General features: G+C 39.6%; 83 protein-coding genes. 30 read left to right on the top strand and 53 right to left on the bottom strand.

The genetic code is table 11. The features are described from left to right. Position 1: 1 nt before the first annotated feature. The 12 genes from B3139_RS10535 to mutY form a co-directional block, all read right to left on the bottom strand. Complete coding sequence (locus B3139_RS10535) at positions 2 to 1,045, bottom strand: hypothetical protein (RefSeq protein ID WP_293882670.1); 1,044 nt, start codon at positions 1,043 to 1,045, stop codon at positions 2 to 4. Between the two features lie 13 nt (positions 1,046 to 1,058). Beyond that, complete coding sequence (locus tag B3139_RS10530) at positions 1,059 to 1,574, bottom strand: LptE family protein (protein WP_209577574.1); 516 nt, start codon at positions 1,572 to 1,574, stop codon at positions 1,059 to 1,061. 9 nt (positions 1,575 to 1,583) lie between these two features. Then, the gene (locus B3139_RS10525) at positions 1,584 to 2,855 is read right to left on the bottom strand and encodes a sigma-54 interaction domain-containing protein (protein ID WP_293882666.1); all 1,272 of its coding nucleotides are present in this window, start codon (positions 2,853 to 2,855) and stop codon (positions 1,584 to 1,586) included. A 36-nt stretch (positions 2,856 to 2,891) separates the two neighbouring features. Further along, positions 2,892 to 4,328 (bottom strand): tRNA (N6-isopentenyl adenosine(37)-C2)-methylthiotransferase MiaB, encoded by a 1,437-nt coding sequence (gene miaB / locus B3139_RS10520; protein WP_293882665.1) that lies wholly within the window; start codon positions 4,326 to 4,328, stop codon positions 2,892 to 2,894. A gap of 312 nt (positions 4,329 to 4,640) precedes the next feature. Continuing rightward, complete coding sequence (locus tag B3139_RS10515; RefSeq protein WP_409050314.1) at positions 4,641 to 5,336, bottom strand: OmpA family protein; 696 nt, start codon at positions 5,334 to 5,336, stop codon at positions 4,641 to 4,643. Between the two features lie 193 nt (positions 5,337 to 5,529). Beyond that, positions 5,530 to 6,282, bottom strand: coding sequence for a hypothetical protein (locus B3139_RS10510; protein ID WP_293882662.1), 753 nt, complete (start codon positions 6,280 to 6,282; stop codon positions 5,530 to 5,532). A 198-nt stretch (positions 6,283 to 6,480) separates the two neighbouring features. Then, the gene (locus B3139_RS10505) at positions 6,481 to 6,879 is read right to left on the bottom strand and encodes a hypothetical protein (RefSeq protein ID WP_209577563.1); all 399 of its coding nucleotides are present in this window, start codon (positions 6,877 to 6,879) and stop codon (positions 6,481 to 6,483) included. Between the two features lie 10 nt (positions 6,880 to 6,889). Continuing rightward, complete coding sequence (gene rlmD / locus B3139_RS10500; protein ID WP_293882657.1) at positions 6,890 to 8,299, bottom strand: 23S rRNA (uracil(1939)-C(5))-methyltransferase RlmD; 1,410 nt, start codon at positions 8,297 to 8,299, stop codon at positions 6,890 to 6,892. Positions 8,300 to 8,535: 236 nt separating this feature from the next. Further along, on the bottom strand, positions 8,536 to 9,111 hold the full coding sequence (locus B3139_RS10495; RefSeq protein WP_209577560.1) for a TetR/AcrR family transcriptional regulator: 576 nt from the start codon (positions 9,109 to 9,111) through the stop codon (positions 8,536 to 8,538). A 124-nt stretch (positions 9,112 to 9,235) separates the two neighbouring features. Further along, positions 9,236 to 10,276, bottom strand: a complete 1,041-nt coding sequence (pheS, locus tag B3139_RS10490; RefSeq protein ID WP_209577559.1) for a phenylalanine--tRNA ligase subunit alpha — start codon at positions 10,274 to 10,276, stop codon at positions 9,236 to 9,238. 231 nt (positions 10,277 to 10,507) lie between these two features. After that, complete coding sequence (locus B3139_RS10485) at positions 10,508 to 10,966, bottom strand: single-stranded DNA-binding protein (protein ID WP_293882653.1); 459 nt, start codon at positions 10,964 to 10,966, stop codon at positions 10,508 to 10,510. Between the two features lie 19 nt (positions 10,967 to 10,985). Beyond that, on the bottom strand, positions 10,986 to 12,035 hold the full coding sequence (mutY, locus tag B3139_RS10480; RefSeq protein ID WP_293882676.1) for an A/G-specific adenine glycosylase: 1,050 nt from the start codon (positions 12,033 to 12,035) through the stop codon (positions 10,986 to 10,988). A 173-nt stretch (positions 12,036 to 12,208) separates the two neighbouring features. On the opposite strand from mutY, the gene B3139_RS10475 reads away from it, so the two are divergent. The 5 genes from B3139_RS10475 (at position 12,209) to B3139_RS10455 (ending at position 16,018) form a co-directional block, all read left to right on the top strand. Then, positions 12,209 to 12,649, top strand: a complete 441-nt coding sequence (locus B3139_RS10475; protein WP_209577551.1) for a hypothetical protein — start codon at positions 12,209 to 12,211, stop codon at positions 12,647 to 12,649. 83 nt (positions 12,650 to 12,732) lie between these two features. After that, on the top strand, positions 12,733 to 13,293 hold the full coding sequence (locus B3139_RS10470) for a YeeE/YedE family protein (RefSeq protein WP_209577549.1): 561 nt from the start codon (positions 12,733 to 12,735) through the stop codon (positions 13,291 to 13,293). A gap of 1 nt (position 13,294) precedes the next feature. Beyond that, positions 13,295 to 13,708 (top strand): DUF6691 family protein, encoded by a 414-nt coding sequence (locus B3139_RS10465; protein WP_293882647.1) that lies wholly within the window; start codon positions 13,295 to 13,297, stop codon positions 13,706 to 13,708. A 64-nt stretch (positions 13,709 to 13,772) separates the two neighbouring features. After that, positions 13,773 to 14,588, top strand: a complete 816-nt coding sequence (locus B3139_RS10460; protein ID WP_293882644.1) for a sulfite exporter TauE/SafE family protein — start codon at positions 13,773 to 13,775, stop codon at positions 14,586 to 14,588. 11 nt (positions 14,589 to 14,599) lie between these two features. Next, positions 14,600 to 16,018 carry an MBL fold metallo-hydrolase gene (locus tag B3139_RS10455; RefSeq protein ID WP_293882641.1) on the top strand — a complete coding sequence of 473 codons (1,419 nt, stop codon included), beginning with the start codon at positions 14,600 to 14,602 and terminating at the stop codon, positions 16,016 to 16,018. A gap of 174 nt (positions 16,019 to 16,192) precedes the next feature. Here the strand turns inward: B3139_RS10455 and B3139_RS10450 are convergent, their stop codons facing one another. Beyond that, complete coding sequence (locus tag B3139_RS10450) at positions 16,193 to 17,050, bottom strand: hypothetical protein (protein ID WP_293882638.1); 858 nt, start codon at positions 17,048 to 17,050, stop codon at positions 16,193 to 16,195. A 161-nt stretch (positions 17,051 to 17,211) separates the two neighbouring features. Between B3139_RS10450 and B3139_RS10445 the strand changes: the two genes are divergently transcribed. From B3139_RS10445 to B3139_RS10435, 3 genes are all read left to right on the top strand, one after another. Continuing rightward, positions 17,212 to 19,089, top strand: a complete 1,878-nt coding sequence (locus B3139_RS10445) for a M1 family metallopeptidase (protein WP_293882636.1) — start codon at positions 17,212 to 17,214, stop codon at positions 19,087 to 19,089. A gap of 317 nt (positions 19,090 to 19,406) precedes the next feature. Then, positions 19,407 to 20,534, top strand: coding sequence for a radical SAM family heme chaperone HemW (gene hemW, locus B3139_RS10440; RefSeq protein ID WP_293882634.1), 1,128 nt, complete (start codon positions 19,407 to 19,409; stop codon positions 20,532 to 20,534). Positions 20,535 to 20,671: 137 nt separating this feature from the next. Beyond that, positions 20,672 to 22,120: a glyceraldehyde-3-phosphate dehydrogenase gene (locus B3139_RS10435; protein ID WP_293882632.1), complete on the top strand. Its 1,449-nt coding sequence runs from the start codon at positions 20,672 to 20,674 to the stop codon at positions 22,118 to 22,120. Between the two features lie 36 nt (positions 22,121 to 22,156). Here B3139_RS10435 and B3139_RS10430 read toward each other — a convergent pair whose 3' ends face one another. Further along, positions 22,157 to 23,401 carry a 3-deoxy-D-manno-octulosonic acid transferase gene (locus B3139_RS10430; RefSeq protein ID WP_293882629.1) on the bottom strand — a complete coding sequence of 415 codons (1,245 nt, stop codon included), beginning with the start codon at positions 23,399 to 23,401 and terminating at the stop codon, positions 22,157 to 22,159. 174 nt (positions 23,402 to 23,575) lie between these two features. On the opposite strand from B3139_RS10430, the gene galE reads away from it, so the two are divergent. Continuing rightward, a complete protein-coding gene (galE, locus tag B3139_RS10425; RefSeq protein WP_209577534.1) occupies positions 23,576 to 24,607 on the top strand; it encodes a UDP-glucose 4-epimerase GalE in 1,032 nt (343 codons plus the stop codon). A gap of 143 nt (positions 24,608 to 24,750) precedes the next feature. Here galE and B3139_RS10420 read toward each other — a convergent pair whose 3' ends face one another. The 9 genes from B3139_RS10420 to B3139_RS10380 form a co-directional block, all read right to left on the bottom strand. After that, positions 24,751 to 25,485, bottom strand: a complete 735-nt coding sequence (locus B3139_RS10420) for a hypothetical protein (protein WP_293882626.1) — start codon at positions 25,483 to 25,485, stop codon at positions 24,751 to 24,753. A 438-nt stretch (positions 25,486 to 25,923) separates the two neighbouring features. Then, positions 25,924 to 27,576 carry a transcriptional regulator gene (locus B3139_RS10415; protein ID WP_293882624.1) on the bottom strand — a complete coding sequence of 551 codons (1,653 nt, stop codon included), beginning with the start codon at positions 27,574 to 27,576 and terminating at the stop codon, positions 25,924 to 25,926. A 264-nt stretch (positions 27,577 to 27,840) separates the two neighbouring features. Beyond that, entirely contained in the window at positions 27,841 to 28,422 is a 582-nt protein-coding gene (locus B3139_RS10410; protein ID WP_293882621.1) for a 5-formyltetrahydrofolate cyclo-ligase, read from the bottom strand. Between the two features lie 251 nt (positions 28,423 to 28,673). Beyond that, on the bottom strand, positions 28,674 to 29,234 hold the full coding sequence (efp, locus tag B3139_RS10405; protein WP_209577505.1) for an elongation factor P: 561 nt from the start codon (positions 29,232 to 29,234) through the stop codon (positions 28,674 to 28,676). A 229-nt stretch (positions 29,235 to 29,463) separates the two neighbouring features. Further along, on the bottom strand, positions 29,464 to 30,093 hold the full coding sequence (locus tag B3139_RS10400) for an ABC transporter ATP-binding protein (protein WP_349676344.1): 630 nt from the start codon (positions 30,091 to 30,093) through the stop codon (positions 29,464 to 29,466). Positions 30,094 to 30,110: 17 nt separating this feature from the next. Then, positions 30,111 to 30,899, bottom strand: a complete 789-nt coding sequence (gene lpxA / locus B3139_RS10395) for an acyl-ACP--UDP-N-acetylglucosamine O-acyltransferase (RefSeq protein ID WP_293882618.1) — start codon at positions 30,897 to 30,899, stop codon at positions 30,111 to 30,113. 10 nt (positions 30,900 to 30,909) lie between these two features. Further along, positions 30,910 to 32,310: a bifunctional UDP-3-O-[3-hydroxymyristoyl] N-acetylglucosamine deacetylase/3-hydroxyacyl-ACP dehydratase gene (locus tag B3139_RS10390; RefSeq protein WP_209577816.1), complete on the bottom strand. Its 1,401-nt coding sequence runs from the start codon at positions 32,308 to 32,310 to the stop codon at positions 30,910 to 30,912. A 139-nt stretch (positions 32,311 to 32,449) separates the two neighbouring features. Further along, complete coding sequence (gene lpxD / locus B3139_RS10385) at positions 32,450 to 33,490, bottom strand: UDP-3-O-(3-hydroxymyristoyl)glucosamine N-acyltransferase (protein ID WP_293882610.1); 1,041 nt, start codon at positions 33,488 to 33,490, stop codon at positions 32,450 to 32,452. Between the two features lie 33 nt (positions 33,491 to 33,523). Then, entirely contained in the window at positions 33,524 to 34,774 is a 1,251-nt protein-coding gene (locus B3139_RS10380) for an HD domain-containing protein (RefSeq protein WP_293882608.1), read from the bottom strand. A 267-nt stretch (positions 34,775 to 35,041) separates the two neighbouring features. On the opposite strand from B3139_RS10380, the gene B3139_RS10375 reads away from it, so the two are divergent. The 3 genes from B3139_RS10375 to B3139_RS10365 are packed head-to-tail and all read left to right on the top strand — an operon-like array spanning position 35,042 to position 38,088. Beyond that, positions 35,042 to 36,595 (top strand): PglZ domain-containing protein, encoded by a 1,554-nt coding sequence (locus tag B3139_RS10375; protein ID WP_293882606.1) that lies wholly within the window; start codon positions 35,042 to 35,044, stop codon positions 36,593 to 36,595. Between the two features lie 12 nt (positions 36,596 to 36,607). After that, positions 36,608 to 37,018, top strand: coding sequence for a tRNA (adenosine(37)-N6)-threonylcarbamoyltransferase complex ATPase subunit type 1 TsaE (gene tsaE, locus B3139_RS10370; RefSeq protein WP_293882604.1), 411 nt, complete (start codon positions 36,608 to 36,610; stop codon positions 37,016 to 37,018). Positions 37,019 to 37,041: 23 nt separating this feature from the next. Beyond that, positions 37,042 to 38,088, top strand: a complete 1,047-nt coding sequence (locus tag B3139_RS10365; protein WP_293882601.1) for an ABC transporter ATP-binding protein — start codon at positions 37,042 to 37,044, stop codon at positions 38,086 to 38,088. Between the two features lie 9 nt (positions 38,089 to 38,097). Here B3139_RS10365 and B3139_RS10360 read toward each other — a convergent pair whose 3' ends face one another. After that, the gene (locus B3139_RS10360) at positions 38,098 to 38,949 is read right to left on the bottom strand and encodes an alpha/beta hydrolase (RefSeq protein WP_293882598.1); all 852 of its coding nucleotides are present in this window, start codon (positions 38,947 to 38,949) and stop codon (positions 38,098 to 38,100) included. Positions 38,950 to 39,026: 77 nt separating this feature from the next. Beyond that, entirely contained in the window at positions 39,027 to 40,238 is a 1,212-nt protein-coding gene (locus tag B3139_RS10355; protein WP_293882595.1) for an alanine dehydrogenase, read from the bottom strand. Between the two features lie 85 nt (positions 40,239 to 40,323). On the opposite strand from B3139_RS10355, the gene B3139_RS10350 reads away from it, so the two are divergent. The 5 genes from B3139_RS10350 to ytxJ all read left to right on the top strand — a co-directional run bounded on the left by B3139_RS10350 (position 40,324) and on the right by ytxJ (position 44,982). After that, positions 40,324 to 42,291, top strand: coding sequence for a polysaccharide biosynthesis protein (locus B3139_RS10350; protein WP_293882592.1), 1,968 nt, complete (start codon positions 40,324 to 40,326; stop codon positions 42,289 to 42,291). 260 nt (positions 42,292 to 42,551) lie between these two features. After that, positions 42,552 to 43,046 (top strand): tetratricopeptide repeat protein, encoded by a 495-nt coding sequence (locus tag B3139_RS10345; RefSeq protein WP_349676343.1) that lies wholly within the window; start codon positions 42,552 to 42,554, stop codon positions 43,044 to 43,046. A gap of 82 nt (positions 43,047 to 43,128) precedes the next feature. Then, entirely contained in the window at positions 43,129 to 43,617 is a 489-nt protein-coding gene (ribH, locus tag B3139_RS10340; RefSeq protein ID WP_293882586.1) for a 6,7-dimethyl-8-ribityllumazine synthase, read from the top strand. A gap of 289 nt (positions 43,618 to 43,906) precedes the next feature. Then, positions 43,907 to 44,647 (top strand): hypothetical protein, encoded by a 741-nt coding sequence (locus tag B3139_RS10335; RefSeq protein ID WP_293882583.1) that lies wholly within the window; start codon positions 43,907 to 43,909, stop codon positions 44,645 to 44,647. Next, positions 44,644 to 44,982, top strand: a complete 339-nt coding sequence (ytxJ, locus tag B3139_RS10330; protein WP_293882580.1) for a bacillithiol system redox-active protein YtxJ — start codon at positions 44,644 to 44,646, stop codon at positions 44,980 to 44,982. Before B3139_RS10335 ends, ytxJ begins: the two co-directional genes overlap by 4 nt. A 48-nt stretch (positions 44,983 to 45,030) precedes the next feature. Here the strand turns inward: ytxJ and B3139_RS10325 are convergent, their stop codons facing one another. After that, positions 45,031 to 45,465 (bottom strand): RNA-binding S4 domain-containing protein, encoded by a 435-nt coding sequence (locus tag B3139_RS10325; RefSeq protein ID WP_293882578.1) that lies wholly within the window; start codon positions 45,463 to 45,465, stop codon positions 45,031 to 45,033. Between the two features lie 362 nt (positions 45,466 to 45,827). On the opposite strand from B3139_RS10325, the gene B3139_RS10320 reads away from it, so the two are divergent. Genes B3139_RS10320 through folP form a run of 4 tightly spaced genes read left to right on the top strand, consistent with a single transcriptional unit; the run spans position 45,828 to position 48,607 of the window. Beyond that, positions 45,828 to 46,646, top strand: a complete 819-nt coding sequence (locus tag B3139_RS10320; RefSeq protein ID WP_293882576.1) for a 2,3,4,5-tetrahydropyridine-2,6-dicarboxylate N-succinyltransferase — start codon at positions 45,828 to 45,830, stop codon at positions 46,644 to 46,646. A 27-nt stretch (positions 46,647 to 46,673) separates the two neighbouring features. Further along, a complete protein-coding gene (locus B3139_RS10315; protein ID WP_293882574.1) occupies positions 46,674 to 47,252 on the top strand; it encodes an L-threonylcarbamoyladenylate synthase in 579 nt (192 codons plus the stop codon). Position 47,253: 1 nt separating this feature from the next. After that, a complete protein-coding gene (locus B3139_RS10310; RefSeq protein WP_293882572.1) occupies positions 47,254 to 47,733 on the top strand; it encodes a DUF4920 domain-containing protein in 480 nt (159 codons plus the stop codon). A 31-nt stretch (positions 47,734 to 47,764) separates the two neighbouring features. Then, complete coding sequence (gene folP, locus B3139_RS10305) at positions 47,765 to 48,607, top strand: dihydropteroate synthase (protein ID WP_293882569.1); 843 nt, start codon at positions 47,765 to 47,767, stop codon at positions 48,605 to 48,607. A 184-nt stretch (positions 48,608 to 48,791) separates the two neighbouring features. On the opposite strand, the gene B3139_RS10300 is transcribed toward folP, so the two are convergent. From B3139_RS10300 to B3139_RS10170, 27 genes are all read right to left on the bottom strand, one after another. Then, positions 48,792 to 50,129: a DUF5125 domain-containing protein gene (locus tag B3139_RS10300; RefSeq protein ID WP_293882567.1), complete on the bottom strand. Its 1,338-nt coding sequence runs from the start codon at positions 50,127 to 50,129 to the stop codon at positions 48,792 to 48,794. Positions 50,130 to 50,186: 57 nt separating this feature from the next. Continuing rightward, entirely contained in the window at positions 50,187 to 51,659 is a 1,473-nt protein-coding gene (locus B3139_RS10295; RefSeq protein WP_293882565.1) for a glycoside hydrolase family 30 protein, read from the bottom strand. Between the two features lie 76 nt (positions 51,660 to 51,735). Continuing rightward, a complete protein-coding gene (locus tag B3139_RS10290; protein WP_293882563.1) occupies positions 51,736 to 53,253 on the bottom strand; it encodes a RagB/SusD family nutrient uptake outer membrane protein in 1,518 nt (505 codons plus the stop codon). A gap of 11 nt (positions 53,254 to 53,264) precedes the next feature. Beyond that, entirely contained in the window at positions 53,265 to 56,243 is a 2,979-nt protein-coding gene (locus tag B3139_RS10285; protein ID WP_293882560.1) for a SusC/RagA family TonB-linked outer membrane protein, read from the bottom strand. Positions 56,244 to 56,497: 254 nt separating this feature from the next. Then, positions 56,498 to 58,126, bottom strand: coding sequence for a DUF6377 domain-containing protein (locus tag B3139_RS10280; protein WP_293882557.1), 1,629 nt, complete (start codon positions 58,124 to 58,126; stop codon positions 56,498 to 56,500). Between the two features lie 246 nt (positions 58,127 to 58,372). Next, on the bottom strand, positions 58,373 to 62,923 hold the full coding sequence (locus B3139_RS10275) for an efflux RND transporter permease subunit (RefSeq protein ID WP_293882554.1): 4,551 nt from the start codon (positions 62,921 to 62,923) through the stop codon (positions 58,373 to 58,375). A gap of 13 nt (positions 62,924 to 62,936) precedes the next feature. Further along, entirely contained in the window at positions 62,937 to 64,043 is a 1,107-nt protein-coding gene (locus B3139_RS10270) for an efflux RND transporter periplasmic adaptor subunit (RefSeq protein ID WP_209577457.1), read from the bottom strand. A gap of 292 nt (positions 64,044 to 64,335) precedes the next feature. Next, complete coding sequence (locus B3139_RS10265) at positions 64,336 to 64,698, bottom strand: hypothetical protein (protein ID WP_209577455.1); 363 nt, start codon at positions 64,696 to 64,698, stop codon at positions 64,336 to 64,338. Positions 64,699 to 64,904: 206 nt separating this feature from the next. Continuing rightward, entirely contained in the window at positions 64,905 to 67,202 is a 2,298-nt protein-coding gene (locus B3139_RS10260; protein WP_293882550.1) for a GH92 family glycosyl hydrolase, read from the bottom strand. Positions 67,203 to 67,359: 157 nt separating this feature from the next. Next, positions 67,360 to 69,282 (bottom strand): RagB/SusD family nutrient uptake outer membrane protein, encoded by a 1,923-nt coding sequence (locus B3139_RS10255; protein WP_209577451.1) that lies wholly within the window; start codon positions 69,280 to 69,282, stop codon positions 67,360 to 67,362. An 18-nt stretch (positions 69,283 to 69,300) separates the two neighbouring features. After that, entirely contained in the window at positions 69,301 to 72,555 is a 3,255-nt protein-coding gene (locus tag B3139_RS10250) for a SusC/RagA family TonB-linked outer membrane protein (RefSeq protein WP_293882546.1), read from the bottom strand. Positions 72,556 to 72,713: 158 nt separating this feature from the next. After that, the gene (locus B3139_RS10245; RefSeq protein WP_293882543.1) at positions 72,714 to 73,415 is read right to left on the bottom strand and encodes a response regulator transcription factor; all 702 of its coding nucleotides are present in this window, start codon (positions 73,413 to 73,415) and stop codon (positions 72,714 to 72,716) included. Then, a complete protein-coding gene (locus tag B3139_RS10240) occupies positions 73,416 to 74,765 on the bottom strand; it encodes a sensor histidine kinase (protein ID WP_293882540.1) in 1,350 nt (449 codons plus the stop codon). A gap of 60 nt (positions 74,766 to 74,825) precedes the next feature. Beyond that, positions 74,826 to 77,120, bottom strand: coding sequence for a GH92 family glycosyl hydrolase (locus tag B3139_RS10235; protein ID WP_293882537.1), 2,295 nt, complete (start codon positions 77,118 to 77,120; stop codon positions 74,826 to 74,828). Between the two features lie 10 nt (positions 77,121 to 77,130). Then, complete coding sequence (locus tag B3139_RS10230; RefSeq protein ID WP_293882534.1) at positions 77,131 to 77,853, bottom strand: basic secretory protein-like protein; 723 nt, start codon at positions 77,851 to 77,853, stop codon at positions 77,131 to 77,133. A gap of 11 nt (positions 77,854 to 77,864) precedes the next feature. After that, positions 77,865 to 80,213 (bottom strand): GH92 family glycosyl hydrolase, encoded by a 2,349-nt coding sequence (locus tag B3139_RS10225; protein WP_293882532.1) that lies wholly within the window; start codon positions 80,211 to 80,213, stop codon positions 77,865 to 77,867. A 147-nt stretch (positions 80,214 to 80,360) separates the two neighbouring features. After that, positions 80,361 to 81,347, bottom strand: a complete 987-nt coding sequence (locus tag B3139_RS10220; RefSeq protein WP_209577437.1) for a LacI family DNA-binding transcriptional regulator — start codon at positions 81,345 to 81,347, stop codon at positions 80,361 to 80,363. A 189-nt stretch (positions 81,348 to 81,536) separates the two neighbouring features. Continuing rightward, positions 81,537 to 84,014 carry a phosphocholine-specific phospholipase C gene (locus tag B3139_RS10215; RefSeq protein ID WP_293882530.1) on the bottom strand — a complete coding sequence of 826 codons (2,478 nt, stop codon included), beginning with the start codon at positions 84,012 to 84,014 and terminating at the stop codon, positions 81,537 to 81,539. 141 nt (positions 84,015 to 84,155) lie between these two features. Continuing rightward, entirely contained in the window at positions 84,156 to 85,679 is a 1,524-nt protein-coding gene (locus tag B3139_RS10210) for a SusD/RagB family nutrient-binding outer membrane lipoprotein (RefSeq protein ID WP_293882528.1), read from the bottom strand. A 23-nt stretch (positions 85,680 to 85,702) separates the two neighbouring features. Further along, positions 85,703 to 89,041 (bottom strand): SusC/RagA family TonB-linked outer membrane protein, encoded by a 3,339-nt coding sequence (locus B3139_RS10205; protein WP_293882526.1) that lies wholly within the window; start codon positions 89,039 to 89,041, stop codon positions 85,703 to 85,705. A 3-nt stretch (positions 89,042 to 89,044) separates the two neighbouring features. Further along, positions 89,045 to 90,004 (bottom strand): FecR family protein, encoded by a 960-nt coding sequence (locus B3139_RS10200; RefSeq protein WP_293882524.1) that lies wholly within the window; start codon positions 90,002 to 90,004, stop codon positions 89,045 to 89,047. Positions 90,005 to 90,061: 57 nt separating this feature from the next. Next, positions 90,062 to 90,616 carry an RNA polymerase sigma factor gene (locus tag B3139_RS10195; protein ID WP_209577427.1) on the bottom strand — a complete coding sequence of 185 codons (555 nt, stop codon included), beginning with the start codon at positions 90,614 to 90,616 and terminating at the stop codon, positions 90,062 to 90,064. A gap of 294 nt (positions 90,617 to 90,910) precedes the next feature. Next, positions 90,911 to 92,494 carry a DUF3843 family protein gene (locus tag B3139_RS10190; protein ID WP_293882521.1) on the bottom strand — a complete coding sequence of 528 codons (1,584 nt, stop codon included), beginning with the start codon at positions 92,492 to 92,494 and terminating at the stop codon, positions 90,911 to 90,913. Between the two features lie 284 nt (positions 92,495 to 92,778). Beyond that, on the bottom strand, positions 92,779 to 93,579 hold the full coding sequence (locus tag B3139_RS10185) for a tyrosine-protein phosphatase (RefSeq protein ID WP_209577423.1): 801 nt from the start codon (positions 93,577 to 93,579) through the stop codon (positions 92,779 to 92,781). A 174-nt stretch (positions 93,580 to 93,753) separates the two neighbouring features. Beyond that, positions 93,754 to 95,724 (bottom strand): DUF4836 family protein, encoded by a 1,971-nt coding sequence (locus B3139_RS10180; RefSeq protein ID WP_293882518.1) that lies wholly within the window; start codon positions 95,722 to 95,724, stop codon positions 93,754 to 93,756. 89 nt (positions 95,725 to 95,813) lie between these two features. Continuing rightward, positions 95,814 to 96,515 (bottom strand): hypothetical protein, encoded by a 702-nt coding sequence (locus tag B3139_RS10175; protein ID WP_293882516.1) that lies wholly within the window; start codon positions 96,513 to 96,515, stop codon positions 95,814 to 95,816. Positions 96,516 to 96,669: 154 nt separating this feature from the next. Next, positions 96,670 to 97,800 (bottom strand): clostripain-related cysteine peptidase, encoded by a 1,131-nt coding sequence (locus tag B3139_RS10170; RefSeq protein WP_293882514.1) that lies wholly within the window; start codon positions 97,798 to 97,800, stop codon positions 96,670 to 96,672. A gap of 158 nt (positions 97,801 to 97,958) precedes the next feature. On the opposite strand from B3139_RS10170, the gene B3139_RS10165 reads away from it, so the two are divergent. The 9 genes from B3139_RS10165 to B3139_RS10125 all read left to right on the top strand — a co-directional run bounded on the left by B3139_RS10165 (position 97,959) and on the right by B3139_RS10125 (position 111,143). After that, the gene (locus B3139_RS10165) at positions 97,959 to 99,563 is read left to right on the top strand and encodes a fimbrillin family protein (protein WP_293882512.1); all 1,605 of its coding nucleotides are present in this window, start codon (positions 97,959 to 97,961) and stop codon (positions 99,561 to 99,563) included. Between the two features lie 37 nt (positions 99,564 to 99,600). Continuing rightward, positions 99,601 to 101,046 carry a fimbrillin family protein gene (locus B3139_RS10160; protein WP_209577412.1) on the top strand — a complete coding sequence of 482 codons (1,446 nt, stop codon included), beginning with the start codon at positions 99,601 to 99,603 and terminating at the stop codon, positions 101,044 to 101,046. An 87-nt stretch (positions 101,047 to 101,133) separates the two neighbouring features. Then, positions 101,134 to 103,869 (top strand): TonB-dependent receptor, encoded by a 2,736-nt coding sequence (locus tag B3139_RS10155; protein ID WP_209577411.1) that lies wholly within the window; start codon positions 101,134 to 101,136, stop codon positions 103,867 to 103,869. 11 nt (positions 103,870 to 103,880) lie between these two features. Then, positions 103,881 to 105,260, top strand: coding sequence for a DUF5689 domain-containing protein (locus B3139_RS10150; protein ID WP_293882509.1), 1,380 nt, complete (start codon positions 103,881 to 103,883; stop codon positions 105,258 to 105,260). A gap of 7 nt (positions 105,261 to 105,267) precedes the next feature. Next, on the top strand, positions 105,268 to 106,293 hold the full coding sequence (locus tag B3139_RS10145; protein ID WP_209577409.1) for an endonuclease/exonuclease/phosphatase family protein: 1,026 nt from the start codon (positions 105,268 to 105,270) through the stop codon (positions 106,291 to 106,293). Positions 106,294 to 106,479: 186 nt separating this feature from the next. Beyond that, positions 106,480 to 107,124: an HAD family hydrolase gene (locus B3139_RS10140; RefSeq protein ID WP_209577406.1), complete on the top strand. Its 645-nt coding sequence runs from the start codon at positions 106,480 to 106,482 to the stop codon at positions 107,122 to 107,124. 103 nt (positions 107,125 to 107,227) lie between these two features. Continuing rightward, positions 107,228 to 108,322: a glycoside hydrolase family 2 TIM barrel-domain containing protein gene (locus B3139_RS10135; RefSeq protein ID WP_293882507.1), complete on the top strand. Its 1,095-nt coding sequence runs from the start codon at positions 107,228 to 107,230 to the stop codon at positions 108,320 to 108,322. Positions 108,323 to 108,451: 129 nt separating this feature from the next. Continuing rightward, positions 108,452 to 108,730 carry a DUF4342 domain-containing protein gene (locus B3139_RS10130; protein ID WP_293882504.1) on the top strand — a complete coding sequence of 93 codons (279 nt, stop codon included), beginning with the start codon at positions 108,452 to 108,454 and terminating at the stop codon, positions 108,728 to 108,730. Between the two features lie 286 nt (positions 108,731 to 109,016). Further along, a complete protein-coding gene (locus B3139_RS10125) occupies positions 109,017 to 111,143 on the top strand; it encodes an ATP-binding response regulator (RefSeq protein ID WP_293882502.1) in 2,127 nt (708 codons plus the stop codon). Positions 111,144 to 111,751: the final 608 nt, after the last annotated feature.

Below are 111,751 nucleotides of genomic sequence, written 5' to 3'. Positions count from 1 at the left end.
ATTAATTTAATTTCTTTTCTAATTCTGTTATGCGTGCCGCAAAGTAAGCATTTTTTTCTGGATATTTCAAAACTAATTTTTTGTAAACCTCTATTGCCTTTGGATATAAGCCCTGTTCCACATAGATTTTTGCAAGCGTTTCGGTAACGAGTGAGTACTGATCTTCCGAACTTTTCCTGGCTTTATTCTCTAAATCCAACTTCTCCGCTTGTAGCGGCTGAATGATAGGTTCTTCGCGAATAAACTTCTCAATGACCTTGTCAGACTTGCGCGGTATCTGAAAAGCGACTGTTGTTTTAACCTCATCACTTAATTTCGCCTCAGGCGGTTGCAAATGAAAAATATTCTCACGGATCTGTTGATCTAATAGCTGACTATCTAATTTTTCATGAATTTTAGCGACATCATCACTTGATGGCTTCATTGGGCTCAAAGGTGATTTAACGTAGGGCTGATAAGTATGAGCATACTCCAATCTTGTTTTATGTAGCCACCACAAAAAACTGTATGGCATCGTATCATCATCATAAACAGAAACATGCTCTTGACTATCATTACTTTCGTTGGCAACAGATTCCTGAGGAGCCGTGGCCACAACTGGAGACTCCTGCAAATCACCCATAGCTACATCCTGTTGATTATTCGACCGAAAATAATCTGTTGCAACTCCAACCTCAATCAAACGATTCAACTCATCCTCCTCTATTCCTCCATCGGCCGCAATTTCGACAACACGATCATCGCCAATAGATTCCTCATCCACTAATAATTCATCCGATTGCTTTATTGCTGCCGAATCTACGGCAGATTTAACATGCACAAATTCATAAAGCCAACTCGGGGAACAAGCATATAACAGCGTGGAAGATAAATTCTGAACAGTTTGATGTTTCTCAAAAACTTTACGTTCATAAACGAATCGTAAGCTCTGTGCATAAGGATATTTTTCAATCAAGGCCAAAATCAAATCTTCCTCTACCGTATCAGGGTAGTTGAGTGCTCGAAAAAAAAGCTCCTTATTGGGTAATGATACATTAAGATTCATCTTATAAATAGAGTTACCAATTAGCAAAAGCTTTATTGTATATATCTTCCGTTAACATTTGAATAATTTCCTTACCCAAAGTCTCTTCCTGTGCACTCTGAAGGTTTCCAGCGAACTCTTTAAAACGTGTAAATGGCTGTTCAAAGTCGTCCTTAGGATTAATTTTATTATGATAAGTCACTTTGACTGTGATCGTCAATCTATTCATAGCAGCACGATCAGTCCCCGCTTCAACAGCAGCAGGACTTATCGTATACTCCGTGATAAACCCCTCAAAGTTAGCGTCACCATCCTGGTTCACCTGACTCAATCGAGACTGATTACGAATACGCTCTTTAAGTGCCTCCGTAAAATTCTGACTTAATGTCGGGTAAACTAATGGAGCGATATTTTCGAAATATTGAATATTAACGGTTTTCATTCCCTCAGGAATAGACCCACCAGTAAATCCATATTTTACCCCACAACTATTCATGACAAACAAAAAGATCGTCGTGAGAAAAGTATATACTATTTTTTTTGACAACATCTGTAACCCCTAATCTAAATTTAAGTCTTTAATCTTTCTATACAAAGTTCTTTCAGAAATTCCCAGCTCTTGTGCGGCAGCTTTACGCTTACCACGGTGTTTTTTCAACGCCTTCTTGATTAAATCAGATTCCTTATCAACAAGTGATAAAGATTCCTCCACCTCTTCTGCATCCTGCAGATAGTCATCCTTTGAAACAGGATTTTTTAACACATTTGCAGCGTTTGCCGGCGAATGTATCGTCAAAGTCGGTGTTGTATAATTTTCCGGCTCCGATTTCAAGTGTGGCTCGATCTCTTGATATAATTGATTAATGTATGGAGAATTTTGATCAAATGTGCTAGAGTCAACGCCCTTCTGAATCAATTCAACCACCAGTTTTTTCAGATCAACCATATCTTTCTTCATATCAAATAAAACTTTATACAGCAAATCTCTTTCTGAAAAATCCTCCTTCCCTCCATTATTTGACGGAACTACTGCAGGAAGACTCGTCCGGGATTCATTGGGCAAATAATTTTGAAGTGTATACGCATCTACAACACGTTCTTTCTCCAAAACAGCGATTTGTTCGGCAACGTTTTTCAGTTGACGCACATTTCCAGGCCAACTATAGTTGCGTAGCATATTCTGAGCATCGTCCGTCAATTGAACGCCCGGAGTACGGTACTTTTCAGAAAAGTCCACAATAAACTTACGGAATAACAAGTTGACATCTTCAGGACGCTCACGTAAAGAGGGCACACGCAAGGGTACAGTATTTAAACGATAATAAAGATCTTCGCGAAATCTACCTTTTTGTACAGCTTCAAAAACATTCACGTTTGTAGCGGCAACTACACGCACATTTGTTTTCTGCACTTTGGATGATCCGACCCTTATATACTCACCTGATTCTAATACGCGTAACAATCGTGCTTGCGTACCCAAAGGTAACTCACCCACCTCATCTAAAAAAATCGTTCCACCGTCAACAACTTCAAAATAGCCCTTTCTAGCTTCATGTGCTCCCGTAAAAGAACCTTTTTCGTGACCAAACAACTCAGAGTCAATGGTTCCTTCTGGTATAGCCCCACAGTTGACCGCAATAAAGGGGCCATGCTTACGTGAACTCAATTGATGGATAATATGCGAAAAAACTTCTTTACCACTACCACTCTCACCTTGTATTAATACGGAAATATCAGTCGGAGCCACTTGCCGCGCAATATCAATTGCCCGATTCAACAATAGCGAATTACCGATAATTCCAAATCTATTCTTTATATCTTGGTTATCCATAAATTTCCAGTTGGAAATAAAATAATCTAAGTTAGCTTAATCAACAATTTTCCCTAACAGCGTCGCAGATGTACATGATTCAACAACGACATTCACATAATCACCTTGCTTAAATCGAGGATCTATTGGAAAGACAACTAATGCATTTTGGTCGTTACGTCCACAAAAATCAAACTCAGATCGTTTTGAAAACCCTTCAATGAGTACCTTACAGACTTTTCCAACAAATTGTTGATAACGATATAAACTATGATCGCGTTGTTTATTGATAACTTCCGTCAAGCGCCGTTTTTTAATATCTTCAGGAATATCATCTGCATATCTTTTCGCCGCCAATGTGCCCGGTCTTTCCGAATAAGCAAACATATAAGCGAAATCATACTTCACATAGTCCATCATAGAAAGTGTATCCTGATGCTCTTCTTCCGTTTCGGTGCAGAAACCAGTAATGACATCGGTAGAAATAGCACAATCCGGTATAATACGACGAATTGCATCCACACGCTCCATATACCACGCACGATCATATGTACGGTTCATCAATTCCAATACTCTGGAATTCCCAGACTGCACGGGCAAGTGAATATAATTACAGATATTTTCATGTGATGCTATCGCATACAATACCTCATCTGTAATATCTTTTGGATGAGAAGTTGAAAAACGAACACGCAGAAGTGGACTGATTTCCGCAACCATCGTAAGCAAAGTAGCAAAAGTGACAGTTTCGCTGGGAACATCGCCTTCTGCTACTGAAGCAGTATATTTATAGGAATCGACATTTTGTCCCAACAACGTAACTTCCTTATAGCCCGCATTAAAAAGATCTTGAGCTTCTTTCACAATAGAATGCGGATCACGACTACGTTCGCGACCCCGTGTGAAAGGAACCACACAGAAAGAACACATATTATCACAACCGCGCATAATTGAAATGAAAGCGGTGACGCCATTTGAATTCAAACGAACCGGATTGATATCAGCATACGTTTCCTCTCTTGATAATAAAACGTTTACGGCTTTAGCACCATCGTCAACCTGATCAATCAAATTAGGCAGATCACGATAAGCATCTGGTCCCACCACAACATCAACCAATTTTTCTTCTTCCAGAAACTTCGACTTTAGACGCTCGGCCATACAACCCAATACACCAACGATCATTCCAGGATTCTTTGCTTTAGCAGCTTCAAACTCCTTTAACCGGTTACGAACACGTTGTTCGGCATTCTCGCGGATCGAACAGGTATTAATAAAAACAACATCAGCCTCCTGATAATTCTTGGTAGTCTCAAATCCTTTATCCAACAAAATAGAAGCAACAATCTCACTATCCGAGAAATTCATCTGGCAACCGTAACTTTCAATATAAAGTTTACGTCCAGTGCTTAAAGTCGGATCCTGTTCCAATAATAATGCCTCACCCTGACGAGATTCGTCGTGTTCCTTAGTGGTATGTGTTAAATCTAGCATAGCTCGCTATTCAATAGAATATAATTTTTATTATTTAATGAAGTCAACCCGTTCAGAAATCCATAATTTGATGAATTAATTTCCAACCAATGGTTGTTTCAAAGATTACAAAGTTAGAAATTTAAATCCATATAATGACAGTTTGTCAGACAGAAATATGATTTATGATTTGTCACATTTCAGGTCTAAATGAATCACATTAGAAATTTTTACCCACTTTATTCCAAAAAAAAAAGCGTTGAGTTTATCAACGCTTTTTTATGATTAAACATCAAATAGAACAAATCGGAAAGACGAACGTCTTAAATCGAGTTATTGTCCTGCTTGTTGCTTCGCTTCTTTTTTCATTTGATCGCCCGCTACGATGACGATCTCGACCCGACGGTTTTGTGCACGTCCAGCTTCTGTATCATTACTTGCAATTGGTTCAGAGAAATTTCTGCCTTCAGTACGGATACGTGATGAAGCCAAACCTTTAGATACTGCAAAAGCACGCACTGAATTCGCACGGTCCAAAGACACTTTTTCATTTGCAGCCAGTGAACCTACATTATCGGTATGTCCGATTACCAAAATTTCAGTACCCTGCTCTTTATTCAGTGTAGTTACCAAATTAGCAATATTATCTTTGGCAGACGCTTTAAGGTCTGATTTATTAAAGTCAAATAAAATACCTGAATCAAACTTAACAACGATACCCTCTGCAGATTGCGTAACTTCGGCTCCTTCAACAGTTTTAGAAATCTCAGCTGCTTGCTTATCCATTTTTTTACCAATCAATACACCAGCAGCGCCACCGATTGCAGCACCGGCCAAAGTACCAATTGCCGTATTACCGGCTTTCCCACCGATTAATGCACCTAATGCACCCCCGGCAACACCACCAATGACTCCGCCTTTAGTGGCATTATTCGTATTTTGGATGGTAGAACAACTTCCAAATAACATAGCTGAGGTTGCAACTGTCAAACCAAATACAGCCAATTTTCTATTCATTTTCATATGTATGCGATCTAAGACTTTATATTTAAACTAATACAGCTCTACTAAAATCAAACTAAGTGCCAAAAGATATTTTTATCAACTTTTTTGTTACCAAACGAGGAAAAAAGCGCTATTAAACTTCCTCCATGCAGTCAAAACGCTACAGTATCTACTCATATTTATTTAAAATAGAACATGAGCACGAGCATAAACTGTTCTACTTCTCCTGTGTCTTCACTTCAATATCTGGCAATAATGAACCTTTAGGTCTCCCCTTTGCATCAAAATCTTCCATCGACTGTTGCACGTAATGCATCAGATCGTATTGTCCCCAATGTTCAGCGAGATCAAAAGATGGGCGATAACGTATCATAAAAGCATCCAGCTCAGCACTATCCAGTTTCGTTAGATTCTTAACAGCTTCACGGGAAAAAATACGGTCAACTTGCAACTCCTCTTTCTCTCTATCCATGAATCGTCCAAAGCGCTTTGCGTTTTTAGCCTCTCGCCCAAAAAGATTATAAAGTGCTGTGGCAGGGCTACCCAAATAAGTTCCAAACTTATTTTTACCGCCATTATAAACACCCTTTTTGGAATAGTTATTCATAGCATCGTTTAATTCAGCTTCTTTCGTCTTCCTTTCAACAATGACAGTCTCCAATCGTATGCCCTCTTGCAATTCCACATAAAACTCATTCAAATTGGTTAACACGGTTTTTACAGGGGAATAACCCACTTTAGTGAAAGACAACGAATCTCCTACTGATGCATCGATAGTAAAAACACCAAAAGAATTGGTCAGCGTTGATCTGTGCGTACGGAGATTAATTACCACCGCATCTCCAATGCGATTACCGTTACCCTTTTGTAAAACCATACCCGAAACCTTCTGCTGTTGCTGAGCAGTAGCGCCGAAATAGGTAAATAAAAGTAAAAAAAAACTTACTATCTGTATCTGTAATATTTTCATCCTATTAGCTCTCTTCAATTATCCCGATTAGTTTTAGCGTGTAGCAGCAGTTCATTGAATCCAATAGCGCATGATCAAGATCGCATGCACACTTATTTTCAATCGTACAATATTGTAATTTACACGATACCTATTGGCTAAAATTAATAATAGTTGGACACTTGTACTGTTAAAAAAGTTTAAATATTCTTATGTCCGCTACTTGTAAGGATAAAAAACAAAATTGGCCCCCTCCGCAACGACAACAAACAGACACATAAAATCTTTAGCAGGTTTATAGTTCTGAATGAAGGACGATTTGCGATCCTCCTGTATGATATCCATCGAAACGAACTCTTCCAATGTAGACGCATTAATTGTCCATTTTGTATCCAGCTCTTTGCGATCCAATATAACCTCTCCAACAGAGACTTCATGCTGATGAGCTATAAAAATGGGATATTCAGAATACCCTTCTTCCACGATTTCTAACGCTACCTCGCGGATTGATTCACTATAAAAATCGAGATCGACCTGCAGGCTCTTTAATGGACTTTGTCCTGTAGATGTTGTATTTTCTTCTCTTGCAGACCCTGCAAATAAATCTTCTACTTCCATAATGGTACAATTACTTTTTCAACTCCAATAAGACGACATTCTCAACATGTTGCGTATGCGGAAACATATCCACCGGTTTAATATGCTTTACCTCATATTTCTCCGCTAACAACAAAAGATCTCTCGCTTGCGTCGCAGCATTACAACTCACATATACGATACGCGGAGATTCCATTTCCAACAAACGTGCCACAACATCGGCATGCATTCCTGCACGTGGCGGGTCTGTAATCACTACATCAGGTTTACCATGTTCGGCAATGAAGGAAGGGGTCAAAACATCCTTCATATCTCCAGCATAGAACTTTGTATTCGTAATATTATTGATGGACGAATTGACTTGTGCATCTTCAATAGCTGTAGGAACGTACTCTACACCCACTACTTCTCGAGCTTGCTTAGCAACAAAATTTGCTATCGTACCAGCACCCGTATACAAATCATATACCAATTCATCGCCATTCAGACCAGCAAAATCACGGGTGATTTTATATAACTCGTAAGCTTGTGCAGAATTCGTTTGATAGAAAGATTTAGGTCCAACTTTATACCGTAATCCTTCCATCTCCTCATAAATAAAATCACGCCCCGCGTAGATATGGATATCTTGGTCAAAGATCGTATCATTGCGTTTCTGATTGACAATATATAATAGCGAAGTGATTTGTGGGAACTTTTCTTTGACATCATTCATCAGCAATTCTACCTGCCCCTCTTCTGGATAAGCAAAAACAACGATCACCATCATCTCGCCAGTAGAAGAAATACGGATAATCAAATTACGCAAAACACCTGTATGCTCACGCAAATCGTAGAACGTAATGCCTTGGCCAAGTGCAAAATCACGAATTGAATTGCGAATTTCATTTGAAGGGTCTTCTTGCAGATAGCAATGATCAATATCTAAAATTTTATCAAAACGTCCCGGCACGTGAAATCCCAAAGCATTCATTTCCAATACAGACGCATCTTCATCCACAGAAGTCAACCACTTTTTGTTTGAAAAAGTGTACTCTAATTTATTCCTATAATATTCTGTTTGCACCGAGCCTAATATACGTTCCATAGCAGAGGTATCCACCTTCCCAATACGCGATAAAGCATTATCGACAGACTGTTGTTTAAATTTCAATTGAGCATCATATGTCATATGTTGCCACTTACATCCGCCACAAACTCCAAAGTGCTCACAAAAAGGATTTACACGATAAGACGAGGCCTCTTTTAAAGCAGTTACACGAGCCTCTGCAAAATTCTTTTTCTTGCGCATAAGCTCCACGTCAACAACATCTCCCGGAACAGCTTTTTCAACAAACAAAACCAAATCTTCGGTTTTTCCAACACCTCTACCCTCTTCGGCAATATCAATGATGGCAATATCTTTCAAGAACTTTTTATCTTGTGGAATTCTTCTACTCATAGGATGCAAAAATACAATTTTTATAACGATTTTTCACCTGCACAAATTATTTATAAGCATTGATTATCACGACTATAAAGGAACTCTTCACGTGCTATCGGCTTCGTACAGACTATAATAGCGCAATCGAATATCTACAAACGTAAATATGAAAAAAAGCAAATCACAAGAAAGAAAAAACATTGAAAGAGGAGAGTCCCGGCCATTGGAACAAGAATGACAGCGTTAAAGGGAACTTATTGAACAGTTGCCTGAACAAGGTAAGGCAGGATTTCCTTCTGAAAGGAAATAAAATTTTTACGCACATCAGCATCCGAAACCGCAGTAAACGCAAATGAAAATACAATACTTTTACTGGATTTAATCAGAAAGGTTAACTTTTCTTCACTAATCGCTTCATTAATTTTTTCATTTTGAATGAATGTACTTAAGAGCAGAAACTCCAAATCTTCAGAAAGGGTTTTTAGGTATTCCTGAGCATTCGCAGACTCCCGAATAAACTCCCATCCGATCAACTCATTGCAAACGGTGTAGGTTAGTCGGCTTACCCGCAAAATCGTAAAACCCAAAAAAGAAGCCATATCATCTTCATATTTGGTCGTTTTTAAAATATCCTGCAAGCTCGCGCGAAGATAATCCATCAAGATGGCATGCAAAATCATTTCTTTGCTATCAAAATATTTGTACACAGTAGCTTTTGCTATCTTGGCCTTTTTCGCCAAAGTATTCACACTGGTTTTATGATAACCATTTTGACGAAAAAGCTCTCGTGCCGTTCTTTTTATTGATTCAATGATATGATCTGGTTCCATGTAATTTTATAATAGGCATATCGAATTTCAGCGACAAGATCAAAGACTAAAAAGCATCACATTATTCCCAGACTTCGTCATAATGGAGAATAATATGATGCAATAATTGTTTTTGAACATTAATTTATATTAATTCCGTCTCAAATTGCGACAAGAAACGGGTATCGTTCTCAGAGAAAAGACGCAAGTCCTTAATTACATATTTCAGATTAGTGATACGTTCAATACCCATACCAAATGCAAAGCCAGCGTATTTTTTACTATCAATACCACAATTGTCAAGAACATTAGGATCCACCATACCACAACCTAAAATCTCTACCCAGCCAGAGTATTTACACAAATTACATCCAGCACCTTTACAAATGGTACAAGAAATATCCATTTCTGCTGAAGGCTCCGTAAAAGGGAAATATGAAGGACGGAAACGTACTTTAGTACCTTCCCCGTACATTTCTTGGACAAAATGATATAAGGTTTGTTTCAGATCAGCAAAAGAAACATTTTCGTCTACATACAAACCTTCCACCTGATGAAAGAAACAGTGTGCACGGGCCGAAATAGCCTCATTTCTATAAACACGACCGGGCATAATGGCACGGAATGGAGGTTTGCCAGCTTCCATTAAACGTACCTGAACGGAAGAAGTATGCGTTCTTAAAGTAATATCATTACCTTCCTGTTTCTTGATAAAGAAAGTATCTTGCATATCACGCGCAGGATGCTCGGGAGGGAAATTCAACGCCGAGAAGTTGTGCCAGTCATCTTCGATTTCTGGACCTTCCGAAACAATAAAACCTAATTTCTTGAAAATTTCAACAATTTCTTTACGAACCAGGGAGATTGGATGTCTAGATCCTAGCTGAAATCCCTGCCCCGGTAATGTTAAATCGCCCTCAAGCTGTTCGGATTTTTGCTTCTCTCCAAGTCCGAATTTTTCTTGTGCTTCCTTAAACGTATTTTCTGCCAACTGCTTAAATTCGTTCAACACTTTACCCAAAGTACGTTTCTCTTCAGGTGTAACGGTTTTGAATTCATCAAAAAGATTCTTCACAATCCCTTTTGAAACCAAAAACCTCAATCTGAAATTTTCTACATCGGCTGAAGAAGTCGGCGAAAACGCCTTAATTTCCTCAGTATACTGCGTAATTCTATCTTGCAACATAATTAGAGCAAACATAGCCAAAATTTCGTCGAAAAAGAAATTTTGGGCATTCGCCGATCATGAACAAAAACATCAATTTAGACAACTAAAAAACGAACTGCAGCCAATTACGCGGTACGAGTAGTCAAAAATGTCCAATAAACAAAAAAGCAGACTCATTTGCCTGCTATTCTAACTATCATCGATTGATTACCAAAGTCAAGTTTTTACATAACCATAACTTATTACAGATTAAAATGGTAACGGATTATCCTCTTGGTCATTTTCGGTAAAATCAACTTCAACTTCTTTATCTTCCGCTTTTTGTGCTTGCGTATTGGGTGTATTGCCCGCACCTGCACCAGTGTTCGGCTCAAAATCTGATTTACGACCTAAAAGTGTAAAAGTTTCTGCAACGACCTCCGTAGCGTATCGTCTAATACCTTCCTTATCCTCATAAGTACGCGTCCTTAATCGGCCTTCAATATAAACTAACTTCCCCTTTGTTAGATATTTCACAGCCACGTCAGCCAGACCTCGCCACATAACAATATTGTGCCATTCGGTTTGCTCCACCCTTTTTCCATCTTTATTATAGGTTTCTGATGTTGCCAATGGAAAACTGGCAACAGAGACATTGCCTTCTAAATAACGAATTTCGGGATCTTTTCCAAGATGTCCCACTAAAATGACTTTGTTAACTCCTGACATAATTTAAAAGCATAAATGGTTAAAAATTTGACCTTTCCAAAAAAGTAAAGATCAACTTGTGTTTAGCTAATTTATCTAAATCTTTTAGAATTACATAATCCCAATTTGATTTTTTTTGAATTAAATCTCCTTTTAACCGCACTTCAAAAAATGTGGCATAAATATTCTGATGGCTTAAAATATGCTTAGTCTGCTGCTGCAAGATGCTCAGGTCAGCATCTTTCCCAAAATAAGACACAAACCACTCATCGTTCAGAATATCAACAATATCCATCGTATGATCTGATTCCAGGAGTGGAAACTCATACAGATTCTGCCAAACATCACCTTCACCGCGTTTAGACATCAGAAGACGATTGCTATCCTTTAAAATAAAATAATTGAAATATCTATCTCTGCTTCCTTTGCCTTTAAGCTTTACAGGCAATTGATTGACCTCGCCGCGTGTAAAGGCATAGCATGAAAGACGAAACATGCATTGCTCACAAAGCGGTTGCTTAGGCTTACAATGGATCGCACCAAAATCCATAATAGCCTGATTATATTGGGCCGGATGATTTTGATCCAGATTTTCTTTCGCTATCGCAGCGAAAACCTTTTTCCCTTCCGTTGAATTAATGGGAGTTTCTATTCCATAATAGCGTGCAAGTACACGAAACACGTTTCCGTCTAAAACTGCCTGGGCCTCATTATTAGCAAAAGAAGATATTGCTGCAGCAGTATATTCCCCTACACCAGGAAGGCTTAGTAAGGTCTTATAATCCACTGGAAAAATCCCATTGAATTGATCCCGGACAATTCGAGCCGCTTTATGCATATTCCGCCCCCTGGAGTAATATCCCAAACCTTGCCAGAGGTGAAGAATGTCGTCTTCATCCGCATTTGCAAAATCTACTACAGTATTGAATCGCTCCACAAAACGATAGTAGTACGGCATGCCCTGCTCCACCCGCGTCTGTTGCAGAATAATCTCCGAAAGCCATATTTTATACGCATCATGTGTTTCTCTCCATGGTAAATCTCGCTTATGCTCCTGATACCATGCCTGCAATTCTTCACCAAATATCATAGCCACAAAAATGCATAATTTTTGCCTATTCCAAGCATTACCTCATCCCAAGGTTTCTCTTACTATATTAATTTATCCACAATAGCGAAGGTTTCTAAAAATGGATAGACACATGGAAGGGAAGACTTGGAGAATTTTTCCTATATTGACGCCAAAGGGAAGTTTATCAAAATATGAAGAGTAATTCGCAGACATTTCACTTGTCGACATTGCACCGTGGAAAATACATGTTTATATTGTTGACTTCAATCCTGCTCATTGGAATAGGCATGTCTAAAGTTCCGGTACAGGAAATCATCAAGATTATTATCGCTCTTTTAATGATCCCTTTTGCCTTATACTTGGCTATTAAGTGTTCGACATTATCGTCGACATGGATTTTGGAAGAAGAAGTACTCCGCATCAGCAATGCCAAGAAAACAGTCGTTTTTCCTTTAAGCAGTATTTCATATATCCGAAATCTGAAGCGCTCTGGCGGCAACCTCATTATTATCCACCCGGTCAAAGGCCCGGCTTTTCGAACATGGCGCAACAAATTGTTCCAAAAGGAAGATGATCTTCCACTGTTGAGCGAGGCGCTGAGGGCAGCCGATATCGAATATTACGACCTATAAATTCTTTGTTCCTTCAGTAACATTTGTTACAGGCTTTTGCAAAGGCAGTATGTACCTTTGTAACATCACTTAAGAACATTGTTATGTTATTGGAATACATCAAACAACCGTGGCCCTGGTATATTTCAGGTCCTTTAATTGCACTGGTCATGTACCTTCTGCTCAAACAGGGTAAGGATTTTGGCATGTCCAACAATTTACGTACAATGTGCACTGTACTAGGTGCAGGCAAAACTTCATCTTTTTTTAGGTTCGACTGGAAGACACAATCCTGGAATCTTCTGCTGGTACTCGGAACCGTTATCGGAGGTTTTATCGCACATTATTTCCTCGACGACGGCACACCAACACAAATCCATGCGAAAAGTGTGGCAGATCTGAAAGAACTGGGTATTATCGACCATATACAAGGTTACCTCCCCGAATCCATTTTTGTTTTTAACGGATCTCTGTTTCAATTCCTAATTTTAAGTATCGGCGGCATATTAATCGGCTTTGGAACGCGGTATGCTGGCGGCTGCTCTTCTGGACATGCCATTTCAGGACTCAGCAACTTCCAGATTCCATCGTTGATCGCTGTAATCGGCTTCTTCCTAGGTGGAATAATCATGATCCATTTTTTATTTCCCTTAATCTTTGCATAAAATGAAAGCATTAAAATTCATATTAATAGGCATATTATTTGGCATTATCTTATATAAGTCGGAAGCGGCATCATGGTATAGAATATACGAAATGTTTCAATTTCGCTCCTTTCACATGTATGGTATCATTGGAACAGCGCTAACAACAGCCATTATTATTGTACAGATCATTAAAAGGAAACAAATTAAGGACAGCCACGGAGCGCACATCACCTTTGCAGATAAAGATAAAAGCATTACCCGGTATCTGGTGGGCGGCACAATCTTTGGTTTGGGCTGGGCGCTGACTGGTGCTTGCCCAGGCCCCATGTTTGCTTTAATCGGAGCCGGTTACTGGACGATTGGCATTGTACTATTGTTTGCCTTATTGGGTACATGGATTTACGGTATCTTGCGCAACAAATTGCCCCATTAACCTACAGGTAGTCTACTATTTTGAAAGCCCACGCCATCAAAAATTAAATTTTTAGCAACAGAAAATGGAATTAATATTTATAGCTGGATTTACATTAGCTGTCGTCGTTGGGCTATCGATGGGCCTAATGGGTAGCGGCGGAAGCATCCTAACACTCCCCATATTTGTCTATATCTTCCATATTGAACCTCAATATGCATTGGACTATTCGCTGTTTTCCATTGGAATATTAGCCTTGGTCGGATCAATTTATCCGTTAAAAAAGAGGGAAATTGACTTGAAAACCACAACTATTTTTCTACTTCCCTCGCTAATTTCAGTCTATTTCACCAAGCGCTATCTTCTCGTTTCTATACCCGAGTCATTCAACATCGGGAGTATGGAGATTTCCAGAAACCATATCATCATGCTATTGTTCGCAATCGTGATATTAATTTCTGCGACTGCGATGGTACGAAGACAAAAACAGGTACAGAACGCAACATTCAAGGGTAGACCTGCACAAATTTTCAATGTTATCTTTGTCGGCTCACTGGTTGGCATTATGACGGGCTTGGTCGGTGCAGGAGGTGGATTCATTATTGTACCAGCCCTAGTATTACTTTTAGGGATTCCACTGAAGCAGGCTATTGCCACTTCTCTGTTCATTATTGGATTAAACGCGTCATTCGGCTTCATCGCGAATTATCATTTCTTACAACATATGAATTGGTTTATATTAGTAACCTTTACATTAATCACATTAATAGGCCTCCAAATTGGTTCCAAATGGAAAGATAAATTAGATGCCGCTAAATTGAAAGGTATTTTTGGATATTTTTTAATTAGCATCGGCATCCTAATCTTTGCTTTCGAATTCATGCAATTTGTAAATCATTAAAATCACACGTTATGTTTTTTCAACACATTTTTGAATCATCTCTTGCTCATTCGAGTTATATCATTGGCTGTCAGGCAAAAGGAGTAGCTATTGTTATTGATCCCAAAAGAGATGTAGATACCTATCTTGAGATTGCACAAAAGAATAATCTGATCATAACGCATATTGCGGAAACACATATCCATGCCGATTACCTATCAGGCACACTGGAATTGGCCGCATTAACAGGTGCCCAACCTTATTTATCCGATGAAGGTGGGGCAGACTGGCAATACGCATTTCCACATAAAGGATTAAAAGATGGCGATCAATTTCAAGTTGGAAACCTTATTTTCAAGGTTATCCATACTCCCGGACATACACCTGAGAGTATTAGTTTTCTACTGGTCGATACACCGGCAACGATGGAACCTGTTATGATTTTTACTGGTGACTTTGTATTTGTTGGCGACATTGGCCGCCCTGATCTATTGGAAAATGCGGCTGGAATGATCGGAACCAAAGAGATTGGAGCACAGCAAATGTACCGTTCGTTGCAACATTTCTTGACTTTACCCGATCATATTCAGGTATGGCCTGCTCATGGCGCCGGATCCGCCTGTGGAAAGGCACTCGGCGCCGTCCCCAGTTCGACCGTTGGATATGAGAAAATACGGAATTGGGCACTTCAATACCAAAACAATGAACGAGCTTTTGTAGATGAGCTTTTATCAGGACAACCCGAGCCACCACGCTACTTTGCCATGATGAAAAAACTCAACAAAATAGTGCGGCCGTTACAGACAGAAGTACCTCGATACAACAGGTTAACGAATGATGCCTTTCTGGATTTATACCACGAAGGAACAACAATCATTGATACACGACACAAGTCCGACTTTGCAAAGGGATATCTGCCAGGTAGCGTCAATATTCAAAACAACAAGACTTTTAATACATGGGCAGGCTGGATACTTAATTACTCCGATCCTTTTATACTCATTGTAGAAGAAAACCAATTGGACGACGTTGCACGTAAACTTATGCGCATCGGATTGGATCACGTTACCGGATATATTACACCGGATGCAATCCCCAGTTTAGACATCGCATTAGCGCATCAACAGCTCATCGGGTTTGAAGAAATGAAGAGCGCTTTGGACAAATCTGACACGCAAATTCTAGACGTGCGCAATGCCAGTGAGTTCGCAGAGGGCCATTTACCGAATGCAACACATCTCTTTGTTGGAACAATTGAGGACAACCTCAGCAAAGTGGACCAAAGTAAACAGCTGTATCTCCACTGTCAATCGGGAGACCGGGCAACCATAGCGGCATCGATATTGGCGAAAAATGGTATTAAGGAAGTCAAAATTTATAGCCCTTCTATTAACGAATGGAAATCAAAGGGCGGTATTCTTGTTGCCGACTCATTCGCTCCTTATTCGTAACTGGTTCGGAGTTCCCCCACTGTTCGCCCACCTTGCGCCCACTGTGCGTCCACCTAATAAGTGGGCGCACAGTGGGCGCAAGGTGGAGAAAACGAGTACGCAAGGCGAACAAGGGGCGAACAAAAGGCGAAGCAGAGCCGAAAGGCACCCGAATAGATTACCTTTCCAACTAGTCTACAAACTATTTCTGTTTATTCGCAAGAACTCAATCACCTCATCCTTCTTTTCTTCCAGCTTGCCTTTCTTTTCCGTAAATTGATGATTATAGATGGTCAAATATTGATGGTCGTCCGTTTCAGATTCATATAATTCAGCGGTAGCAAAAGAGAGATGTTCTTCTTCTTCCGATAGATAGTCGTATACATAGGCAAAATCATGGTTGCCCAACGAGCTGACTACGGTATCTTTATCAGCCACATACTTTAACCTTCCCGGCAAAGCGCGTTTATTCATCCATACTTCGTCTTTTTCAGAAAATGGATAGATAGTGATGCCGCGGAAAGCCATAATGATTGGAGTAATCAAAATAATACCCATTTCAATAGCCCACACGGCCCACAACATACCGCCCGAAACCGGGCTCTTTTTCAGGGTAAACGTACCTACTTCATTTAAACCTTGCATCGCTTCCCAAATAAATGTCGGGTGTAAGAAAAAAGCTTTAAAACCTTCAAGATTAAAAGACGATTTTACCCAGGTATCTCCGCCCATTGTTCCTTCCGCATTGTACATTAATGATACAAACAGAGCCCACTGTGCATAAAAGGCTAAAATGGCGATCAATAATGTGATCAAAATGGCTACCCCCCTATTCCTTAATTTCCATTGTTTGAAACAAAAATTCAGCACATAGAATATTCCAGCACCAAAACCTAAGGTAATAAATACATTAAAGTAAATAATGGGTATAAACCATTGTAAAGCAATGTAAACAATAGCCAATACAATGGCACCCAAAGTACCTAGTATCAGGGAGCCAATAATAGCCAACGCAGGAGACTTTCCAGAGGGCTTATAATATAGATTATCCATAAATAAAAAGTAAAATTGATTTTAACTCAATAAATAAATCCCATAACCAAAACCAAGCCAATTCCACATCCAATGGTAGATTTTCGTCAAGATTTGATGACATTAGCGTCATCAAGCACCTATAAGCGCCATTTATTGAGACAATTTTGTAAGTTTGAGACATGAAAATTAAAATTATATCCTTTTTTACACTTGCATGTGTATTCAATATTTGGGGGGCAGTAGTGAAGGCCCAAAGGAAAGGATTCTGGCAACAGAAAGTTGACTACAAAATGGACGTCAACGTGGATGAAAAAGCATATCAATACGATGGAAAAATGATCTTGAAGTATAGCAATAATTCAGGTCAGTCCCTAAAAAAGGTCTATTTCCATCTATACTTCAATGCTTTTCAACCAGGATCGATGATGGATTATCGCTTAAAAAACATCAGTGATCCCGACAAGCGCATGGTGATCAATGTAGGTACGAAAGAAAAACCAATATATCAAAGCCGTATCGGAGAGCTCCAAACCAATCAAATAGGTTATCAAAAAATCAAAAGCTTAACAATGAATGGGGCTCATACCTCATTTAAAATTGATGGGACCATCTTGGAGGTCACTCTACCGTCGGTTATACAAGATGGCGAAACAGCCCGTTTTGACATGGAGTGGACCGCTCAAGTGCCAGAACAAATCCGAAGAACTGGCCGAAATTCTGCCGAAGGAGTAGCACTCTCTATGGCGCAATGGTATCCAAAAATGGCTCAATTTGATGAATTCGGCTGGCATTTAGATGAATATACAGGCCGTGAATTCATTGCTCCCTTTGGTAATTTCGATGTGACCATACGGCTCAACAAAAATTATGTAGTCGGTGCATCAGGTGTCCTTCAGAACCCAGCAGAAGTAAAAGGTTATCAACCGAAAGCAAAGATAAAACTAGACGGCAATAAAGCTACCTGGCATTATAAGGCCCAAAATATCCATGACTTTGTATGGGCCGCGGATCCCAAGTTTGTCGTAGATTCAGCTTCAAGTAAAAACGGAATAAAAGTGTATACCGTATTTTTGCCAACCGACAAAGAAGTGATATCCAATTGGAAAACAGCGATAGGTCTATCCACCGAATTCTTCGATTTCTGTAGTGCAAAGTTTGGAAAATACCCTTGGCCAACATATACCATTATTCAAGGTGGCGATGGGGGAATGGAGTATGGTACCGCTACGCTGATCACCGGTGGACGCAATCTAAAAAGCCTTGTTGGTGTAATATTCCACGAATCAGCACACTCTTGGTACCAGCAATTATTTGGAATCAACGAAACTGTAGATGAGTGGTTTGATGAAGGCTTTACCTCCTATGTCGAAGAGCTTGCCATGCAGCATATCTTTGAAAAAAGAGGAGCCATAGCATCCAACCCGCAAATTGCAGCTTACCGTGGTTATTACAAATTAGCGCTTTCTGGTAAAGAAGAACCGATGAGCTTATTGGCCGATTATTATAACACCAATTATGGATACAGCAACGAAGCATACAACAAAGGTGCTGTACTTGCAGAGCAGCTGGGTTATATTATTGGACAGGAAAACTTAGAGAAAACCTTTCTGAAGTTTTATGATCTCTGGAAGTTTAAACATCCGACCCCTAATGATTTCAAACGCGTTGCTGAAGAAGTTTCGGGGATCAACCTGAAATGGTATTTCAACCTGTTTATCAATACCACCCGTCAAATCGATTACGCCATTGAAAAAGTAACAGATAAAGAAATTCTTTTGGCTAACAAGTCTAATTTCGCCATGCCACTGGATGTTCTCGTAGAATACACCGATGGAAGCAAGGAACTCTTTTATATCCCTTTGCGTGAAATGCGTGGAGAAAAACCGGAAGAACATTTTGACATTTACAAAGGTGTTAAAAGAACCGTGCTCGAAGACTGGTTCTGGACTAAACCCGATTATACCATTCCGCTATCAAAGACACCAAAAGCAGTAACAATTGATCCTTCACTGCGCTTGGCAGATGTAGAATCGTCAAATAACACCTTTAGCAAATAACGAAACACAGGCTATCGCAGCATAAAGGACAAAAAACAGCTTCCAATCCAAGTATATTCAATACGGTTTGGAAGCTGTTTTTTTATTTTGGACACTTTCGTCGCAAATTGGATACCCATTATCGCAAATCCCTCTTGCTTGGCTGCCCGTGATGGAAGTCATAAAATATTCATCCTATGCTAAAGCCAATACATGGATGGCTACTTTTAAGGGCTATCCAGTGAAATACAACACGTATTGCGCCGACAAGAGCCTATAGGAGAAGAAATCATACGAATAAAGAGCCAAGTTGATTAGGTCTTGGTATATTTGTACCTATGATTTATGTCCATATCCCATTCTGTAAACAGGCTTGCCATTATTGCGATTTCCATTTTAGCACTTCACTTCAGTACAAAAGCGAGATGATCAATGCTATAAAACGGGAAATTGCGCTTAGAGCAGTGTATTTGGAAGACAAAGAGATCGAGTCTATCTATTTTGGCGGCGGCACACCGTCCTTATTGGAAGCGGATGAGATCGCGCGGATCATCGAGACGATCGCGAAGCATTTTGATATTGCAGATCACGCTGAAATTACACTAGAAGCCAATCCAGACGATCTAAATGCCGCCAAAGTAAACAGTCTGCGGAATACAGCAATCAATCGATTCAGCATAGGTATACAATCATTCTTTGAGGAAGATCTCAAATGGATGAACAGAGCGCATAATCAACAGGAAGCAGTCGCATCGATAATGCGTGTGCAAGATGCAGGCTTTGAAAATATTACCTGTGACCTTATTTATGGCTATCCGTTATTGACAACGGAAAAATGGCGTCATAATATGCAACAACTGATTGACTTTGAAATTCCTCATATTTCTTCCTACTCCATGACTGTGGAAAAGAAAACAGCATTAGATCACTTTATAAATAAAGGGATAACTCCAGCCATAGATTCTGATCAGGCAGCTGATCAGATGAGTCTTCTTATTCATACCTTGAAATCCGCGGGATATGAGCAGTACGAAATTTCCAATTTTGCAATAAACGGCTGTTATGCTCGTCACAATACAAATTATTGGAAAGGCAAACATTATCTTGGCATCGGCCCTTCAGCTCATTCATTCAATGGAACTTCAAGGTCCTGGAATGTTTCTAATAATGCTAAATATATGACATCCATTAATCTAGACCAACTTCCCCTGGAAATTGAGGAGCTTTCCACGCTTGACCAGATCAATGAAAATATCATGACATCGTTGCGAACCATGTGGGGACTAGATCTAATTGCACTGGAAAGTAAGTTTGGACGATCCGTTAAAGATCGCGTCTTAAAAGAAGCTGAACCATTTATAGCAGCGAAGAATCTTATTTTGGAGCCAAACAACTTACGTTTAACAGATGCGGGCAAATTAATGGCCGATCGCATCATGTCTGATTTATTTATAATAGAAGATTAGCAAATAAAGATATTATATTTTATAAAATCATTAATACAAAAAGCGATTTAGCGCTAAAAATTGTGAAAATGGAAATTTAAGACAGTTTTCTACCTACTTTGTCCTATGTTTGTAACATAATCTATTATAAAATTATTATGTCACACAAGCCATCTTTTGACTTAGAGATCAAAAGTTACAGAGAGCAACATAATGCTGCCGTAAACTTAATTCAAATTGTCAGCAACCTGTGGTATAACCACGCCGTAGAGCTCGTATTCTTTCGAAATCGACTCTTTGATGCAAAACCGAGTGCTATCCTAAACCTGATTCAGGAAAGTGCCCTGCTTACCGACGAGCCGGTCGACATTCTTGACACACTGCAAATCGCACAGCTATTGGAAAAATCGCCACTTTCTCCCGCTCGTATTGACCTTGGGAAACTCACTTTACAGGCCAAGAAAAAAACCTTTTCCGCTAATGACCTACACAATTTCATTACTGCGGAGTTACAGGACATGCATCAACAGGAGAAATTAAAGCCACGTGATGTGGTGCTTTATGGCTTTGGTCGTATCGGTCGCTTACTGGCCCGCGAACTTATGCTTAACACCGGTGCGGGACAGCAGCTTCGTCTCCGCGCCATTGTAACTCGCGACGTCAATGATAGCAAATCGATTCTGAAAAGAGCGGCACTATTAAAAACGGATTCCATACACGGTGCATTCGAAGGCGATGTGCAGGCCGATATAGCAAATCCGGCACTCGTCATCAATGGAATTACCGTCCATCTGATCTCCGCAAAACAACCCGAGGATATTGATTACACAATCTATGGTATAGAAAATGCTTTAATCATCGACAATACAGGGGCTTTTCGCGATGCGCAGGAACTTAGTCGCCACCTGAAATCCAAAGGCGCCGAACAAGTATTATTAACAGCTCCCGGGAAAGGGGTCCCAAATATCGTATATGCGGTCAACGAAAATGATAGCGATTTGCAAAAACATAAGATCTTTTCCGCGGCCTCTTGTACCACTAATGCGATATCTCCCATTTTAGCTGTACTTGAAAATACAATAGGAATAGATAGAGGGCATATTGAAACCATACACTCCTATACCAACGACCAGAATCTTGTCGACAATATGCACAAGAAATCCAGGCGGGGCCGGGCCGCCGCACTCAATATGGTCATCACCGAAACTGGAGCAGGGGACGCCGTTGCAAAAGTGTTGCCTTCGCTAACGGGCAAACTGACTTCAAACGCTATTCGTGTTCCCGTCCCAAATGGGTCATTGGCGATATTAAATCTTCAAATCAAATCCAAAACTACGGTCAACGAAATCAATGCCCTTTTAAAAAAGGCATCGCTGCAGGGTAACCTTGTTGAACAGATTATGTTTTCCAAAAACAATGAACTTGTTTCATCGGATATCATTGGCACCAGTGCCGCTGCTATAGTCGATGCTCCAGCAACAATAGTTTCTGCGGACGGCAAAAATATTGTTCTGTATATCTGGTACGATAATGAATATGGATACTCACATCAGGTAATGCGCTTATCCCGCCATATAACCGGTGTAAGAAGATATACTTACTATTAAACTGTAAAACATAAGCGGTAGCTGTACAGCCGCCGCTTATACTTTAACAAGATTACTTTTAAGGTATTTCATAATAATCGGCGTTGCTCCAGCGTTCTGCAGCACGTATTCACGGGCCAACTTTCCCGCTTCCTGGCGGAAACCGCAATCTTGAAGAGCAGCAAAAGCTTTATGGAGTTCTTTACCACTTTCAATAGAAAAACCTGCACCATTCTGTACAAGATCCTTAGCCTCCTGAAACTTTTTGAAATTTGGACCAAATAGAACCGGTATGCCATAAGTTACGGCCTCCAGCGTATTATGTATTCCCACCCCAAATCCACCTCCAATAAAGGCTATTTGGCCATAACCATACAACGAAGCAAGCATACCAATGTTGTCGATAACCAATACACGAGCGTCTGCTATTGTAACAGCATCATAACTAGCCATATTCGAAAAGCGGAGCGCATTTGGCCAAAGAGCGAAAATACTCGCCAAATGTGACTCATGAATCTCGTGCGGAGCCAAGATGAGTTTATAGGCCGGATAATCCGCAAACAATTCTCTTAGCATTTGTTCATCTTGTGGCCAGGTACTTCCAGCCACCAAAGTTGGATGTTCACCAACAAATTGGATGACCTCAGGAATCATTTTCTTACTTTTAGGGAGGTCTACTACCCGATCAAATCGGGTATCTCCTGCAAGCCCGGCGTTGCGTATCCCAAATTCTTTTAAAAGACGGACACTTTCTTCATTTTGCACAAAAAAGTAAGTCACATAGCCTAAAATCTTAAGAAAAAAGTTACCATATGTCTGAAAAAAGATCTGATCGGGTCTAAATATTGCTGAGATCAAAAACAAAGGAATGCCCCGTCTATACAGACCCTCAAAGAAATAATACCAATATTCATATTTCGTGAATACGGCGAAGCTTGGGTTGATGAGGTCAAGAAAAAGTCGCGCATTCTGTGCAGTATCATAGGGAAGATAAAACACATAATCGGCCAAAGCCGTATTTTTTCGGATCTCAAAGCCCGAGGGAGAGTAAAATGTTACAATTATTTTATGATCAGAATACGTATTTCTTACAGACTCCAAAACAGGTCTTCCTTGCTCAAATTCTCCCAACGAAGCAAAATGAAACCAGATATGTTTTTGGGTAGAATCAACCGTTTGTTTCATCCTTTGATACCAGTCTTTCCGCCCTGTTACCATGAGCCTGGCCTTACCATGAAAAGGAGCTAAAATACGCAGTAAGAGTCCATAAAGAACGATTCCAATTGAATAAAGCAAACGCATGTTTTTAAAATAATGTTTATCTTAGTCAAAGATATTAAACCCATTTCATTAAAAGGAAGCCATGAGTGGAAAATAAAAATCAAAATTATCCGCGTGCCGAAGCATAGGGAACAATATCTTATATTTTGCCTTACCTGCAAGACAGAAAGACTTTACTTACTATAATCAACAATAATGAACAAAAAAATATTAGTCACAGGAGGAACGGGTTACATCGGTTCGCATACCGTAGTCGAACTACATCAAGCAGGATACATACCTGTCATCATAGACGATCTATCCAATTCAAACATCAAGATTTTGGATCAGATTGAGAAGATTATCGGGGTTAAACCCGAATTTCACCAATTTGACCTGTGTGATACAAACCGTGTGAACGAATTTGTTAAAGAAAATACGGATATATCAGGGATTATCCACTTTGCCGCGTCAAAGGCTGTAGGCGAATCTGTCAAAAAACCTTTAAAATATTACCACAACAATTTTTTCTCATTAATCAATTTGTTAGAAGCTTATCAAAATAAGCCGATTAATTTTGTTTTCTCTTCAAGCTGTACTGTATATGGCGAACCAGATACACTTCCTGTCAATGAAAGTGCACCTGTCAAAAGAGCGACTTCCCCTTATGGTAATACCAAACAAATTGCGGAGGAAATTCTCGAAGAAACAGCTACTGCATACGATAACTATAATATTATTGCATTGCGCTACTTCAATCCCGTTGGAGCACATGAGTCCGCACTGATAGGCGAATTGCCAAACGGTGTGCCTCAGAATTTATTACCATTCATTACACAGACCGCAATCGGTAAAAGAGAAAAACTAACAGTTTTCGGTGACGATTACGACACCATAGATGGCTCGTGCGTAAGGGATTATATCCATGTGGTTGATTTGGCAAAAGCACACGTTGCAGCAATCAACTTATTGGACAAAGGAAATCCGAACGGGAAATATGATGTATTCAATGTGGGTACCGGCAAGGGGTATTCAGTACTCGAAGCCATCAAAGCGTTTGAAAAAGCATCCGGTCAAAAATTGAATTATGAAATTGGCCCACGCCGGGATGGTGATGTCATCAAGGTTTATGGTGATGTGACCAAATCTGCGGAACAACTGCATTGGAAAGCCGAACTGGGAATTGATGAAATGATGGCTTCTGCTTGGGCTTGGGAAAAAAATCTGAAAGAAAATCCACTGGATTAAATAGGCCCCATTGAGCTCTACATTTAATATGACCGTCCAGGGCACTGAGACGGTCATATTTTTGGTCATAGTAAATTGGATTGTTTGGCTCCTTTCTCTTTTTGCAGAAAAAACTCCCCGATCCGCAGCTCATCTTATCCGTCTCAAAGCTGAAAAGCAGCCATAATAGAAGCTGGATTAAAATTTACTTCATTGAGTACATTTGACCGATAGCTCCCTTTTTCCAGATAGAGCATCGTAAACCCAACAAATATTGAACTACCGACAAAATCGCCACATTTAATGATCAAGTTTTTTGCCGGTATCACATTCTCTCTATACTTAATATCGTATTCCCACTCTACCTCTTTTATCTCTGTGGGCTCAAACTCATCAAAATCAAATGAGAAGGCATGAAATTTGAATACCACCGCATTGCATTTGTCAGGAAGGGCCAGCGCTCTTTTGATATCAAACTCCGGGAATGATATTTTAAGATCTTTCTTCTTGTTCAGGGAAACTACCGGATCGATAAAAAAATAATCCTGTATGTGACAGTTTTCATTGAACTGAAAATTCACCAATCTATCCAATATGCTGTTGCTCGGTGTGCGGCTTCCCTTTTCGCAATCAAGATTTGTTTTTATTGCCCGGTAGATCTGCCTATTTAGCCGATTGCCCATCTGCCCATCATGAAGCCCTTGATGTATTTCGCCGAAACACATCCGGATCAGTGCGCCAGCACGACTTACATTTCCAAAATCTTTACTAGCTCTTTTGGTATCATCAGTCTGTTTGACACGATGTGGTCTGCTCTGCAGGTAGTTTTTATTGCCAACTTTTCTATTCACCAGCGGACCGACCAGGCCCCTGATAAATCCATTATCATTTATTCCCATACCTAAAGATACCACAGTAAAGCCCTGTTGTCAAGCATCTTGTTGATTTTTAAGGATTTCCAAATTTGAGTAAAATGACAATTGTAAATCTTGTAATTTTCAGGGGACTTTGTTGTGAATAGCGTATGGACAACTTCGCCCCGTGCTCGCCCTGCTCCCGAGTAGTAAAAAACATGCAGGCACAGTGAAAGCACCTTAAAAGGTGGACTCAAGGTGGACTCACTGTACACTCAAGCTGCTTACAGGGCGAACTTGGCAATAACATGGTCTTAACTTGCCCCCTATCAAACGGCTCTGTCATCCGAAGGCCGAAACTAGAGTGCCCCAACTACGCTATACTATAGCTTTTTGAGAGATCCCATAGTTGAGTCATCTGTATTCATATGATTCATCAAGAAGCGAATTAATTTAAACTCCTCCACTAGTGATCGCGCCCATTTAAACAAATTCTTTGTCGGAAATGTATTCCATAAGCACCCCAGCCTGATCTCCAAGTTTCTTTTTCAAACGCTGCATCGATTTTTTGATCGCATCTGGAGTAACCCCTAAAACATTGGCGACTTCCTTATTATTAAGTCCCAGCTTCATCAGTACAATTACACGTAAATTGGATTCGGTGATATCGGAAAATTTAGATTGTATTTCTTGTAATAGATTAGGAAATTCTTTCATAATCAGCAGCTTAAATTCCTGCCATTTTTCCTCTGTAATCAAGTGCGACTGCAATAAGATTTTAAGCTCCTCGCGATCTCTTTCAACATTGTTGCCCTTTTCCTCTAGTAATGCTGAGAGCACATTGATCTGTTCATTGTTTCGCTTAAGATAAGCCACATATTCTTCAACCTGACTTTTTGAACTCATTAGTTCCCTATCTAGTTCAGCCTTTGTATACTTCAGGTTGAGTAGCTGATATTCATAATCGCGAATACGTTTCCTTGCCCGATAGCGAACGGCGTTGTAAACAAAGAAAAATAACACCAACACCAATAAACTTAATATGAGCCATAATCTTCTTTCGGCTTGCTTTTTCTTAATTACCGCCTGCGCTAAAGATAATTTATCCGCATACTTCTGTTTATCAGCCATAAATTTCAATTGGGATAATACAGGATCTCCATCGAGAAATCGTAACGAGTCCTGCAGACGTTCAATCCTCCTACGTGCATCTAATTCATGCCCAACTTCCCGATTATGAATGGCCAAATGTAATTTATGAATTTCAAGTTCCAATATTGTCTTCTTATCATCTGAACCTGATAAAAGCAACTCGGCCTCGCTAATCATGTGAGGAACATCAGTTATTTCTTGTCTGGCAATATTTAGTCTAATCTGCATCATTAAGGCAAAAATCGTATTTCGTTTATCACCTATTGATCTAGAAATTTCAAGATCCTTCTCTAACAGTGATAAGGCCTTACGATAGTCTTTCATACCTTCGAAGACAGCGGCCTGATTGCCCAAAATCTTCGCGTAGCGCAATGAATCATTCTCTGCAAGAGCCAAGGATTGAGCGAGCTCAAAATTTTTCATGGCCTGCAATGTATCCCCCCCACTTTTAAGCGTCAACATCCCTAAATTGTCTAGAATTTCGGCCCTCAATCTAGGCGAAATTATTTCCTGTTGTTGGCCTAAGGTCAAGTACTTGATTCCAGACGTATAATCACCCAAGGTCCCAAAAAAATAACCAAGCTTTTTATAGGTCTGTATGATATCCAACACCAGTTCTTTCGGTATATCTTCAAGGCCTTTTTCGCCTTCAAGAATAAATGGCAAAGCTTCAGATGCTTTTAAACATCTATAAAGATAAAAGCCATACATGACTTTCACCCAAGTTTTCACATTTTGATAACTGTATCCCCCATCTAGATCCAATGCTTTAAGATAGTATTTATCGCTAAAGCTATTTCGCTTTCCTTCATCATTAAAAGACTGGTCAGCCAGCAAACAATAATAGATTGCAAGAAGCGCCTTATCATTTTTTCGTACAGCTTGGCTAAAATACGGTGCTAGATATTTACTCAACGCCAAATTGGAAGATTGATGTTTCGTGGATTCTTTTATGATTGTTTCATAAAAATTTTTTTCTTCCATCGAGGAGTTTGAACTCATCAGCCCCATTCCACGAGCAATGTGAAACGGTATAATCGCTAACAAAAAAACAATTAGAAAAAATCTAGACATATTGGCGCAGGCATTGAAAATCGCATTAAAAATAAAAAATAATTTTAATTAAATCACCATGGGGCCAAATCAAACCAAAATTGGAGGATGATCCACCTACCGTAGGCTATTATAGAAAACAGATCGTATACTAGTGATATGCGCAGGATAGGGCCTGATTATTTCAACTAAATCCTATTCATTGACAAAATGATAGATATGATAGGGTGTTAACGCCTGAGTTAACCGAACATCGTGTTCGTTTCGATCCGTAATAACGTCAATCGGCTCAAAAAAAGACAATCCAATACGCTGAACATCAACTTTACATTGAGAAAAGAAACGGTCATAAAAGCCTTTTCCATATCCCACTCTATAGCCAAAAAGATCAAAGATCAACAAGGGCACAAGAACCATATCGATATCCGACGGAGCAACTTCAGCACCTGCAGTTGGTTCTGATATTCCCCATGCATTCTTTTCAAATCTCATTTGCTTATCAAATAGATAATGCTTCATCGAATAGTCTTCAAAATTAGATCTTGAAACAGCGATTTTTATCTGAGGATGAAATTCTTGAACGTAATTTATGATAGCATACGTATTTGGCTCGTGATATTTTTCAATAGGAATAAAAACATGTAAAAGATTCACTTTGGAAAGATCAATCTTCATAAATTGGTTCAGAAGCATGCTATTGAGGGCTGTCTCTCTAGTGATAGACAATTGACATCTCTTCGCTCTGTATGTATGCCTAAGCTCATTCTTCGATTTCATCTAAATAATTTTTTCATGACAAAACAACTCCTATCGATAACTTAAAGATGGCATTCCATTGGGCTCATTCAACCATAAACAAAGATACCCCATCATCCATTGCATTCACATAAGCCATAAGATCAATCGAACCTACCCAAAGACTAAAAAGTCCAATGGTCTACTTTATTAAACTTTATAAAGATAAAAAAACGGCCTTGTAGCGAGCGCTAACAAGACCGAATAATCAACCTAAACCTAAAATCTTTATGTTATTTTACGCGCTCGATATAGTTACCAGTTTGCGTATCAACTCTTACTTTCTCACCTTGATTAATGAACAACGGCACCATAATCTCGACACCTGTCTCTACAGTTGCCTTTTTTAATGCATTTGTAGACGTATCTCCCTTTACTGCCGGTTCAGTATATGTAATTTCCAATTCAACACTTTTTGGTGCTTCTGCCATGATAGGTTCATCACTTTCAAAAGCAATAATGACAGTCATTCCCTCTTTCAAGAAACGGGCTGAATCACCAAACAAAAACTTAGGAATATTAAATTGCTCGTAGGTACTATTATCCATTACAACGAAGAATTCACCATCTTCATATAAATACTGATAATCGTTTGTTTCTACACGTGCGATTTCCACAGATTCGTCAACTCTAAAACGATACTCAACTAATTTACCCGTTTTAACATTGCGCATTCTAGCTTGATAAAACGCGCGCAAATTGCCTGGTGTACGGTGTATATATTCTTCCACGGAAACTAATTCTCCGTTAAATCTTAAAATATTTCCTGATTTTACCTCTGATGCCTTAGCCATTCTTTGAATTGAACTTTAAACGGTTATCTCATTATTGAGTCGTCAAAAATACAAAAACTAATTGTGTTATAAAAATTTCCTTCACTACTTTTTATGGAAAAAGCTATTTTCAATAGGAAGAAAAATCAGCGTTAGCGTTCGGAAGGTAAATACACTAAAAATGCATTTTTTTAGGGTTTAAGTACACAGCGATCGAGGTGAAGGAAAGGGTTATGGAAACCCGTAATAATTAGATTTTAAAGTCCAGAATTGAAATATGTTCATCACAAAACTCATATTCTTTTTTCTGATTTGAACAGACGACAAGAATTCTAGATTTTAACTTCGTGCGATCGATTAAAGTTAAGTACCACTCTTCACCGGAACTATCCAAATTACTTGTAGGTTCGTCCAACATGACCAACGAAGATGCGGAACAACATGCTAGTACCAACTTTACCCGCTGTCGCATACCGGATGAAAAAAAACGTATCTCTCTGTCAAGCGCATGTTCCAGTCCCAATAAGCTGATAACAGTTTCTTTATCAAAAGAAGGAAGATAGCTTTTAAATTTAAAATGGAAATCAATCAGCTCCATTAAAGTAAATTCCTCTATCAATTCAACGTATGGAGCTGCAAGAGAAAGTTGCTGATATACTTGATCCACGCCTAAGACTTCGTCTCCATAGTTATAGACCAATTCACCTTCAGAAGGTGTCAAACTACTCGAAAGCACTTTCAGAAAAGTAGATTTTCCCGAGCCATTATGACCGAGGATGGCATAACTCTTTCCGGACTCAAAGGTATAGTTTATATGCCTAAAAATCCATTCATTATTATACCTCCTACCAATATCCTTTAATGTAATTTTCAAATTCACAAGAACCGATAACGCGATTACATCGCTCTATTATTGAATCCTTTCATAATACCTCGGCCCGAATTCCGAATAAAATCCAAAATTTCGTCCCGAATTTCTGTTGCTTGATATTCAGCCTCTATAATTTCTATAGCCTTCGCTAAATTTCTATTTTGGACAAAAAGAATTCGATAGAGGTTCTGAATTTCGGCGATCTGATCTTCCGAAAATCCTCTTCTTCTTAATCCAACTGAATTAATCCCTGCATAAGAAATAGGTTCGCGCGCCGCTTTAACAAAGGGGGGGATATCCTTACGTACCAATGAACCACCGGTAACAAATGCATGCGAACCAATTTTGACAAATTGATGAACAGCTACCATCCCAGCCAGTACGACATAATCACCCACGGTAATATGTCCTGCAAGCGTACTGTTATTTGAGAAAACACAATTATCACCTACTTCACAATCGTGTGCAACATGACTATATGCTTGAATTAGACAATTTTTCCCAATGACTGTTTTATATCTATCTTTGGTGCCTCTATTGATTGTTACACACTCCCGTATGGTCGTATTATCACCAATTTCTGCTGTTGTAATCTCACCATCAAATTTTAAATCTTGAGGCTCTCCAGAAATTACGGCACCGGGATATATTTTACAATTTTTTCCTATTCGTGCTCCATCCATAATCGTCACATTTGAGCCTATCCAAGTGCCTTCACCAATGATGACGTCTTTATAAATGGTTACAAATGGTTCGATGACCACATTTTTAGCAATTTTTGCTTCAGGATGAATATAAGCTAATGGCTGTATCATCTATACTACTTTAGTTGTTATTTACTCTTACGATCTGAGCCATAAGCTCGGCTTCACATACGATCTTCTCTCCTACCATGGCCACACCTTTCATTTTTGCGATACCTCTTCGAATCGGCTCCATCAAATCGCATCTAAAAATAACAGAATCTCCGGGGGTTACCTGCGCTTTAAAACGGGCATTTTCAATTTTCAGAAATAAAGTCAGCCAATTTTCCGGATCAGGAACTGTTTTAAGAACCAAAATTCCTCCTGTCTGCGCCATAGCCTCTACTTGCAACACGCCTGGAAATAATGGCGCTCCGGGAAAATGTCCCATAAATAAATCTTCGTTCATGGTAACATTCTTCAAGCCCACCACATGTGTTTCGGTCAATTCAAGAATCTTATCCACCATAAGCATAGGTTGACGATGCGGCAAAATCTTCATAATTTCTACCGTATCGTATAATGCTGGCATATTAGGATCGTAAACTTTAATTTTTTTACGTGTTTTATCTTTCTTAATCTGCTCCTTTATCTTTTTCGCAAAGGCAACATTGGCGGCATGCCCCGGCCGAGCAGCCATAATATGGCCTTTCAGCGGTCGCCCAACGAGTGCCAAATCTCCAACCATATCCAACAGTTTATGTCGGGCAGGTTCATTTTGGTAGCGTAATTGATTATTGTTTAATATTCCTTCTTTGGCAACTGCTACGGTTTCTTTATGAAAAAGATGAGCTAATTTCTGTAATTCTTCAGGTGAAGTCTCCTTATCCACAATAACAATGGCATTACTTAGGTCACCGCCTTTAATAAGCCCATGATCCACCAACATTTCTAACTCATGCAAAAAGCAAAAGGTACGTGAAGATGAAATTTCGGATTTAAAATCGTCAATTGACGTAATCGCAGCATGTTGGCTTCCCAACACCGGCGAGTTAAAATCGATCATGCAGGTCATCCTATAGCCATCCATCGGCATCCCCAATATCTCGACTTTACGATCAGGCTCTGCATAATGGATATTATTGGAAATCTCATAATAATCTCTGTCAGCATCCTGCTCCTCAAACCCTGCCTCTTCAAGCAGCTTTACAAAAATAGCTGAACTTCCATCTAAGATAGGTATCTCGGGACCATCTATATCAATCAGGACGTTATCAATTTGTAAACCAATTAACGACGCCATCAAATGTTCAATTGTACTAACACTTGCACCATTCTGAGTAATTGTCGTCCCCCTCGAAGTGTCTGTCACGTTATCTGCATCAACCAAAATTTCTGGCTGCCCCTCCAAGTCTACACGTCTGAACTTAAACCAGTGATTTTCCGGAGCTGGTTTAATGGTCATCGATACAATTTTCCCTGTATGAAGACCTACCCCCGAAATCTCAACCTCGTTTTTGATGGTTCGCTGTTTTACATTCATTTCTAATAACATATTTTTAAATCAAAACTTCTTTTGACAAAACATTTATTGATTGTGCTATACCCTTTTATGATATAGTGCTACGATAAACTACTGTTTCATCACAATTAAAGAACAGCTTATTTTCAATGAAAAATAATTATTTTAATTTTTTTTCTACTAATTTTTCTAATTCCTGGATTCGCTTTTCCAATTCAGGAAGACGAGCAAAAATTACATTGGATCTCAATTGTGGCTGATAAGGCATCAACGGTGTACCGCCCCACTTCTTACCCTCTTCTTTGATCGATCTATTCACTCCGGATTGGGCCTGAATTTGGGATCCCTTAGCAATAACAATATGCCCAACTACACCAACCTGACCGCCCAATACCACATGCTCTCCGATTTTTGAACTACCGGAAATACCAGTCTGCGCCGCAACGACAGTATTCTTTCCAATATCAACATTATGGGCAATCTGGATCAAATTATCCAACTTCACGCCATCGCGCACAATAGTAGCTCCCATGGTTGCTCTGTCAATTACCGTATTTGCGCCAATCTCAACATTATCCTCTATTTGAACATGGCCAATCTGAGGAACTTTTTTATATGTTCCGTCTTCTTGTGGTGCAAATCCAAATCCATCTGATCCGATGACAACACCTGAATGTACCACCACATTTTTACCGATCTTACAATCATGATAAATCTTCACTCCTGGATAGAGCGTTGTATTATCTCCAATCGTAACTTTATCTCCAATATAAACCTGTGGGTAAATTTTCACATGATCACCGATCGATGCTCCTCTGCCAATATATACAAAAGCACCGATGTACCCCCCTTGGCCGATTTCAGTTTCGTCGTGTATAAAATGAGGTTCCTCTCGTCCACTTTTGTCAAGGCGAAACTCATTATACATATTTAGGACAGTAGAGAAAGCAGCATAGGCATTCTTAACCCGTATAATCGTCAATGTAGGTTTAGTCGAATGTGTCAATTGCAAATCTTCATTAACAATAACAATCGAGGCATCAGTAGTATATATGAAATGCTCATATTTTGGATTCGACAAAAAAGAAAGATCACCTTTTTTACCTTCCTCAATTTTGGCAAGGTTACCTACCGCAACCGCTGGATTTCCTTCAATCCGTCCTTCTAATAATGTCGCTATTTGTTGAGCAGTAAATTGCATGGTACAAATCTATGTTTTTTTATTAAAAAATAACTACTTGGTGGAAGGAATTGCAACATATCTCACCTCTTTTGGATAACACAAAGCATATTTAGCGACATTTTTCGACAGTGCTTCTAAATTCCCGAGATCAGAAGCCTCCGTTATATCGACAAGCTCGCCCGATTTTAACAAAATTTTTATTTGATCCTGGGAAGAATTATACGCACGATTCTGAATTTCCTGCGTAAATACATAATAGTGAATATCCTCCATCGCCACCCCTATCTCCGACTGTACTTTGGCCTTCACCAAATCAATATATTCGGGTGAAAAAGGTTTGTTGCTCAATACAGAGCGATATAGATCACGCTTCATTACCCGTTGACACATTGTACTTAAAATATGATCCTCATGACACTCCCATGTTTTTATGGCAGACATAATATCTGTATCATCCAAACGAGTAAACCAGTCTAAATGCAACGGGTTGTCCAAAAAATTACTTTTATTGATTTGTTGGCTTAAAAACCAATGAAAAGCTGGAGTAGAAAAGAGTTCATAGCCAGCAGCCGTCAAATATTTTGCCCGCTGCAGAATTTTAATCAGTAACTGCTCAGCACCAATAACGGTTTTGTGCAGATATACTTGCCAATACATCAGTCGCCGTGCTATCAGAAATTTCTCTACTGAATATAGCCCTTTATAATCCACAACAATTTCATCCGCTACCACATTGAGCATTTTTATGATACGATCAAATGAGATCACTCCCTCAGATACTCCCGTAAAAAAGCTATCCCTATTGAGATAGTCCATCCGATCAACATCCAACTGGCTCGACACCAATTGGTGAAGAAATTTGCGCTCATATTTGTTATTAAAAATGGTAATTGCAAGACTCAACCTTCCGTCCAAATCCTGATTGATTCGATCCATTAACAACGAAGACAACAGCTCATGCGAAACGCCTTCAATCAAACTATGTTCTAAAGAGTGGGAAAAGGGGCCATGCCCAATATCATGGAGTAAAATAGCTGAAAGAACTGCCTCCTCTTCAGTGTCCGAAATGAATACACCCTTGCTTCTTAATGTTTCCAAAGCCATCGCCATCAAATGCATCGATCCAATGGCGTGCTGAAACCGAGTGTGTAAAGCACCTGGATAGACGAGATGTGTCATACTCACCTGCTTGATATAGCGGAGTCGCTGAAAATAAGGATGCTGTACCAAATCAAAGACCAATCCTGTGGGGATCGAAACAAACCCGTATACCGGATCATTTATAATTTTATTTTTGTTCAAGGCGGCGACAAATTAATGCGATCATCAACACTATAAATTATGAAACCTGGCTCTTAAATCCCGAACGCTGGGTTAACATCAGTATAAACTTAAAACAAAGATAGTTAGTTCATCGTTAAGAAATGTTAAAAATAAAATCTAAAGCACGATATTTGCTTAAGTTAGCATGAGATCAAAAATCCGTTAAATAGGTAAGAGTTGTTCTTTTACACTATTTCATTCATAGAAACACGGTCCTTCTCTAGTAATTAAACACATATATAGCAGATGCAAAAAACACATATTCTCTGGGCTGACGATGAAATTGACTTTCTAAAACCACATATCTTATTTTTAGAAAGCAAAGGATATAAAGTTGACACCGTCAATAATGGAAATGATGCTGTTGAAGCCTTTAAAAATGGTTTTTTCCATCTCGTTTTTTTAGACGAGAATATGCCCGGTTTAACCGGACTTGAAACACTCGGTATACTGAAGTCTATCAATCCTTCTGTCCCTATTGTGCTGGTGACTAAAAATGAAGAAGAACATGTCATGGAAGATGCGATAGGCTCTAAAATAGATGATTATCTGATCAAGCCGGTCAATCCCAAACAAATCTTGATGACGATAAAGAAATTGACTGAAAACAAGCGCCTCGTCAATGAAAAAACATCCATGGCCTACCAGCAGGACTTCCGTAATTTAGGGATGATCCTCAACGAAAACCTAGATTACGACCAATGGTCGGAAGTATATAAAAAACTTGTGTACTGGGAGTTATCTCTAGAGAAGCTTGAAGATAACAATATGCATGAAATTCTGACCATGCAAAAATCTGAGGCTAACATGCAGTTCTCAAAATTCATAGAGAACAACTATATCCATTGGATTAATCGTCCCGAAAATGGCCCCATACTGTCCCATCAGTTATTTAAGAAGAAAGTGTTCCCTACGCTGGAAGATGATGTACCTACATTTTTCTTCTTAATAGACAATTTGCGGTTTGACCAATGGAAGATCATTAATGAGGTTATTACCGACTATTTTAGACTGGAAGAGGAAATAAACTATTTCAGTATTTTGCCAACGGCAACACAATATGCTAGAAATGCCATTTTTAGTGGACTAACTCCCTTAGAAATGGAAAAACGTTTTCCGAAATTATGGCAAAATGATGAAGACGAAGGTGGTAAAAATCTATACGAGGATAAATTTTTGGAGGATCAGATTAAGCGCCTTTATCGGAAGCCCATAAAACACTCCTACACAAAAATTCTGACGCTGGAACAAGGAAAAGACGTTGTAGACAATCTCGGAAATTTAATGCACAATCAGCTCAATGCATTAGTGTATAATTTTGTGGATATGCTATCTCATGCACGTACAGATAGCTCTATGATTCGGGAATTAGCAAACGACGAGGCAGCATACCGTTCCCTCACCTTGTCATGGTTTGAGCATTCCCCCTTATTGGAGGCTATCAAATGGCTTTCCCAAAAAAAGGTTCGCGTAATTATCACCACTGACCATGGCACGATCCGTGTAAAAAAGCCAAGTAAAATTGTGGGGGATCGCAATACAAATACAAATTTAAGATATAAGCAAGGGAAAAATTTGAATTATATCGACAAAGACGTCTTCGCTATCAAAAACCCACATGAGGCACAATTGCCCAAACTTCACGTGAGCTCAACATACGTATTCGCCAAGGAAGACACCTATTTTGTGTACCCCAACAACTACAACCAATTTGTAAATTACTTTAATGGAACGTTTCAACATGGCGGAATCTCTTTGGAAGAAATGATTATCCCCTTTGCGACATACTTGCCGAAATAGTAATTTTGCACCATGGAAATTATTGTAAATTCGACCGCAGATTTATCGCAAGCAGCTCAGACACTTTTAACTAGTTTTCCAGAGGTCCGAATTTTTCTGCTATATGGTCCAATGGGGGCTGGGAAAACAACTTTTGTGAAATACCTCTGCAAACAATTAAATGTCCAAGACAGCACATCTAGCCCGACATTCTCCATCGTAAATGAATACGAATCTGCCAGTGGCCCCATATATCACTTCGATTTTTACCGTATCAAAGAGGAACAGGAGGCATTTGATTTTGGCTACGAGGAATACTTTTATTCTGGAGCATACTGCTTTGTTGAGTGGCCAGAGAAAATTCCAAATTTACTTCCTGAAGAAGCAAAGGAAATACATATCAGCATCATAGATGCAACAACACGTCAAATCTCTATTCATTAACTTACCTTTTTCGACTTCCCAATATGGCTCAATCATCCTCTTGTCAATATATTCCATCTGATATTCATGTGCCCGGATTATCTGCTATACACGCCGAAAATCTTAGCTTTTCCTTTCATGAGAACAGCATGCAATTTGCTGTTGAAAACAGTTCCTTTGACATTGAAGAAGGAAAAATAACAGCTATTATAGGTGAGTCCGGGAGCGGGAAAAGCACCTTATTGAGACTGATATATGGATTATTGGAACCAACAGCAGGTGTGGTGCGCTATAAAGGCTGGCAGGTACCAACACGAAAGGATAAGTTAATTCCCGGTCACGATGCGATGAAATTAGTCTCACAGGGTTTTGACGATTTAAATACATATGCCAACGTGTGGGACAATGTTGCATCGCAATTGCCAAATACAAATATCAAACGTAAACAAGATAAAACTGCGGAAATACTGCAACGTCTGCGGATAGACCACCTTGGGCGAAAAAGAGTAGCAGACATCAGTGGCGGCGAAAAGCAACGCGTTGCAATCTGCCGTGCGCTCATCAATGAGCCTGAAGTTCTACTTATGGATGAACCTTTTAATCAGGTTGATGCCTCATTTCGCGATACGCTCCAACAAGACATAAAAGATATAGTCAAAGAAACCGGGTTAACTGTTATACTCGTTTCTCACGATCCGACCGAAGTACTTGCTTTAGCGGATAATCTTATCGTGATGAAAGAAGGTAAAATCCTAGATCAAAACAACCCACATCAACTCTATGACACCCCTTCACACCCTTATACCGCCCAATTGTTGGCGAAAAGCAATATCTTAACTATCCAGCAAGCTCAAAATTTAGGTATAACAACCGAAAAACCTGTAGCAATCCATCAAGAATGGATTTCAATAAGTCCTTCACAAGAGTCCACTTTCTTCGTAAAAGATGTGCGATTCCGAGGATTTTATTATGAAATTGTTGTCAGCAACAATGTGATCGACTTACATACCATTACAACCTCTCAAATCATTCCGCCAAAACAACAAACAGTTGATCTGACCATATCCCATTGGATTTCTTTTGACCATTAATTTGATGTCCTAATCCAGTGTAGCTAGCCAGGACAAAAATGCGTCAAACCACAATTTATCCGAAGTTTTATTAATTAATCCAAAACCATGTCCCCCCTGCTCAAAGACATAAAGTTTGTTGGGCACTTTTGCTTTATCCAAAGCAGCAATCATTCGATAACTGTTTTCTATCGGCACAGCCCTATCGTCTTTGGCATGTACAAAGAAAACCGGACAAACTTCCCGAGAGACCTGTAATTCAGAAGAAAATAATCTGACCAGATCTTCTGATGGATTTTCTCCGATGAGATTAATTCTTGATCCTTTGTGTGTGATATCATTCTCCATGGAGATGACCGGATAAATCAATCCAGCAAAATCAGGTCTTAGGGATACATGCGAAGAATTCGCTATATAGTCCTTTTTGAATTGGGTAATTAAAGTAGAGGCCAAATGCCCGCCAGCAGAAAAGCCAATAACGCCAACCTTGCGAAGTTCAGGGTGCAACGTTCTGATCAATTGGACCGCCCGCTGAGCATCTTGAAGAGGTCCTATTGATTTGTTACGCATGATATTTGGCGAAGGTAAACGGTATTGTAAAACAAAAGCCGAATAACCATTTTTTACAAGCTCTTTTGCAACAGCATGCCCTTCATGATCCATAGCGATATGCGAATACCCACCTCCCGGAATCACCAGTACAGCGATATTCTTAGCACTACTTTTATCTGCCGGATAAGCAAATAACCTAGGAACATTTTTTTCTAACTTCACTTGCTCTTTATCCGTGGAATTTGGAATGGAATCTGCATAAAGATTGATTGTTTCCTGCGCCTTAACGAGTGAAATCAACGAACATAAAATCATAAAAATTCTTTTCATTAGCCTAATAATTTAAAAATAATTCGAACAATTGTTTCCCAGAGGTACACTTCCGAGATCCGCTTTAGACACATCATCTATAAAGACGAAACGACTAAAAGATCCAAATCTTTGGCAGTCATATTGAACCTTGATGCCATATCAGCATTTGTAAGATTACCTTGATACAAATAAATGGAACTTCGGATTCCGGGATTTTTCCAAATTGCATTTTTCAATCCTCCAAGCTCAGCAAAATCGAGCAAAATTGAAGTAAAAATATTACTCATGGCATAGGTTGCTGTTCGTGCCACACGAGAAGCGATATTGGGGACACAGTAATGAATAACATCAAATTTTCGGAAAACGGGTTGATCATGTGAGGTCACTTCTGAAGTTTCAAAATTCCCGCCCTGATCGATACTTACATCTATAACAACGGAATTGGGCTTCATTTTAGATACCGTTTCTTCCGAAATCAAACAAGAAGACCTTCCATTGCGTGCCCGCAAAGCACCAATCACGACATCTGAACTGATAACAGCCTTATTTAAAATAATTGGCTGTATAACAGATGTAAAAACACGGCTGCCAAGATTGTTCTGTAAACGCCTAAGTTTATATATTGAATTATCAAAAACCTTTACCTGTGCGCCTAAAGCTAAAGCGGTTCGGGCGGCTTGTTCACCAACAGTACCAGCGCCGATAATAACAACTTCTGTCGAGGCTACCCCGGTTACACCGCCTAACATCAGCCCCTTTCCGCCAAACGCATTACTCAGATATTCCCCAGCAATCAGGGTTGCCGTAGCCCCCACAATTTCGCTCATGGCCCTAACGACTGCTAAACACCCGCCCTCGTCTCTTAAATATTCATAAGAAATTGCTGTAATCTTTTTATGCATTAATGCCTTTAAGACATCTAGGCTCATGAGTGAGGGTTGCTGAGAAGACAATAAAAGTTGGTGTTCTTTCATCAACTTAACTTCTGACGCAGTAGGACTGCCGACCTTGATAATCAAATCCGCTTGGTATACTTCTTCGTGGGAAGATACGATCCGAGCCCCCTGTTCACTATAATGATGATCTAAAAAGTTGGCTCCACTGCCTGCCCCCGTCTCAATGATAACGTCGTGCCCATTCTCTACCAATAATGCAACCGCTAATGGTGTCAAACATATCCGCTTTTCCTGGAGCGATATCTCTTTCGGAATACCTATAAATAAACTTTTTGCATTCTTTTTCTTTTCAAAAAGCATCTCTTTTGGAGAAATCATAGCCTGACTAGCAAGCTTCCCTAACTCATTCATCTTGTCAAATTGATCGTTAGCTAAAATTACAATAAATAATCAATCTTATCAAACGAAGATAAATTTGGTTTGGCACACCTTTGGAATGAAACAAATTTATCTACATTTGTCTAAATTAATCAGATATAATACCATGCTCAGTAAAGTAAATATAGTGCCGCGGTGGATCATTTTTTTATTGGACATCTTTAGCGTATCCATCGCCTATCTGCTCGCAAATGTCATTTACTATGATTTTGACTTCGCTTTTTTGCTTGACATTGATTTTAGTATACGTTATATTTTATTTATAGGTGTATGCTCTTTTTCATTCTACCTTTTTAAAATGTATACCGGAATAGTTCGTTACACAAGTGCGATCGATTCCATACGTATATTATCGACGATAACATTTAGTGTTTTCATTCTCCTTGTTATAAAAATAATAATCCAAGCAAATGAGATCGAGCGTAATATCCCAACTGCCCTCATTATTTTCTTTGCACTCTTTTCATTTCTTATCTTAACAGTCTATAGAACGATTATTAAGATTTTTTTCCTATACACAAAAAAAGCTAGTGGCTCCAGAAAAAAAACGCTGATCTATGGAGCAGGCGACTTGGGCATTGCTGTAAAAAGAACATTAGACCATGATGTAAGATCCAAAAATGCCATTGTCGGATTTTTAGATGATAACGAACAAAAAATAAATAAGGTAATTGATGGAACGAAGATATATTCTTCGCAGAAGTTCAGCCACCTGATCAAAACGTTAAATGTCGAGGAGGTCATTATTGCTTCCCATAATATTCCTTCGGACCGCAAAAATGAAATCACTGACGTCGCGCTGGAAAAAAATGTTAATATTTTAACGCTGCCCCCAGTTAAGAAAATTATGAATGGCGACCTTAATCCCAATCAGATCCAAAAAATAAAAATTGAAGATTTATTGGAAAGGGCACCTATAAAGATCAACGATGATCACATCCTTAGTCAAACGAAAGGCAAAAGGATATTAGTCACTGGTGCTGCAGGCTCTATAGGAAGTGAGATCGCAACCCAATTGGGAAGATACGAACCGCAGATGATTATACTGTGTGACCAGGCGGAGTCCCCCTTACATAATCTCCAACTCGATCTTCAAGATGAATTTCCAAATCAAGTATATCATACGTACATAGCCGATGTCCGAAGTACAAAAAGAATGCAATTACTTTTTGAAACGTTCAAACCACACTATGTCTATCACGCAGCAGCCTATAAACATGTGCCGATGATGGAAAACCATCCATTGGAAGCGGTACAAACTAATGTGATGGGAACAAAAAATCTTGCTGATTTAGCTGTTGAATTTCAAGTTGAAAAATTTGTTTTCGTCTCTACAGACAAAGCGGTCAATCCCACCAATATTATGGGGGCAACGAAACGAATTGCTGAAATTTACGTCCAGTCGTTGAACAATCATTTGGAAGCATCATTGCAAGAAAGTATCCATACTAAATTTATTACGACACGCTTTGGAAACGTACTGGGTTCAAATGGTTCTGTAATTCCACGATTCAGAGATCAAATTCAAAAAGGTGGCCCTGTAACGGTTACTCATCCAGAAATTACACGATATTTTATGACCATTCCCGAAGCATGCCGATTGGTTCTTGAGGCTGGAACAATGGGACAAGGTGGCGAAATCTTTGTCTTCGATATGGGAAAATCTGTAAAAATAGTCGAGTTAGCTAAAAAAATGATTCGTCTTTCAGGATTTAAGCCAAATGAAGATATTGAAATAAAGTTTACGGGATTGCGTCCCGGAGAAAAGTTGTATGAGGAATTATTAAATGATCTAGAAAATACCCTACCGACTCATCATGAAAAAATTATGATTGCTAAGGTGAGAGAAAATAATTACGACATCGTGCTCATGAAGATAGAAGAGCTGCAGCAACGATTGGCAACGCAAAACAAAAACGAAGTGGTGTACCAAATGAAAATCATTGTACCCGAATTCAAAAGCAAAAATTCGATCTACGAGCAACTGGATCGAGAAATCGAATTATCAAATAAGTCAGAAAACTAAACTTAATTCACTTTAAAATTGCAAAAAACTTGTATTTTTGCTCGAAAAGTGTATTTTTGCAATCCATATTTTACTGATTAGTAATGTCTAAAAACACAAATAATACAAATCAAGGTTTCAAACCTTCAAAAGGATCGTTTTTCCAAGATAACCAAAAAAGCGTAGTGTTCATTTTAGGTGGTATCGTTGTATTGATCTTACTTTATTTTGGATATCAAAAGCTGTATCTAGATCCGAGAGCAGAGGAAGCTTCGAACCGTATGTATAAAGCTGAACAGCTTGCCACAATTGATTCTTTGCAAAATAAAGCAATCATGGGGGATGGTGCATTTCTTGGATTTAAACAAATTGCGGATGAATATTCGAATACAAAATCGGCAAATATAGCGAATGCTTATTTAGGGGGATTGTATTTGCGCCAAGGTAAATTCGAAGAGGCTGTAAAAGCTCTTGAAAAATATTCTCCTACTGGAAGCCAAATTCTTGACCCTTTGGTAATTGGTTTAACAGGTGATGCATATTCAGAGTTAAAAGACTACAAAAAAGCTGCTGATTACTATAAACAGGCTTCCGAAAAATCGAGCAATTCTTACACAACACCGCTCTTTTTAAAAAAATTAGGCCTTGTTTATGAAGCACAAAATGATTACAAAGGTGCAGAGACTGCCTACAAAAAGATTAAGACAGATTTCCCTGAAAGCCAAGAGGCCGCTACCATTGACGGCTTATTAGGTCGCGTACAGGCACATTTATAAGCGATACAATGTCACAAAAAAAAGAGGCTATTTGATAGCCTCTTTTTTTGTGACCATCTAAAACACTATCTTTGCTCCTATTATGGCAAGTAGCATTAAAAATTTATCAGACTTCTCGCATATCCAAGTCGCGGATGCAAGTCCATTCAAATTCGCAATCGTTGTTGCACAATGGAATGCAGAAATTACAGGTGCATTATTGAATGGTGCAATAAAGGGCCTGGAGGAGCATGGCGCTGAAGAAGAAAATATCCAAATTATAGAGGTACCTGGAAGTTTTGAATTAATTTCAGGAGCGGATCTGGCAATGAGAAATCAGGGTTTTGACGCAGTTATTTGTTTAGGTTGCGTCATCCAGGGCGAAACAAGACATTTTGATTTCATCTGCGATGCAGTTGCAAATGGCATTGCTAATGTAGGGCTCAAATATAATAAGCCAGCAATTTTTGGTGTATTAACAACAGACAACCTCCAACAGGCATTGGATCGTGCAGGTGGAAAGCACGGGAATAAAGGTGAAGAAGCTGCTATTACAGCGATACAAATGGCTCATATTGCCAAAAAATTCTAATTTGGTATCAATTTTGCCTACTTATACTTACACGTCAATGATGAAAGTATTTATTGAACATAGTTTAAAGTAAGGTACTTCCATTTGTGATCAATCGATTAATAAAATATGCTATTATCTTATTAATCGATTTTTATTTTTCATCAGAATAAATTGTCGTTGATGGGCTCACATGGATAAAGTAAGCGGAACAATCGCCAGTCTCACAGAAAATAATGCAATGATGAAGTGGAGTATCTTTAATTTTTGCATAGTCCACTTGATGATTGTTTCTTAAAAAAATAGGGTTATGAAAATATTATCGAACGTATTCAGTATCGTTATCCTGACCTTGTTCTGTCAGTTGAATTTAATAGCGCAAGAGGATAGTCTACATAAACAGATTTGGCAAAGTATTGGCGGTCAAGAAAAGTGGGATTCGTTACAGTATTTAGCATTCTCTGCAAAAGGGAATAACATTTCAGACCAATTAGCTAACGAGGAACGAAAATTCTTGTTCAATCGGACAACGGGAGCGTGTCGATTTGATGGGTATACAGGAACAGACCAAGTGACTTACCTATTTAATTTTAAAAACCCTGGGGGTGATAAGCTCTTTATTGGCGGAAATTTATCCACAGACGAGGCAGAGCTTAAGAAATCAATCAAAAGCCAACTCTTTTTGGATTTTAATTTGCTCCTTTTACCCACCCTCATTGGACAGAAGAATGTGCAGCTCAAAAACCAGAAAGAAAGCTTTAGCGCAGGACAAAAATTAACGATATCCAATATCCTTTCTTCAACCCCCATTTTTGGGACCAGGATTGCCGGATTGCTTTACATCGATCAAAATACAGGGGAAATCGCGCGTTATGAATACACAGATAAGGGAGAAAAAATTACATATGAAGTGAGCAATTATAAGGAGATCGGCGACGGTATACGTTTACCAAGCCTATTCAATTGCACAACGAACGAACAGAGAAGTTGTCTATTCTCCTCTATTTCATCTTTTGTACAAGTAGAACAAAAAAAATTCACAGAACTATGATCAATTGGATAGCATTAAACACAGAAGAACAGCTACAAGAACTATATCAATCGGATAAAGTTGCAGCTATTTTTAAACATAGCACAACATGTGGTATCAGTAATATGGCTAAACGCAGTCTTGAACGAATGTCTGCGCTATCAGACCACGATTATACGATTTATCTCTTAGACCTATTGCGCTACCGTTCTCTTTCGAATGAGATTGCTCAACGCTGGAATGTAGAACATCAATCTCCTCAAATATTGATTATTAAAGGAAAAGACAGTATATACGATGCTTCACATGGCGATATCCAATTTGATGAGATCGAAAAATACTTAGTGGCAATCTAATAGTATAGTCCATGTCGGATTCTTTTTGGATTCCATCAAAATAAACAGCTATTTTTTTGGTTCTGGATTTTTTATTTCATCGTCCTTTTCCCACCATTCTGAAGATTGCAGATCATCGATTTCCCGACGGTCCTTTTTAGTAGGCCGACCGGTACCACGATCTCTTTTGAGGACAGGAGCGTGAAACATAGATTTATATCCAACCGTCTCTTCAACAGGAGTTTGATCCTCGTAGAATTGCACAGCAGTCTTTGCATCCACACGACGGTCCAGCAGGCCGGTCACAAGCACGATTTTACGCTCAATACCTTTTTGAACGTGATATACATCGCCTAACTTTACTTCGTAAGATGGTTTTATATTCTGTCCTTTTAATTTAACTCTTCCAGCCTTGCACGCCTCGGTCGCCAAGGTTCTGGTTTTAAATAAACGAATTGACCACAAATATTTATCAATTCTTAATTTTTCTGATGTTCCAGCCATAGTACAAAAATAGCTATTTTTAGAACCATTACAACCAAAAGAAATTATAGAAAATATCCATACACCTGAGTTCAATTATCAACCTTCTCCTATTCAATCGCTCACCAACCAAACGTCAACTCCTCATTGCAAGCGGACTGTTAAAACGAGCATTGCATGGTGAATGCACCTTCAACAGGTGGATTCAACGTGAACTCGCTGCGCGCACACTGTGGGTACGGTGAAGAGCTGATCATAAATTGGTACGCTGTTGGTATCTGGAAAGTATAACGCAAGGAACAATGGATAAAGTTGCTTTTAAGTCCAACTTTATCTAAGTTTGTACATCAAAATAAACTAATTCAAATAAGCAAAAAAATAATATGGTAGAGCCACTTAAAAAACTGATTGAGGAAGCTTGGGAAGATAGGCAATTATTAGAATATAAAGAATATACGGAAGCGATTCGTACGGTCATCATGAAATTAGATAGCGGTGAAATTCGCGTCGCCGAAATGATTGGCACCAGATGGCACGTGAACGATTGGATCAAGAAAGCTGTTATTTTGTACTTTCCTATTAATGACATGCGTGAAATGACTGCTGGGCCTTTTGTATTTCATGATAAGATGAAACTCAAAACAGACTATAAGCATACGGGCGTGCGTGTTGTACCCGGGGCATCGGCTCGTTTAGGTGCTTATTTGGCTAAAGGGGTTATTATGATGCCTTCTTATGTTAATATTGGTGCTTATGTAGACGAAGGTACGATGGTGGACACATGGGCAACTGTCGGCTCTTGCGCTCAGATCGGCAAACATGTACATTTGAGTGGTGGCGTTGGCATTGGTGGTGTATTGGAACCTGTACAAGCAGCTCCGGTTATTATTGAAGACAATGTTTTCATCGGATCAAGAGCGATTGTAGTCGAAGGTATTCGCGTAGAAAAGGAAGCCGTATTAGGTGCCAATGTTGTACTAACAGCCTCGACAAAAATTATTGATGTGACTGGATCTGAGCCAGTAGAATATAAAGGTTATGTGCCTGCCCGCTCTGTTGTTATTCCAGGATCGTATACGAAAAAATTTGCAGCTGGAGAATATCAGGTTCCTTGTGCCCTGATTATTGGACAACGCAAAGAGTCTACGGACAAAAAGACTTCATTAAACGACGCTTTACGTGAACACAATGTTGCGGTTTAAAATTAAAATTAGCATAGAAAATTAAAGATGAGTGGATTCGTAGATCGAGAAGATTTGAATAAGGCTTTGGAAACGCTAAAAAATGGTGGACTGATCCTTTACCCAACGGATACAATTTGGGGAATAGGCTGCGATGCTACCAATCCTGAAGCGGTAGAAAAAGTCTTTCAACTGAAAGGAAGAGACAAATCTAAAAGTCTGATAGTCTTATTACATAATGACAATCAACTGGCGAGTTATGTCAATGAGATTCCCGAAGTCGCTTATCAACTTATTGAATACACAGAAAAGCCTTTGACAATTGTTTATTCGAATGCCAAAAATCTTGCTCCCAATGCAATAGCGGAAGACGGATCTATTGGCATTCGAATTGTCAAACATCCTTTTTGTGAGCAGCTGTTACAACGCTTTCGCAAACCCATAATCTCCACTTCGGCCAATATCAGCGGTGAACCTACAGCAAAAGATTTTGATGAAATCGCTGACACCATTAAAGCTGGAGTCGACTATATTGTCGCTTACGACAGGAATGTAGCAACAGATGGAAAATCATCTACCGTTATGAAACTAGACCCAAGTGGTAAATTCGAATTTATTAGAAAATAATATGAAAAAGATCTTTTTATTTCTTGTTTTGGCCATTGTCGTCACTCGCTTTTCATTCGGGCAACAAAAGGATATTCCAGCAGCCAAGCCCGGAGTAAAATATGGGAAAGAAATTTCTGCTTCCAATGCGATTTCAGTGGCAAAGCTTGAAAAGGAGCTTACACAAAAGAATGCTTTCCATGGAAAGATAACGGGTAAGGTGGTAGAAGTGTGTAAGAAAAAGGGTTGTTTCATGACCTTACAACGTGACGGACAAGAGCCTATTACCGTGCGTTTTAAAGACTATGGTTTTTTTATGCCATCGAACATTGTCGGTAAGACGGTTGTCGTGGAGGGGAGCGCAAAGAAAAAAGAAGTTTCCGTCGCATCTTTACAACATGCCGCAAAGGATCTTGGCAAATCACAGGCTGAAATAGATCAAATTACACAACCCAAAAAAGACATAAGCATTATTGCTGATGGTGTTTTGGTTGTAAAATAAAGCTGTATACGCTTACGCTGTCGTTGTTCCGATGAAAAGATTTCAAACATCACCCTGTCAATCCATACTAGTCGATGGCACCTTAATGACCTTCGATACGCCCATTATTATGGGCATACTCAATGTGACTCCGGATTCTTTTTACGATGGTGGCGATAATACGACCGTTGAACGTGCGGTAGGGAAAGCAAAGGAGTTATTGCTTGAGGGAGCTCAAATTCTCGATATTGGCGCCTATTCTTCACGTCCAGGCGCACCATTAATTTCATCACAGGAGGAAATGGATCGAGCTCTACCCCCAATTCGAGCAATTAAAGCGGCGTTTCCTGACGCCATTTTATCGATTGATACCTTCAGGGCCGACGTTGCAGCTGCAGCGGTTGAAGCAGGCGTTCACATCATTAATGATGTATCTGGTGGTACACTCGACGATAATATGTTTGCTACAGTAGCCAAATACCAGGTTCCTTACATTCTTATGCATATGCGCGGTATTCCCGAAAATATGCAGGAAAAAACAGACTACACAGATATTGTAACGGATGTTGCCACGTTTTTGGGTGAGCGCATCGCCGTGCTAAGAAGTATGGGGGTGAAAGACATTATTCTTGATCCAGGCTTTGGCTTTGCCAAGACAGCCGAACAGAACTATGAGTTGCTTTATCGTGTCAATGAACTTCACTACTTCGAATTACCAATTTTGGGCGGAATATCCCGCAAATCCATGATCTATAAAAAAATCGGGATCACAGCCCAGGAAGCGTTAAACGGTACTACCGCTTTGAATACATTACTGCTCGAAAGAGGCGTACAAATTCTACGTGTACATGATGTAAAAGAAGCGAAACAGTTAGTTGATCTCTTCTATTCATAGATTAGCTCTATTTTCCTAAAAAGCATATCATCGGATTTTCACAGTGTGATACGGACTTTCCTTGCTATCGTCCAACTGTTATATAGGAATGGTCCGAAAGACTTAAAATCTATCAAATAAGTTAAGCTTAGATAAAAATTCCTGGGCAAAAAAACTGCCCAGGAATTCCAAAACTCGTTTTATTTTATTTCGCTGCTACGGTCAACACAGCCTTCTTATTCCCGGCAGTCAAATCCAGCGTGAAAATATAAGTCTTACCTGATTCTAATACTTTACCGGTTTTTATACCAAGATTACCCGAGTCACGTCCATTATTGCCATCCCCCACAAATACAATATCACTTGTAGTTGTGATGTCCGCACCTCCAAATTCACCTCCCCATCCTTTTTGATGGAAAAATTTGAAGTTGATGTTATCAGAATTTATGGACTCTCCGGCCTTAACCGTTATCTGATATTTCTTATTACCTAATGGAACCAAACAAAGCGCTTTATCCGTATTCCAGCCTACCTGATTACTGGATACCTTAGGTTTTCCAATTCCTTCGCCAATAATCCAGATGGCACCAGTTCCGTCATCTTGTAGTTTTGCCAAATCATTACCTGTCATCGCCTCAACCACAAAGTATTTTAAGTTAAAGTCTGCGGTAACACGGTATTTCCCGGTTGCTCCTTTAAACGAAAGAGTTCCATCGGCCGCTTGAGCAAAGTAATCTGGATCAATCCACCAATTTTGCAGATCCGCAATCCCTTCGAAGGTTGTCGCTTTTCCTTGCGCGAGCTCGATTTCAACTTTGGAATGCTTATCATCTAGTCGGCTAAACTGCGATCCATTGAGTAGAACAACAATAAACGGAGAAGCCTGAAAGGTCAATGTATTAAATTGAATCGGATATACACCAGAAGTCGAATTCGAGAATGGAATTTCGGCAGTAGAACCTAAATTAATAACATTATTGACCCAACCAAAATTCATTGCATTTCCTTGTGAACCAACTTTTGGCGCTTGGATATAGCCTTTTACTTCTGCAGGAAAGTTTTCTTTTGCTGCATATTGATTACGTCCTACCTTTTCCATTCGATAGGACTTGGATTCGGTGACCAAGGTTAAATACGGAAAGTCAGGTCTGCTGAGGCTTAGGTCAAAAGACTGTTCGCTCGTTTTCTGGCTTATATTCTGCAAAACAAATTTTAATGTTGCTTTTCCGTCGGGAATACCTTTCAGGAATGGAACATAAATCTTTCCAGCGTAGTCTCCGTTTTCTTTGGTACGGATCACGGTCTCTGTTACCTTGTCATCTGTAAAATACAACTGGGCTTTAACCGTAGAGAGTGCAACTTCGTTATCGGAAACGTGTACTTGGAATTCTAGGCTATCACCAAAATTTGCGGATGAGATAGGTGATTTCAATTCGATTTTAGGATCCCCTACCTGATAGGTATATTTTTCATCCTTTTTACAGGAACTTACTGCGGCAAGAGCAGCAGTTGCCAAGAGTAGATTGATGAAGTATCTTTTCATTTATTCATAATTTATGCGCTATCGGCAAGATAGCGCTTAGGGTTTATCGTCCTCCAATTAATAAGTCCAGCGGTAAGAAACAACCGCCTTTGCTGGCACATCATAGCTAAAATGATTTTTACCGTCAGCCAATGTGATTTTGCGGCTATCGCCTGAGTCATTTAATAAAACGACAGCATAGGTTCCATCTGTATTTTGAAACGCCGTATAAACCAAGCCTTCCGCAGTATACCCAGAAGTGCCAATCCGTATCGCTCCTGATTTGACCACCGCAGAAAGATGACCAACAATATAATAGTGCGAATTGCGTGTTATATTTTTATAATTCGCCTTACTGATATCTACAGCTCCATAACATGTCTGACAGCCGCCCTCCCGATTCGGTCCTTTTTCGGTATCTAACATCAGATTCCAGACAATTACACCCTTACTCCAATTGTTAACTGTGCCAATGGCGACTTCACGCATATCTTCCATCAAACGTTTTTCAAGATTCCGGCCATCATTCCATTCCCCAATGGATGTTTCTGTAAAGACCAGTTCTTTATCCGGACGTTGATTATGGATATCTATTAGCTCTGCTTTATCACCACCATAGTTGTGGTACGCCGCTCCTGCAAAGAATGAGGCTGCTTCGGCATCGTTATAAATCTTCACAGGATAATCAGTCTGATCAGCAATATCATCATAGTTATAATTATGATCAAATGCATAGATTTTTGTCGACAGGTTTGCTGCTTTTAATTGTGGCCCTAAAGATTGTTTTACAAAAGCTTGTTGTTCTTGCCATGACATATAAAGCGACGCGGAATTCTTCCTATTCAAAGGCTCATTTTGAACAGTAATCGAATAAATATTAATGCCTTCTTTCTTCATTGCCTGGATCCATTGCACGAAATACCAACCATAATCCTGGTAATATTTTGGATTCAGCTGTCCGCTAGTCCAGGAATCAAAAGGCTTTAAATCAGTCAGGTTGTTAACTTTCATCCATTTCGGTGGAGTCCAAGGTGAGCCCATGATCTTTATAGATGGATTGATAGCAAGTATCTCTTTAAGTACCGGAATGATATATTGGGTTTCTTCCATCTGCATGCCGAAATTTTCTTTCCCTTGCTTGTCCCAGCAGGTGTATTCACTCAACGAAAAGTCGGAGCATCCAATAGCAATACGAATGTAATTCATGCCCATCCCATCTTTATCGGAAAAAGTCTCTGTAAGAAATTTTGTTCGATCTTCCTTACTCATTTTCATTAGATTATAGCATGTAGAACCTGTAATTGCTGCGCCGAAGCCATCCATAGTCTGAAATTTCTTCGCTGGATCTAACGTAATTGTATTGGGCGACATATTAAATTTGGAGCTGAAATCAACAAAGCGCTTTCCAAAATCCAAAGACCGACTGCCTGTCGTGGTATAAATGGTAACATCACCACTTTTTTTAATATCTTCACCTTGTGAAGGTGTATAGCTGTCACGGTTACAAGATGTTGCCGTCACGAGACAGGACAACAAGAATGTATATATCATAGTTTTTTTATTATTGCGTTTCATCTGTTAGTTTTTTTTCCCGTCCATCGGAAGGGACTTCCCATTGTTAAATCAATTAATAGCCTGGATTCTGAACGAGGTTAGGGTTCTGATCAATTTTTGGTTGCGGGATCGGCAGGCGGTAAGAGTTTTTTGTAAAAGGGTATACCTGAGCTTTTCTCCCTGCGTCTTTTGCATAAACAGCATTCATAACTGGCTCTACCTTGTCTAAGCGCACAAGATCAAACCAACGCTGTCCTTCGAAAGCCAATTCTAGTCGGCGCTCTTTCAAATAAGCATCCAATAAAGCATCCTTATTTGAACGTACCGCTGCAGATAATTTAGGCAGTTTAACGCGCGTACGAATTTTGTCTATAATGTCGGCAGCTCCAGATAAATCTGATCCCTGTTGAATTAATGCTTCTGCTTTCAACAACAATAGATCAGCGTAACGAAGTTTAACAATACTATTAAATGCAGACCGCAACTTAAACATGAATGGGTAATTATTTGAAGGATAATAATTACTCCAGGTTGTTGAATAATAAACGATCGATTGGCCCAAACGAATTTGATCTCCCTCATTCGTATAGGTCTGTATCAAATCCCGAGACGGAGTTACCCATTTTGCCCAGGTAAAGTTATTATCATAATTGGACAAATCACGTCCAAACATCCAGGTGGCCCAATTACCGCCTCCAGCTGTAAACTGTGCTTCTAAAATAGATTCTTTCGTATTACGTTGTGCAAGATCCGTATTGCTTGCGTTCATCGCATACAAATCTGAGTAATTAGGATTTAGGTCAAAGCCATCTGCAGTCAGGGCATCAACAAATTGAACGACTTTACCATAATCCCGAATTGGTTTTTCGGCATAGATCTTTGCCAACATAGCACGCGCTACGGATTTAGTAAATAAGGTCTTATTGCCGTTATTGTTAGTAGGTGCATCAGCCAATCCATCTAGCAGATCCCTTTCAATCTGCTTATAAGCTTCTTCTTCGGTAGCTTGTTTTGGAAAATACTGTGGATAAACTTCATTGACATTATCTCCGGTAATATCGGGGGCAATGGTGGTAATCACAGGGATCGATCCGAATATACGGACCATATCAAACATGGCCAATGCTCTGAATAGTTTTGCTTGTGCCTTATACGTTCTAATATCTGTATCGCTCAGCGATTTATCGGCGACACTATCCACATAAATGATCAAGCGATTTGCGCGTCCAACGTCTTCCAGGTATCTTCCCCAATCGCGGTCAACGACAGAATTAGAACCTTCAATAGAATTGTTCTCAAAAGGTAAAACTTCCGCTCCGGTCGTTCCAGCATAGGAATTGTCGGCGTGCGAATCTCCAATCAAGAGCAGGTCGAGGTACCAATGCTCTTGTCGATCTTTCATCTGTTGATATATTCCAGCCAAATAGGTTTCCACTTCGGTCCTATTTTTAAAAACAACCTGTGTTCCTGTCTCTGTTTTACCCTGACTCACATCCGAATAATCCGAAAGCGGATCACGATTCAGCGAACAGGAAAATAAAAACAAAGAGCCCGTTAGCAAAGAAAGCGTATTACTTATATATTTTTTCATGATACAGACAATTAAAACTCAATATTAAGACCTAAAACAAATGAACGATTCTGCGGATAGGTTCCCCAATCAATACCTTGGATTCTAGCATCGGATCCGCCAGAATATTGGTTTACTTCCGGATCCATGCCCGAATATTTGGTCAAGGTAAATAGATTACTTACGGATAGATAAGGCTGAATTTTGTTGATACCAATCCGTTTCAGTTTTTCAGGCGTGATAGAATAACCCAAAGAAACATTTTTCATGCGCAGATAACTGCCATCTTCGACGAAATAGCTTGAGTTTTTCATATCGAAACCTGCTTTTGGAACATGCGTAATTTGTCCAGGTATCCGCCAACGATCCAATACCACTGTTGTTTGATTGCGACCGTCATACATTCCTTCTGTTTCCATACGACTGGCATTGAAGATATCATTGCCATAAGTCCCCTGAATGAATATACTTAGATCGAAATTCTTATAAGAGAAGCTGTTTGTCATACCGTACACAAACTTTGGAAGCGGATTACCGATATAGGTACGGTCGCTTGATGAAATCTTACCATCGTCATTCAGGTCACGATACATGAGTTCACCCGTTTCAGGATTTACACCATCTGATAGATAACCGTAGAATCCTGCAAGCGATCTCCCCGGCTCATTTTTTACCACGAAGTCATTGACATAATCGTTTGTCTTGACATCATAATACACCTGTTGTAAATCCAATTGCTGTAGTTTATTTCTGTTGAAAGAAATATTAAAATCTGTGTTCCAAGTTAAATTCCCGGTCAGATTCTTTGAATTCACCGCAAATTCAAAACCATGGTTGTTCAGACGGCCGCCATTTCTCTGGATCGTGTTTGCTTGCTGTCCTGCAGGTAGACTTGCATTCATTAAAAGATCTTTGGTATCCTTGTTGTAATAATCTGCACTGACGGTTAATCTATTGCTCAACATGGTGATATCAAAACCTATGCTGGTGGTACTTGTTGTTTCCCAAGTCAGGTCTTTCGCTCGTAAGATTGTTGGTTTGTTGATATTGGGCAATGAATTTTCTTTTCCTTCGACAAACCACTGTTGACGCTGGATACCGCTTAATTGCAGATACGCATAATCGCCTAATCCGTATTGGTTACCCGTTTGTCCCCATCCACCGCGAATTTTAAAATCATTAATCCAGGCAATATCTTTCATAAAGTCTTCCGAAGAAATTCTCCATGCAGCCGAAACCGATGGAAAATATCCCCAACGGTGTTCTGGGCTAAGCTTCGACGAACCGTCTGCACGCATATTCGCAGTCACTAAATACTTGCCATCATAATTATACATGGCGCGAGCAAAATAGGACATAATTCCCCAGTTTGATGCCGTAGATCCTGTCCTGTCCCAAGAAATCTTATTGGCAGCATTCAGCGTTTCAATGATGCCATTTGCATAGTTTGAGCCAAAAATCTCACTTCTAGCGTACTTAGAATCTGTCCAGGAAGAACCACCCATTGCTTCCAGATTATGCTTACCAAAGCTTTTGCTATACGTTAAGATATTATCCCAAGTTAATACGGTGTTTGTATTACGCATGTCGGAGGCCTCGCCAAATTGATTTCTTCCCCATGCTGTGGTCCAAGGATCCAGGAAGGTAGTCATAATGCCCGATCTTCGATCGAATGAAAACGAAGTTTTCCAAGTGAAGTTGGGCATAAAAGAAACCAATGCACTTCCTGTGGCGACAATCCGATTTTCTCGGTTATTATTATTTTTTGTCCGCGCTAAGTTTTCCAAAGGACTGGTGATGTTGCTGATCCCATAGAAATTATTATAGAATCGATCCGGATTTGCTAGATCCCATACCGGCGCATAAGTGGGTGTTGTAATCACGGAGGTAACAACACCGCCACGATTAGATCCCAAGCCCGAGGTAATGCCATTATCATTGTTATCCGAATAATTGATATTCGCATTGACCTTTAACCATTTTCGAACCTGATTGTCAATATTAGCACGGAAATTATACCGTCTAAAGAACGAGCCTTGTAATGTCCCTTTTTCATTCAAATAACCGCCACCCAGATAGTAACGGATTTTCTCATTACCATCCGAAATTGATATTTGATGGTTTTGCTGAATCCCTGTTTTGTAGGTCTCTTTAAACCAGTCGGTCTGATCCAACAATCCTTCCGGAAGATTGACTAGGCCGATCTCATCCTGTAAATCTTTGTATTGGCTGGTATTTAAAACCTGGACAGTGTTATTGACAACATTGGCTGTCCATTGTGTTCCAAGCGTTATTTTTGCTTCACCAGCTTTACCGGACTTGGTCGTTACTAAAATAACGCCATTCGAACCGCGAGAACCATAAATGGCGCCGGATGAAGCGTCCTTTAGAATTTGGATATCCACTATATCATTTGGTGACAAGAATTTAATATCCTCAACAGGAACCCCATCAACGACATACAAAGGAGTAGTATTGCTATTAAAAGATGTTATTCCGCGAATTTGTATTTGAGGTGCTGCACCTGGTTGACCACTCGGCTGAATAACAGTTACCCCGGCCGCTTTGCCTTGAATAGCTTGGCCAAAATTAGTAACGGGTCTCTTCTCTAGATCTTTGGTAGAGACAGAAGAAATTGCAGTTGTCACGTCTTTTCTTTTCACACTACCATAACCGATTACAATGACGTCCTCAAGCACATTGGTAGAAGAGTTTAATTGGACCACCATGGTACTATTGGCAGGCACTTCTTTGGTATCGTATCCAACAAATGTAAATTGGAGTGTACTGCCCGTACTAGCTGACATTTGAAAACGCCCATCTCCGTTACTGGAGACTGCATTGCTACTTCCCTTCTGTGTAATGGTTACCCCAGAAAGTGGTTTCTGATCATTGGCATCCAGGACACGTCCACTGATTTGGATCCGGTCTTGGGCAAACACCAAATTCATCAAGGTGAACAGGAAAGCCAACCCCATAGAAAAGGCAACTTTTCGTGTAAAGTAAATCATATGAAATAAAAAATTGGTTATTGTTTCATCTTTTGGTTATTCCAAAAATGGCAATGAGTTTCCCCTGCTTCATTGCTCAAAACAAAACTAAGGTCGCCTTGATACAGAAAAAAGAGCGAGTACTTAAAAAGTACCGGTTAAAAAACACAACAACCTAATAATAAGATTAATACAAAAACCAGAGCGCTTTAAAAAGTACCTAAATAAGCGAAAGAATCGAATTATCAACTGTTTTTCGGTATAGAAAACTGCGTCTACGCACGGTCAATTACCGCAATCTGGCAGACAGCAGCTTCAAAGGCGTCCCGATTTCCGGCAGCTTTATTACGTACCTTTGTTCTATAATTATAAACAGTCCGAAGAGAATAACGCAGGAAGCTTGCAATCTTTACCGAATCATCAATGCCCAATCGAATTAAGGCAAAGATGCGAAGTTCGGTATTTAACAGCTCTGTCTTTTTGGGGTATATCTTCTCGTCCTCCTGGAGCAAAGCATTGAATTCATCAACAAAGGTTGGATATAAGTTTAAGAAAATACGATCAAAATTAACATACAGTTGTTTTACCTCCCGTTCCTCCATTTGTGTTGACTTCAACTGCTCACGAAGAGCATCCCATTGTTGATTTGTAGCTTTCTTTAATAAAACCTTTCTAATATCTTCCATTTTATCGATATAGCTGGAGCACATATCAAAAAATTGAGCAATATACTCTTCTTTGATGTGGTTGGATTCCGATAATTTAAGGTTAGTCTGATTAATTTCTTTATTTAATGATCGAAGCTGCTGATTTGTTGCTGAAAGCTGTGATCGTATTCTTCGCAAATGTTGCACCTGTCTATAAATAATAAGGAGTGCAATGATGACACCAATCAATAAAATACTGACGATAACAACTAAGCCAACCAACTGCTTATTTTGACTACTGATTTTCTGCTGATAGGCTGCATTGATGATAGGATATGAAGAGGTACCTTCGATAATCCGATACCGGACTTTACATAACATTGCATCGTCAATTGCTTTTTCGATAAACTGAAAAGCTCGGTCAAAATCTTGCTGATCATAATATGTTAGGGCGAGGTCGTGAAAAGATGCGTTGTCACGATTAGCCATTTCAATATCAGCACTCGCCGATATGGAAAGATAATAGATTTGACTTTTTATATCCTTCTCATACTTATATATGAGTCCCATAAAATACGCTATCAGGGCGCGCTGCTCAACATCCTTCTTGTTTTCATTCCAAAGCATTAACAGTTGTCTTTTAGCATCCTCACGATTACCGTTGAACAACGTTTTTATGGCAATGGTGGTACGATATTCCAAGGAAGACTTTGGCAGTACCGTCAACAATGAATCACGGTACTTTTCACTTGCCTGATAATACTCTGATCGATTATTGCTCTGACCATAATGGCTATAGAAAGAGCTGTAGGTATCATAATACTTTGCCAGGAGATCCCTGCCAAGATGAGCTGACTCGACTTGCTTCAATAATTGTGCGGCTTCGATGTATCTTCCGATAGTGGAATATACCCATGCCAAATCGAGATGAATCACTGCCTGTAAAGAATCATTATCTAGCGGAGCCAGTTTTTGACACAGTAAAATATAAGAAAGCGCTGCGTCAGAATCAAATTTCTTATAATTTTCAAAGATTTCGTAGTTTTTCTTCAAAAATTCAGCAGGATTACTTTCGAGAGCTTTTGCTTCTTGTTTCAGTTTTTCCAGCTTATCTTCACGATTTTTGACGTAAATCTTTTGGTTGTCCATTAAATATTCCAAACGTTGTAAAACGCCAATACTATCCGAAGTCACTTGGGCAGATAGGTAAATACTAAAATGAAAGAAAAGTAGGAAAAGAAAAATGCGCTGCAACATACTAAATCGGTTCAACATTCTGTTGCCTAAACTACATAAAAATAACTACAAAACATGCATGACTTTGCAGCGACCATTAGCAATGACAACAAACTTAATGTTCTTTCTACCCTCTAACATGAAGGACTATCAGAAAAAAAAGAGGACGTCTCACGACGGCCTCTTTCCCTGACCTTTTTGGGTCCAAGAATTAACAAGTTAATTCTTTATCGCATGAAAAATAGTTTTCCTATTGAAATAAAAATCTTATTGCCAGCCCCCTCCTAGGGCTTTATAGAGTAGAATCTGGTTTAACGTACTCTCTTTCTCCAGCTCCACTTTTCCAACTTGGGCTTCCAAAGATTCTTTTTGAGCCGTCACAACATCCAATGATGACACCCTCCCGGCAATAAACAGCTCTTGGGCAGCTTCAATAGATAATTCCAATGCCTGAACATGCTCATCTACGAAATTACGTCGTTTGACGATTGCCTCTTGCGTCATAATTACATTAGAAACCTCATTGTAAGCATTTAAAACCGTTTTTTCATAGTCCACAAATGCTATTCCATAGTCTGCTTTAGCAATCTCATACTGCGTTTTAAGCTGTCTTTGATTAAATAAAGGAAGTGTGATACCGCCAAAAAGATTATAAGCAATAGATCTATCCAAGTTAAATAGCTTACCAAAGCTAAAGCTCTGTAATCCTACAAATGGACTTATTGCAACAGAAGGTAGAAATGCCAGACGTGAAGCTTCTTGGCTGTTTGACGATGCAATCACCTTGAGATAGGCAGCTTTAATATCCGGACGTTGATTCACGAGGTCATCTGGTGTACCAAATTGCATGGCATGATATAAATCTGCATTTTCGGTATAGGTACTTCTTACAATCGGTTGATAAAAGCGTCCCAGTAATCCATTGATATGATGTTCCCACAAAGCTATCTCTTGAAGTAACTGCTCCTTGGCCGCTTTGGAGTTGGCTAATAAAGCCTTAAATTGCTGTACAGATAATTCTGTTGCATAACCAGCATCCTTTTTTACCTCAACAACTTCTAATGCATTTTTATGCAAGGCAATATTCCGATCGTATACCTTTATTTTTTGGTCCAACGCTATCAGTTCATAATAAGCCGTGGCAATATTGGAGACCAGCTCTGTTTCTAAAAGGCGCTTACCTTCCTGTTCAGCTAAAAAGCCAAAATAAGCTGCTTGTTTTTGGCTCTTCAACTTTCCCCAAAGGTCAATCTCCCAGGAGGAGCGAAGTCCTATAAAATAATCTGGAATAAAGGGCTCAGGCAATTTTTCATCACTTTTCAGGTTTTCCGAAAAATTTGAATCGTAGTTACCTATTCCCGATTCTGTATAATGTCCATATTTCCGTATTCCACCTTCCACTGCAGCTTCAACGGTTGGCCCTAATGCCGCCTTACGCTGTTTAAAATAAGCTTGTGCAGATTCCAGTCGCAAGATCGATTGACGAATATCCATATTATTCAGCAAAGCAGAATCAATCAGAGAAACTAATTTTGGATCCCTAAAGATTTCCTTCCAGGACCTGCGGCCTACATTTAAACTATCCGGCGAAATGTTTTTGGAAAATGAGGTCGGTACATTTACTTTCTCGGGCTGATGGGCCTTTTTAGGCACCGAACAACTACCCAATAAAATAAGTGCGGCTATGACTAAAGACGCTTGTTTGACCACTTGTTTCTTATTATCCTTTTTTGAAAATAAAATCACTAATCCAGGGATGACAAGAATCCCAAGTATGGTTCCGATAAGCATCCCGCCTACCGCAGCGGTACCAATACTCCGATTGCCCAATGCTCCGGCTCCACTGGCCATCATTAAAGGAATCAAACCTGCTATAAATGCAAAGGAAGTCATTAATATGGGACGCAAACGGGCTACCGCTCCTTCAATTGAAGCTGTCACGATATCCATTCCCTGCTTATATTTCAAATTGGCATATTCCACAATCAGGATAGCGTTCTTACCCAACAAACCAATCAGCATCACCAATGCTACCTGCGCATAAATATTGTTTTCCAATCCGAAGACTTTCAAGAAAATAAATGCACCAAAGATCCCTGCCGGAAGACAGAGGAGAACCGGTAAAGGCAACAGAAAGCTTTCATACTGCGCACATAACAACAGGTAGACAAATAGAAGACATAGGGCAAAAATATACAAAGCCTGGTTTCCAGAAATCTTTTGCTCACGGGTCATACCCGACCATTCAATACTATAGCCTTGCGGCAAAGAAGAAGCAATTTTCTCCACTTCTTCAATGGCTTGACCTGAGCTGAAACCTGCTGAAGACTGCCCTGTGATCATGGCTGAACTAAACATATTATAACGCGTTATTTGTTCAGGCCCATAAATTCTTTCCATGGAAATAAAGGCATTGTAAGGTACCATCTCACCTGTCTCATTCTTTACATATAGGCGCAATACATCTTCTGGCCGTTGGCGATATTCGGGGCCAGCCTGAACCATCACTTTATACATTTGTCCATAGCGAATAAAGTTTGTTGCATAAAGACTTCCCATCAAGGTCTGCAGGGTATTCATAGCATTTTCTACTGATATCCCCTTTTTTGCAGCCATATCGTAGTCAACCTTCAGCATATATTGCGGGAAGTTCACATCAAAGCTGGAGCTGATATCCTGAAGGACCTCGCTTTTCTCCATATCGTCCATAAACTTCTGCAGCACCTCTGCCGTTTTATTGAGATCCTCATTACCACTTCGATCCAAAAGTCGCAACTCAAAACCCGACGAATTACCAAATCCCGGCACCGTTGGCGGCGGAAAGAAATCAATCTGTGCATCAGCAAAATCCTTGGTTTTATCGCGTAGCTCCTTAATGACATCATCGACAGTCTGGTCCCGCTCTTTCCAAGGCTTAAGGTTAATCATACCCATTCCGTAGGAAGCTCCTGATACTTCGGTAACAATACTATATCCTGACAAGGTAGAAACAGTTTCAACAATATCAAGCTTTCTTGATACGGAGTCAATTTTATCCAAAACGCGTTCTGTGCGGTCTACAGTTGCACCCGGCGGTGTCGTTACCGCGACATAGATCATCCCTTGATCTTCTGTTGGAATAAATCCAGAGGGTAAGATGGCACTACTGCCCCAAGTTGCTACAAAAAATCCTCCCAACAAAAGAAGTGTCAGTCCGCGCCTTGCACTCGTTTTTACCAAAATACCTTTATAGCCAAAGGCTGTTTTATCATAGATTTGGTTGAATTTTTTAAAGAAACGGTCCAACCAGTTATTCGTTGGTTTACGGTCGTGTGGCGATTTTAGGAAAAGTGCACACAACGCAGGAGTCAATGTTAAAGCGTTGATTCCAGAAATAACAATAGCTGCTGCGAGTGTCAGCGAAAATTGACGATAAAATATTCCGACCGGTCCTGAAAGAAAGGCTACTGGAACAAAAACAGCCGACATAACTAAGGTGATGGCCACAACGGCACCACCAACTTCTTTCATGGCTTCCAATGTTGCCTCCATGGGTTGGAGATGTTCCTCTTCCATTTTGGCATACACAGCTTCCACGACAACAATACCATTATCTACCACAATTCCTATCGCCAATACCAATGCAAATAAGGTCAACAGATTGATGGAGAAACCGAGCATCTGCATACAAAATAGTGCGCCAATCAAACACACGGGCACGGCCAAAATAGGGATAATTGTGGCTCTAAAATCTTGCAAAAAGATAAATACCACAATAAAAACCAAAAGGAATGCCTCTAATAAGGTTTTGATAACAGAGGATATTGAAGCATCCAAAAACCGCGACACATCATATCCCATCGTATAGGTCATGCCGGTCGGGAACTGGGTCTGTTTCAGCTCTGCCATCCGATCCTTCACACGCTGAATAACCTCCTGTGCGTTTGATCCAGGCAATTGCTTTAACATGATGGAAGCCGAGGGCCGACCATCGGTCTTTGACACCATTTCGTAATCTAATGAGCCAAATTCAACATCGGCAACGTCTTTTATACGAATAATGGAGCCATTTGCCGTGGCGCGAATAGGAACGTTAGCATATTCCTCAATTTCAGTGAATTTACCCGGATAACGCAAAACATATTGTTGCATATTACGCATTTTATCCGAGCTGATACCTGTTTGACCTGGCGCGGCCTCTATATTCTGTTTGCGTAATGCAGCAACCACCTCCTCAGCAGAAATATTATAAGCTGCCATACGGTCAGGCTTAACCCAAACACGCATCGCATAGTCGCGCATCCCCATAATCTGAGCAAGTCCAACCCCCTCAATACGTTTAAGTTCCTTTAGAATGTTAATGTCCGCGAAGTTGTAAATGAATCTTTCATCTGCCGTTTCATCGTCCGTAAAAACATTCAGATACATCAACATCGAATTGACCTCTTTCTCTGTAGTAACCCCTGCTTTAATTACTTCCTCGGGTAGTTCATCCAATACTGTTGTAACGCGATTTTGTACGTTTACAGCAGCGATATCTGGATCCGTGCCGACTTCGAAAAAGATCTGAATCACTGTGCTCCCGTTATTGGTAGACACCGAGTTCATGTAAGTCATCCCTGCAACACCGTTAATTGCCTTTTCTAAAGGAATAGCAACTGCATTTGTACTCACTTCGGCGTTAGCTCCTGTGTAATTGGCATTGACGACTACAGAAGGTGGAACAATATCCGGAAATTGTGTAATGGGCAATGTAAATAAGGCCAACAGACCCAAAAGTGTAATAAACACCGAAATAACCAACGACAGTATAGGCCGTTTTATAAATGTTTCAAACATAATCTATCCTCCGCTACAATTTCCTCATTTTTGGATTAATCTTCATTCCACTCCGCAGTCCTTGCACTCCTTCATAAACAACTTTGGCATTGGAATCCAAACCTCCGTCCACAATGTAATAATGGCCCACACGGGGGCCTGCACTAAAAGGTGTCATTTTAACGGTACTATCTGCCTGTAGTGTATACACATAGGTCTTATCCTGAATCTCAAATACTGATTTTTGATGTACAAAAGTGTGCTCTCCTGTCTCCATAGGTACCGCGATCTTACCAGTTGCACCGTGTTTTAGGATATGTTCGGCATTTGGGAATTGGACCCGAAGGGCAATCGATCCTGTATTGGCTTCAAACTCACTTTCAACAAGATGCGCAATTCCTTCATGTGGATAAAGCTCACCATTGGCTAAAATTAATTTCACCGACTTTTGCGTTTCTTTGCCATTCAGCTTATCGCGCATAAGTGCTAGATACTCCCGTTCAGAAATATCAAAATAAACATTCACTTTGCTGAGGTCAGAGATTGTTGTTATCAAACTTCCTTCGGTCAAAAGAGATCCCTCACGTAGTAAAATACGGTCTATACGGCCGTCAAAAGGAGCCCGTATAACCGTATAATCCAATCTTGTCTGTGCCTGATTAACCAACGCACGAGCTTCCTCTATTTTAGAATTGGACGCTTTTAGCTGAATCTTTAATAGATTATACTCCGAAGGGCTCACAATATTCTTGTCAACCAATTTTTGAGTTCGTTCCATCTCCAGTTTTATCTTTTGAGATTCGGCAATAGCATTATCATACTGTGCTTTGGCTTTGGCTAATTCTGAACGGTATTCCTCATTATTATATTTAAATAATAGCTGTCCTTTCTTTACCCAGACGCCTTCATCAACATAGATTTTATCCAAAAATCCATTCAGTTTAGAGCGAATCTCGACGTTTTTTAAGGCTTGAACATCAGCAATATACTCCTGGTAAACAGTAGTGTCCATCACCATCAAAGATGCAACAGGGATATTTTTGAGTTCTTCTTTCTGATCAGCGTTAGCATTAGAGGAGCGGCATGATGCCAGCATCCCAACCGCACCAAGTAAAAGGCACAGTATCCGTAATTTGTTCATAGGGAAATAATCTTCTTTTTAGTGGTCACTATGGAATACCCAATTAATTTTCATCCATGTAGGCGTTTACCAGACATGGGTATTTCAAACGATAATAAAATGTAAAATGTTAAATTCTCTTGCTAGCCATTAAATTTCAATGACTGAAGGGATCATGTAAGCAAAGGGACTACGATAACTTCATCAAGTCTGAGTTGTACGCTATAACCTCGGTCGTATGACGCACAAAAACTGTCATACTTTTCAACTTTAATGAAATGTAGCTTTGAATGAAAAGATAAATAGAAAATAGTTAGAACGGTCGAAACCGGTATAGGAACCGATAGTAACCCGGCCGACAGATGGTTTTAGAACGGTAAAAAGGATGTTCGTCATCCTTTGCAAAGCATAAAGCGGTAAAAACAATACCGAAAACAAAAATGAATATTGGTAACACTTGACTATTGACGGCAAATATGCGATAATCGTCCTGCAACAGCACTTTTTCCTCATGGGAAGATTGAATAGGATCCAAATCCAATACATCATCTAAAAAATACTCCACAATAGTCTCACCCGCATGCACAACCTGTCCCGTTGCTGACGAGAAAGAATCATACGTCAACAAATTAAGGTATGCAAAGAGTATTAACAAATGAAATATTTTACCTAACATATTCTAATTAAGAACCACAAAGGTATGATTTTAAATACCCAAGATTATTGTATTCATGTAAAAAAACCATGACAGCCTCAAAATTAACTATCATGGTTTTCAAATACAACTCAATTTTCATCGATTGTTAAGAACTTTTAACGTTCAATGAAGTCGCCGGATCTTCGTATAGATTAGAGCGCACGGAACTTATTGCTGTAGTAATTTTATTTCTTATCTATGTTTTCACGACTAAAGGAATACGGAGCGTCCTCTTTTTTTGTACCTCTATTTTTATTTGGGGCATCGCTCATTTTGAACTGAAGGTTGGCACCCTGCAGTAAGTCTTTATAACGGATATAATTCCTGTCATAAGGTTTTCCATTCCAGGAAAGTTGGTCCACATAAACCTGATTTCCCTCCTTTTGCTTAGCTTCAATCAGCACTTTTTTACCGTTTTCAAGACTTAGGGTCACCTTATCAAATTGTGGAGAACCGATCACATATTCTCCTGATCCGGGTGAAACGGGATAAAATCCCAATGAAGAAAAAACATACCACGCCGAGGTCTGCCCATTGTCTTCGTCTCCACAATAGCCATCCGGTGTGGGCAAATAGAGTTTATCCATTATTTTACGTACCCAATATTGTGCTTTCCATGGCTCTGCAGCATAATTATAGAGGTAGGGCATATGTTGAATCGGCTGATTACCATGCGCATACTGCCCCATATTCATCACCTGCATCTCACGCATTTCGTGTATCATACCGCGACTCTTCATCCCCTCATAACTCGGAATAACAAATACGGTATCCAACATGGATACAAATGACTTATTACCACCCATTAAATCAATTAAACCTTGAGGATCGTGGAATACACAAAAACTCCAATGCCAAGCATTTCCTTCCGTATATTCTCTTGACCAAGCACTCGGGTCAAAATTGGGAACGAATGAACCGTCGGCATTTTTTCCGCGCATCAGTTTAGTACTTGGATCAAACAGATTTCTATAGTTCATTGCCCGTTTGGCATAAATAGCTGTTTCCGCCTGGGGTTTACCCAACATTTTACCAAACTCATAGATACACCAGTCGTTATAAGCATACTCCAGTGAACGCGCTACATTTTGGTCGACCTTTACATCGGCGGGGATATAGCCTAATTTGTTATAGTATTCATAACCAAAACGGCCAGTAGATGTGTGTCTGGGATAGGCATTATTGGCACCATGTTTCAATGCTTCCCACAATAACTCTTTATCATATCCCTTCCGACCAGTAATTAACGCATCCGCGACAATAGACGCAGAATTGTTTCCAATCATCGATGCGCGGTGTCCTGGCGAAGCCCACTCAGGAAGATAACCGCTCTCTTTATAAGCATTTACCAAGCCTTCTTGCATGCGATCGTTCATAGAAGGGTATAATAAATTCAATAGTGGAAATAAACTGCGGAATGTGTCCCAAAAACCTGTATCTGTAAACATTTCTCCAGGTAACACCTGGCCATTGTAGGGGCTATAGTGAATACGGTTACCCCTTGCGTCGATCTCCGAAAAATCTCTAGGGAAAAGTGTTGATCGGTACAGACAGGAATAAAATGTACGCAGCCTGTCAATATTATGGTCTTCAACTTGTACACGTCCCAGAACGTCATTCCACTGTGCTTTACCTTCGTCAATAACCTGTTGAAATGTCTTCGACTCAACTTCTTTCAAATTAATTTCTGCCTGTTCAAAACTTATAAAAGAGGAAGCGATCCGAGCAATGACTTTCTCGCCTCTCTTCAGGGAAGGGAAGCCAACGACTGCTCCGGCGTGATTATCCTGAATTTCCAATTCATCTGTTCTTATCGCGCCGCTTTTAACAGCAGCTTTGTAGGAAAAAGGTTTATCAAAAGTAACGACGAAATAATTTTTAAAATTATCCGGAACGCCGCCGCTATTCTTTGTTGAATAACCGATGATCTTATTTTCCTGAGGAATTACTTTAATATAAGAGCCCTTATCAAAGGCATCGACGATAACGTAAGCACTATCTGTTTTAGGAAAGGTAAACTGGAAGATTGCCGCTCGTTGCGACGGAGACAATTCAGTTGTTACATCGTGATCTGCGAGATAAACACTATAATAGTAAGGTTTTGCAATTTCGGCTTTATGTGAAAACCAGCTTGCTCGTTTCTCCTGATCAAATTGCGGAGTTCCCGTGACAGGCATGATTGAAAACTGCCCATAATCATTATTCCAAGGGCTTGGTTGATGGGTTTGCTTGAACCCTTTGATTTTATCTGCAGTGTAAGTATATACCCAGCCGTCTCCCATCTTGCCCGTCTGTGGTGTCCAGAAATTCATACCCCATGGCCTTGCGATCGCAGGATAGGTATTCCCGTTAGACAATTCATACTTCGATTCGGTACCGATCAGAGGATTCACAAAATCAACCGGTGAGGGCTGCTGCGCCATAGCTGCATGAATAGCGCATAGAAAAAGAATGCTACCTGTAAGTTTTTTAATATTAAACATATTTATGCTTTTGGGTTGAACGTCATTAAGAAAAAAGCTAAAACGTATTAGTAAATATAGGGAAGAAATTTAAATATAACGGATTGACCAGCTGTTTTTCACAAGATGGTTACAAAAAATCCCACAATCAAATGATGTGGGATTTTCATTTTAACTACTACCATCCAGGATTCTGACCCAAGGAGGGAGACTTTTGGATCTCTGAATTTAATATAGGAAACAGATAGTGAGTTGGCGCCGTAAAGACCCTACTTTCTACAAAGAAACGCTCCATTCGATAACGCTTATCTCCAATTTGAATTTTACCATTTGCGTCTTCGACAGCCCGCATACCATTAATCATATTCTGAAGTTTCGGATAGCTTGTATTACCATTTTTCCAATAATTAACACTGCGTTCGTTATTCGTACTACCTGATGCAGTAAAGGTTTGATATTTAGATTTCTCCGCCGAACTACTTGGTTCTAGATACAAACGACTATCAAAGGCTCTCTTGTTCTCGTAAAAGAATTCAACCCTTCGTTCACGATAAATGTACTCACGCATCAAATTTTTATCAGCAAGTGTTGTCAAAGGCATGGGCGCCATAAAAGACCTAGCTCGTACCTGATTAACTAAATCATAGATCTCCTGTGTTGGTCCATCAACTTCATTAACTGCTTCGGCGTAAATGTAAATGAAGTCTGGTAAACGCCATACTGGAGGCGCACTGATGATAACACTCCCATTCTTATTCCAAGCTTCCTGCAAAAATTTTCGTAAATAATATCCTGTTCGGGTCGCATTATTAGCGCCAATCTGATCAGCACCACTGGCAATATTAGTCTGAGAAGGATTATTGTTACCTCCTCGAAATGCAGCTCCATGGAATATAATATCACGATAAAAACGTGGATCCCTTTTGACTGAAGTATATGGGTTGCCATCATCGTAACCATCTTGTTTAGCCTTACCACTATAAATAGGATAACCAAAACCATCCGGAGAGAGGTACTCATATTCATCGACCTGCTCCTGCACCGGCATTTGGCGAGCCCCCCCGCCGCGGCTTGGTGGGTATACATCTCCAAACCACCCTTCGCCCTTGTAGCGGGTAAAAAATAGTACATACTCATTTTTGAAGGCCTCCATATCATAAAACATTTGCCATAAACGAGTGTAAACCGTTGAATTGCTGGTATTTTGCCCCCCACTATCGCCAAAATCGGTATTTGAATACTTTTGATAAAGACTATAACGTTTTCCTCCAGCAACCTTGCTGTCCAAAACAGCCTTAGCGGCCTCTTTAGCTTTCACCCAACGTTGCGGATCATATGTGGCATATTCGGATTCAAACTTACGTGTCCCATTGTAGCCTTTTGCCGCAGATCCATTCCAAAGTGGTGTAGCGGCCATCCAACGCGCCTCCGCAATCAGCCCAAGACATGCACCTTTATCAATACGCCCGAAATTCTGTCCCTCCCATCTCTCGGGGACAGCATTATATGCTATTGTCGCATCAGCGATAATTTTATCGATAACCTTATGTACTGATTCTCTTTCGAAATTCATATTTTCAGTAGCTGTGATGACATGGTCTATATAAGGTATTTCACCATATATACGAACAGCCATCAAATGAAAGTAAGCTCTTAAAAAGTAAACCTCTCCTACACGCATAGGCAACGACCCCGGCTCCAAAATGTCATCGGGCGTGCTGTACTTCTTGATCCCTTCCAAAATAATGTTTGTTCTACGGATGCCGTCAAACATGCTATTCCAAAACTGTCCATTGTCTCCTGGCAATTCATTGATATTCCAATCACCATTGTTATATCTGTTTGTAATATTTCCCTCTACTGTCGATCCCTCTGCCTCATCAGTTATTGCAGCACTCGAAAAATGATAGAACCAAGAAATAGGCTGATTTACACCCTTAGCTTTAGCATAAACATCCGTAACTAGCTGATTAACTTTTTCATATCGAGTAAAAACCTCATCTTCCCTGATTTGATCATCAGGTAATTTATCTAAATATTTGTTGCAGCCTACGATTAAAGAAAGTACAACAACTGCCATAAAAAAAAGTATTCTTTTCATATTTACACATTCATAAGGTTAGAAATTAAGATTTAACCCAAAGTTGTAAACTTTCAAAATCGGGTACCAGTAACCACTTGTATTTCCCATCTCCGGGTCTATACTTAAATCCTTGAGACCTGACCAAGTAAATAAATTCATTCCTTGGGCGTAAACACGCAATTGGTTCAAACCAATTTTTTTTATAAGATCCTTCGGTAGATTATAGCCAATCTCTATATTTTTAAGTCTCAAATATTTAGCGTCATATAAAAACAAACTGCTATTGCTATTTTTGTTATTCTCTGAATTACCGATATGTAATGCAGGATAGGTAGCTGTTGCAGCAGTTTCTGGTGTCCAGCGCCCCAAATGAATTGGTCGAACAGAACCGAGTTTGTCCTGATCAAAAGTTGGGAAATCCCAAACTGCAGCATCTTTCAACAAAATGGAGGAATTTAATGCACCTTGAAACAGAAGGCTAAAATCAAAGCCCTTATATTGTAAAGAGATTGGTAAGCCAAATTGAATCTCCGGGCTCCTTGGATTCCCCATAACAGTTCGGTCTCCTAAGTCGGTAATCTTACCATCACCATTCAAATCTTTATAGATCACGTCTCCTGGCCCCACTTTTCCCCAAGGCTGAAAATTACTCTGATTTACTTGATCCGCCTCTGTTTGATCTTTAACAAAATGATCAAAAACATAGACAAAATTTTCATAAAGTCGCTTGCCTGTTGCCTGCCTATACTCATATTGGCGTGGAACTTCTTGTCGGTAGATCAACTTGTTCCTAGAAAAGGTAAAATTAGGTTTCACCGAAAGTCGAAGATTATCCCCGATCATATCAGAATAACTCATTTCAATATCAATACCTCGATTTCGGACTTTTCCAATATTGATCAATGGTGATGTTTTTCCAACCACACCTGGAAAACCAATATCATCCGATCCTAATTCGGTAATAATGTCATAACGATAATCTTCAAAGACATCCATGCTAAAATTAATTTTGTTCTTTAAAAATCCCATATCAAGACCGATATTCGTTTTTCTAGATTTCTCCCATGTTATATTTTCGTTTGCCAAACGCCCTTCACGCACACCACTTAGCCCATTATTAAAATTCTGTTCGCCAAAGCTATAACCATCCCCCCCCTGGAAAAATGCCAAGTATCCAAATCGGGCATCACCGGGCATTTTATCATTCCCAACGAGTCCCATAGATGCCCTAAGCTTCAAAAAGCTCAACCAGTCTTTCGTAGTGGACATAAACTTCTCTTTACTAATTACCCAACCCAATGCTCCCGCAGGAAAAAAGCCATAACGCTTTCCTTCGATAAAATTTTCAGATCCATTGTAACCAAAGTTAAATTCTGCTAAATATTTTTCGAGATAATTATATGTAAACTGTCCTGTCATACCTTGATAACGAATATCAACACTTGCTCTTGAATTTGTCGCATCATAGACAGACTGGCTTGAGCGATTAAAAAGCAACATCCCCGTCACATTATGCTTATCATTAAATAGCCGGTTGTAATTGATTTTTCCTTGAATGAAAGTTCTATTAAATGGACTACTTTGCGTAAATGAGTTCCCAACAGTTTGATCAACTGTATACTTGTTACCATTTCTATAAGTGCCTTCATAGTATTGTGGGTTCATAAATAGATCTATACCATCTGTAGGTTGAAAGGTGGCGTAATTAGGATACACCCTATAGCCTTCACTATATGTACCAAGTTCACGTCGAACCCACTGTTGTTCACGAGCATCATAAGAAAATATGCCATCGACAGAAAGGCCTTTAGTAATGAAATCCATATTCCAGCCAACAGCAAAACTCCCTTCCAGATACGTATTTTTCTCCGTATGATATCCAGACCTAGTCAATTCACCAAGAACATTAAACCGATAAATTTGATTGCCAAACAGCAATCCAGAGGGATTATTCAACAGATAGCCCTGCGTAGAAGGCTGACTATTGGCGTCAAGAACAATAGGCAAATACGGTGGCTGCGTCATCGCCAGTGTCATTAATCTACTAGCAGAAGTTCCGGGTGATGTTCGATTGGTAATTCGCGCACCCAAATTGAGTTTAACCCACAAGTTTTTTGTGATGTTGACGTCAATATTGGATCTGAAATTATAGCGCTGAAATTTAGGAGATACATTATATTTCGATAAATCAACATGATCATAATTATTTTCCTGCCCCATATATCCACCCATAACGAAATATTTCGCCACATCATTCCCGCCTCGTATGGATAGATTGTATTCATGTTGAGGCGCTGTTCTGAAGATATAATCAAAATAATCCCAATTATAACCTCGACCATCAGAATTATCCCCCTTTGCGCTTCTAAATTTATCTATCGCCTCCTGACTAAATAATTTTAAATTATCAATATTTCCACCCGATAACCTTGCATCATTCGTTAAAGCCTCATTATAAAGCGTTGCATAATCAGCAGATCCCAAAAGCATCGGCAACTGTGCTGGTGTATTTAAACCATAGGAAGCTTTAAAATCAACAGTTGCCTTATCAGCAGATTGCCCCCGTTTTGTCGTAACCACGATAACACCATTTGCTCCCCTTATTCCGTACGGAGCAGTAGCCGCTGCATCCTTCAAAATCGAAACTGTCTCAATTTCATCTGGCGCCAAATAACTCATGTCGCGTTCAATTCCATCGACTATCACAATAGGGGATTGATTCCCATATGTAGACTTACCCCGGATAAACAGTTCAGAACGATCTACACCAGGTTCGCCACCTGCATATTGGTTAACAACTAGGCCCGGCAATCTTCCGGCCAGCATGTTGTTAATATTTGCTGCAGGACTTTGAACGAGATCCTTGGTCGTGATCGTTGCAACAGCACCGACCACATTTCTTTTCTTCTGTGTCGTATACCCGACAACAACCACATCTTCTAATGCTTTTACATCCTCTACAAGACTAACTTGTAAAGTTGTCCTACCTCCCGCAATAATTTGTTGAGGTTGAAATCCAACGTATGAAAAGGTCAATAGAGCATCCTTATAAGGAATTTCAATTCGGTATCGACCCTCGGCGTCGGTTTTTGTGGATTTCCCGCTTGCCTTAACAATAATTGTAACACCTTGCAAGACTTTACCTGTCGAACTGTTTACAACTGTTCCTTCTACAATAATACCTTCTTGTTGGAAATTGGTGTAGCTAGCTGCAGCTTTTGAATCCATATGCGAACTAAAAGTACCACATACAGAAATCGTAAGAAATAATGGAATCACCTTTCTTTTCATAAATAATATTAGTTATTGGTTTACTAAATCAACAATTGGTCGTCAATGAGTTAGTAGCTCGCTTCAAAAATAAGCGTCACGGAACAACAACGAGCTTAAGAACTAATTCGTTTTAGTAAAATTATAAAGAAAGAGAAAAGAAAGTTGTTAATCGATTGTTAATGACAATTATCGATATTGACTTCTAAAATAAAGCCAACTTTATAGACAGTTTTAATTTCAACAAAGCGTGATCTTTTAAGCATTTTTCTGATTTTGCATATAAAAACATCGAGGCTCCGGCCTAAGAAATAGTCACTGTCTCCCCATAGCGCTAATAAGATTTCTTCTCTCTTCAACACAACGTTTGGTTTGTTAGCTAAGAAAGCCCATAGTTCAAACTCCCGTGGCGAAACAACCTGCTTTGATCTATCACTAAATTCTATTGATAGTAAATGACGATTGAGTTTAATATCTCCAATATTAAGCTGGCTTGGTAAAACTGTGCTCTGCTTTATGCTATAATTTTGAAGTTTCAGCGAGAGTTCTTCCACATCAAAAGGCTTTGTGATATAATCGTTCCCCCCCAGATGAAGCCCTTTCAAACGGTCTGTTTTTGATAACCTAGCCGTAAGGAAAAGAAAAAATTGGTTTTTATTTAATTTCGATATATACTCGACAAATTGAAACCCATCCGATTTGGGAAGTTGTATATCGACGATAAGAATATTATACTTATTTATTTTGTAATATAAAATTCCTTCTTCGGCAGATAATGCATGACTAACATCAAAACCAAAATTTGTAAGATAGTCAATGAGCATCGAGGCTAGATCAACGTCATCCTCAATCAGCAATATATGTCCATATTCTCCTATCATCTATTTTATCATTGGTATCAAAATAAAAAATGTCGTCCCCTTGTTAATATCTGATTTAACATCAATTTTCCAATTGTGAATCCGCATAACTTCTTTAACAAAAAAAAGTCCAAGTCCTAGACCGTTAGGAGAAGCGTCTCTTTTAACACGGTATCCCTTCGTAAATATATGTGGCAATTCGTTATTTGAAATGCCTATTCCATTATCACGTATAGTCATCAGGATTGTATTGTTTTCATACAGTCCTACATGAATACAAATCTGCTTTATGGACTCATTATTATATTTAAGACCATTATCTACTATATTATTCAATGCTGTAACAAACATAAATGGATTGACAAGTACTTTAATCCCTTTTACTTCTTCATCCACAAAAGTCTGAATTCCGATGGTTTCTGAAGCTAAAATTGTCAGATCTCGTTCCAAATGATCCAACAGTTCTGCCAAAAAGTGTTCTTCAAGTACTACTTCTTCCTGATTAAACACACTTAAATCAATCGCTTTATTAACTAACCTATCTAAACGCTTTATTTGACGCATCATGGTTTCCAAAGTGGTTGATATTTTCATTTTATCATCGCTAGAAACCTTCACGGCTATATTCGACAAACCAATTCGGATGGTTGTTAATGGAGTGTTAAACTCGTGAGTAACATTATTGATAAAGTCGGAAGCCATTTCAGCCATTCTTTTCTGTTTTATCCAATTATTGTAAGTCCAACAGTATACGCTAATAATTCCGATGATACAGCAACCAGACAATAATAATAGTGGAAAAATGGATCTTAACGCAGAAACATTTTTATCAATATTACCTACGTATAATGTGAAAGCTACACGATTTGACCTCTTACTATTTGCACTTATAGCAATTGATGACACAAGATTGTCTTTATCAATAAATTGATCTTCACCACCAATAAGGGTATACTGATCAACATCATAATCAACTATCGGAATAAACTTCTTCGCGTCGAAAGTCACCGACACATCTCTCAGTACAATCGCATAACCAAAATTTTGTCCCAAATTCACTTCAGACTTGATGATCTTAAAGAGGCTGTCCATTGCAGGATGATTTAGGAGTTTGGAAATCAACTCCTTTGCAATACTATCCTTCAGATTAAAAAAAGCATAGTTATCATGCTGATAATATGCTTCTAAACGATCTAAATGAGGGATTAAGGTTGAATCGATAAGTTTTTGACCGCCTGGAAAGATCTTATCGTTCGCAATATGTCTATCGTAAACAACCTTAATCTCCTTTTTTTCTTTCCAAAATAGTTCGCTTCTTTTGATCTCATATGATTGCACAATCAGGAGATATTGTAATATTAAAAACAACATAAGACAACTGATCGCTATGCCTTTGTATAACCCTGATCGCTTCATCCTTCCGGAATGCTCCTATTTTTTCGGTTTATTACTCATCTCGAAGACTAATTCACCGCCATCTATAATGCTACTATAAGGTAGTCGCAGATCAGCTAATCTTCGTCCATTTAAAGAAACGGATTTAACGTAAATATTCCTTTCAGACTGATTATGGGCAACTATAGACAGGCTGCGTCCATTTTCAAAATTTACCTTTGCCGATTTTACCAGAGGACTGCCAATCCAATAACTATCTTCCCCAGGTGCAACAGGATAAAAACCCAGTGCAGTAAATAGATACCAGGCCGACATCTGTCCACAGTCGTCATTACCGCCTAATCCCGCATGACCATTATGGTACTGATTTCGGATGATTTGTCTGACACGTGCTTGAGCTTTCCAAGGATTCTTGGTGATGTTGTACAAATAAGCCACATGGTGGGAAGGCTCATTTCCGTGCACGTAATTTCCGATAATACCATCTCGCGTAATATCCTCTGTATGCTCAAAATACTTATCCGGTAATTCCATTGTAAAAAGAGAATCCAAATAAGTCTCTAAACGCTGCTTACCTCCCATGACTGCCATCATTTCGGTAGGCTGATGCGGTACATAAAGGCTGTAATTCCATGAATTACCTTCAATAAATCCCTGTCCATGTGTATCCAGCACATCAAATTTCTCCTGAAATTTACCCGCTGAATCCTTGGGGCGCATAAATCCAATAGCGGGATCATAGAGTGATTTCCAGCTTTCAGCTCTTTTTGAAAAAGTCGTGTAAATATCTTCCTTTCCTAATTTTTTTGCCAGTTGCGCAATACACCAATCGTCGTACGCATATTCCAATGTATTAGAAACCGATGTTCCCGATACATCTGCAGGAACATATCCCTTGTCAATATAAGCACCGATGCCCTCGTATTGACGCGTATTTGCTGTTTGAACGCATGCCGCTAACGCCGCTTCCGCATCACCTTTATAGACGCCCTTAAGTATGGCATCAACAATAACAGACACAGAGTGATAGCCACTCATGCACCAGTTGTCATTCGCATAATGCGACCAGATGGGCAACATCTTCAATACACTCTGGTCATAATGAGCCAGCATGGATGCGACAATATCTGCATTACGGGAAGGGTTGATTAAATTCAACAAGGGATGAAAAGCCCGAAATGTATCCCATAGCGAAAAAGAGGTATAATTCGTAAAACCTTTGGCGCTGTGCACCTCCTGATCCAAGCCTTTATACTCACCATTAACGTCCATATAAACCGTCGGCATTAAGCTGGCATGATACATCGCTGTATAAAAATTGACAAGATCTTCCTTGTTCAACATTTCAGCTTCTATCTTATGCAGTTCCTTTTCCCAAGCCTCCTGGCCTTTCTTCACGTACCCATCAAAATTCCAGTCGGGAGCCTCAGCCTCCATATTGGCCAATGCATTCTTCATACTTACAGGACTTAAAGCTACTTTCAGCAGTATTGCTTCGTGTGCCTTTGTATCGAAATCCAAATGAAGCTTCATGTTATGAGCTGCTAAATCGGGGAAATTATTGCGTTGATCGAACTTACGCCAAAAACCATTATAGACAGATTTCCCATCTTCATATTTAGCGCCATAATTTTTAAAAGCTTTGGATGTCTTTATAGCAAAGTACACCGTACGGGTTCTTGACCAACCGTTTGTCTGACGGTATCCAACTAACGTGGAATCGTTCAGTACTTTCACAACAGTCCAAACATTTTTTCCTTCGTAATTATAGATCCCAGCAGTTAAATCAACAATTAGATGTGACGCATCAGACTGGTTGAAAGTATACCGATGTATACCCACTCGCGTGGTCGTCGTCAACTCTGCTTTAATCTGATGTTTATCCAGTAAAACACGGTAATAATTGGCTTCGGCCAATTCGTTCGTATGGCTATATGGAGATCGATAACCATCTTGAGGACGATCAGCTGTACCTGGATTTAACTGAACTTTACCTTGGGTAGGCATAATCTGTATATCACCAAGATCGGAGTGACCGGTACCGCTAAAATGCGTATGACTGAATCCCACAATCGTGGGATCATCATACTGATAACCGGCACAATATTTATAAACATCACCATTATAGCGGCCATTGACAGCATAAGATAGCGTATCCGTATCCGGGCTTAACTGTATAGCACCAAAAGGAACTGTAGCGCCCGGAAACGTATGACCCATCCGCGCCGTACCAATAAGCGGTTTAACGTACTGGACTAACTTAGTTTCCTGGGCCTTTAATACAAATGGAATACTAAGTAATCCCCAAAAAGCCAAACGTTTTATATTCATCACTTATGAATTATAATTTAGGATTTTTACTGTAATCCGTCCATAGCTCATCGATCGTCTTTCCAGTTTGTGCTTTCCAGAATGAATCGTTATAGCTTTTGCTACGCATTGCCGCATCCAATTTTTTAACAAAGTCTTTTTTTACATGCGTGTTGATCCAATAGAGAAATCTGGCAGTAACGCGATAAGAATCGGTGTATTTCTGATTGTCGCTATAATCTGGCAGCTTCCAATTTGCACCTGCATTGTCAATTCCATCATCAAATCGGACAAAATCTGCTATCCCTTCCGTAATCCACCACGGACCGGCCCCATCAGGATACGCTTGAACAATATGCATTACCTCATGGGTAACCACGTCAATATCACCTGGATTTTTGGCAAACCATCCCGGGCTGTAACGGACTATTCCGCCAGCCGTAGCAGCAACACCTTTGTAGTCTGGATCAATAACAAAAGACACTTTTTTTAGGGTCTTATTATTATATTTCTTGGCTAGTTTGGGATAGTTTTCAAAATAAGCCGAAATGAGCCGATCTTTTAAAGATGGACTAAAATCTTTGTCCTTATTAATCCAAATCAATGTATAACCACCTTTGCTGATACTATCAACATCCACAGCAACCTTGCGGTCATTTTCTGTATGTCTCCAATTATCTTGCGCGAAAATCGAACAAGAACAGGCCAAGCCAAAGAGGGTAAGGCCTACTTTTAGATTTCTAAAGTTTATCATAACTCAAATGCTTATTTCTTTTTGTTCGATTTCACCTTGATATTTGATTGTAAATCTGTTGTCATAGAATATGGCGCAGCATTTTTGGATGCTCCCCTAGTATAGTTAGGTTTTGCCCCCATATCAAAATGCAGTGCCCCACCTTCATGCAAAGCTTTGTGACTTAACCAGTTTTTTCCATACTCCTTACCGTTCATCTGTAGTGCATTTACATATACATTTTCGGCCGAATTCTTAGGAGCATCGATGATCAGTGTCTTGCCATTTTCAAACGTTAACGTCGCCTTTTTAAATAATGGCGCTCCAAGCACATATTCATCGGTCGCAGGACAAACCGGATAGAATCCTAAGGCTGAAAAAACATACCATGCCGAGGTTTGACCATTATCTTCATCACCACAATAGCCATCAGGCGTTGGTTTGTACATTCTGTCCATCACCTGACGCACCCAATATTGCGTTTTCCAAGGTTGACCAGCGTAATTGTAAAGATACGGCATATGTTGAATGGGCTGATTACCATGCGCGTACTGTCCCATATTGGCAACTTGCATTTCGCGAATTTCATGGATAATACCCCCATAATAGCTATCATCGAAATCTGGAGACTGAACAAACACCGAATCCAACATACGCACAAATGTTTTTTCTCCGCCCATCAGATCGATCAGCCCTTGAACATCGTGAAATACGCTCCACGAATAATGCCAGCTGTTTCCTTCTGTGAACGCATCCCCCCATTTCAATGGATTAAAAGGAGTCTGGAACTTTCCATCTTTATTTTTTCCACGCATAAGATTGGTCGATGGATCGAACAGGTTCTTGTAGTTCTGTGCACGCTTCGCATAGAGATCAATTTCAGCTTTCGGACGGTTCAACGCTTTTGCTAATTGATAAATTGTAAAATCGTCGTAGGCATATTCCAAGGTACGTGCCGCATTTTCATTGATTTTAACGTCATAGGGAACATAGCCCAAGCTATTATAATAATCAACACCCTTTCTACCAACTGCACTCATTGGTCCTTCGTTATTGGCACCATGCTGCAACGCTTCGTACAACTTATTGATATCGTAACCGCGTATTCCCTTGATGTAGGCATCCGAAACTACCGAAGCAGAGTTGTTACCAACCATAATATCCGCGTATCCAGGACTACTCCACTCAGGTAAGAAACCGCCCTCCAAGTAAGCATTTAAGAGACCTTCCTGCATTTCCTTATTGATAGAAGGATACATCAAGTTTAAGAACGGATACAATGCTCTAAAGGTATCCCAAAATCCAGTTCCTCCAAACAAATAGCCCGGAAGTGTTTTTCCATTATACGGACTGTAATGGACAACTTTACCCTGCGCATCAATTTCGTAGAGTTTGTTAGGAAAGAATAAGGTCCGATACATGGTCGAATAAAATGTGCGCAATTGATCAATATCATCGCCTTCAACTTTAATTTTCCCTAGCGTGGAATTCCAGATCTGACGTCCATCTTCTTTAACTTGATCAAACGACTTGTCCCCCAACTCATTTAAGTTTAATAAGGCTTGTTCGGCACTGATAAAAGACGAGGCAACTTTCACCTGAACGGGTTTCGTTTTATCCTTTACCTTGAATCCAACAATAGCGCCAGTGTGGTCACCTTTGATCTGGAGCTGGCCATCCTTTTTCTCTTTCCCTTCCCAAGTAGCAACATTTGCAAACGGTTGATCGAAAACCAAAACAAAATAATTCTTGAAATTCGCAGGCAGTGGACCACGGGCGTATTTTGATGAATAGCCAACGATCATATTTTTTTCAGGGATAATCTGAACTTCAGATCCCTTTTCATACGCGTCCAACACGATATAAGCGTCGTCTGTCTTATTAAACGAAATCCTAAACATAGCTGCTCGTTCCGTTGGTGTCATTTCCGCAGTGACATCGTGATCTGCCAGATAGACCGAATAATAATAAGGTTTTACGATCTCAGCTTTATGTGAAAACCAGCTCGCACGCTCATCTTGATCAAAGACAGGCTTTCCAGTCACTGGCATAATAGAAAAGACGCCATAATCATTCATCCAAGGCGATGGTTGGTGGGTTTGTTTCAAACCACGGATCTTATCAGCAGTATATTGATACTGCCATCCATCACCATTTTTTCCCGTTTGCGGAGTCCACATATTCATTCCCCAAGGCCGTGCGATTGAGGGATAGGTATTTCCATTGGACAACTCAAATTTGGATTCGGTACCCATTAATGGATTAACAAGATCGACAGCATCCATTTGCTGTCCTCTAAATTTCTGAGCCAAAACCGGTTTTGCGCAAAACAAACCAAAAGACAATAATGAACCCAGAAAAAGGCTTAAAGATTTATTCATTATTTAGGATATATAAATTATTTCTACTAAAACGTATTAGTAAAGATATAAAAAAGAATACTAAATCAAAACAAACCTCAGGAATTGAGCCGGAAGGTCTTATGATTTTTACAATACAAGGGTTAAAAATCGAGCTATCGCCGTATGCTACCTCCGGATCAATTTGGTTGAAATAATATATTCTTTAGGCGTGGATATCCCCTGATCTATTTCCTTCAACAAAACTTTCACACAAGTTTTAGCCAAAGGTTCTAATGGCTGTTGTATACAGGAAATTTTAGGGTTTAAAATATCAAACAACTCATGATCATCAAAAGAAAGCATCGGAAAGGCATAGTGATTTTCATCCGCTGGCCGCAGTGCTTTCAACCCAAGGATACACAGATAATTTGTCGTAAAAAAGAGACCATCTAACCCAGTCTGCTTCGCTGCCCAATTTTTCAACATACGCGCCCCCTTTTGCTTCAGTTCTTGATAGTGTAATTGCAGGATGCGAGGCTCCATACCGTAGGCTTCACAAAAATCCAAATAGGCACCTTTACGCCCCAACATTTGCGGCTGATCGGAATCGATGGTTACTAATCCAAAATCTTGGCAACCGATAGATTTCAAATGATCACAGGCTTTTTTTGCACTAACGTCATTATCAATGTGCACATAATGGGTCTCCACATCTGGAGAATTTCTATCAAAGACTACTAGTGGAACCCTATGTTCCAATATTTTTCGCTGATATGCTTCCAGATCTACTGTTGGAGCTAAAATAATCCCCTCCACCTTCTTTTCCAACATTGAATCGATGATATCCCGCGCATTTTGTGAATCTCCAAGGGTACTACTGTAGAGGACGTGATACCCTTTTTTTCGGAATAATTCCTCCACATACAAAGCAAATGGCCCAAAAAAAGAGTCCCCGATATTTTCCACAATCAGACCAATGGTATTTGATCGCCCTGTTGCTAAACTCTTTGCAAGCGCATTAGGCTTATAACCAACTTTCTCAACGTAAGCAAGTACGCGATTTTCCAATTCCTTACTAATGCGAGCTCGCTCGGCTTTGTGATTAATGACTAATGAAACAGTGGATTTAGAAACATTGAGCTCCTGTGCAATTTCTTTAATTGATTTGGCCATAAAAGCATTTTCATAAAATTAAAGTGAAATTAAAATAAATATGAACATATCGGAAATTACAACTGATAGCAGACAATAAATTAACATTCCGCTCTTTACTATACAAAAGAATTAGACTGATGACGAATAAAAAACAAAGTCTTCTTTATCCCAAAAGATATTTCTAACTACCTGTAGATTGGCAAAAGATTATCCCAATTGTGGATCAGTTTTCGAATGATTGCCCGTTTCCACACGACCCGCAAACTGACGCACAAATTTGGTATTCTCAGCATGTACCGTAATATCATACCACCCATGAATTTTATGAGATTCTACAATCCACTTCGTAGATTTACCGGCAACAAGTACTATCGATTTCTTCCATGTACTATAAGCAATATCTTCTACATGTACACGGAATGATTTTTTCCCGTGATTACGAACCTCCAATACAAGATTGCCTGTCAACTGGCCTTTCCTCCCGATTTCATAAGTTGCTTGAACAGACAATGGCTCCTCCTGTCCTTTAAATCCCCGCATAAACCCATTTGGGCCATATACGGTCAGATCGTAATGCCCATCTTTAAAATCGGCCAGATTCCAGTCAAAGCTTAGTTCCTGACCAGCGACAACTGCAAATGGCCAAAATTTCACACCTTCCTTATAGCTCGGTCCACTATAGACATTAAATGGACTGTTTAGCGATTTACTACCAAATACCTTATTGCCAACTTCTAGTGTTAAATGAATTCGGTTGGCTTCTTTAGCAAATGACTCTTTAACATAGAGCTCATAGGCTAACGCGCTAGAATTTTTCTGACCTTTCTCCTGTCTCGCCAGTAAAGTGGAATGCCCCTTAGACCGTAATGCTGCGGCATCCTCTTTCGACCAAACGTGAAAAGTATTGGGTAGTGGTTTCGATTTCGCCTGATCAATCGCATAGATCTGCTGATTCCGATCAAGGAAAGGCAAATCAATAGTATTCGACGCCTCAGCTTTCCGAAATATCGATGTCAAGTCTCCTGTAATGGCTCGGCGCCAAGAGCTTATATTTTCCTCTTTTACCTGCTTACCCAACTTTTTCTCGAAAAAATGCTCCATAAATTGAATCGTCGAAGTGATATCACAGATCTCCGAATTGACCCAACCGCCTTTTGACCAGGGTGACGCCACAATCAAAGGTACGCGGTAACCGAGCCCTACTGGACCTTCCGTCGCATTATCTTTTTCTTCACCATCGGCAAGCTCCTGTGCTAAACTCACATATTCACCACTATAATCTAATTCCGCCGAAGTTTTTCCGGAACGCTCATCTGCAGGATTAGGTGCCACAAAAGGTGGAACGTGGTCGAAATACCCATCGTTCTCATCATAATTGAGAATAAAGATAGTCTTCTTCCAGATTTCGGGATTCTCCGTCAGAATATTCAATAGTTCAGACACATACCAAGCACCATACATAGGTGCACTCGGATGGTCTGAAAAGCTTTGCGGTGCTACAAGCCATGATACTGCTGGCAATTTGCCCGATTTCACATCGTGCCTAAACTGATGAAGAACATCCCCCTTGGGAACAGTAATCTGTTGCCCCTCATGCGTGACCACACTTGTCTCCCGATAGAAAGGATCGCCCTCATTGGTTTGGAACGCGCGCTCATGCAAAGCACGCTGCTCCTTAGAAAGCTGCTCAAAAGCATGATCAGTGAGACGGGTTAACTGTTTTTTATAACTGTCCAATTGCTCCTGCTTCTGTTTGAGTCTATTCTGGGTCTTCTGTACACTGTCGGTACTATTATTGACTAATGTCTTTTCGAGCTCCTCTATCTCCGCAGGTAACTCCGCAACACGCTTACGCATAAAGTCGAGATGCGTTTTCTTGAATTCAATATGATACTGAGCAAACCATTCTAAATTATTGTCCGTAAAATTACCCAATAGACCCTCGCCTTTTAAGCCACTTTCCATACTGACTTCATTTTGGTAAACCCGCCAGGAAATTCCAGCTTCTTCCAAACGTTCAGGAAAAGTTTTCCAGTGTGCCCAACGATTAAAATAAATGTCCGAATTTCGGACTAATGGTTTAGCCCCCTTACGCGGCACACAGGTCCCTGTCCAAAAGAAATGCCTATTGGTCGTGGTCCCCGTGATGGATGAACAGAAGTGCTGGTCACAAATTGTAAAAGCATCAGCCAGTGCATAATAAAAAGGAATGTCCTCACGTGTATAATAACCCATTGTCAAAGGGATCTCTTTTAAGCTCTTCCCCCCTGGGCGTTTAGCGTCGATCCAGTTATCATGCTTTCCATTGTTACGGGCTGCCATCTGATTTTCCCAAGAATGCGGTAAATTTCCGGTCCAGGCAGCATTTGAGTTTTTGATATCCAGTCGAAACGGCGAATAGGTCTTACCGGCAGCCGAGGACTGCAACCATACGGGGTTACCATTAGGTAATTTAATCGCCCGTGGATCATTGAATCCCCGAACACCACGAAGTGTTCCAAAACTATGATCAAAAGAACGATTCTCTTGCATTAATAATACAATATGTTCGGCATCTAAAAAGGTACTTCCTGTTATAGGTTCAATCGCCAATGCGCGCTGTATGGCATCTGGCATAGCACTCTGTAAGCCAAAAACACCAGCTAACAAGGAGGCCTTCTTGATAAAATCTCTTCTGCTATCCATAAATAAATTTGTAGTCTCTTTACTGAATTCAATGGTCTTCAGCGAATATATTCATTCGCCACCTTTTTTTATGTAACGTTTTTAACAAACAATCCCCGCAAACGGTTGATCTCATCTACGGGGATTGTTTTTACAAATGGTCTATTTCAAAAGCCACATCAATTGGTTTATTTCATCCTTACCCCCAAATTGGCGGGCTAGTGCTTCATCCAGATTTTGTCCGTTATAGTTATACTCACTGGCTGGATAACGCCAACGAACAGGTATTTTGGTTGGATCATCGGCATTTAAACTGGATGCGGGGTTGATTTTCCATTTTGGATAACCTGTACGACGATAATCATAGTAAGGATTTATTCGTCCTTGCAAGAAGCTAGCTAAATACTTTTGCGTCATAATTGCCTCAATCTGTCCTTCTTTAGTTGTAGGGAATTGATCTCCATAGGAAGCAATAGCACTGGCGATATAGGTCCCATCCAATGGCATATTATGTGTGTACTGGCTCGTATTTGGGGTATTGTCCGCAATGAATTTCATCGCTGCTTCAATACCCTTTTTATACCAATTGACTGAAGACTCTGTAACCCATCCTCTTGCAGCTGCTTCAGCAACTACAAAACATAGATGCGCATAGCTATATTGTTGTGTTGGTTCGCCACTTACGAGCTCGGTATAGCGGTCATTTAATTTAGAATAATCGTTTTTCTTTTTCAAGTCCGCAATATCGCCAAACGCCAAGGATGGATCAATACCAACATACGCACTAAAATCACTTACTTGTTTGCCATTGGCAATTTGCAAAGCTGATGGGTTTGCATAGAAAAATAGCCTTCTATCTTGATATTGCTTCAAACGGTCTATAATCTCCGTAGACACAACGGGATAAATAACGAAACTATTACTGATTTTATAAAAAGGATAGGTCTGGCCACTTTTATCCGAGCGTACTAACTGAAAATTATCGGCATTCGCAGTGAATATAGGCTTGTTCGTTAAAATCGATTGAAACCGTCCTTTTAAATTCAAGTCTGCATCAGCTTCCTTTTTGCTCAGTTGAATCAGTACATTTAACGCAAAACTGTTGACGAGCTTTCTCCATTTTGTTATGTCTCCGCCGTACAAGGGATCGCCCGCAAATTTTGCTCCGCTTGCAAAGAGCTGATCTGCTTTTTCTAATTCATCAAGAATACCCAAAAAGACTTCCTTTTGGCTGTCGTATTTTGGAAAATATGTTTTGTCAGACTCCCCTTTTAATGCTTCTTTATAAGGTATATCTCCAACATTCATGGTAGCCTCATAAAATTTTACAGCCCTAGCGAAATACATTAATCCATTGTAGGAATTTGCTAACACATCTGTCGAAGCATACTGTCCCATAAAGTGAGCATCATTGATTGCATTCATCGATATACTCCCTTCACCGAATCCGTTATATTGATACCCTTCAACTAATTCCGTCCATGCAATCTCCTTTGTTAATAAATAGGGCTGCATAAATGATTTTTGTGTCGGCTGATTTGCCAAATTCAGAATAATACGCGTCGCTAGCATGGAAGAATTCACTTGCACAGGAGTTTCAGGATTCGTGTTTATCTCATCAAATTTTGAACAACTCGCTAATGAGATTAAACTCCCCATGGCGATATATATACACAATTTTTTCATTTTCATCTTAATTTTACTGGTTTTTAGAAAGTTACATTTAAATTAAAACCTATGTAACGCATCGATGGTGAGTTCAAATCTTCTGAACCTACATCGGGATCGGAAAAACGATATTCCTTTGTCCAAAGAAGCAAATTCTGTCCAGTAACACCGACACTGGCACGTTTCGCTTTGAATTTAGAGGCTAATTTCTCAGGGACGCGGTAATTGAGCGATAGCTCCCGCAGTTTGATAAATGTCTCATCCCAATAATTTCGTCTACCTGAATACGCCGATTTCCAATAGGTTTCATAAGAGACCACTTTGTCATTTGGCGCAAACACACGCGTATCTTCAGCAATCTGACCATATTTGTCATAGGTAACTCCTCCAGAAACGATCTTAACACCAGGGGCAACAAACGTTTTATTACCATTAACAACCTCTTCGTATCGATATGGGTTATCCGAATCCGGGTGAGCCCCTGTCTGCCATAAACGGGCGTTCATGCCTGAATAAGACATCCCTTTTATTCGGCCATCAACACTCAGAGAAAGCGAGAAGTCTTTATAACTAAATTGATTTGTCAATCCACCGAACCATTTCGGTGCAGTATAACCATACAACTGAGCAGCATATTTTGCAGATATCGGCATACCGGAGGCATTGTTAACGATTTGCCCATCAGGAGAGAGCTCCCAATCCTTTACGGTAATATAGTCTGTTCTAGCTCCTTTTTTAACATATAATGCGTCGGCAGAATATACAGGATCAAGCTTGTGATAGAATTCCAGATTTTGAGACATATTTAAAATAATATCCCATTGAAAGTTTTCTTTTTTGATTGCAGCAGTACCCAAAGTGATTTCATGACCTTTCGTCATTTTCTCTTCTTGTGTATTGATTAACCGCGACGTAAAGCCTGATGAGCCCGAAATGGTCGCATAAGTCGTTACATTATGTAACAGACGATAATAACGGGTATAATTACCATAGAATCGATTTTTCCATAAACCAAAATCAAAACCAAACTCCGTCAAATCACGCTGCGTAGGTGATATGGAATAGTCCTTGATTGAATTCGGATAAGAAGCCGTTGGCAATCCATCCCAAACATTGTTGCTAATTGAAAAGGCCTGATTTATTTCATATGGAACTGGAACCGTCTTAGTTACTGCCCAAGACCCACGGACCTTGAACATATCCAACCAAGTAGGTTTATTCGCTATTAAATCACTTACGACGACACTACTTGAAACAGAAGGATAAAAATAAGAACGTTGTTCTTTGGATAAAGCCGAAGACCAATCGTTACGACCGGTCGCTTCTACAAAAACAGCATTACGCCAGGAGATAGAAAGTCGTCCATAGGTACTGTTGACCATTTCCTTTGTTTTACTTTCAACAGTCGACACTGGATCAATTGAGTTTCGAAGTGAGTAAAAACCTGGAATCGATAACCCATTGACTGTAGTAGCTGTAACGGCATTGTCACGTCGATAAAAAAGAGCACCGCCCACTAATCCGTCGAAGCCAAAATCACCAACTTTCTTTTTCGCTGTAAAGATTACGTCATTTGTTGTACTAAAACCATCCTGATTTTGCATCCAATACTTTCCTTTACTGTCAAAGCCGGAATATCCCCCCCTCGTACCATAAATGCCCATTGGATTGCGTTGCTCTCGTCTTTGTCCATAATAATCATATCCTGTACGTACCATCAGTTTCCCCCAATCAGAAACCTTATAATTCAAGGTCAAGGCAGCGTTCATCTTATTAACCAGCTCAGGGGTAACCTTCTCATAGGCCGTTAAATATGGATTATCATACCAGGCTTTATACATCCAATTTTGAGATTGATCTTTAATCAACCAATAATCTTTGTAATCCTGTAAATTATACTCAGGCCCAGTCCAGACGAGAATATTGTAAATATATCCCTGATCATTATATCCTGCGCCAAAATTACTTGTTGCTGAACGACGGTTATAGGCAAGGCGCGTTTCTATATCAACTTTTTCGCTAATCTTGGTCTGCCCAGCGACAGACATGTTTGTCATATTCAGCTTTTGGTTTGGATATTGCCCTTTATTATAGATATGATTGATCGACGTTCTAATACTTCCGTGTTCACCCTGATTGGTAAAACTGACGGAATTGTTGGATATAAATCCCGGTTCAAGGAAATTCTTAAAGTTGTCCTTGCCGCGGGAAAGCAACTCCATCTCTTCCAGTTGTTTTGTCTGTGGATTCCATTGCTTGGCTGAACGCCCAATATCCAGTTTATCTCCCCACACATAATCATCATTATTAAACTTTCCCCCTTCACCTGAAGAGTACCCATGTTGTACTTCCGGCAAAGCTAGATAACCCGAAAAAAACATGTTATTGCTATTGACGGATATCTCCGTTCCTTTTTCCGCAAGTCCCTTTTTTGTCGTGATCATAATGGCGCCACCAGCCCCCATACTACCATACAAGGCCGTTGCGGTTGCTCCTTTCAGCACGTTCATATCTTCGATATTATCTACTGGAACATCACGTAGGGTAAGATTTTCATAGGCAACCCCATCGATCACCAAAATAGGTGTTAATCCCCTCACTTGGATTTGAGGTGTACTGTTAAACTCCGTACTATTTAAAACACGGACACCTGAAATACGTCCGGTCAATGTGGTTCCTACATCAACCCCCTTTACACGCGTCAGATCATCACCTTTAATGCTTTGCGTTGCATATCCCAGTGCTTTTTGTTCTCTCTTTATACCCAGTGCCGTTACAACAACTTCACCGAGCTCTTCGGAAGATTTGCCTAACTTAATAACATCAGCATTTGAAGCGGATACTTCACTTGTCTGATAACCAATATAGGAGATCAATAAAATGGCATCGTCTGCCACATTTGCAAATCGAAAAGTGCCTTGCTGATCGGTCGTTGTTACTTGTGTACTGCCTTTAACACGTACCGTGACTCCAGCGATAGGCTGCCCCGTTTCTTGGTCGACAACCTTTCCTCGGATCTCTTTGGCTGCATTAGAAACCGGCTTTTCGTTTTTAACCTTAGTATCGTTGCCCGTTTTCCTCGATATCACATAAAGCTTCTCATCAATTTTTTTGACCTCAAGATTTCCGTTAGAAATGGTCTGTATAAATTGAACGATTTGCTCCTTTTTCAGTTTATCAAGGTCGGCGGCTTCATTGATCTTTTGGTTCGAGATAGAAGCATCATAACCAAATTTGACGTTAAATTTCTGTTCCATTCGCGTGAGGAGTTTCCCAATCCCTTCACTGGTAGAAAATTGTGAGGCCAAGGTATGAAGTGCGAGCGACTGAAAGAGCAGTGCACTTCCCATAAGTTTTAAATAGTAATTGGTCCTTTTCATAAATTACTTCTTATAGATAATTGTTTGATTAAATGCGGTATTAAGCATCTTGAGTGACTTTTCTAAATCACTAGCAGGTAGATAACCCGTATAACTTTCAGTCCGGAAGGAATCGATTAATTCAAGATGACTATCGGGATAAAGATTATTTAGATCGGCTACGATCTGCATGAGTGGAACTTGATTAAATGACAAGAGATCACTCTTCCAGTTCGATGCAATGCTCGTATCCGCTTTGGCAACATTAAATTGTCTTTGTCGCATATCGTAGGCGACTTTTTGGCCAGGGGTAACAAATGAATATTGCCCGGCACGTGAGACCCGTACTTTACCATGACTCAACACGAGACTGCTACGTCCTTCAGAACAATTTAAATTAAATGCGGTGCCTAATACGCGTACATCAAAGTCGCCAGAACTGGCGATTACAAAAGGTTGTTCAGCATTCTTAGCTACTTCAAAAAAAGCTTCCCCCGAAAGCTTGATCCGACGTAAACTGTCTGTATCAAAATCTGACAACAATTCAATATGTGCACCTTGCCGAAGAGAAACATGTGTACCATCGGGCAATACAAGCTGCTTAACAAATTTTGTCGGATTGGAAAAATGAACAATTGCAGAAACTTTATTAATCTCTTTTTGGCCCTTAAATTTAAATTGGAAGAGGCCAGCAAGACCGATTAACAGTAAACACGCAGCGGCGGAAATGACAGACCACCGTCTTTTCCAAATAGGTATTAAGCGCGGAGTCAATGACGAACCTGTAATTGTAAAGAAGATATCCTCGGAAGTCGTTTTATTTAGTTCACAATCGCGATTGTCCAGCGAAACTACCTCCTCGACATCTGGAAGTTCATCCCTGTCACAAGAAGTCAGTAAATCAAGAAATATGGCGTTTTCTTCGGGACTAAGTTCTCCCTTAAGGAATTTTTTATATAAAGCAGCTATTTTGGAATTCATCATTCTATGCCCATCTTTAAATACATATACGTACCTAGATGACCGAAAGACGATGCGGTTCTAAAAAATTTTTAAAAAAATCAATAGGGCTATTGAAATCTCAAAATGATCAAGAATATATTGCCGAACAAACTTGTTGCCCTTAACCAATTGATCACGGACGGTATTGACGGAAATCCCAAGCCTATCTGCAATTTCCTGATTATCCAAAAACTCTTCTTTACTCAACAAAAAGATTTCGAGTCGCGATTTTGGGAGTTTTGAAATGGCCTCACGATAAACTCGCTCCAAATCTTTAAACCGAATTGCTTCCTCATTCGAATTGTCTACCAATTTGGTCCAATCGATATCTGTAGCCTGAAATTGGAATCTGACCTTTTGTTTCCGCAATTCGTCAAACACAAGGTTCCGGGCAATCGTATAGAGATAAGACTGTGGATTTTTATTACCATCCAATTCTTCCCATTTTTTCCAAATGCGGGAGAAGGCTTCTTGTACCAAATCTGCGGCAGCTGGTTCTTCTTTAAGGTGTAAATAAGCATATTTATACACTTTATCCTTGTACAGCAAAAAGAATGTTTTAAAATCCAGGACATTATTATTTTCAATAGGCATTCTTCATCACTTATAATTGATCCTACAAGTTTAGTGAGAATTTTTTAAAATATACCATGAGACGCACATCATATACGACCTATAAATCGCAGTTTTACAAGTGATAACACTTTAATTATAATGAATTTATATTAAATTAACACAATGGGTAATCGGCGCTCCATTAAAAATACTGTGATCACTGAATCATATAACCTTATACATCCTGGACAAGCTGGAAATAAAAAAGTCTCTTTGCAATAAGCAAGGAGACTTTTTTTTATGGTCCTGTAATTTTATAGCAGACTACACGAGCTATTTTAATAACGGAAATGGTCCTAAAAAGTAAGTTCCGCGTTTATAGAAACGGAGAAAGAAATCAAGTACCTTATCGTTCACAGGAAAGAAAAATTGCTTATCCACCTCTGCCTTAAATAGATTAATATAATACTTAGGTAACTCGCTTGGAAAGAAATCTTCAACCAAAAGATTCAAGAAATACCGTGCATAAGGCAGTTCTTCCTCACTATCCTTCACTATAAAGCTGTTAGTATCTAATGGAAAAAATTCTTCTATGCCGCCGAACACTTCCAAACCAGTTTTAGGATTAAAGAAAACCGTCACTTTAGCATCTTCTGTAAGATCCAGGTTTGATTCAGGAAGCGGGGATTCTTCTTTACTGGGATATTTTTGCTGATATTTCTTAAAAAAATCAGTTGCAAATTCCTTTACTTCTTTTCCTTCCATAAACGCAACTGCTGCCTTATGTTCTGCTTGGAATAATTTGCCCATATCTTTCAGCTGCTTTTCAGTTTTCTTTAAGCTCTTATCCTTTCCATTCAATGCCTCAATACGATACGTCATCTCATACTGCTCAGGTAAATCAAAATTTACTTCGTCGGGGTTAACAACGGTCATGATTCCAGACAAGTTCCAGGCATCTTTCCATGGTACAATTTCCATGTAGAAAGATAACGTTTCTGTAGGCTCAACAAATTGCTGTATGGAGTCCTTAAAGATCTTAAACGGAGTTTTTGTGCCGATATGCTTTACATGCACATACAGCTCGTCTGTCTTTACATATTCAAAAAAGCTATTGATGCGGTTACCTAGCGTTTTGACAATACGGTATAGCGCATGTTCCTTTCCTATCACCTCAGCGACAAATTCAGAAGCCTTCAATGCAAACAAATGTAGTCTATAATTATTGAAGTGGTTGTCTCGCACACGATAGATCATCTGTTGTAATTGATTTTGGTCGTGTTGATATCGTCCAATCTCAGCAACTTGCATCAAATGATTCAAATTGGTATTATATTCGCCCGCCGTCAGGTAATTTGTAGCAACAAGTTTCTCTATAAAATTACGGACGTCAAAATAACTCGCACCTTCTTCCAAAACATATTCTAGCTTTAACTTCTCATTTTCAGGCGCAACCTCATAATGCTCTTCCAAAATTGAATAGGCCAAATCTGTAATCAACTGAATCAAACGTCCACGTGGATCGATAAACAAATGTGGATTACGTTCGCTGAAAAACAACCAAGTCAATACAGCAATATCTTCGCTATTAATATCCTCGGCGTAATAATCTGTCAAGGCATCATCAGTATAGAAAGGTAGAAGTTGATTATACAGTTCTGTATGGATTGTTCTAAATGCGGAAAAAATTCCTGTTTTTGCGATAACATCTTCTAAGTAACAGGTCAGATAGATACTCAATGTTTTTAAAGCATCTGTATGGATAAGATCATTCGTTTCTTGCTCCTCAAACCAAAGCGTAGATAAACTATCATTGATTTCATTTGCAACACGTAAATAATAACTATCTATTTCATTTGTTTTTTGATAAGTGTGGTGTGCAATCCAATCTTGAATAAAAATTCTGTTTCCTCTCATATGAAAAATGCTAAAACCAAAAGTAGCCAAATTTTCGAAATATCCATATGGGCAAAATATAAACATCAATTAAAATAGTAGACTGTGGTTAAAGCAGTCACAAATAGCAAAAGATACCTAACTATTCGAGGTATAATTTACTAACACTGTCCACTGAAGCACTTGCAATTAGCGTAATTCGAGAAATTATACCCGCCAAAAGAATAAAATTGCCACAAATAAAAAGAAGAGATACCCAAATAGATATCTCTTCTTTTTATTAAAAGTTAAAAGGGATCTGTCAATCACCCTGTAGCAATCACATTCTTACTATCACCAAAATGATCTTGCAACGTAGGATTCAAAATAGCGCATGTTTTCAATAAATCACGTACCGGATATTTGGCCACAACATCTTCCAGGGCCGCCAAATGCCGTTCGTGGTGTACATCTGTTCCTACAAAATCATACATCCCCGATTTAATCATAGTTAAGGCTGTAGATTTCACTTCAACACCATAATAACGACTAATTGAGAGCAAATTAAGCTGTAACATGCACCCTGCATCCTTGATCTGCTTATACATATTGAAGTTGTAATGATAGTAGTTATAACGCTCTGGATGTGCCAAAATAGGTTGATAGCCCAGATTTTGTATATCCAATATGGTTTGAAATAGCGCTTTGGATTCTTGTAAATAGGACATCTCGATCAATACATATCCCCCCGGCATAACACACAACTCATTCGATTGGATGAGATTTACAATACCGTCATCAATCATATGCTCTGCAGCGGAATGGATTTCCGGCATATTAGGGAGCCCCTTCATACCAGCTAAAAGCTTACCCTTAGCCGCTTCAATCGTACGAATTGAATTTGGATGTACACCATCCATAATATGCGGTGTACAGACATATTTCTCAAAGCCCATCCTTCCAAGTCCTTTCAACAGTGTCAAGGATTGCTCAATAGATTGACTTCCATCGTCTATTCCAGGCAGAATATGGTTGTGCATATCCACTTCCAAGAAGGCCAATTTTCCCACAACCTTTACTTTTGAATCCTGAGTTTTTTTCCCAAACAGTTTTGAAAATATCCCCATATTGTGCTGTATAAATCGTTTAGTTAGTCTATTAAAGTAGTTTGTTAAACACCAAATGTACCATAAACAAGCCAAATAAACTTAATATTATTTTAACATTATGAAAATATAACCATAATATTACAAAATTGATCAAAACAATAGTGTAATAAATTTGTTTTGACCGCCTTTTAGTTACTTTTTATTTAATTCTTTGATAATCTGATCCATTAAATAACTGACTGCGCCATCGCTTGTCTGAGGTAACCGTGTAGACATTTCAACTTCAGCGCGGTTGCCTACGATTCCTTTGGAAGTAATTGCAGTACTGCCATATTGATTGAGTTGTGTCAACATTTCTTCCCATTGTTTCCCTGGTGAAACACCCATTTCCTTTAACATATCAGGCAGCTTTTTTAAATCCATCGCCGCCGACATCTTATTTTGCTTCATCAGCTTGATGAAATCTTTGTTTGTTGGACCACTCATCTTATTTTGACGGATGTCATTTAAAGACAGAGAATCATTACTGACCATAACCAAATCCTCCTTTAGAAGAACATACATTGGAACATCCACATTTTTCTTGGTTGAAAATGCATAAATACCATCATGGACTTGGCCAACATGCTTTGAAACAGCCATTTCTAAGCCTTTTTTGATCAAGCGTTGATCCTTTGATGTAAACATCCAAATAAATACAGGAAGTGTTTCTTCTTTGGTCTTTTTCACTTCGGTTGCATTGTAATCATCGTCATAAGTATAATCGATGTAGTCTTTCTTGAATTTACGAAGACCGTTAACAACTACAAGATGGTCGCCCGGCATTACTTGAGCAATTGCTTTTTCATCTAGTGCTATTTCGAGCGCCATCAGCCCCCATTCTAAAACATCCTGTTGCGGCCCCAGCAAACCACCATAATATTTTGCCATATAGGCCGGCATTTCTGTCAGATAAGCTTCCGAATTAATATTCACATTGAAGAAACCTAAAGTCTTATCGGTCAAATATTTATTAAACTTAGCATTAGGCTTTTTAGCATACATTCTTTTGGACATCTCAGCAAGCCCTTTATCCAATCCAACAGAACCTTTTAATTTCAGCACACTTCCTTCTTGCGCAAAATCCAATATACCATCTTGATATCCGGTTTTGAACTTATCCAGTTTAATCCCCATGTAATAATAAGGAAGTGAGGTATACGGAGTAAGGCCACGATAAAGATCCTCTACACGGGGAACGTACAAGCGAATAAGTCCCATGTTTTTCTGAACTTTCTCCTGATCAGCACTTGATAGGGACTTGTAATTCCCTGCAAGCAACCGGGTAGCTTCGTTCAACAACCACTTTTCAAGTAAGCCATTGCGGATAGAATCATTTTTTCGATTTTGATCTTCATATGCTGTATAAAGTGAATCATAGTAACTCGGGTCATGCATTTCAACTTCTTCACTTCCAACAACATCCACTACCGGCGGCTGAATTTCTGCAGCAGCTAATTCAACGGTATCCGGTTCTACATCGATAGCAACAGGAGGCGATACCTGCTCAGGAAGCTTTACAGCCTCATCCCACACGACCGCTGCGGAATCCATTGCCACCACTGTAGTATCTGCCCAGGCGTCCTCGTCATCGGCCGGACGTGCGATATAGTCTACCTTCTTAATACCATACCGACCAGCGATTGAATCATTATCGAAAAAAGTGGGATTTGCCGTCGCCGAAATAAATCGAGCAATATGATCGTTATAGACCAACATGCTGCCCGCTTTGAGACTGACGCTGCTGTAGCCATTTGAAAATGCTTTTGGTTCACCGGCTGCATGGAGCAATTGTTCAAATTGCCCCTTATTGTTCAAAGAAAATAAGAATTCCGTAAAACTAATACTATCAGTTTTCCTGGTATAAAAATAAGCAGGCTTAGAAAGGTCGACGCCTAAATTTTTGATATCATTGTTCGCAGAAATACCAGCTTTTTCAAAAAAACCCGCTTTTTGAAGTAACTCGTTCAGTTTGTTCGCATTTGCTTTCTGTACAATATCTTTCAGGTTGAAAGCAGCAATCACTTCCACATCTTCGGGGACCTGTTTGATTAGGTCCTGCGCCTGAGCACTTGCCCCGAAGGACAAACAGGCGAATGCAACTAATATAAATTTTGATTTCATCTTATAAATAATTTTTCAGCTGAACCGGACTTGTTGTTCATTTGCAGTTTATGCGCTAAGCACGTCTCGGTTTTCACCCTATTATGAGGTTATTTTGTTAGTGTGATTTTATTCGCCAAACTCGATTTACCATACACCAGATCCATAAAAGGCAACTTCAGCAGTACCCCTTTTTTATTTCCTGCAACCTTTGCCAAACTGTTTCCCTGAGAGATTACAGGCTTTTCAAAACGTACGATCTGTGTATAGAATGCGTCTGCAAACTGGGTTGTATTGTCGCTTCCCAACTGATTGAATTTTGCTTTCCACTCATTGGAAGCCACAAATTTACGTTCAAATACATGAGATTGCGCATGATAATAATATCGGTTCGAATTCGATATCTTAGTTTTAAAACGGTTTGCCAAGATATCCGAAAAAGCATTCAACGATTCAATCTGGCTAAAATCACAGGAAATATTAACAATGTAATTGGTAAAATCCGTCTTGTACGCTACATTAGAAATACCTTTAGTCTGCTTCAATAACTGAACAGCAGATCGAATTTCCTTCTCCATTTCGGCTTGAGAAGGTATTCGGATTCCCTTTATACTTTTCATCTTCATTAAAGAAGACACCTTCGTCTTACTTTTACTCAAATTTAATGTCGCCGCAATATGCCCAGAACCGTCTGATTTTAAATCAATCTGTTCAACAAAATCAAAACAACTTGACAATGTCAAAGTCATTAAAAAGGCACAAATCACGCCATAGAATCTTCTCAATTTTCTTTTTGCTTTAAATCCATTCATTAGAACTCGGTACGATTAATAATTTGTCAAATCAATATATGTTTTACATCAGCAGCAAACATTGTGCTATTTTTTCTTATTGACAAAATTATTAAAGTCGCGAAAGCATTTCACTACCTGAATTCAGGGAAAAATGAGAATACATATATTAAACCTACTCCTTCACGAAAGAATTAAAGCCGCTATCTTTAGACCATTGCAGTGTATTATAATAGGGATGTATCCACTTATTTAAATCATTAGGGACATAACAGGACAGTCCGGAGTACCGCAAAATGGGTTTACCCAGAAACCTGGCCGTATTCGCCTTATAGATAACCAATTTCGAAACTGTAGCCTCGATAGCTGTTGTCTCTGAGGGCAACATGTTCTGATGCACAAAATCAAGAAAATCAAAACCAGCGGATAAAGACTTCTCGTCAAAATCCAGTCGCTGTAAGTTGTCGCGATATACCGTTGTCAGGGGGGATTTATTCAGTGCAATATGGACGTTGTTTGCAAGATCCGACCAATAGGCATTATTCACTACAGCTATCGTAGCAGACTGATAGAGGCCTGTTAACTGATTATAAAAATTAAAATATGTTGCCGCTGCAGACCTCAGCCCCCGCTCTAGATTAGGATCAAATAAATCTTTCAAGACCAAATGATAAGGCATACTAGTGGATAACACTTCAGCTGGTGAAGCAATCGTATATTTAGCTTTTTCCCGAAGCTGATATAAGACTTCCACACTCGCCATGGAACAGGCATCGAACATTAAAAAGTCAAGCCCAGAAGGAATAACCGTTTGCAGATCCCTGAGTTCAGTTTTGCTTCCCCTGTCTTCGTTAAAAGACATCAATTTGACACCAACATTTGGCAGCCAGTTTGTCGCATGTGACCATAACACAAGCCCTACTGGACGACTGCCGGCATATGCATTCATAGTCAATAGGATTTGTTTCATTACTTGGGGGCTTGCCGAATCTTGATCCCCATATGATTTGATGACTGTACTTTTAATTTCTTGACTTTGATCGGCTACAATTTTGTAGATTTTGGGCGTGGTGCCCGCCAAAGAGGCATATACATAAACATCGGCGTCCAATCCAACCAACCCCTCTTCCATTGCATTGATGCTGTTATAAGCATCTGAAACCAGGTTATTATTAGCACCAATATAAACCAACAACACACGGCTATCGCTCTCCATTAACTTGTCTCTTTTGTCATTGCAACTATTTAACAGCGTCATAGATAAAATAGACAATACCATCAATACGCGGAACATAATCAAATTCATAGTAAAAACACTTAAAAACAGTAACAAATATATCTAAAAATCAAACTGATACATCAATAAAATAATTATTTACACAAAAGAATACGAAGACTTCATATTAATTTAACTTAACTTAAGTATTTTTGCCATTACTTTATTAACAAACACTAACTATCAATATGATTAAGAAGATCATAACTATTCCACAACAGCATATGTTGCGAATAGCTTGCTTTATGATTGCATCGCTTACATTTAATTCCTGTCAGAAGCCTGAATCTCGAATCGAGCAGCCGGCAGTAAAATTTACCCCCACCATCGTCGGCCAAATCAACACAAAAGCTACCGGAACTACCTGGGAACAGAATGACCAAATCGGTGTATACATGTACAGATCAGGTCAACCGTTGGAGTCAGCGACTGTTATCAACCAGGTCAACAATCACTTGTTCACTTTTAATGGTTCGCTCTTTCAAAGCAACAATTCAATTTTCTTAAACGCTGAAAAAGTGGATTTCATCGCATACTATCCGTATAAATCGCTAACAGATTTTCAATATCCAATTGATTTAAGTGATCAGTCCAATCCCGCAGCTTTAGATCTGATGTACGCAAATAACGCTAAAAACATCGATAAAAGTAACAACACCATCCCGCTTAACTTTGTAAGGCAATTGAGTAAAATCAGTATTCATCTCTCCATTACCAATACCGCTGTACTGGAGGCAAATCAAGTTACGGTTAAATTACCAGCAATAAGCACGCAAGGGGGATTCGACTTAACATCTGGAAAATTGACGGTGAATTCAACGGAGAAAAAAGATGTTCAGGGAAAATTAACGGTAAATGCGAATAAAACAGCTTTAATTGAATTTCTACTCCTTCCGGGTGAAGATATCACCGGAAAGGCAATTAAGTTTGTTGCTTCTAATGGCGATAGCTATACCTGGACGGTACCACAAAATCAAAACCTAAAGCAACTGACCGCAGGTAACAGATACAGCTTTGACATCAAAATCGACAACGGTAAACCGAGCGGTGGAGTCGGTGATTCACAAGCCTATCTAGAAATTCCCAAGATGAACAGTCTCAGCAATGATGAGGTTTTTATACAGCATTTTATGCCGGACGCCAGCGACAGTAGAAACTATGCGATGTTATATGACAAAAAATTAAAAATGGCGTATTGGGTAGCTTATCCGTTATACAGCAGCATTTTGGGATCGGGCAATCGCACGGATGCATGGGGATATGATCCGCAAGTCTCTACGGCTTTTCAACCTAATTTATTTAATGGTTTCAAGCCAAGCGGCTACGACAGAGGACACCAATTACCAAGTGCGGACCGCAACTTAAATACAACCCAAAATAAAACAACGTTTTACTTCACCAACATGACCGCACAAGCTTCACGTCTGAACCAAGGTATTTGGGCAAACCTGGAAACGAAAGTCAGAACCTGGACGGCACAGTGTGATACGATGTATGTCGTAACAGGAGCAATGCCTACAACAAGTACCAATACAGTATTGGATTTCGCGCAGGACAATGATGGCAAAGATATCGCCAAACCCAAATATTACTTCAAAGCACTAGCAATGAAAAAAGGATCCGAATATTATACCATTGCCTATAAGATAAATAATGAAACCCCACCTTCTGGAGTAACCTTTGAAAACTATAGATTATCGGTAAGCGACCTTGAAAAGGCTACAGGATTCATGTTCTTCCCCGATCTCAATGACGCTCAAAAAGCAAATATTAACACCTCTATTTGGAAATAATTAATAAACGACTTAGTCATATCAATTCATTTTAATTATGAAAGTAAACCAACTTTTATTCCTAGCGACTGCAGCAGCAGCCATTACAAGTTCCTGCCAAAAGGCACCTGTTTCAGAACAAGAAATTACTAAAGCGGTAACTTTTTCGTCAACAATCTCCAATCAAGTTACGACCAAAGCAACTGGAGCAAACTGGGAAAGCAACGATGCTATCGGTGTTTTCATGAAAACCGGCAGCGGCCTAAGCAATGCATTGGCAAGCAACAAACAGTATGTTACATCGAGTGGAGACGGAAACTTCAAAGCGAATGGCACTACCGAAGAAATCTCTTATCCTGCTGATGGTTCCAACGTAGATTTCATTGCCTACTACCCTTATCAAACAACCATCAGCAACAATGTCTACCCAGTCAATGTAAGCGATCAAAGTCAACAAAATAAAATCGACTTATTATATGCTAATAATGTAACTGGTGCCAATAAAAATACAGCAAACGCCCAATTACAATTTAGCCACAAACTAAGTAAAATTGAATTGACGATTGCGGCCGGAACTGGCGTTAGTTCCCTATCAGGTCTTACCGTAACTTACAATGGATTCAATACAACTGCAAATTTCGACCTTGCAACAGGTACATTAGCTGCTGGCACTAACCCGGCGGCTATCAAAGCAAAAACAACCGCTGGAACAACCACTACATCAGCAGAAGCCATCTTATTGCCTGTCGCCAACATTTCTGGAGCAAAAGTTGAATTCAAAATTGGCAATGAAATCTATACGTGGACTTTACCATCATCAACAACTTACGAAGCTGGTAAAAAATATAGCTATAACATTACTTTACAGGAGGAAGCAGGCAACAATACAGCTATTGTAGCTTCAGGAAGTATTGTTGACTGGACCGATGTACCTTCGGGGTCTTATACTATCGGGAAAGACGAAGAAAATGGCGGTGGCACAACTGATCCCGTTGAGCAGACATTATATACTGAAGATTTTGGTTCAACAATAGTTTCATCAAATACGAAGATCGCAGCATTTACAGGCTGGTCAAATACGGCTGTAACCTATACAGATCAATTTGCGGTGTCTGATATTCGCGTATTAAAATCGGGAGATAACTTAACAAACCACGTATGGCTACCGGCAAATAAAGATGCTGAATTGGCTATTAGCAACATTAACACCGAAAAATCATCCAAATTAAAACTTACATTTGATATCGCCGCTAATGTGTTTAACGCAGGTACAAAATTCGACATCAAAGATCTCTCAATAGATTTAAATGGACAAAAATTTAGTCCAACTTCCAAAGTATTATCGAAAGAAAATAATGATGCAAATATTTTTTACACGGTAGAGGTTGATCTTTCCGCAGCAACATCAGTTCCTGCTAGCTCTAAAATTACATTAACAACAACTGTTACAAATAATACTGTTGGTGTCCGCATCGATAATATCGTCTTAAAAGGCCAAAAATAAAATACAATAAAAACATCTTCAAATGCAACACATCCATCATGTGTTGCATTTGTTAGCTAAATACATTTCACTTTTTAACCTCAAGCTATGTATAAAAAATACATACTTTTTGCGCTCTTATCGGCGGCCAGTACCCCTATCTTTGCCCAAAAGGCCAACGTACAGGGTATCGTACGCAATCAGTTGAGCAAAGAACCTTTTTCCAATGTACGTCTCGTCTTTGAAAAAAATCAAAAAACAGTGGTTACGGATTCCAAAGGAAACTTCAATCTACCGAAGTTAAATTCAGGCGAGGAAACCATCCTGATCACGGGCGGTAACATCCAAGAAACTAAAATTACTGTTCAAATCCCGACCTCCGGTCTGCTCAAAATGGAAGACATTTATGTTCTTCCAAGTACTGACAATGATAATATGGTACAACTGAGCATGGCTGCAGATGATTTATTGGATGATGATAACGAATCTTTCGATCAAAACATTTCGGCCAAAATTATCCTTTCCAATGACGTATACGTTAACAAAATTGGTTATCAGCTCTCACAGTTCCGTTTCCGCCTTCGCGGATACAACAACCGATACGAACAAAAATATATCAACGGTGTACATTTCAATGACCAGTTGCGTGGTGTCTTCAACTACGCCTCCATCGGAGCCATCAATGATTTGACCCGAAATGGTGACGAAGACAACGCCATGGATGCCTCGACTTTTACATTCGGCTCCATTGGCGGCTCTGAAAACATCAACATGCGTGCAAGCACCTTTGCGAAAGGCGCAAAGGCAACAGCTACCTATACCAACCGGAATTACTATAGCCGCGGCATGCTGAGCTATTCTACCGGTCTCATGGACAATGGCTGGGCATTTACAGGGTTGATCGGTGGTCGTTATGCCGATAAAGGTTATGTAGAAGGAACATTCTACAAGAATGTCTCTTATGCCCTGTCGATTGAAAAACAATTCCAACAAGGAAAACACAGCTTATCCCTAGTTACCTTTGGTTCACCCGTAGAGCGCGGTCAACAATCAGGCTCCTTTCAGGAAGCCTACGATCTCCTCGACAATAACCTATACAACCCCAATTGGGGTTACCAAGATGGAAAAATCAGGAATTCGCGTGTAGTAACGGCTTACGACCCTACCGCAATCCTTTCACATATCTGGAAAATCGATCCGAACACAAAACTGACTACAGGTATATCACTGCATTATGGCAAATATGCCAGTACTGCATTAAACTGGTACAGAGCAAAAGACCCAAGGCCTGACTACTACCGCAATTTACCTAGCTACTATACACAGCAAGAGGATATTGACAAATATACCGAAGCATGGAAATCCAAAGCAGTATCTCAAGTCGACTGGGCTAGTTTATATAATCAAAACAAGGAAGCGGTAATGAAAGGTGAGCTTTCAGCACTATATATGGTCGAAAAACGTCACAGCGACCTGCTGGAAAGTAGTTTCAATTCGACGTTAAACAAGACCATTAACGAACATTCAAAGTTAACGGCAGGCATTGCAGTTAAAGGCTCACAATCACAGCAATATAAAACAGTAGACGACTTGTTAGGTGCCGAATATGTATTGGACACCGATAAATACGCAGAACAGGATTTTGGACAAGGAGCTTTACCAGCCCAGAATAACCTGTTAAATCCAGACTTTAAAGCTCGTGAGGGTGATACATTTGGTTACCGCTTCAATATCAATATGAAGTCGGCGAATGCTTGGCTACAAAATGAATACAGCTATTCGAATATCGATTTCTTCTACGGGACACAACTTTCCTATACCAGTTTTGAACGGATTGGTTATATGAAAAATGGACGTTTCCCAAATGATTCTTATGGAAAAGGACAGGAGCATCATTTTGTAGACTATGCATTTAAAGGGGGGATGACCTACAAATTCAATGGACGTCATTTGTTGAATGCGAAAATCAGTTACCAAACCAAGGCTCCTTTGGCCAATGATGCCTACGTCTCACCACGTGTAAGTGACTTCACCTTAGCGGACTTAAAAAGTGCGAAGATCTTCTCAACAGATATTAGCTATATTTTCTCCTTGCCAAAGTTAAATGGACGCTTGTCGGTATTTCAGACTAATTTTACGGATCTAATTAGCCGTCAAAGTTATTACAACGATGCTGCACGTACATTTATCAACCACGGTTTAGAAGATATGGATCAAATTCATAGGGGGGTTGAGTTAGGCTTAACATACAAGATCGATAACAACTGGAGTATTGATCTTGCTGCTACAAAAGCCGAATACTACTATAGTAATAATCCAATGGGGGTCATGAACTCTGAAAATGGATATATCAATGGTATTCCTGCGACTAATGTACGTGAAACAGTATATCTTAATAATTATTATGTTGGCGGAATGCCACAAACAACAGGAACATTTGGCCTCCGCTATTTTGTCGATTATTGGTTCTTTGGTGCCAATGTAAACTATGCAGGCGATATGTACTTAGCCAAAGCACCGCTTCGCCAGTTGATGTCCGACTATTCGACCATCAGTCCGGATGATGCAGAACTTTACGAGGCATACCAAAATTTGACGCATCAAGAGAAATTTAAGAACAGTGCGACTGTAGATCTTTCTATCGGAAAGATTTTATACCTAAAAGATCGTGGTAAATCAATCAATTTCAATTTGGCTGTCAATAACGTATTAAACGACAAAAACATTCGAACAGGCGGTTACGAAAATGCACGCCTGGACATTACCGCACCTAATAAGTTTAATTCGAAATATTATTATATGCAGGGGATCAACTGTTTTTTGAATGTATCCTATAGATTTTAACTTCAATAATCATGAATAAAAAAAATATACAAGCTGTCTATACCACGATGTTATCAGTCATCTGTGTCGGACTTATCCTATTTACCAATGCGTGTAAGCGCGACTATACTGAGCCGCCATTGACTGAACCCATATACAGTGGTCCAGGTGCTAACATCACAATAGGAGCATTAAAAGAAAAATATGCTAACATTGTGGATCCAAAAGTAATTGAAGAAGATTTAATTATTAAAGCATTTGTCACAGGTAACGATATTTCGGGAAATATCTACAAGCAGCTATACATTCAGGACGAAACTGCAGCCATTAATATCGGCGTCGATCAAAACAGCGTTTATTCATCCTTTAGAGCTGGCCAAGAAGTTTACGTTAACCTAAAGGGTTTATCCATGGTCAAATATGGTGGTGAATTGCAAATTGGTTTTAGCGGAACCAATGCGAATCGTATCTCGTGGCTTGTTTTTCAAGAGCATGTACTACGAAATAAGTGGTCTGATGCAGCTAATTTAACGCCGTTGGAAGTCGACCTGTCCAAGTTAGACGCATCAATGGTCAACAAATTGGTCATTATTAAAAATGTACGCTTCAACAACGGCGGCATTAACGCCTTCGCAGGTGGAACCGCTACTGTCAGCGAAGTCGTCAAAGATGCGAATGCCAAAACATTGGATGTTCGCAACAGCAACTTCTCTACCTTTGCTAAAGAGATCCTTCCTAAAGGAAACGGAACACTAGTCGGAATATTAGGTCGTTACAATGGTGGTTGGCAGCTCTTCTTACGTGACAAGACAGATGTTATTGACTTTGATGGTACAGATGCGGGAACAACACCGACTGATCCCGAAACCGGAGGGACACTATTCAGTGAAACATTTGGCAATGGCACTTATCCAAGTGGCAACCGTCCAAAAATTGCAGATTTCACCGATTTCGACATGAAAGCTCCGGTGACCTACACCGAAGAAAGCAATTCCGCCGATATTCGAACAGCGACAGGAATCAGTGCCTCGGTTTGGCTTCCGGCAAACAAAGATATTACACTGAAAATCGCTGGAATACAAACGGCCAACAAAACGGACCTTACATTGAGTTATCAGCTCGTTCCTAATATTTACAATATTGGTGAAGCGACCAACCTTAATGCCATGAAGGTGAAGGTAAACGGAACAACTTATACAATTCCAAGCACACCAGTAGCGATCACCTCAACAGATGACCGTAATAAATATTACACGGTCAGTATTCCTAACATTACACCTGCAGCAACAAGTACCGTCGAATTTATAATGACTGGCGCGGACAATGCATTTGGCTTCCGTTTAGATAATATTAAAATCGTAAGCGCAACTGGCGGAAGCGCTTCAGACAACACGATTATCGTTACTAAATAGATGAAAGATGAACTATAAACACATCAGCTGCATTTTACTTCTCCTTTTATTTGCTGTAAATCCGAGTTTCGCACAAACCAACCGTCGGGTTTACCCCATCGCATTCTACAATTTGGAGAATTTATATGACGCCGTAAAAGATTCTTCCATCAATGACGATGAGTTTACGCCAAAGGGTGCCAACACATGGACAGAAGCCAAATACCAGCAAAAGATTAAAAATATGGCGCGAGCAATTCGCGCTATTGGTTCGCCGAGTTCAAACCTCGGGCCCATAGCTTTAGGCGTAGCCGAAATTGAAAACCGCCGGGTTCTGGAAGATCTTACACGAGATCCCCAACTCCGTGAGCTGGGATTAAAGATCATTCATCATGACTCCCCTGACCGCCGTGGTGTGGATGTTGGATTCCTTTATAATCCAGAATTCTTTACCCCCTATCGCGATCAGGCATATTCCTTTCATTTACCGGAAAATCCCGGGTTCAAGACGCGTGATCAGCTCTTAATATCCGGAACTATTGCTGGCGATACAGTGCATATCATTGTTAACCACTGGCCTTCGCGTTATGGCAATAAATCTTCTGGACTTCGCGAATTCGCCGCAGGTATTACTAAAGGGATATGTGATTCCCTATATCGTGAAAATCCGGAGGCCAAGATTATCATCATGGGCGATTTGAATGATGACCCCAAAGATAAAAGCGTGAAGGATGTCTTGCAGGCCAAGAAAAACCCACAAGATGTACCAACTCAAGGATTGTTTAATACCATGTGGAAGTTTTACGATAAGGGAATTGGATCACTGGGTTATCAGGGGCAATGGAACCTCTTTGATCAGATCATTATTTCCAGGCCACTATTGGATAATAAAAACAAAGGCTTACGTTTCGTCAAAGCAGAAATCTTCAATAGAGACTTTCTGGTTCAACAGGAAGGACGCAACAAAGGTTACCCGCACCGGACATTTTCAGGCGGCGTATTTATCAATGGCTACTCGGATCACTTTCCAACATTGATCTTTCTGGTAAAATAATATAAATGAAATCCGATTAACTCTTCTTAAACGGACTTAAATATAGGAGCTCCTTATATACGAGCTCCTATCTTTTTTTGATATCGCCAGTCTTCAGGAATCTATCATTATACACAAAATATAAACTACCATTTAATCGCACTATTATACCATAGTTAAAACGCAATTTTTTACTAGATTTAAATCATGAAGCTTATCATATTTGATCTAGACGGGACACTACTAGATACATTACAAGACCTTGGAGACAGTTGTAACGCAGTTCTGCAACAGTATGGATATCCAACTCATCCACTCGTAGCCTATAAGAAATTTGTAGGCAATGGGGTGGAGAAACTTATCGAAAGGGCATTACCCGAAGAAGCACGAACCCCACAGACGATGCCGCTCGTACTTGCCGCTTTTAAGAGCTATTACGAGCAAAAACCCATAACACACACAAAACCATATACCGGAATTATACCGCTGCTCCAAGAATTGAAATCCTTAGGTTATCTCATCTCCGTAGCGTCCAATAAGTACCACGAGGCAGTCCTCCCGCTGATGCAGCAATATTTCTCCGATCTTCAATTTGACCTTATTTTGGGACATCGCGCTGGTCATCCAGCTAAACCAGATCCAGCGATTGTCTTAGACAGCCTCCAAACACTGGGCGTCGGCAAACATGAATGCTTTTATGTAGGCGATTCATCTGTGGATATGGATACCGCCAATAATGCCGGGGTAACAGCCATAGGCGTGACATGGGGTTTTCGCGATGAAGATGAATTAAAGGAACATGGTGCCCAATACATTATCCACAGCCCAGAAGAGCTTCTAGGTATTATATAATCGTATAGTATAAAAAGAAAAGCGGCACTCAAATCAATCGTGATCCAGATGCCGCTTTTTTTAAAGCAGGTGACTACATTTTCGCATCCATTAATTGCTCGTTTTGTGTTTTGAGGTTACCCCGCTTTTGGCACACTATCAGCAATCGAAATACTTCTATTCAAAATGCGACAGTATCGGATTATTGATCTGGGCCGAAATTCCATTTGTGAACCGCGTAACGACATTAGAAGAGAATAATGTGCAACAACAACTGAAAGAACTGATTCGACAAAATTTCAATCATCCGTCGATTTATATCTGGGGCATGCACAACGAAGTGTATACACCTACGGCCTACACCGTTGATCTCACCACAAAATTAAATGATCTGGCAAAGTCCGAAGATCCGGACCGATATACCGTTTCTGTCAGCGGTTATAATGTCATCGACCACCCGGTCAACAACAATGCAGACGTGCAAGGCATCAACCATTATTTTGGATGGTACAACGGCGAACTGGAAGATAAATCAGCCAAAGACGACGATGTCGCCTCCTGGGCAAAACGAATCAGTGAAGCATTTAAAGATTACCGAATCATCTTTTCGGAATATGGTGCCGAAGCGATTCCCGAAGATCAGGCCGAAGAAATTGGTAACTTTGGCAATCAATGGAGCAACCCTGCCTTTTTCCCCGAAGAATATGCCACCAAATTCCATGAAGTCCATTGGGGAGTAATCGCTAAAAGTCCGATTTTCTTAGGCTCCTATGTTTGGAATACCTTTGATTTTGCGACGCCGATCACCGCACTCAATGTCAATCCCCGAAATTATAAAGGATTGGTGTCCTTTGACCGTAAATTGAAGAAGGATGGTTTTTATTGGTACAAAGCCAACTGGAGCAAAGAACCTGTATTATATATCACACAACGCCGTATGATGAATAGAGGGAATGAAATCACAGCTGTTACAGTTTATTCCAACAGAGGTGAGCCTACATTGATAGTTAATGGACAGTTTATCAAAGGCGCCAAAATTGGTCAGACCAATGTACATTACATCTTCGAAAACGTGAAGCTAAAAAATACAGTGGAAGCGAAAATACGTCCGAAAGATGGCAAGATATTAACCGACCATATTGAATGGAACTATGATCCAGCGTATAAACAGGGTCCATCGGGACCTACTAAATCAAAAACAGAACACGTCGGTCTATAGTTGACCGACAAAAGCCGGGTGTTTACCGAGATTGTTTCGAGATTGGCCTAATGAGCGTGGTCAGTGCGCTATTTCCGTCCTATCTTTGAGTCATCAAATAAGAAATAAAGATTTAAAAAAATAAACATCATGGCAACTAAAACGACATTCAGCATCAACAGTAAAACAATTACTAAAGTTTTTCAAGATCTTTTTGATTCCTTCAAAAGCTCCCGTTTAAAAGTTTCATCCAAGAATGGACAAGAATACTTAAATATTTCCCTGCTATTAGCTGTAATCATCGGAATTATTTTCCCTGTAGCTTTTATTGCATTGATTATTATAAGTTTGATTGCACCTATTGAAATTGCAATTCTTCAAGAAGTAAAAGAAGAGCATGCAAATCAAAAGATGATTGAACTTAAATAAAATACTATACTATCACTACAAAGATGGGCTATCCAAAAATTGGATAGCCCCTTCTTTTATAAAATTCTCGGCATATATCCATACAGTACAATTTCATCTATTCATCCGCAAATGATCAAAATGGTCTCTCTACGCTAGCTTTCAGTCAAAAGATGACATAAGATTTCCAAAAAGTAGCTCCCTGTCTACAAGCTTACAATTGGATTTGGTTTTTTAGTGCTAAATTTGAATTCCAAACTAAACAAAATAGGCTATAGTTAATTTATTGGGGTGAAAGAACAATAACGTGAAAAACAGTAGAAAATTATTTATTATCAGGACAGTTTTAATTGCCTTCCTCATTCTTTCCTTGACTTATATCGGTTCGATATTTACCTATCAATATATTGAATACCAAAAGACCGAATCCCGTCTAAATAAAGCATACAGCTCTAAGAATGAATTGACAAATCTTTTTTATGAACTCTTCTCATCATATAACGACTCCGGAAATGCGTTTCGTTCCTACACCGTGGATTTTAGTGCCAAAAATTTAAAGAACTACAGCAATAGTTTGGATACGCTCAGGTTTTATATTGATTCACTATCGGAATTATCTTCACAAAAAGGACTTATTTTCTCCACAAATACTTCCCTGGAACAAAATATTTCCCTCTCGGATGAGTTCGCACGCATTAAAAAATCTGTTGACAACATGATTTTTCTTGCGAAAGACTCTCTTTCGCTCTTAACCAAAACAAATAAAAACATCCGTCCAGGAAATAATAGAATATTTGCAGATTCAGTTGTCAACAAAATATTGCGCGATACTGCTCTTAATGTCAACATGAAAGATACGATAGTTCGAAAAAAAGAGAAGCTATTCACCCGTATTTTCAAAGCCAAAAATGATACCTTGGTCGCAGATAGGCTGGAGCAAAATTTCAATGTTAACCAAATTAAAGCTATACATAGCCAAATCCAAAATTTGATAGAGCAAAATGAGATTTTCCATCTCCAAGATTTCAGTAAGATTCGCCGTTCATTTATGGAGCTTCAGCAGAAAGAAAGGCAGCTTTTACAATCTAACTACAACTTATTCAACACGATTAGTACTGCATTGCTACGAATTAAAACTCATGAAGATGGAATGTTAAGAGCTGCTGAAATTCGAGATTTCAAGCTTTATCGTGAAAACTCCTCCATTTTTGGAAAGCAGGTTATCGCTTCTATTATTCTCATGATAATTATGGTAACACTCCTCTTGTCATACCACTACAATACACTGGTGTATGAACGGAAACTGACCGCTGCCAGAGACTACGCTTTGAAAACAGCAAAGGAGAAGACGAGTATATTAGCCAATGTAAGTCATGATGTACGCACACCGGTCAATTCTTTAGTGAGCATTATTGACTTACTAAAAAACAACGCCGAAAGCAATAGGATCAATCCTATTTTATTAGATGCCATCACACAAGATATTCATGTGATAAATGATACCGTTGAGGATATTTTAAATCTCGGTAAGCTAGAGTCTGGTACATTAGAAATAAAGGCCGAATATTTTTCACCATCTCAACTACTCTTCAATGTGATTAAAATGCTCCAGTCACAGGCAGATAAAAAAGGACTAAAACTTATTAGCTCCATTGATATCGATCGCGACATCTTAATCAAAAGCGGAACATATCGCGTAAGACAGATTGTTTCCAACCTCCTCAGTAACGCCATTAAATATACGGATAAGGGGACGATAGAAGTGAAAGCCTATATCACCAGAAATCAGGGATCAAAATTACATATTGTAGTTAACGATACAGGAATGGGTATTTCTGCAAAAGATCAAGAGCATATTTTTGAACAGTATTATATGACTGATCAAAAATCCAAAAGTAGTTTTGGATTGGGATTGCATATTTCTAAACTCATGGCTGCACAGCTAAACGGAACGTTAAGTGTTAACAGTCAACAAGGTAAAGGATCAACATTTACATTAGTCGTCCCATTTACCGAAGAAAAGAAAAACAGAAAACCAATCACAAATTTGAGCAAATTATCAAAAGATTTAAGTTTTGTCGTTATTGATGATAATGCAATTAATAATCTATTTGTAAAACAAGCATTGCAACATTTCGAAAATGTAAAGATCTATCAAGATTCAACTGCTGCAATAACTTACCTGAAAGAAAATAAAACGGATATTATTATAACCGATCTCAAAATGCATGGTCCTACGGGCTGGGACATTCTAAATACTGTCAAAGACACCAACCCTATGCGAGGATGGAATAGCAAAGTTATTGCATTAACGTCAGACGAATCACAGGTAGCCATGCAGGCTCCAGAAGGCCAGCAACATGAATTTGATGGCATTATGACCAAACCCTTAAACAAAGCTATTCTTGCCGAGATCATTGCGCGCATTTCGTAAATTAAATAATCTTCCCACGTTAATACTTATATCTTCAACGGCATAGAATCAGCCAGCGCTGCCATCAGCCGAAAAAGCTCTCCATTCCAGTATCTTCCTGTGCATTACCGACCAAGCTACAATCATTGATAACGATCCGTAGTACAGTGGCCGCTAGCCTGACTCCAAAGTAAACAATAGCAGAAAAGTGATGATGAAACGGCTCTGTATATGGACAATAGTTTATGGTGACAGCAATTAGAGAAAAGCAATATGGCCATGACGAATTATTTCGCCATAAAATCTGTATTCCCAAATTACGATTATAGCCATGTTGTCCCTTGAAGCTAGATTGTCTAGATGGATACTATGCTGATATACCTCACAGAAGAGCGAGTTCCTGTCGATGAAAAATGTTGCTTTACCGTTATGGCGATCGTGAAACTATATTCCGGAACGAATAAACTATTTACATCTTTTAACCGGATACATTTATAGAAGATTCGTGTAGCAACTACTGGAAATACGAATGATAGCACATAGAAAGTGGACCGTCACTGAGGACAGTGCCGGTTGCGGAGCATGGCCGATGGACCAGCCCCGTCGACGGCCACGGAGGTAGTTAAACG

Source organism: Sphingobacterium sp. UBA1498 (assembly GCF_002325125.1).
GTDB lineage: Bacteria > Bacteroidota > Bacteroidia > Sphingobacteriales > Sphingobacteriaceae > Sphingobacterium.
The sequence above is the reverse complement of the archived record's forward strand: the minus strand, read 5'-3'. Positions and strand labels throughout refer to the sequence as shown.

What these genes read in the sequence shown, in the direction of transcription:
- B3139_RS10280 (WP_293882557.1), bottom strand. Translation starts at nt 58,126, where the DNA reads ATGTTGCAGCGCATTTTTCTTTTCCTACTTTTCTTTCATTTTAGTATT.
- B3139_RS10250 (WP_293882546.1), bottom strand. Translation starts at nt 72,555, where the DNA reads ATGAAAAGAAAGGTGATTCCATTATTTCTTACGATTTCTGTATGTGGT.
- B3139_RS10175 (WP_293882516.1), bottom strand. Translation starts at nt 96,515, where the DNA reads ATGAATGGATTTAAAGCAAAAAGAAAATTGAGAAGATTCTATGGCGTG.
- B3139_RS10160 (WP_209577412.1), top strand. Translation starts at nt 99,601, where the DNA reads ATGAAAGTAAACCAACTTTTATTCCTAGCGACTGCAGCAGCAGCCATT.
- lpxD (WP_293882610.1), bottom strand. Translation starts at nt 33,490, where the DNA reads ATGCAATTTACTGCTCAACAAATAGCGACATTATTAGAAGGACGGATT.
- B3139_RS10475 (WP_209577551.1), top strand. Translation starts at nt 12,209, where the DNA reads ATGAAGAGTAATTCGCAGACATTTCACTTGTCGACATTGCACCGTGGA.
- B3139_RS10460 (WP_293882644.1), top strand. Translation starts at nt 13,773, where the DNA reads ATGGAATTAATATTTATAGCTGGATTTACATTAGCTGTCGTCGTTGGG.
- B3139_RS10165 (WP_293882512.1), top strand. Translation starts at nt 97,959, where the DNA reads ATGATTAAGAAGATCATAACTATTCCACAACAGCATATGTTGCGAATA.
- lpxA (WP_293882618.1), bottom strand. Translation starts at nt 30,899, where the DNA reads ATGATACAGCCATTAGCTTATATTCATCCTGAAGCAAAAATTGCTAAA.
- B3139_RS10390 (WP_209577816.1), bottom strand. Translation starts at nt 32,310, where the DNA reads ATGAATGTAAAACAGCGAACCATCAAAAACGAGGTTGAGATTTCGGGG.
- B3139_RS10290 (WP_293882563.1), bottom strand. Translation starts at nt 53,253, where the DNA reads ATGAAAAAATATATAAGTAATACGCTTTCTTTGCTAACGGGCTCTTTG.
- B3139_RS10525 (WP_293882666.1), bottom strand. Translation starts at nt 2,855, where the DNA reads ATGGATAACCAAGATATAAAGAATAGATTTGGAATTATCGGTAATTCG.
- B3139_RS10270 (WP_209577457.1), bottom strand. Translation starts at nt 64,043, where the DNA reads ATGAACAAATTACGGATACTGTGCCTTTTACTTGGTGCGGTTGGGATG.
- B3139_RS10245 (WP_293882543.1), bottom strand. Translation starts at nt 73,415, where the DNA reads ATGATAGGAGAATATGGACATATATTGCTGATTGAGGATGACGTTGAT.
- B3139_RS10215 (WP_293882530.1), bottom strand. Translation starts at nt 84,014, where the DNA reads ATGGATAGCAGAAGAGATTTTATCAAGAAGGCCTCCTTGTTAGCTGGT.
- B3139_RS10255 (WP_209577451.1), bottom strand. Translation starts at nt 69,282, where the DNA reads ATGAAAAGAATACTTTTTTTTATGGCAGTTGTTGTACTTTCTTTAATC.
- B3139_RS10205 (WP_293882526.1), bottom strand. Translation starts at nt 89,041, where the DNA reads ATGAAAAGGACCAATTACTATTTAAAACTTATGGGAAGTGCACTGCTC.
- B3139_RS10195 (WP_209577427.1), bottom strand. Translation starts at nt 90,616, where the DNA reads ATGCCTATTGAAAATAATAATGTCCTGGATTTTAAAACATTCTTTTTG.
- B3139_RS10435 (WP_293882632.1), top strand. Translation starts at nt 20,672, where the DNA reads ATGTCACACAAGCCATCTTTTGACTTAGAGATCAAAAGTTACAGAGAG.
- B3139_RS10190 (WP_293882521.1), bottom strand. Translation starts at nt 92,494, where the DNA reads ATGAGAGGAAACAGAATTTTTATTCAAGATTGGATTGCACACCACACT.
- B3139_RS10535 (WP_293882670.1), bottom strand. Translation starts at nt 1,045, where the DNA reads ATGAATCTTAATGTATCATTACCCAATAAGGAGCTTTTTTTTCGAGCA.
- B3139_RS10530 (WP_209577574.1), bottom strand. Translation starts at nt 1,574, where the DNA reads ATGTTGTCAAAAAAAATAGTATATACTTTTCTCACGACGATCTTTTTG.
- B3139_RS10130 (WP_293882504.1), top strand. Translation starts at nt 108,452, where the DNA reads ATGGCAACTAAAACGACATTCAGCATCAACAGTAAAACAATTACTAAA.
- B3139_RS10200 (WP_293882524.1), bottom strand. Translation starts at nt 90,004, where the DNA reads ATGATGAATTCCAAAATAGCTGCTTTATATAAAAAATTCCTTAAGGGA.
- B3139_RS10225 (WP_293882532.1), bottom strand. Translation starts at nt 80,213, where the DNA reads ATGAATAAATCTTTAAGCCTTTTTCTGGGTTCATTATTGTCTTTTGGT.
- B3139_RS10505 (WP_209577563.1), bottom strand. Translation starts at nt 6,879, where the DNA reads ATGGAAGTAGAAGATTTATTTGCAGGGTCTGCAAGAGAAGAAAATACA.
- B3139_RS10320 (WP_293882576.1), top strand. Translation starts at nt 45,828, where the DNA reads ATGGTAGAGCCACTTAAAAAACTGATTGAGGAAGCTTGGGAAGATAGG.
- B3139_RS10300 (WP_293882567.1), bottom strand. Translation starts at nt 50,129, where the DNA reads ATGAAAAGATACTTCATCAATCTACTCTTGGCAACTGCTGCTCTTGCC.
- B3139_RS10265 (WP_209577455.1), bottom strand. Translation starts at nt 64,698, where the DNA reads ATGTTAGGTAAAATATTTCATTTGTTAATACTCTTTGCATACCTTAAT.
- rlmD (WP_293882657.1), bottom strand. Translation starts at nt 8,299, where the DNA reads ATGAGTAGAAGAATTCCACAAGATAAAAAGTTCTTGAAAGATATTGCC.
- B3139_RS10155 (WP_209577411.1), top strand. Translation starts at nt 101,134, where the DNA reads ATGTATAAAAAATACATACTTTTTGCGCTCTTATCGGCGGCCAGTACC.
- B3139_RS10470 (WP_209577549.1), top strand. Translation starts at nt 12,733, where the DNA reads ATGTTATTGGAATACATCAAACAACCGTGGCCCTGGTATATTTCAGGT.
- pheS (WP_209577559.1), bottom strand. Translation starts at nt 10,276, where the DNA reads ATGTTGCAAGATAGAATTACGCAGTATACTGAGGAAATTAAGGCGTTT.
- B3139_RS10345 (WP_349676343.1), top strand. Translation starts at nt 42,552, where the DNA reads ATGTATAAAGCTGAACAGCTTGCCACAATTGATTCTTTGCAAAATAAA.
- tsaE (WP_293882604.1), top strand. Translation starts at nt 36,608, where the DNA reads ATGGAAATTATTGTAAATTCGACCGCAGATTTATCGCAAGCAGCTCAG.
- ribH (WP_293882586.1), top strand. Translation starts at nt 43,129, where the DNA reads ATGGCAAGTAGCATTAAAAATTTATCAGACTTCTCGCATATCCAAGTC.
- B3139_RS10410 (WP_293882621.1), bottom strand. Translation starts at nt 28,422, where the DNA reads ATGAAATCGAAGAATGAGCTTAGGCATACATACAGAGCGAAGAGATGT.
- B3139_RS10495 (WP_209577560.1), bottom strand. Translation starts at nt 9,111, where the DNA reads ATGGAACCAGATCATATCATTGAATCAATAAAAAGAACGGCACGAGAG.
- B3139_RS10415 (WP_293882624.1), bottom strand. Translation starts at nt 27,576, where the DNA reads ATGGAAGAAAAAAATTTTTATGAAACAATCATAAAAGAATCCACGAAA.
- B3139_RS10355 (WP_293882595.1), bottom strand. Translation starts at nt 40,238, where the DNA reads ATGAATGAGTTAGGGAAGCTTGCTAGTCAGGCTATGATTTCTCCAAAA.
- B3139_RS10450 (WP_293882638.1), bottom strand. Translation starts at nt 17,050, where the DNA reads ATGGATAATCTATATTATAAGCCCTCTGGAAAGTCTCCTGCGTTGGCT.
- B3139_RS10275 (WP_293882554.1), bottom strand. Translation starts at nt 62,923, where the DNA reads ATGTTTGAAACATTTATAAAACGGCCTATACTGTCGTTGGTTATTTCG.
- efp (WP_209577505.1), bottom strand. Translation starts at nt 29,234, where the DNA reads ATGGCTAAGGCATCAGAGGTAAAATCAGGAAATATTTTAAGATTTAAC.
- B3139_RS10430 (WP_293882629.1), bottom strand. Translation starts at nt 23,401, where the DNA reads ATGCGTTTGCTTTATTCAATTGGAATCGTTCTTTATGGACTCTTACTG.
- B3139_RS10445 (WP_293882636.1), top strand. Translation starts at nt 17,212, where the DNA reads ATGAAAATTAAAATTATATCCTTTTTTACACTTGCATGTGTATTCAAT.
- B3139_RS10230 (WP_293882534.1), bottom strand. Translation starts at nt 77,853, where the DNA reads ATGATAAACTTTAGAAATCTAAAAGTAGGCCTTACCCTCTTTGGCTTG.
- B3139_RS10150 (WP_293882509.1), top strand. Translation starts at nt 103,881, where the DNA reads ATGAATAAAAAAAATATACAAGCTGTCTATACCACGATGTTATCAGTC.
- galE (WP_209577534.1), top strand. Translation starts at nt 23,576, where the DNA reads ATGAACAAAAAAATATTAGTCACAGGAGGAACGGGTTACATCGGTTCG.
- B3139_RS10220 (WP_209577437.1), bottom strand. Translation starts at nt 81,347, where the DNA reads ATGGCCAAATCAATTAAAGAAATTGCACAGGAGCTCAATGTTTCTAAA.
- B3139_RS10350 (WP_293882592.1), top strand. Translation starts at nt 40,324, where the DNA reads ATGAAACAAATTTATCTACATTTGTCTAAATTAATCAGATATAATACC.
- B3139_RS10510 (WP_293882662.1), bottom strand. Translation starts at nt 6,282, where the DNA reads ATGAAAATATTACAGATACAGATAGTAAGTTTTTTTTTACTTTTATTT.
- B3139_RS10365 (WP_293882601.1), top strand. Translation starts at nt 37,042, where the DNA reads ATGGCTCAATCATCCTCTTGTCAATATATTCCATCTGATATTCATGTG.
- B3139_RS10210 (WP_293882528.1), bottom strand. Translation starts at nt 85,679, where the DNA reads ATGAAAAAATTGTGTATATATATCGCCATGGGGAGTTTAATCTCATTA.
- folP (WP_293882569.1), top strand. Translation starts at nt 47,765, where the DNA reads ATGAAAAGATTTCAAACATCACCCTGTCAATCCATACTAGTCGATGGC.
- B3139_RS10180 (WP_293882518.1), bottom strand. Translation starts at nt 95,724, where the DNA reads ATGAAATCAAAATTTATATTAGTTGCATTCGCCTGTTTGTCCTTCGGG.
- hemW (WP_293882634.1), top strand. Translation starts at nt 19,407, where the DNA reads ATGATTTATGTCCATATCCCATTCTGTAAACAGGCTTGCCATTATTGC.
- B3139_RS10325 (WP_293882578.1), bottom strand. Translation starts at nt 45,465, where the DNA reads ATGGCTGGAACATCAGAAAAATTAAGAATTGATAAATATTTGTGGTCA.
- B3139_RS10375 (WP_293882606.1), top strand. Translation starts at nt 35,042, where the DNA reads ATGCAAAAAACACATATTCTCTGGGCTGACGATGAAATTGACTTTCTA.
- B3139_RS10170 (WP_293882514.1), bottom strand. Translation starts at nt 97,800, where the DNA reads ATGAATTTGATTATGTTCCGCGTATTGATGGTATTGTCTATTTTATCT.
- B3139_RS10485 (WP_293882653.1), bottom strand. Translation starts at nt 10,966, where the DNA reads ATGTCAGGAGTTAACAAAGTCATTTTAGTGGGACATCTTGGAAAAGAT.
- mutY (WP_293882676.1), bottom strand. Translation starts at nt 12,035, where the DNA reads ATGATATTTGGTGAAGAATTGCAGGCATGGTATCAGGAGCATAAGCGA.
- B3139_RS10145 (WP_209577409.1), top strand. Translation starts at nt 105,268, where the DNA reads ATGAACTATAAACACATCAGCTGCATTTTACTTCTCCTTTTATTTGCT.
- B3139_RS10240 (WP_293882540.1), bottom strand. Translation starts at nt 74,765, where the DNA reads ATGTTGTTTTTAATATTACAATATCTCCTGATTGTGCAATCATATGAG.
- B3139_RS10420 (WP_293882626.1), bottom strand. Translation starts at nt 25,485, where the DNA reads ATGGGAATAAATGATAATGGATTTATCAGGGGCCTGGTCGGTCCGCTG.
- B3139_RS10310 (WP_293882572.1), top strand. Translation starts at nt 47,254, where the DNA reads ATGAAAAAGATCTTTTTATTTCTTGTTTTGGCCATTGTCGTCACTCGC.
- ytxJ (WP_293882580.1), top strand. Translation starts at nt 44,644, where the DNA reads ATGATCAATTGGATAGCATTAAACACAGAAGAACAGCTACAAGAACTA.
- B3139_RS10295 (WP_293882565.1), bottom strand. Translation starts at nt 51,659, where the DNA reads ATGATATATACATTCTTGTTGTCCTGTCTCGTGACGGCAACATCTTGT.
- B3139_RS10315 (WP_293882574.1), top strand. Translation starts at nt 46,674, where the DNA reads ATGAGTGGATTCGTAGATCGAGAAGATTTGAATAAGGCTTTGGAAACG.
- B3139_RS10185 (WP_209577423.1), bottom strand. Translation starts at nt 93,579, where the DNA reads ATGGGGATATTTTCAAAACTGTTTGGGAAAAAAACTCAGGATTCAAAA.
- B3139_RS10285 (WP_293882560.1), bottom strand. Translation starts at nt 56,243, where the DNA reads ATGATTTACTTTACACGAAAAGTTGCCTTTTCTATGGGGTTGGCTTTC.
- miaB (WP_293882665.1), bottom strand. Translation starts at nt 4,328, where the DNA reads ATGCTAGATTTAACACATACCACTAAGGAACACGACGAATCTCGTCAG.
- B3139_RS10140 (WP_209577406.1), top strand. Translation starts at nt 106,480, where the DNA reads ATGAAGCTTATCATATTTGATCTAGACGGGACACTACTAGATACATTA.
- B3139_RS10235 (WP_293882537.1), bottom strand. Translation starts at nt 77,120, where the DNA reads ATGAATATAAAACGTTTGGCTTTTTGGGGATTACTTAGTATTCCATTT.
- B3139_RS10260 (WP_293882550.1), bottom strand. Translation starts at nt 67,202, where the DNA reads ATGTTTAATATTAAAAAACTTACAGGTAGCATTCTTTTTCTATGCGCT.
- B3139_RS10335 (WP_293882583.1), top strand. Translation starts at nt 43,907, where the DNA reads ATGAAAATATTATCGAACGTATTCAGTATCGTTATCCTGACCTTGTTC.
- B3139_RS10360 (WP_293882598.1), bottom strand. Translation starts at nt 38,949, where the DNA reads ATGAAAAGAATTTTTATGATTTTATGTTCGTTGATTTCACTCGTTAAG.
- B3139_RS10465 (WP_293882647.1), top strand. Translation starts at nt 13,295, where the DNA reads ATGAAAGCATTAAAATTCATATTAATAGGCATATTATTTGGCATTATC.
- B3139_RS10455 (WP_293882641.1), top strand. Translation starts at nt 14,600, where the DNA reads ATGTTTTTTCAACACATTTTTGAATCATCTCTTGCTCATTCGAGTTAT.